Here is a 113056-nt window from a genome sequence, read left to right as displayed (position 1 = left end):
GCTGACGTCGCTCGCGGACTGGACCGTCTCGCTCATGGAGATCATCGGGCCCATCGGGGCCGGTGTCGCGATCGCCCTCGAGAACCTCTTCCCCCCGCTTCCCAGCGAGGTCGTTCTGCCGATGGCCGGGCTCACCGCCAGTCGCGGCTCCTTCACGCTATTCGAGGCGCTGCTGTGGACGACGATCGGCTCGGTCGTCGGCGCGTTCATGCTCTACGGTCTCGGCCGCTGGCTCGGAGCGGCGCGGCTGCGCTCGTTCGCCGCGAAGATGCCGCTGCTGCACCCCGAAGACGTCGACCGGACGGTGGCGTGGTTCGAGCGCCACGGCGGCAAGGCCGTGTTCTTCGGGCGGATGATCCCCATCTTCCGCAGTCTCATCTCGATCCCCGCGGGGGTGTCGAAGATGCCGATGTGGCGCTTCGGTCTGCTCACCGGAGCGGGAAGCCTCATCTGGAACACGATCTTCGTGCTCTCGGGTTTCCTGCTGGGCGAGAACTGGCACATCGTCGAGGAGTACGCGTCGATCCTGCAGTACGTGGTCATCGCCGCGGTCGCGATCGGGCTCGCATGGTTCCTGTACTCGCGTGTCCGCTCGCTGCTCGCCTCCAAGCGCGCCGGCGATCGCGACGACGCTCCCGCCGCTCAGCACGACGCCTGAGCGTCGCTCGGTCGGTTATCTCCACGTCGAGGCAACCGGCATCCGGACTCAGTCAGACCACAGAACCCGCCCGTAGACTGGCGTCGTGCCCGCCGACCGCCTTCATCTCGTGCGCCACGGAGAGGTCCACAACCCCCGTCGCGTGCTCTACGGTCGGCTCCCCGGATTCGGCCTGAGCGTCGACGGTCGCCGCATGGCGCGTCAGGCGGCCGAGCACGTGAAGGGTCTCGACCGTCCGGTCTCGGCCCTGGTGGTCTCGCCCCTGCAGCGCACGCGCGAATCGGCGGAGCCGTTCGTGGAGTTGTTCGGCGCCGAGCCGTTCATCGACGACCGCGTCATCGAGCCGACCAACGTCTTCGAGGGGCGGCGCATGAAGCAGGCCCTGGCGAACCCGCTCAACTGGCGTCACCTGAGCCGGCCGGCCGTTCCGAGCTGGGGCGAGCCCTACGAGCGGATCGTCGCCCGCATGACGGCCGCGATGACCGACGCCTGGGACCGCGTCCCCTCGGGCGACGTGGTCGTCGTCTCGCACCAACTCCCCATCTGGGTGACTCACCTCGCCCTGTCCCAGCAACCCACCCGCCACGACCCCCGCAAGCGCCGTTGCGCGCTGTCGAGCGTGACGAGCTTCGAACGGCGAGACGGCGCCGACGGCTCGACGCGCTGGGTCGAGGTGGCGTACGCCGAGCCGGCGAGCACCGCCGGAGCCGTCGATGTAGGAGCCGTCTGATGCGCAGAATCCTCACCGCCGCGGGCTCGATCCTCGCCGCGGCGACCTTGGTCGCCGGGCTGTCGGCCTGCACCGCCGACCCCCTCGCCGACCAGTACCGGGCCGGCGACAACAAGGGCTACATCGCCGCCAACGGGTTCCAGACCGACGAGATCGCCCCCGAGAATCGCAAGGAGCCCGTCGACTTCGCGGGCACCCTCGACAACGGCTCCCCGGTGTCGAGCGCCGACTTCGCGGGCAAGGTGCTCGTCGTGAACTTCTGGTACGCCACGTGCGGCCCGTGCATCATCGAGGCCCCGCGCCTCGAGCAGGCCTACCAGACCTTCCAGGGTCAGGACGTTGCCTTCCTCGGCATCAATACGTACGACCAGCCGGCCACGGCCCTGTCGTTCGCGCGCGACCACGGGGTGTCGTACTCCAGCGCCATGGCGGTCGGGGACGCCCAGCTCAAGCTCGCCTTCACCGGTGCGACGCCGTTGAACGCGACCCCCACGACCCTCGTGCTCGACAAGCAGGGGCGCGTCGCCGCTCGCATCGTCGGCGAGCTGCCCGAGGCGTCGATCCTCGAGTCGATCGTGCGCACGCTGGTCGCGGAGAACGCGTGAACCCGGGCGCCCTCGTCTTCGACGGGGCGCTGTGGATCGCCGTTCCCATCGCCCTGGCCGCCGGCCTCATCTCCTTCCTGTCGCCGTGCGTGCTTCCGCTCGTGCCGGGGTACCTCGGCTACATCGGCGGAGCCGTGGCGCCGCGCGGGGGTTCGGCATCCGCCTCCGGCAAGGGCCGCCTGCTCGGCGGGACCCTGTTGTTCATCGCCGGGTTCACCCTCGTGTTCATGGCGATCAACGTCCTCGGAGGAGCGCTCGGCAGTTTCTTCATCGAGTACGCCGACCTCATCACCCGCGTCATGGGCGTCGTCATCATCATCATGGGACTGGTCTTCATCGGTCTCTTCGGTCTCGCTCAGCGGTCGGTGCGGATGCAGTCGCGCGGCAACCTCGGCCTCATCGGGGCCCCGCTGCTGGGCATCGCCCTCGGAATCGGGTGGACGCCGTGCATCGGCCCCACGCTGACCGCGATCATCTCGGTGTCCTACAACCTGGGCGACCCGGGCCGGGCCGCGCTCCTGGGCCTGGCGTACTCGCTGGGTCTCGGCATCCCGTTCCTGCTCCTCGCCCTCGGCTTCGGGTGGGCGACCAAGTCCGTCGCGTTCGTGCGCAAGCACATCCGCGTCGTGAACCTCATCGGAGGAGCGCTCCTGATCGTGCTCGGCCTGCTGATGGTGACCGGATTCTGGGGCCAGTGGATGTCGACCCTGCAGGGGGTGATCGGCAATGTCCAGCTCCCGCTCTGATCGTTCCGACCGAGGTAATACCGTGACCGACCCGCTGCGCCCCTCCGACCACGCCGACTCCACGGCGGACGACATCACGCAGCCGCGCCTCGGGGTGGTCGGCTGGTTGCGATGGGGCTGGCGGCAGCTGACCAGCATGCGCACCGCGCTGGTGCTCCTGCTGCTCCTCGCGATCGCCGCAGTCCCCGGCTCGCTCGTGCCCCAGCGCACCGCCGACCCCAACGGCGTCACGCAGTACTTCACCGACAACCCCGACCTCGCGCCGGTCCTCGACAAGCTCAGCCTGTTCGACGTCTACAGCTCGCCGTGGTTCTCGGCGATCTACCTCCTGCTGTTCATCTCGCTCATCGGGTGCGTCCTCCCGCGGACCACGCACCACTGGAAGGCCCTGCGCTCGCAGCCCCCGCGCACGCCCGCCCGGCTGTCTCGGCTGGACGACCACCGCACCCGCACCATCGAGGTGGACGGCGATGCGGATGCCGCGGCCGCCGCGGCCGTCGAGAGCGCCGCCGCCCACCTGCGCAAGAGCGGTTACCGCGTCGCGCGCTACGACTCGCGGGGCGCCTTCTCGGTCTCGGCGGAGCGCGGCTACCTCCGCGAGACCGGCAACCTGCTCTTCCACGGGGCGCTCGTCGGCGTGCTGATCGCCGTCGGCGTCGGTGGCGGCTTCACCTACACCGGCCAGCGGGTCCTCGTCGAAGGGCAGGCCTTCAGCAACAGCCTGCTCGACTACTCGTCGTTCAACCCCGGCCGCTTCGTGGGCGGCGACACCCTCACGCCGTACTCGATGACCCTCGAGAAGTTCGACGTCACGTACGTGCCGCCGGGACAACCCGGCTCGGGGCAGGCCGGCAACTTCGTCGCGCACGTGACCACCCAGGCCCCGGGCGCCGACCCGCAGGACGGCGAGGTGCGGGTGAACCACCCCCTCGACGTCCAGGGCGACCGCGTCTACCTTCTCGGCAACGGATACGCCCCGACCGTGACGATCCGCGATGCCCAGGGCAACGAGGTGTTCCACGACTCGGTCGCCTTCCTGCCGCAGGATGCCAACATGACCTCGCTCGGCGTCATCAAGGTCGCCGACGGGCTGCCGCAGCAGCTCGGGCTCCTCGGCTTCTTCTACCCGACGATGGACGTGCTCGACTCGGGCGCCCTCACCTCCACCTACGGTGCTCTCGAGTACCCCACGCTCACCCTTCGCGTGTACGAGGGCGACCTCGGCATCGATGACGGAACCCCGCGCTCGGTGTACACGCTCGATCCCTCGGGCATGACGCAGATCGCCGGCGGCGACAGCGGCACCCCGGCTCTGCAGTTGATGCCCGGTCAGACCGAGAACCTGCCGAACGGTCTGGGCACGATCACCTTCGAGAACGAGGCCCCGGCCGGTGCCGTCGGGTACGAGCAATCCGTCAAGCGTTTCGCCTCGCTGTCGATCCACCGCGACCTCGCCGGCCCCTGGGTGCTGGGCTTCGCCCTCCTCGCCCTGCTCGGCCTGCTCGCCGCGCTCTTCGTCCCCCGTCGCCGCATGTGGGTCAAGGCGATGCCGCGGACCGGCGCCGTCGAGATCGAGTACGCCGGCCTCGCCCGAGGCGAGGATCCGACCCTCGCGGCGGCCGTCGACCAGCTCGTCGACAAGCACAGCGCGACCCTTCCCACCCAGAGCCACCCCGACACCGGAAAAGTAGACTGACACCATGCCCGGAACCGACCCGCTTCTCCTCGACGAGATCTCCCTCCTCCTGGTGTGGACGGCGGTCGCCATCTACGTGCTGGCGTTCTTCGCCTACGCCATCGACCTGGCGCGACGCTCCGACCTCGCCCTGAAGGCGAAAGACGAGGTCGTCGCGCGCGAGCTCGTCACCGCGGGCGGCGGGGGAGTGATCGGCGGATCCGCGGGGTCGTCGGCATCCGGAACCGCTTCCGCCAAGCCGCGTTACCTCTGGGCCCGCCTCGGAACGGTGCTCACCGCGTTGGGCTTCGTGTTCCACCTGGTCGCCACGGTCCTGCGCGGCGTCGCCGCGGGGCGCGTGCCCTGGTCGAACATGTACGAGTTCGCGCTGACCGGTCTGCTGCTGATCATCGCGGTCTACCTCGTCGTGCTGACGCGTTTCGACCTGCGCTTCCTCGGATCGCTGATGACCGGCCTGGCCGTGCTGCTGCTCGGCGGGGCCACATTGGCCTTCCACGTCGAGGTCGTGCCGCTCGCCGACCCGCTGAAGTCGGTGTGGCTGGTCGTGCACGTGTTCGTCGCGAGCCTGGCGACGGCCTTGTTCGCTCTGGCCTTCGGGTTGTCGGTCGTTCAACTCATCCAGACGCGCCGCGAGCGCAAGCTCGCCGAGGCTCCCGCGGACGCCGCGACCACGCGGAGCTTCCTCCGCACGGTTCCGAACGCCGACGCGCTCGAGTCGCTCGCCTACCGCTTCGCGATCGTCGGGTTCATCTTCTGGACCTTCACCCTCATCGCCGGTTCCATCTGGGCGAACGACGCGTGGGGCCGCTTCTGGGGCTTCGACACCAAGGAAGTCTGGACCTTCGTCATCTGGGTGCTCTACGCCGGGTACATCCACGCCCGCGCGACCCGCGGCTGGCGCGGCACCCGCTCGGCATGGCTGTCGATCATCGGTTTCACCGCGGTGCTGTTCAACTTCACGATCGTCAACGTCTTCTTCAAGGGTCTGCATGCCTACAGCGGCTTGACCACCTGACAGAGGCCGCAGAGGAGGGTCCGTTCGGCGTGAGCCGGGCGGGCCCTTTCTGTTGTGGGAGATGGCTGCCGGGGCGCGGGCAGCGGCTGCCCGGCGTCGAGGAGACGACGCGGGGGCGGGCTTCGGTGCTCGGTGTCGAGCGGACGCCGCGGGGCGCGGGCGGATACGTCGTGCGCGGAGCCGTTACGGGGTGGGGCGTGCACAACGACGGGGCGTATGGCGAAACGCCGGGTACTGCGGCGGTGCTCGCGGTGTGTCGCCAAAAGTGCCCGCCGTTGTGCGCGGGTACGAGGAGGGCGACGGGATGCCGCGTGCTCGGGGCCCGACGAGACGTCACGACCCGGAGTGCCGGGGATTCGCGGCCCTCGGTGTGCACAACGGCGGGGCGTATCTCGACGCACCGGCCCGCGGGACGGTTCTCTCAGCGTGTCGGCCGATCGACCCGCCGTTGTGCCCGGGGCGTCACGGACCGGCGCCTTGCTGTTCCCCGACACAGGACGTGGACGTGCGCGACCGGGCTCGGGCGGGCGGGAGCGGACGGGCGCGAAGGCCGCCGCGCGGCCCGCGCCCGGGCGCGGGACTCAGGCCGCGATCGCGGCGGCGCGGGCCGACACCGTCCGGCGACGCACCACGACCAGCGTCGTCACGACGATCGACAGCACCGCCCAGACCACGAGTCCCGCCGCTCCCGCACCCACTCCGCCGGCCGCGGACAGTGCCCCGAGCATCGCCGTGTAGGCGGGCGAGGTCGGCAGCAGCGACGCGAAGGCCGCGAGGACCGGCGGCACCGTCGAGACGATGCTCGTCGCGAGCGCGAGGGCCCCGATGATCGCGGAGACCCATCGTCCGGCGCCCCCGAGGAGCGCGACGAGCGCCTGGTTCACGGCGGCGAAGGCGACCCCGGCGAGAAGGCAGATCATCGCGAACACGGCCCAGTCGCCCCAGGCGTAGTCGGATGCCACTTGCACCACGCTCGCGACCAGCAGTCCCTGCACCGCGCCGACGATCGCCGCCGGGGCGAAGCCGCGCAGGGCGACGAGGCCCGAGGGGCGGCGGCTGGTCAGGGAGCGGGCCGACACGGCCTGGAACACGACGAACGAGGCGAGGGCGCCGAACCACAGCACCGCCATGGCCAGCAGCGGGACTGCGGCGACGCCGAAGAGCGAGTCGCTGCCGCCCGTCGCAGAGACGGGGTCCGCGACGACGTCGGCGAGGTTCGTAGCCTGGGCGTCGGTGTAGGTGGGGAGCTTCGACACCGCGCTGTCCAGGCCATCCGCGAGAGATGTCGTGCCGGTCGCGACCTGGCTGACGCCGTCCGCGAGCTGGCCGGCCCCGGTCTCGGCGCCGGAGGCTCCGGATGCCACCTGCTCGGCGCCCGAGGCGAGAGCCGAGGCTCCCGTGCCGAACTGCCGCGCGCCGTCGGCGAGCTTCGTGGCTCCGCCGGCGATGCCGTCCATGCCGCCGGCGATGGTGGTGATGCCCTTCGCCGCGTCGTACCCGCCGTCGGCGAGCTTCTGGTTCGCCTCGGCGATGGCGCTGACCCCCGCGGGAAGCTTGGTGGCCTCGGCCGAGAGGCCGCCGATCTGCGTCACGGTCTCTTTCGCCTTCGGCAGGGCCGCGTTGGCGTTGTCCGATGCGGTGCGCAGAGCGGCGCACTGCTCGGGCGTGCCGGTGCACTCGTCGGCAGCCTTCTGCAGGGCGGCTGCGGCGTCGGTGAGTGCGGTGTTGATCTGCGGCGCCGCGTCCGACAGCTGTTGCGCGTCCTGGGCGAAGTTCGGCGGGATCTGTGCGGCGAGAGCGTTGATCTGCTTCGCCAGTTCGGCGTTGCCGTCGGCGAGCTTGGTGACGCCGGCCGCCGCCGAGCGTGTTCCGCCGGCGAGCGCTCCCGCGCCGCTCGAGAGCTGGTCGGCACCGCTGGCAAGCGGGCCGGCACCGGCGGCGAGCTTCGACGCGCCGTCGGCCAGGGCCGTGGCCCCGGACGAGAGCTGCCCGAGGCCGTCGCGCAGGCCGGCCGCTCCGGTGGACGCCTGCGATGCCCCGTCGGCGAGCTGGTGAGCCCCGCTCGCTGCGCTGCCGAGCTGGTCGCTCAGGGTGGTGAAACCGAGGAAGACGTTCTTCAGGTACTGCGACGACAGGGTGCTGCCGTAGACCTGGGAGGCGGTGGATGCCAGCGCCCCGGTGATCGCGCCGTCGACCACGCGGGCGTTGGGCGCCGTCTGCACGCCGATCGTCGCTTTCTCGGGAGTCTCGCCCGGTCGGGTCGAGAGCGAGGCTGCGGTGAAGTTCTCGGGGATCGTCACGACCGCGGTGTAGGTGCCGTCCTTGAGGCCGGCAGCGGCGTCCTCGTCGTTGGAGATGACCCAGTCGATGTTGCTCGGCTGGTCGTCGGCGCCTTTCACGAGACCGCCGGTGAGCTGTCGCCCGAGGGGGACGAGCTGGCCGTTGAGCTCTACGGCCTTGTCGTCGTTCACGATCGCGGCGGTGATGTTCTCGAGTCGATCGGTGGGCTTGTAGAGCGCACCGACCAGGATGCCGCCGATCACCGCCGGGAGCAGGAGGACGCCGATGAGCGTGAGCCAGGTGACGGGGCGGCGCGAGCGGGAGCGCTCGACGGGGAGAGTCATGCGAACACCTCGGAAAGATCGGCGAAGGTTTCGGGTTCGGGGCGATGCCGGCGCGGGGTCGGCAGCGACAGGGATGCCACGTCCGGACGCTGAGCGTCGGCCAGCAGGGCCAGCGCGCGGCGTTCGTCGCGGGCGGACACGATGAGCGTGAACGGCGACGAGTCGTCGCCGCTGCGCTCGCGCGCCTCGGTGCCGGCTCGGCGGAGCACCTCGGCCACGTCGTCGCTGGTGTCGTCGTCGAGGCGGTCGATGTCCGACACGAACACGACCCGGGTACCACGCGATGCGGCGCGTGCGACGTCTTCGGCGGCCTCGGCGGGATCGTCGAGCAGGGCGACGCCGACACGGGAGCGCACCGCTCCGGCGCGCTCGGGGATGAGGAGTCCGTCCACGCGCAGGCGCCCCTCGATCTGCGACAGGCGACCCGACAGCGCGAGAAGCAGGGCGCGCGTCGTGCGGGTCTCGCCGGTCACGAGCAGCGTTCCGCCGTACCCGAGGCGCAGCGACACCTCCGAGAACACGGGCTCCTCGGCATCCGAGGCTCCCACCGTGCGCAGATCGTCGGCGGCGATCGCGATCCCGGACTCGGTCGGCCAGTCGGCGAGGCGCACCTCGCGTTCGACCGCCTCGCCCTCGACGTCGAGCTTGGGAAGGATGCGGTCGAGCCAGCGGGGCATCCACCACGCCTTCGCCCCCAGCAGCGCGAGGATCGCGGGCACCAGGGTCATGCGCACGAGGAACGCGTCGACGGCGACGCCGACCGCGAGACCCAGGGCGATGGGCTTGAGGCTCGAGTCGCCCTCGGGCACGAACGCCACGAAGACGGCGAACATGATCACGGCGGCGGCGACGACCACGCGGGCGGATGCCGAGAAGCCGCTGCGGACGGCGCCGAGGGCCACCTCGCGGGGCGTGCGACCCTCGCGTTCGGCGTGCACGAAGTCTTCGCGCATGCGCGAGACGAGGAACACCTGGTAGTCCATGGCGAGGCCGAAGAGCACGCCCATCACGACGATGGGCATGAAGCTGATGATGGGGCCGACCTTGGCCACGTGCAGGGCGTCGGCGAACCAGCCCCACTCGAACACCGCGGCGACCACGCCGAACGAGGCGGCCACCGACAGCAGGTACCCGCCGGCGGCGGTCAAGGGCACCCAGATCGAGCGGAACACGATCATCAGCAGCACGAGCGAGAGGCCCACAACGAACAGGCCGAACGGCAGCAGGGCGGCGCCGAGCTGGTCGGAGATGTCGATCGTGACGGCGGTGTAGCCGGTGACGAGCAGGTGCACGCCGAACTGGTCGTAGAGGCGGGGCTCGGCCGCGCGGAGCTCGCGCACGAGGTCGGCGGTGCGCGGGTCGTCCGGCGCGGTCTCGGGCACGATCTGCACGATGCCGGTGTCGGCGGTGGCGTTCGGCGTCGCGAGGGCGACCTTTGCGACCCCCGGGATCTTCGCGATCTCGTCGCCGATACTCGTCATGAGATTCAGCGGGTCGTTCGAGGTGACGATCGTGCCCGTCATGATGAGGGGGCCGTTGGCGCCGGGACCGAAGTACTCGTCGGTCAGCTCGTAGGCGACGCGCGCCTCGTCGCCCGGGGGGAGTTGCCCGGCGTTCGGAAGGGTGAGCGCGAGGGACGCGGCCGGGATCGCGGTCACGCCCAGCAGGCCGATCACGGCGACGGAGGTGATGACCGGATGCCGGGTGACCAGGCCGACCCAGCGCTTGGCGGGCCCGTTGCGCTGGGCGCGGACGGCCGCGGTGGAGGCGCGGCGCACGCTTTCGGCGGCGGCCTCTTCCGCGGCCGCGGCGTCGTCTTCGGCGGTGGCCGTGCGGGAGCGCTTCTTCTGCTTCTTGTATCCCCAGCCGACGACGCGGTGCCCCGCGAATCCCAGGAACGCCGGGGTGAGCGTGAGCCCCACGCAGACCGCGATCGCCACGGCGACGGAGGCGGCGATACCCATGGTCGTCAGGAACGGGATGCCGGCGAAGCTCAGGCCGATGAGGGCGATGAGCACCGTGATGCCGGCGAACACGACCGCGGATCCGGCGGTACCGACGGCACGGGCGGTCGATTCCTCGGGGTCCATTCCCGCGCGCGTCTGGTCTTGATGTCGCGACACGATGAAGAGGGCGTAATCGATGCCGACCGCCAGGCCCAGCATCACCGCCAGCAGGGGAGTGGTCGACGACACGGTCGCGAAGCCCGTCGCGATGAAGATGAGCCCGATCGAGAGGGCGACGCCGAGGATCGCGGTGGCCAGCGGCATCCCGGCCACGAGGAAGGAACGGAACGTCACCATGAGCACGAGTGCGGCGATGAGGACGCCGAGCGCCTCGGTGAGTGAGGCGCCGGGGATCTCGGTGGCGAAGAGCTGTCCGCCCAGGATCGCCTGGGATCCGGAGGGCAGGGCGGTGCTGAGTGCCGTGGTGGCGTCGCGGAGGGCGTCCTTGGTGTCGGCGGGCACCGCCGTCGACTCCCCGGCGAACTGGATGCGCACGATCGCCGCGCGCCCGTCGTCGGAGATGCCGCCGGACACGCGGGTGTCGTAGGGGTCGGTGACGGCCTCGACGAAGTCGAGCGTGCCGATGTCGCCGGTCGTCTTCTGGATGGCGTCCTGGTAGCTCTGGTCGCGAACGCTCGCCCCGTCCGCGGAGACGACGATGATCTCGGCGCTCGCTCCACTCACCTGGGGGAAGGTGCGCCCGAGCATCTCGAGGCCGGCCTGCGACTCGGTGCCCGGGATCGAGAAGGTGTTGTCCGTCCCCTTCGCGAACACCGCGACTCCGCCGCCGGCGATCACGAGGATGAGGAGCCAGCCGGTCAGAACGCGCCAGGGGTGGCGGAACGACCAGCGACCCAGGGTGTAGAGAAATGTCGACACGGCTGCTCCCACGATCGGTGAACGAGTCGATACATCACCGTATCGGATACATCAATGTATCGTAGACCTCGAGGGTGCGACCGAAGCTGGACGTCCACCCAGAACAGGAGACGCGGATGACCGACACCGCACCCGCCCCCTCACGACGGCGCGAGAATACCCGGACGCGCCTCATGGACGCCGCCGCGGAGATGTTCGCCGAGGTCGGCATCGACGCGGCCTCGGTCGAGGCGATCTGCGACCGCGCCGGGTTCACGCGCGGCGCGTTCTATTCGAACTTCGCCTCGAAGGAAGAACTCTTCCTCGCCCTCTGCGCCCGCTCCGCCGAGACCACGATCGCCGCTGTCCGCGACCGGGTCACCTCGATCGAGGACCGCGGACTGGATGCCACGGGCGAAGTCCTCCATCTCGTCCAAGAAGTACTCGAGGTCGCGGGCGAGGACCGCCTCGACGTCCTCCTCGGCGCCGAGACGCGCGTGCAGGCCCTGCGCAACCCCGATTTCGCGGCGGCCTACCTCTCATCGAACGGCGCCCTGTGCGACAGCGTCACGCAGCTCGTGCGCGACATCGCCGACGCGCGGGGGCTGACTCTGCGACTGCCCGCGGACGCCGCGACGGAGCTTCTGCTGTCCGCCTGGATCTCGGCATCCGAGACCGCCGTCATGACGGGAACGTCACCCTCCGACGCGCGCGCTCAGCTGGGGGAGCGACTCGCTCAGATCGTGCGTCTCATCCTCGAGTGATCTCGAGAGCGGCGTAGCACCGCCGCAGCCGGTCCAGCCACCACTCCCGTCGATCGTCCGTCGCCGCCACCCGATCGAGGTCGGACGACGAGGGGCGGGGGCGCTCGAGCGGCAGCATTCCGCCGCGGGCCACGAGGGGGGACGCCACGACATCGACCGTGAACAGCGAGGCGGTACCGAGCCCGCAGTCGTAGTCGAGGTCGGGCAGCGCCGCCGCCAGCGCCACCCCCATCGACAGGCCGATCGAGGTGTCGAGGGCGCTGGAGACGACGGCGGGCAGCCCCGCCTGCGCGACGATCTCGCGCGCCGCGTGGACGCCGCCGAGGGGCTGAGCCTTGATGACGAGCAGATCGGCGGCACCCGCACGAGCTACCCGCAGGGGATCGGCGGCCTTGCGGACGCTCTCGTCGGCCGCGATCGGGATGTCGAGATAGTCGATCCGCTCGCGCAGCTCGGCGAGCTCTTCGATCTCGGCGCAGGGCTGCTCGATGTATTCGAGGTCGAACTCGGCGAGGGCGTGGACCGCTCGCTCGGCCTCGTCGACGTTCCACGCACCGTTCGCGTCGACGCGTACCCGTCCCTCGGGCCCCATCGCCTCGCGGACCGCTCGGACGCGCGCCACGTCGGCAGCGAGCGTCTGGCCCGCCTCGGCGACCTTGACCTTGACCGTGCGGCATCCGTCATACCGGGCGAGGATTCTCGGCACCTCGGATGCCGCGACCGCGGGCATCGTGGCATTGACGGCGACGCGGTCGCGCACGGCCGGCGGTGACGGACGCCACCCGAAGTCGATGGCCCCGGCGAGCCAGGTCGCGGCTTCCGCATCGGCGTACTCGACGAACGGCGAGAACTCCGTCCACCCCTCGGGGCCCTCGAACACGAGCGCCTCTCGTTTCTCGATCCCCCGGAAGCGGGCGGCGAGCGGGAGGGAGACGACGCGCGCCGAGTCGAGGATCTCGGCGAGCGAGGGGAGGGCGACGGTGCTCATGCCCTCATCCTGCCGCTCAGCGCGGCCCGCCGCCGCCGAACCCGCCGAGCCAGAACGTCTGACGTTCGACGGTGTAGGAGGAGAGGTCGGGGGTGGACTCGAGCGACTCCTTCGCCGCCTCACACTGCTCGTGGGTGCGTCGCGGGCCGAACACGTAATCGCGCAGTCGCGCGAGCTTCGACATCTTCTTCGTCATGCTGACTCCGATCGTCGGGGCCGTCCCACGCTACGCGGCACCGAGCGGAGAATCCACCCGCCCGGGTGTCGGAGGGCGGGCATAGGCTGACGCCATGCTCTTCGATACCCCCGTCCGGCTCGGCGTGCAGATCCAGCCGCAGCACGTGCAGTACTCCGACATCCGCGACGCCGTCCTCCGTCTCGAAGAGATGGGCGTCGACGTCCTGTTCAACTGGGACCACTTCTATCCCCTCTACGGTGACCCCGAAGGCGAGCACTTCGAGTCGTGGACCATGCTCTCCGCCTGGGCCGAGCAGACCGAGCGCGTCGAGTTCGGCGCCCTCGTCAACTGCAACAGCTACCGCAATCCCGACCTGCAGGCGGACATGGCCCGCACCGTCGACCACATCAGCAAGAAGGGCGGCGACACGGGTCGCTTCATCTTCGGCACGGGATCGGGATGGTTCCAGCGCGATTACGACGAGTACGGCTACGACTTCGGCACCGCCGGTTCGCGGCTCAACGCTCTGGCGACCGATCTCGACCGGGTCGTCGCGCGCTGGGGCAAGCTCAACCCGGCGCCCACCCGCAAGATCCCCGTCATGATCGGCGGCAAGGGGGAGCAGAAGACCCTGCGCATCGTCGCTCGTCACGCCGACATCTGGCACAGCTTCGTCACCCCCGACGAACTGCCGCACAAGTTTGGTGTGATCGAGAAGTGGGCCGAGGCGGAGCAGCGCGACCTGTCGGGCCTCGTCGTCTCGAACGAGTTGAAGGACCGCGACGAAGACGTCGCCGACGCCCTCTACGACGCCGGCACGCGCCTCTTCACGCTCGGCTTCTCAGGTCCCGAGTGGGACTACTCGCTCGTCGAGCGCTGGCTGCGGTGGCGCGACAGCAAGAACGCGTGAACGGTGCGGCGCCCCGAGAATCTCGGGGCGCCGCCCCCCGTCATGGCTTGAACTGCGCGCCGCCAGACGTCCCCGTCCAGGTCTTCGCTGCCTCGCCCTTGTAGAACGCGGTCTCGCTCTGGTGGTTCATCGACCGCCGCGCGTCCTCGGACTGGTCGTGTGCGGGCGCCCCGAGAAAGTACTCGCGGATGCGGCCCAGGATCGACACTTTCTTCGTCATGCTGACTCCGATCGTCGGGGTCGTCCAAGCTACGGGGCATGGCGGCGGTCGTCCACCGCCTTCATGCCTGCCCTCGCGGCGACCCCCGCGCGTAGGCTGAACGGGTGACCGTCTCCGAGCTCTTCGATCCCGCGGAATGGACCCTGGCGCCCGGCGCCGAGGACTACACCGACATCACCGCCCACGTCACGCACGACGGTCGGGTCGCGCGTATCGCCTTCGATCGTCCCGAGGTGCGGAACGCGTTCCGCCCGCACACGGTCGATGAGCTGTACCGCGCCCTCGACATCGCGCGCCAGGATCACCGCATCGGCGTCGTCTTGCTCACCGGCAACGGCCCGAGCCCCAAGGACGGCGGCTGGGCGTTCTGCTCCGGCGGCGACCAGCGCATCCGCGGTCGCGACGGCTACAAGTACTCCGAAGACGAGACGACCGTGCACGACCCCGGTCGCGCGGGTCGCCTGCACATCCTCGAGGTGCAGCGGTTGATCCGGTTCATGCCGAAGGTCGTCATCGCGGTCGTCCCCGGGTGGGCGGCGGGCGGCGGGCACTCGCTCAACGTCGTGTGCGATCTCTCCATCGCGAGCGCCGAACACGGTCGTTTCAAGCAGACGGATGCCGACGTCGGCTCGTTCGACGCCGGGTACGGTTCCGCATACTTCGCGCGCCAGATCGGCCAGAAGTTCGCGCGCGAGATCTTCTTCCTCGCCGAGGAGTACTCCGCCGAGCGCGCGTATGAGATGGGCGCGGTCAACCGCGTCGTGCCGCACACCGAGCTCGAGCGCGACGCCCTCGCGATGGCGCGCACGATCCTGACGAAGTCGCCGACCGCGATCCGCATGCTCAAGTACGCCTTCAACGCCGTCGATGACGGTCTCGTCGGCCAGCAGCTGTTCGCCGGCGAGGCGACGCGCCTCGCCTACGGCACCGACGAAGCGGCCGAGGGGCGCGACTCGTTCCTCGAGAAGCGCGACCCCGACTGGTCCGACGTCCCGTGGCACTACTGATCTCCGGAATCCCGTCGTGAGGCTCGAGCCGGCGGCATCCGACGATCCGCGCGACGTGCTGCGCGCTCTGCGGGCGGCCGTCCTCGGCGCCGGTCCCGCCGTGGCGCTCGGCGGCTCAGACCTCGCCGGTGAGGTCCCCCCGGGGACGGCGGCGGTGGTCACGACCTCGGGGTCTACGGGTGTGCCCAAGTCGGTCGTGATCAGCCGCAACGCCCTCATCGCGAGTGCGTACGCCACGGCGGCGCGTATCGGCGAGGGCGCGTGGCTCCTCGCGGTCCCCGCCACCTACGTCGCCGGGGTGCAGGTGATCGTGCGGGCACTCCTGGCCGATCGAGAGCCCGCCGTCGTCGCGGGTCCGTTCCGCGCCGAGCCGTTCGCCGCGGCGGCCCTCGGTATGGCGTCGCACGTCGGCGGTGCCCGCGTCCCGAGCTACACCTCGCTCGTCCCCGCGCAGCTGCAGAGACTTCTGGATGCCGCCGAGCACGACGCCACCGTGGCGCAGGCCCTGCGTTCGTTCGAGGCCATCCTGATCGGAGGGCAAGCTCTGGCGCCGGCGGTGCGAGAGCGAGCGGAGGCGGCGGGAGCGCGGATCGTGCGCACCTACGGCTCGAGCGAAACCAGCGGTGGGTGCGTCTACGACGGCGTCCCGCTCGACGGCGTGGGCGTCGCGATCGTCGACGGCGAGGTGCGCCTGTCGGGACCGACGCTCGCCGAGGGCTACCTCGGCGATCCCGAGCGCACGGCATCCGTCTTCCCCCTCGACGCTGTCGGCACCCGGTGGTACCGCACGGGCGACGGGGGAGAGGTCGTCGATGGCGTGCTCAACGTCATCGGTCGCCTCGACAACGTCATCGTCTCGGGAGGGGTGAACGTCTCGCTCGACCGGGTCGAAGCGGCCGTGCGCGGCATCCCAGGCTTGGAATCCGCCGTCGTCGTGCCGATCCCGGACACGGACTGGGGCCAGGGGTCCGCCGTGGTGGTGCCGGGAGTCGATCCGTCCCGAGAGCGCGAGGTGCTCGCCGCGGTGCGCGAGGTCGTCGGTGCGGCGGTCGGGGCCCCGGCACGACCGGCCCGCGTGATCGCGATCGCCGAGGTGCCCACCCTGCGCTCGGGCAAACCAGATCGGGCGACGCTGCGTCGACTCGTCGGCGAGGGCTCGCCGGACCCGCGGGATTAGACTGACCCCTCGTGGCAGCACAGTCTCGCAAGCGTCCGAACACCGCCAAGAAGCGTCATCCGGGCGGCAACCCGCAGAAGGCGAAGAGCGGTGCCCCGCAGGCGGCCACGCCCGCCACCGCGCGGGACTGGATCGCCGCCGCGCGCCTGCGCACACTGCCACTCGCCATCACTCCCGTGCTCATCGGCACGGGAGCCGCGACCCTGGTGGACGACCAGCTGCATTGGGTGATCGCCCTCGCGTGCCTCGCCGTCGCGTTCGCGCTGCAGATCGGCGTCAACTACGCCAACGACTACTCCGACGGCATCCGCGGCACCGATGACGTGCGCGTCGGCCCGGGTCGCCTCACCGGCGGGAAGAAGGCGAAGCCGCGGACCGTGCTGATCGTCGCGCTGTCGTTCTTCGCTCTCGCCGCGGTGATCGGGCTCGCCCTGGTGATCCGCACGGGGCAGTGGTGGCTTCTCCTCGTCGGCGCCGTGTGCATCGTCGCGGCCTGGTTCTACACCGGCGGCAAGCGTCCCTACGGCTACAACGCGATGGGCGAGATCTTCGTCTTCGTGTTCTTCGGCCTGGTCGCGACCCTCGGCACGACCTGGCTGCAGGTGCTGTCCCTGCCGCAAGAGGCGTGGTTCGGGGCGGTCGCCGCGGGGCTCCTCGCCTGCGCGGTGCTGCTGGCGAACAATCTGCGCGACATCGACCAGGACCGTCTCGCGGGAAAGCGCACCCTCTCGGTTCTCATCGGCCGTCGCGCGACCCAGGTTCTGTTCTCGGTCTTCGTGCTCGCACCCTTCGCGATCGCCGCGTTCCTCGCCCTGGTCTACCCGGTGGCCTGGCTCGAGGGGATCCCGCTGCTCGGCGGGCTCGCCGCGATCCTCATCGTGTGGACCTACCGCGCCCCGCGCGAGCTGATCACCGCGCTCCAGGTCACGAGCTTCACCTCGGTGGCGTACGGCGCGGTCCTCTTCGGCGCGTTCGCGGTCTGACCCGCGCTCGGGCTCAGGCGCGCGGAGCCTCGGGCTCCGCGTCCGGACCGTCGGTGCGCGTGGCATCCACCACCGCATCCTCGGCGTCGGCGTCGGTCTCGGCACCCGTCCGGCGACCGGTCGTCGCGCGCTGCGCGCGACGCTCGGCGAGGCCGCCGGTGACCTTGTCGAGCGGGCGGCGCAAGAACAGTGTCGACAGGCTCAGCCCGATGAGGGCGGCGAAGATCGCTGCGAGCCACGGCAGCTCCTGGAAAACCGGGAACAGCAGCAGGATGCCGAGGGGCACGAGGAAGGCGAGCAGACGCAGCACCGTGTAGACGAGGGCCGAACGTGCACGCATGCCCCCAGTCTACGGCGGGCACCCACGGCCCCGATCCGGGTCGTTCGACGGCGGAAGACCGTGCGCCCACTCCGGGCCGCTGTCCAGCCGACGCACGTAGAATCAGGTCATGGCACGGTTGCTTCTCATCCTGGCGCTCGTGGCGACCGTCTTCTGGGTCTACACGATCGTGGACTGCGCCGTGCAGAGCCCCTCTCGTCACCGCGGCGTCAACAAGCCCGCGTGGATGGCGATCGTGATCCTTCTGCCCGTGCTCGGCGGCATCCTGTGGTTCGCCATCGGCCGCGGGCGCGCCACGCAGACGGTCGTTCGACGGGCTCCCGACGACGACCCCGAGTTCCTCGGCCGCATGACCGCCTCGGCGCGCGCCGACCAGGACGAGCGGATCCGTCGCCTCGAAGAAGAGCTGGCGCAGCTCGACTCCGAGGCCGAAGATCCCCAGCTTCCTCAGAAGACGACCGATCCGGGCGACACCCCCGGCAAGGGCGACGACGACACCCGCGACCAGCGCGGCGCCGTCGGCTGACCCGTGGTCGACACCGCGCGTACCGCCGCGCCCGCCACCGACGCGGCCGCGGCCCTGCTGGCCGGGCTCGTCTCTCGCGGCGTGCGGCACCTCGTCGTGAGCCCGGGGTCGCGCTCCCAGGCGCTGGCCCTCGTCGCCGCCGAGCTCGAACGGGCGGGGCTCATCCATCTGCACGTGCGCATCGACGAGCGCGTCGCGGGCTTCACGGCCCTCGGGATCGGACGCGAGACCGGGATGCCGGCGGCCGTCGTCTGCACGTCGGGCACCGCCGTCGCGAACCTCGTGCCGGCCGCGCTCGAGGCGCATCACGCGGGCGTTCCCCTTCTCCTCCTCACCGCCGATCGCCCTCCGGAACTGCGCGGGGTGGGCGCCAACCAGACCACCCGGCAGCCGGGGCTGTTCCGGTCCGCCGTCCGGCTCGAAGCCGACCTCGCGGTTCCGGAGGCGACCGATGACGACGCCACCGGCGAACAGACCGCGGAGCTCGACGCGGTGGCCGCCGCAGCGCTCGCGGCCGCCCTCGGCGAGGGTGCCCGCGCGGCAGGGCCTGTGCACCTGAACGTTCCGTTCCGGGAGCCGCTCGCGGGCGCCGCACCCGTGTGGCTCGTTGAGCGGGCGGCATCCGGTGCCGTTCCCGCCGAAGAGAACAGCGACGGCTCCGGGGCGCTCTACCAGGGCGGCGGGGGCATCGGCGAGGCCGACGTGGCACCTGTCGCCGAGGCGGCGCACGTGGTCGACCCCGGTCCGCGGACGGTGGTGGTCGCGGGCGCGGATGCCGGGGATGCGGCGGAGCAGTTCGCCCACGACGGCTGCTTCCCCCTGGTGGCCGAGATCGTCAGCGGCGCGCGCTTCGGCCGCCAGATCGTGCACGGCTACCGCGCCCTGCTGAGCGACCCCGAGCTCGGCGGCCGCATCGAGCGCGTCGTCGTGTTCGGTCGCCCGACGCTCAGTCGAGAGGTCACCCGCCTGCTCATGCGCGATGACGTCGAGGTCCTCGCCGTCCGCGGGCCGGGCGAGCCCGTGAACCTGAACGGCTCGACGCTGGCGGTCGACGCGGTGCGAGTCGGCTCGGGAGCCGCTGACCGCGCGTGGCTCGGAGACTGGATGCGCGCCTCGCGCGCCGCCGCCGTCGACCTCTCGCCCCCGGCCCCCGACGCCGACGGACTCGCCTCCGCCGTGCCACACGAACGACTCGGCGCGATCAACGCCGAGGTCGAGGTCATGCGTGCACCCCTGGATCGCGCCGCCCTCGTCGACGCGATGTGGCGCGCGAGCTGGCCCCACGACCGACTCGTCTTCGGGTCCTCGCGCATCGTGCGCGTCGCCGACGAATTGCTGGGCGGCAAGAAGGTCGCCGTGCACTCGAACCGCGGCCTTGCGGGCATCGACGGAACGATCGCCACGGCCACGGGTGTCGCGCTCGCCAGCCAGGTCGACGAACGGCCCGGCGTGACGCGTCTGCTCCTGGGCGATCTCGCGTTCCTGCACGACATGGGTGCGTTGCTCCTTCCCCCCGGCGAGATCGTGCCCCGCTTGCAGGTCGTGGTCGGAAACGACGGCGGGGGTACGATCTTCGACGGTCTCGAGGTCGCCTCGGTCGCCGGTGACGACGCGATGTCGCGCGTGCAGTACACCCCGCAGACGGCCCGGCTCGAGCAGCTCGCTCTCGCGTTCGGGTGGGAGTACCACCGGTGCACCACGCGTGTCGCCCTCGACCAGGTGCTCACCGCTCCCACCGGCGGTCGGCAGCTGATCGAAGTGCCCCTTCCGCGCTGACCGAGCGGCATCCGTTCCCGCGGCTCGGCATCGTCGTCAACGGGTGGCGGAGATTCCGGATGCCACGGCACGATGTCGGGATGAGCACGAGCAGCAGATGGTCCACGCCCGCCGCCGACGCCCTGCGCGTGAAGCCCGGATTCCGTCTCGCCGACATCGATCCGCGATCCACGCCCGGCTACGACGGCGACAAGACCGACGGTCGCGCCGACCTCGAGGCGGGCCGTGCGCCGCTGGAGGGGCTGCAGGAACGCCTCTTCGCGCAGAGCGTCGCGGGCACGGCGACGGGCTCGGTGCTGCTCGTGCTGCAGGCGATGGACACCGCGGGCAAGGGCGGGATCGTCCGGCACGTCGTGGGTGCCGTCGACCCGCAGGGCGTCGAACTCGCCTCGTTCAAGAAGCCCACCGCCGAGGAGCTCGAGCACGACTTCCTCTGGCGCATCGAGAAGCGTCTGCCCGACGCGGGGCGCCTCGGCGTCTTCGATCGCTCGCACTACGAGGACGTCCTCATCGGTCGGGTGCGCGAGCTCGCGCCGCACGATGAGATCGAGCGCCGCTACGGCGCGATCGTCTCGTTCGAGGCGCAGGCCGCCGAGATGGGCATCCGCGTGGTGAAGGTCATGCTGCACATCTCGAAGGACGAGCAGCGGGAACGCCTCGGTGAGCGGCTCGAACGACCCGACAAGCACTGGAAGTACAACCCCTCCGACGTGGACGAGCGTGAGCTCTGGAACGCCTACATGGACGCGTACCAGGTCGCGATCGAGCGCACGTCGACGCCCGTCGCGCCGTGGCACGTCGTCCCGGCCGACCGCAAGTGGTACGCGCGTCTCGCCGTGCAGCAGCTGCTCATCGACGCCCTCGAAGACATCGATCCGCGGTGGCCCGCGGCTGACTACGACGTCGAGGTCGAGAAGGACCGACTCGCGAACTCCTGAGTCAGGCCAGCGCCTCGACGATCGGGCGGAATTTCACGCGCGTCTCGAGCAGCTCGGACTCCGGGACGCTGTCGGCGACGATGCCCGCGCCGGCGTAGGCGGTGATCGGCGCGGTCGGCGACGAGGGGGCGGCACGGTCGATCTGCGCGCACCGCAGGGCGATGGCCCACTCGCCGTCGCCCGAGGCGGCCGTCCATCCGACCGCGCCGGCGTACCGCCCGCGGTCGAAGGGCTCGAGACGACGAATGACATCCATCGCCGCGGCGGTGGGGGTCCCCGCGACCGCGGCCGTCGGATGCAGCACCGAGATCAGGTCGAGTGAGGACGCGTCCTCGCTCAGCTCGCCCTCGACGTCGGTGGCCAGGTGCCAGACGTTCGGCAGCTTCAGGGTGAAGGGCTCGTCCGCGGCGGCGAGCGCCGAGGTGTGGGGCCCGAGGGCCTTGAGCACGCTCTGCACGGCGAACCGGTGTTCGTCCTGGTCTTTCGTGCTCCGGGTGAGACCGATGGATGCCGCGACATCGGCGTCGGCGTCACCGCCGCGCGCGACGGTACCGGCGAGGACGCGAGCGGTCACCGTTCCGCCGGAGACGGTCACGAGGGTCTCGGGGCTCGCGCCGATGAGTCCGTCGACCGCGAAGACCCAGCAGTCGGGGTACCCCTCGAGCAGGGATCGGACGAGGCGCCGCAGGTCGGATCCGGCGGGGACGGTGCCCGTGATGTCGCGGGCGAGGACGACCTTGCCCACCTCGCGGCGGCCGATGGCCTCAATGGCCTGGCGGACGGCATCCTGATACTTCTCCGCCGTCTGCCGACCGGGACCGAGCGTCGCGGACCAGTGCGGACCGAAGGGGGAGCGGGGTGGGAGCTCGGGTTCGGGCCCGTCGGGGGTGTCGTCGAAGGCGAGGCGGGTGACCCACGCACGGCCGCTGTGGCGACCGACGATCATGCCGGGCACGCGCAGGACGTTCTCGCGCTCCGAGTCCGGATCGAACACGAACGACCCGAATGCCACGAGGCCCGTGCCCGGCAGCTGCACGGGGTCGTCGATCTCGGCGGCGGCGGCGATCGCGCGCCAGCGCTCCGAGATGGTGGCGTCGCCCGGCTGCTCTCCGGCGTACCGCAGCGTCAGCAGGTCGCCGAAGGCCGCGAGCGACTCTCCACGGCGGCTCCAGAACAGGGGGTCGTACGGGGTCGTGTAGGCGAGGACATCGTCCATCGGGGGCAGCTCGCGCGTGACCACGCGCAGGCGCGGCACGACGTCTTCCGCGGGTTCGAGCACGTCTTTCAGCGTAGACCCGCGGGCGGCAGCGCGGCGGGACGGGTGACCGGGATGCTTCGGCGTCGAGCGAGACGGGGGTGGCCGAGCACGTTTTAGACTCCGAACATGGATCCTCGACCCGCCCCCGGCACCCGGCTGATGTTCGAGTGGCGCAAGTGGGACGGCTCCCCGCACTGGGTGCAGGACAGCGTCTACCTCGGATCCGACGAGTGGGGCGAGTGGTTCGGCCAGCAGGTGGGGTGGCGCAGCGCGAGACCGGGCGCCGAGTTCGTCTGCCGACAGCCGAACGTGACGCTGGTGCCGGCGACGGGGGACTGGGCCTTCACCCACAACGCCGATCCGCACCCGGTCGCGGTGTACATCGACCTGGCGTGGGACGTCCGCTGGCACGACGACGGCGTGCCCCGCGGCATCGACATGGACCTCGACGTCGTGCGGCGCACCGACGAGCGCGGCACCTGGGTCGACGATCGCGACGAGTGGGACGAGCACCGCGTGCAGTACGGCTACCCGGCCGAGATCGTCGAGCACCTCGAGGCCACGGCCCTCGACCTCGAGCGCCGCGTGCTCGCGCGGGAGGCGCCGTTCTCGGACGCGGTGACCGGCCCCTGGCTCGAACGCCTCGCGTCGATGGCAACCCCCGACGACCGCCCCGCGGCACGCGCCTAGACTCGACGGGTGAGCAGCGACCCCAACCGCGCCGATCTCGGCAAAGACCCGAAGCGCGTCAGCGGCATGTTCGACCAGGTCGCCGCGGCCTACGACCGCACGAACTCCGTGCTCAGTCTCGGCAACGACCGCTTCTGGCGCGTCGCGACGCTGCGCGCGGTCGCTCCGCAGCGCGGGGAGCGCATCCTCGACCTCGCCGCCGGCACCGGCACCTCGTCGATGGCGTTCGTGCCGAGCGGGGCCCACGTGGTCGCCGCCGACTTCTCGCGCGGCATGATCGAGGAGGGACGCCGCCGTCACGGCGACGTGCCGAACCTCGAGTTCGTGCAGGCCGACGCCACCGACCTGCCTTTCGCCGACGGCGAGTTCGACGCCGTGACGATGTCGTTCGGTCTGCGCAACGTCATCGACCCGCGTCGGGCCCTCCGTGAACTCCGCCGCGTGACCCGCCCCGGCGGGCGCATCGTGGTGTGCGAGTTCTCGCACCCGCCGTCCCGCGCGTTCAACGGTCTCTACCGCTTCTATAACGACCGGGTCCTCCCGATCGTCGCGAAGGCCGTCAGCTCGAACGCCGAGGCCTACGACTACCTCAACGAGTCGATCCGCGACTGGCCCGACCAGCCCACTCTCGCCGGATGGATGAGGGATGCCGGATGGGATGACGTGGCCTACCGCAACCTCACCTTCGGCATCGTCGCGCTGCACCGCGGCATCCGTCCCGCTTCTTAACCCCTGTCAACCGTCGAGATACCGTCGGCGGGCCCTCAGCGCGCCAGGATAGGCTGAAACCGTGACCCCGAGACCGCCCGCGGCCGGCACCCGCCTGTCGGGCAAGCTGGGCCTGAGTGACCGCATCTTCGCAGGCCTGCGTTCGCGCACCCTCCTCTCCACCGTCGAGGCGGGCCTCGCCCGCGTCGAGACAGAGCTCGAGGGCGAGGTGCGAAGCGCCGACAAGCTCGCCGACGTCACCGCCCGCTACCTCTACGAGGCCGGCGGCAAGCGTGTGCGACCCATGCTCGCCATCCTCACCGCGCAGCTCGGTCAGGGCACCACGAAAGAGGTCGTCGAGGTCGCCACCGCCCTCGAGCTGACCCATCTCGGCTCGCTGTACCACGACGACGTCATGGACGGCGCCGACAAGCGCCGCGGCGTCCCGAGCGCGCAGACGGTGTGGGGCAACAACATCGCCATCCTCACCGGCGACCTGCTCTTCGCCCGCGCGAGCCAGCTCATGGCCCGCCGCGGTGAGCGCGCGATCCAGCTGCAGGCCGACACCTTCGAGCGCCTCGTGCTCGGGCAGATGCACGAGACCGTGGGCCCGCAGGAGGGCGACGAGCCCGTCGACTTCTACCTCAAGGTGCTCGCCGACAAGACCGGTTCGCTCATCGCCGCGGCCGCGCAGTCGGGTGTCATCTACTCGGGTGCACCCGAGGAGTTCGAGCAGCCCATGGTCGTGTTCGGAGAGAAGGCCGGAGTCGCCTTCCAGTTGCTCGACGACGTGATCGACCTGTCGCCGGATCCCTCCGAGACCGGCAAGGTCCCCGGAACCGACCTGCGCGCCGGTGTTCCGACCATGCCGTACCTGCTGCTCGGGCACCGCTCCGACGCGGCATCCGCCGATCTCCGCGCCCGCATCGACGAAGGTCAGCAGCGCATCGCCGCCGGCGCCGACCCGTCGGTGCTCGACGGACCGCTCGCCGAACTGCGCGAGCACGACACCACGCACGAGACCCTGCGCCTCGCGCACCAGTGGTCGCAAGAGGCGATCGACGCCCTCGCGCCGCTGCCCGACGGCGCCGTGCGCGAAGCGTTGACCCGCTTCGCCCGCGCCGTGGCCGACCGCTCGGCCTGACCCTTTCCCCACCCCCCCCCGATCGCGATCGAGAGGAACCCATGACGAAGCTGCGCCTCGCCATCGTCGGAGCCGGCCCCGCCGGCATCTACGCCGCCGACATCCTGCTGAAGTCCGAGCGTCAGTTCGACGTCTCCATCGACCTGTTCGAGCAGCTCCCGGCGCCCTACGGCCTGGTCCGCTACGGCGTCGCCCCCGACCACCCGCGCATCAAGGGCGTCGTCACGGCGCTGCGCGAAGTGCTCGACCGCGGCGACATCCGCATCTTCGGCAATGTGCGCTTCGGCGAGGACATCACCCTCGACGACCTGAAGAAGCACTACAACGCCGTCATCTTCTCGACCGGTGCGATCCGCGACGCCGACCTCGACATCCCCGGCATCGATGCGGAGGGGTCCTACGGCGCCGCCGACTTCGTCAGCTGGTTCGACGGTCACCCCGACGTGCCGCGCGAGTGGCCTCTCGAGGCCGAGTCGGTCGCCGTGATCGGCAACGGCAACGTGGCCCTCGACGTGACCCGCATGCTGGCCAAGCACGCCGACGACCTGCTGCCCACCGAGGTACCCGACAACGTGTACCAGGGGCTCAAGGCCTCTCCGGTCACCGACGTCCACGTCTTCGGTCGTCGTGGTCCCGCCCAGGTGAAGTTCACCCCGCTGGAGCTCCGCGAGCTCGGCGAGCTGCGCGACGTCGACATGGTCGTCTACGACGAGGACTTCGACTATGACGAGGCCTCGAAGACCGCGATCGAGACCAACAAGCAGGTCAAGGTCATCGACCGCGTGCTGCAGCAGTGGCGCACCCGCCCGGGCGTGAACAACGCCGGGGGCGAGGCGTCGCGCCGCCTGCACCTCCACTTCTGGGCGAAGCCCGTCGAGGTCGTCACCGACGACGAGGGCCGGGTGGCCGCCTTCCGCTACGAGCGCACGAAGCCCGACGCCGAGGGCGGGGTCGTCGGCACCGGCGAGATCCGCGAGGTCCCCATCCAGGCGCTGTACCGCGCGGTCGGCTACTTCGGCTCGCCCCTGAAGGACGTCCCCTTCGACGAGCAGCACGGCGTCATCCCCAACCACGAGGGTCAGGTGCTCTCGGCCGACTCGAACTCCCGACTGCCCGGCGTCTACGCCACCGGCTGGATCAAGCGCGGTCCCGTCGGCCTCATCGGGCACACCAAGTCGGATGCCATGGAGACGGTGCGCCACGTCATCAATGACCAGGCGGAGTGGTGGCGGCCCGAGCACCCCGAGGAAGAGGCCATCCCGGCCCTGCTCGAGGAGCGCGGCGTGCGCTGGACCGACCTCGACGGCTGGCACCGCCTCGACGAGCACGAGGTCGCGCTCGGCGCTCCGCACGAGCGCGCGCGCATCAAGGTCGTACCCCGCGACGAGATGATCAAGATCTCGCGCGGCGAGTAGCCCTCCCCGCTGAAGAGCCGCCCCGTCATCGCGACGCGGGCGGCTCTTCTCGAAAACGCCCGTCGTAGGCTGGGGCGATGGGGGAGTGGCGACCGGACGTCCTCGGCGACGGGTTCGAGCAGCAGACGCTGCCTCTCGGCGACGACGCCGAGGGCGAGGTCGTCGCGACGCTGATCCGCTCCCGACCGCACCCCGGCGCGCGCCTCTTCGGCGACCTGCGCGACACCGACGTCCTCTACGTGCACGGCTGGTCGGACTACTTCTTCCAGACCGACCTCGCGCGCTTCTTCACCGACCGCGGGGCGCGCTTCTACGCCCTCGACCTGCGCAAGTACGGTCGGAGTCTGCGACCCGGGCAGGCCCCGGGATACATCGCGGCACTCGACGTCTACGACGCCGACATCGGGGCGGCCCTGGACGCCATGGCCACGAAACGAGAGAACCGACGCCTGCTTCTGCTCGGCCACAGCACGGGAGGTCTCACCCTCACGCTCTGGGCCGCGCGGCATCCGGGTGTCGCCGACGCCCTCGTGCTGAACAGCCCGTGGCTCGAACTGCAGCTCGGTCCGCTCGGACGTCAGGCCCTGGCGCCGATCGTCAACGCGCGCGCCCGCTTCGACCCCCTCGGCACGCATCCGGTGGTCGACCTCGGCTTCTACACGCGGGCCCAGCGCGATCTGGGCACTTTGCCCGACAGCCCCGAGGGGTGGCGACCCGCGCAGGGTTTTCCGACCCACCCCGGGTGGCTCGCCGCGATCATCGCGGGGCACGCGCGGGTGGCATCCGGGGTCGACGTCGGCTGCCCGGCGCTCGTGCTGCTGTCGGCGAGGTCCACGCCGGCGCTCACCTGGAACGACGCGATGCGCGAGACCGACTCGGTGCTCGTGGTCGACGACATCGCCCGTTCGGCGACCCGCATCGCGCGCACCGTCACCATCGCCCGGATCGATGGGGCGCTGCACGACGTGTTCTTATCCGCCCCGGATGCCAGGGCTCGGGCCTTCGACGCACTCGCGGCCTGGACGAGGGGTCTAGCGTAGAACGCGTTCGAAGGAGCTCCATGACCGCCACCGCCGCGACCGAGCGCTACCGCGCCGCCCGTGACCACCTTCTCGCCGTCCGCACCGATCCCGCCGCCGCCGCGGACTTCGTCTGGCCGAGCTTCGAGGGGGCGTTCAACTGGGCGATCGACTGGTTCGACCCGATGGCCCGCGGCAACGACGGCACGGCGCTGATCGTCGTCGACGATGACGGAACGCACCACGAGCGCACGTTCGACGAGCTCGCGCGGCGCTCCGACCAGGTCGCCGCGTGGCTAGAGACGCGGGGCGTCCGCCGCGGCGAGACCGTGCTGCTCATGCTCGACAACCAGGTGGAGCTGTGGGAAGCCATGCTCGGCATCATGAAGCTCGGCGGCGTCATCGCCCCGACCACCACGGCGCTCGGCTCGGTCGACCTCGCCGACCGCATCGAGCGCGCCGAGATCCGCCACGTCGTCGTCGGAGCGGCGGATGCCGCCAAGTTCGACGACCTGCCGGAGGGTCTCGGTCGCATCGTCGTCGGTGGCGAGCACACGGGATGGGCGACCTACTCGGACGCCTTCGCCGTCGAGGCGGAGCCCGCGCGGCATCCGGGGACCACCGCCGACGAGCGTCTGCTGCTGTACTTCACCTCGGGCACGACCTCGAAGCCCAAGCTCGTCGAGCACACGCACTCGTCGTACCCGGTGGGTCACCTCAGCACGATGTACTGGCTCGGGCTGCAGCCCGGCGACGTGCACCTCGCGATCAGCTCGCCCGGGTGGGCCAAGCACGCGTGGAGCCTGTTCTTCGCGCCGTGGATCGCCGGGGCGACCGTGCTCGCTCTGAACTATTCGCGCTTCTCGGCCGAGCGCCTGCTCACCGAGCTCGAGAACGACCGTGTGACGACCTTCTGCGCGCCGCCGACGGTGTGGCGCATGCTCATCCAGGCCGATCTGACCGGGCGCCGCGGGTCGCTGCGCGAGGTCGTGTCGGCGGGTGAGCCGCTCAATCCCGAGGTCATCGCCTCGGTGCAGCGCGCGTGGGGCCTCGACATCCGCGACGGGTACGGGCAGACCGAGATGACCGCGGTCGTCGCCAACACCCCGGGCGCCGACCTCGTTCCGGGCTCGATGGGGCGGCCGCTGCCCGGGTGCCCGGTCGTGCTCGTCGACCCGGTGACGGGCGAGCGCGCCGACGAGGGCGAGATCTGCATCGACCTCACCGAGCGGCCCGTCAACCTCATGACGGGGTACGTGGGCGACCCCGAGCGCAACGCCGAGGCGTTCGCCGACGGGCTCTTCCACACCGGCGATGTGGCGCGCCGCGATGAGACGGGCAGCATCACCTACATCGGCCGTACCGACGACGTCTTCAAGGCCTCGGACTACAAGATCAGCCCGTTCGAGCTCGAGAGCGTGCTGATCGAGCACCCGGCGGTCATGGAGGCCGCGGTCGTGCCCGCACCAGACGAGCTGCGCCTCGCGGTGCCGAAGGCCTACATCGTGCTCGCCGGCGGGCAGGAGGCGGGCGAAAAGGTCGCCCTCGACATCCTGCGCTTCGCGCGCGAGCGGCTCGCCCCGTTCCAGCGGGTGCGCCGCGTCGAGTTCTTCGAGCTGCCCAAGACGATCTCGGGCAAGATCCGCCGCGTCGAACTGCGCCAGCGCGAAGAGGCGGTGTTCCGCGGAGAGATCGACTGCGTCGAGTGGACGGATGCCGCGCTGCGGGGCGATCGCTGACGCGCAAGCCCCTCGCGGCGTCCGTCGTCGCGTGTGAGCATCGATCCATGGAAAAGGATCAGAAGCAGCCGTTCGAGAACCCTTCCGTCGACGACGACAGCGACATGCCCTCGCGGATGGAAGAACGCAACATCGGTCGCGAGACCGAGCGCGAGATCACCCAGATGATCAACGGCATCGAGGGCTGACAGAGCCCCCGCGACTCACACCGGCTCGGTCGTGCGGATGAGCCCGCAGTTCACGCACGACCACGCGACGAGGAACCGCTCGTCGTCGAGGATCTCGAAGCGCAGGGGGTCGCCGCACGTCGGGCACGTGAGCGGGCTGAGGGGCTGTTCCATCGGGCTCTCCGCGCTCACCGTGCGAAGGTCACGTGCACGACACCGGACTCGGCGACCTCCGAGGTGACGGTGTAGACCTCGTCGAGGCCCCGCAGGTCGTCCCAGAGGCGGCCGCCGCGGCCGAGGATCACGGGGCGGACGGCCACGTGCAGACGGTCGACGAGACCCGCGGCCAGCGCGGACCGCACCGTCGACAGCCCACCGCCGACCCTCACGTCGGCGCCGTTCGCGAGATCGGTGGCCCGGGCCACGGCATCCGCGATGCTCTCCGACGAGAACTCGAACCGGGTGCCGTTGGCGAAGGAGAGGGGTTCGCGCTCGCGGTGCGTGAGCACGATCACCGGCACCTCGAACGGTGGTTCCTCACCCCACCAGCCGCGCCAGTCCGGATCGTCGGGAAAGGAGTGCAGACCGAACATCGCCGCGCCCATCACCTCGGCGCCGATGCCCTCGAAGTACGCGGCCGCGTACCGGTCGTCCACGCCGGTCGTGCCCGCCCCCGACGTGTCGCGGAAGACGCGCTCGCGGAAGGTCTTCGTCGCCATGTAGTCGGCGACGAGCCGGCCCCAGTCCTCGCCCATGGGATTCTCGGGCGTGGGGTCGGCGGGCATCGCCACGCCATCGAGCGAGATGTTCAGATCGACGCGGACGGCCATGGGAGCAGTCTCTCGCAGGCTGCCCCTCAGAGGAAAGTCGCGATGATGTAGGTGAGCACAACCGCGACGGATGCCCCAAGTGCTATACCGGCCGCGGCCCGCGCGAGTGCTCGACGGTGTCGTGTAGCCGTGACACGGGAGGAGTAGCCCAGAGTCAGAGCCGCACCGACTATTCCCGCCGCCGCGCACATCACCCCGACCATCCACGCGCTGACCGCGGGCAACCCTTCGATCTGCGGCTGGGACGCGAACTGCGCTCCGACCCAGAGGCCCACCGCACCGAACATTGCCCCAGCAAGCGACAATCCGGCCCCCCACAGCATATGGCGCAAGCAGATGGGGGAGCGTTGAGGCGGAGAGACGACCACCCGAGGGTCAGCGGTAGTTCGTGAACTGCAGGTCGACGTCGAGGTCGGCCGCCTTGAGCAGGCGCTGCACTTCCTGCAGGTCGTCGCGCGACTTCGACTGCACGCGCAGTTCGTCGCCCTGGATCTGCGACTTGACGCCCTTGGGGCCCTCGTCGCGGATGATCTTGTTCACCTTCTTGGCGTTCTCCTGCGAGATGCCCTCTTTGAGGGTGGAGGTGATGCGGTACTCCTTGCCGCTCTGCACGGGCTCGCCCGTCTCGAGGCTCTTCAGCGAGATACCGCGCTTGATCAACTTGGTCTGGAAGACGTCGAGCACGGCGTTGGCGCGCTCCTCGGAGTTCGCCTTGATGACGATCGAATCGCCGCTCCAAGCGATGGACGCGTCGGTGCCCTTGAAGTCGTAGCGCTGCTCGACCTCTTTGTGCGCCTGGTTGAGCGCGTTGTCGGCTTCCTGCCGGTCGATCTTGGAGACGATGTCGAACGAAGAATCAGCCATGGTTCAAATCTACCGGGGGATGCGCCGGAGCGCCCGAGGATCGCGGGCGGCCCCGCAGGAGCGGCGCGCTCGTAGACTCGGATGCCATGCGAGCACTCACCGAAGAAGAGGTGCGGGCTGCGTTCGTGAACGCGGCCCCCGAGGAGCTGCGAGTGGTCGAGCTCCCGCACGACTTCCTGCTGACCGACTGGGACCACCTCGACTTCTTGGCATGGCGTGACCCGCGCACCCGCGGTCGCGGCTACATCGTCACCGAGCGGGACGGCGAGCCCACCGCGATCGTGCTGCGCGCGGCCGAGGGGCAGTCTCGCGCGCGGTCGGCGATGTGCAACCTCTGCCACACGATGCAGCCGGGCGATCAGGTGTCGCTGTTCACCGCCCGCAAAGCGGGCACCGCGGGCGAGCACGGCGACACCGTGGGCACTTACATCTGCGCCGACATGTCGTGTCACGAGACGGTGCGCCTGGCCGCCCCGCTCGCTCCGAGCGAGATCCGCGCGAGCGTCGACCGCAAGATCGACGGCACCAAGCGCCGCACCGAAGACTTCGTCTCCCGCGTGCTCGACGCCGCCGAGGTGTCGCGGTGACCGGTCGGGTCGTCGTCATCGGCGACGCGCTGATCGACGAGATTCGCGACGAGGCCGGTGTCCGCGAGTTCGTCGGGGGAGCGGGACTGAATGTGGCCGTGGGTCTCTCTCGGCTGGGGGTGCCGGCATCCCTCATCGCCATGGTCGGAGACGACGACGCGGGGGAGCAGATCCGCGCCTTCCTCGACGAGCACGATGTCGACCTGCTCGCCAGCCCCGCGGAGCACGGGTCGTCGCGCGCCGTGAGCACGCGCTCGCTGCAGGGTGAGCCCGTCTACGTCTTCAACGAGGCCGCCCAGAACCGTCGCGTCGCCTACGGTGACGCCGAGCGTGTGGCGATCGCCGACGCCCCCATGGTCGTGGTCAGCTGTTTCCCCTTCGACGACGCTCAGCAGACCGACCTGCTCATCGAGGCCACGGCCTCCGCCTCGACCCCGCTCGCGATCGACCCGAACCCGCGCAGCGGAATGCTCCGCGATCGGGCCGAGTTCGTGCGCGGGTTCGAGAAAGCGGCGTCCGGCGCCCTGCTCGTGAAGGTCGGTGAGGACGACGCGCAGCTGCTCTACGGGACGCCGCTCGACGAGCTCCGCACGAAGCTCGGGGGCCTCGGCGTGGGGGCCGTGCTCGCGACCTACGGCGCCGGCGGGGCAGCGATCGACGCGGGGGAGACGACCGTCTCGCGAGGGATCTCCGATCTTCCCGGGCGCATCGTCGACACGATGGGCGGCGGCGACGCCGTGCTCGCCACCACCGCCGCGCTCGTCCGAGACCGACTCCCCGCGGACGCGGAGGAGTGGGATGCCGTGCTCTCGCGCGCCATGGATGTCGCTGCCGCGACCTGTCGCCACGAGGGTGCTCTGCTGCGTACGCCCGAGTGAGGGCGTCGATGGTTTCGAGCATCCCCCGGGGGATAGTAGAGTGGTCTATCGCGCCTCCGGTCGACTGATAAAGCCGGACGGGTGCGCACCTGGCGAGTTACCCAAGCGGCCAAAGGGATCTGACTGTAAATCAGACTGCATTGCATTCGGGGGTTCGAATCCCTCACTCGCCACCACGAAGAGGGCACCCAGACCGGGTGCCCTCTTTTGGTTGTCGGACGCCGCCCCACGCCGGGCCGCCGCAGTGCGGACGCTCCGTGGGCGCGATAGCAACAACGTGCGGTGTCGCGCGCGATTCCCTGCGCACCTTGGCGGAGTCGCGCCGCGCGCGTGAGTGACGCTTTCATGTGCCAATCGGTTGCTCTCTTTTGCGCTCTGCGTCGAGACCCAGCGGGCCGGTGTGGCGACGAAAAGCGCACAATTCAGCTACCAAAATGCGATCTTGTTGCATTCTTGCCGGATCCTGCTACCTTCCGAAAGAACCGTAGCGAACGCTATGGTTTAACGGAAGCGAGGTGTCATGGACACGAAAACCGGGGGGAAGTCTCCCGTGGGGGTCGTCGAACTCGACGACGCGGAGATGATGATGATTTCGGGGGGCACCACGGTTCCCTGCGGAATCGGCGGGGCCATTGTCGCGAGCATCAACTGGTGCACGAACGACACGGTGCTGTGGGGCTCGTGCCGACTCGGTACGCGCGGATGCTGCTGAAGGGGGCGGACCGATGACTGCAACCGCATTTTCCGTGGGGATCGTCGATCTCGAGGAGCTCGACGACGGGACGTTGAACAAGATCGCGGGTGGTGCCCAGGGCAGCAATGTCGTGGGCACCTTCGGGTGCTGCTGGTGCCAGCCGTGGTACTCGAGCTGGACCGTGTGCGGGCTCGCCTGCGACGGTCGCTGTTGATCGCGCCGGTCTGAACGGGGTGGTGGGGGACCCGAGGTTCCCCACCGCCTCGGCGGGAGAAACGACGATGACGGACAGCACCGGGGGGACATGCATGAACAGGCGATGCGAGTGGCAGATGGCCGCGAACATGAGCGAGCGTGACGTGGCGGCGGGGGGCCCCACGTCTATCGACGCGGAAGTGGGGAGTGCCGAGTACGCGAGATGGCGAACTCTTCCGGCGATGAAGCGCGACGAAGCGCACGCTCTCGAGCCGCTCGGGATATCCGTCGCGCGTCTTCGCGAGTTGCTCGGGGAGACGAGAGAATCCCTGCGGGATCGGCTGCCTCGCGCGGCGCCGGATTGGGTGGACTACTTCTTCTCCGCGCTGGACGACGGGCGAGAGTCCCACGGGGGGCATCTTCACGGACTGGGACTGATGGGTTACCTCGAGCCCGTCCTGCACGGTGCCCAGCGTCGGCTCCGTACTCAGCTGCAGGAGCACCTCAGCGGCGCGAGCGCCGCGGAGCGTGCGCGTCACGTTGCCCTTGCGGAATCGTGCGTCGACTCGTTACCGCTCGACTCCCTCGGGCAGGCGGCGTCGCGAGTGGCGATTCTCGAGATGCACCGGATGAAAGAGCGCGACGAACTCGTCGGCGATACGCCGGAAGCCCGTTTCGATGACTTCCTCCGGCATCTGCGCACCTCGCAGCTGCAAGACCGGCTGTTCGCGGAGTACCCGGTTCTCGTGCGCGTCATCGCCGAGAAGCTGCAACTGTGGGAGGAGTCGCGGCGTGAATTCTTCGCGGCCGCGCTGCGCGATCGCGAAGCCCTCGTCGCGGCCGGTCTTTTCAGCGCGGACGAATCGGCGATCACCGTCACATTCGGGGCGGGCGACACCCACAATCGGGGTCGCACCGTCGCCATCGTCCGCACCGCCTCCGGCGGAGTGGTCTTCAAGCCTCGGAGCGGACACATCGACATCGCGTTCGCCGACCTGTTGGCCTCGACGAACGATCGCGTCGCGGGACTCGACCTTCGCCACCCCACTGTTCTCGACAAGGGCACGCACTCTTGGCATCAACTCATCGAGGCCGTGCCGACGTCTCCGGCGGACGCCGAGCTCGTGGGGTCGCGTCTGGGAGCCCTGACCGCCATCCTGCAATTGCTGCAGGCCAATGACTTCCATCACGAGAACGTCATCCTGTCGAAGGGGTTCCCGTACGCCATCGACACCGAGACGCTCTTCCACACGGAGCGAACGATGGCGTCCGACGAGATCGTCAACGAGAACTTCGGGCTTTCTCGCTTCCGCGACTCCGTGACGACCGTCGGCATTCTGCCCTCGAAGATCATCACGAGCGAGGATGGCGGATTCTTCTCCACCGACATCTCGGTCGTCGGGTATGTCCCGGGGCAGAGATCGATGCTCAAGGTCCCGATCCTGCACGGGCTCGGCACCGACGATATGACCGTGACGGCCGGATATGCCGATGAACCGGACAACGACGAGTTCCACCGGCACGACCTCCCCGACCGTGGACCGGCTTTCGCAGACGGCTTCGCTCGAGTGATGCGTGCCTGGGCGGATGACGCTGAGGAGCTCGCCGGAGAGAACGGTGCGCTGGCCGCCTTCGCGGGGAGTCCTTCGCGGGAAATCCCCCGACCGACCATGGTCTACGCGAAGGTGATGCTCGAGTCCTATCACCCGGATTTCCTGCGGGACGGTCGCGACCGCGACCTCGTTCTCTGCAAGCTCCTGCTGGGTTACGGCGACTCGGCCCGCAGGAACTCGCGCATCGCGGCGGAGATCGACAGCCTTCGGCTCGGTGACATCCCCTACTTCGCGCAGCCCATCGAAGCCGAAGGCTCCGGCGGCGAGTCTGCCCTCAGATCCGTGCAGGCCCGTGCCATCAGACGCCTTCGACCCGAGGAGATCCGATATGAACTCGCGGCGATCGAGGCCTCGTACGTGGCCAACGGCTCGCTCCCGTTCGACGTCAATCCGGCGCCGCGTCCCGTGTTGACGAGCGGGGCGACCGTCGCGGCCGCCGCGGCAGCGGCAGCAGAGGATCTCGCGATCTACGTGACGTCGCTCGCCGCGCGATCCGACGGGGGAATTCCGGCGTGGATCTCCCTGATGGTCGTCCCGGGCAATCACTGGACGGTCACCGCGCCATCTGTGGGTTTCTACGCCGGGGTGGCCGGTATCTACACGGCCCTCGCCGGCGTCGAGCACCTGCTCGGGGCGGCTGATCTCGAGGCGACCCTCGACGGCATGGAAGCGCAGCTCCAGCAGTACGGCGAGGTCCTCCGTCGTGGACTGGACGACCCTTCCAGCTTCAAAGACGGTATCGACGTCGGCGGCTACGGGCAGTTGGGCGGATTCGCCCTCGCGTGCGCCCACATGGAGCGGCGTCGCCGGGCGACCGGCATCCGTGACCTCCTCTCGGACGTCCTCGCGCTTATCCGGATGGTCGCCCCGCGCACGGCGGAGAGCGATGTCGTATCGGGAGTCGCGGGAGGCATCCTCTCTGTGCTGGCCGTCCGTGACGTGGTGTCGGACGCCGAGCTGCGCGACACGCTCACGGTGCTCGTGGACAGGCTCCTCGAGCTCGCCGAGCCCGCCGATGTCGGCCTCCGGTGGCTCGAGCCCGAGACGCAGGTCGGCCTCGTCGGGTTCTCGCACGGCACGGCCGGAATCGCGCTGGCGCTGGCGCGCGCCGGCGTGTTTCTGGGGCGCGACGATGCCCTCGAAGCGGCCCGCAGCGCGCTCCTGTACGACGACGCCCGGTATCTTCCTGACAGCGGTGACTGGCCGGACCTGCGCATCGACACGAGCGACGACGATGTGATGAGGGCCTGGTGCCATGGCGCGCCAGGTGAGCTGATGGCCCGCGCGGAGATCGCCGCCATCGCCCCGGGACTGCTGGCTGAACCCACGGTCCCGCTGGCACAGCAGGCGGTGGAGAGCCTGCTCTCGACGGTCCGGGAAGATTCGCGATACGGGGCTGATGACTCCCTGTGCCACGGCAAGCTCGGGAACACGGTCATCCTTCAACACCTCATCGATCGCGGAGCCGTCGATTCCTCGCTCCAGAGCGTCGTGGACGACGCGGTGGGCGATATTCTGCGCACGGCGGCCCATCGCGGATGGAGATCAGGTGCCCTCAGAGGTGTCGCCATTCCCGACGCCATGATGGGTCTCTCCGGAACGGCCTGGGGCCTGGCGCTGTTGGCCGCCGAGCGGCGAAACACGCTGAGCATGTTGACCCTCGACGCGTGGCCGGCTCGCGTCGCCATCAGTGAGCTCGTGTCATGACGCACGGTGTTCCCGAATACACGCCCCGGCGGCGCGTGATCGCCTTGGTCGTCGCGGGATCGCTCGTGGGCGGCGCCCTCCTCGCGTTGGTGTCGACGCCGCAGCATTTCGATGGACGCGTCATCGCCGTGGGCGGGGAGATCGACGCTCTCGTCGTGACCGATTTCGAGCCGGCCGTGGGACAGGCCTGGACGACGTCGAAGGGCGCCGCGCTGGAGGTCGTCCGCTTCCATCGACAGGAGGACTCGCGTTACGTCGTATCGCTGCGTCCGACAGATCGTCTCGCGGTCGACTGGGACGGCGACGCCCCGCTGGTGGGAACGGCGGGCTCGGCGCCCTTGCTCCGAACCGTCGTGGAGGGGATCGCTCACTGATGCGTCGAATCACACTGACGTTGCAGGCGACGGAGACCGAGTGCGGGCTGGCTGCGCTGGCGATGCTGTTCTCCGCGTCGGGCCACCATCGCAGTATCCGTTCGTTGCGGACACAGTCACCGGTCGGACGGGACGGCGCGAATCTTCTCCAGCTCAAGCGGCTGGCGGAGGAGGAGGGGTTCACCGCGCGTGCTCTCCGGGTGGGTGACGATATGTACTCGGCTCTGGAGCGCCCCTTCCTCGCCCTCTGGAACGGCGCTCACTTCGTCGTCGTCGAGAAGATGAGCGCCCACCGCGTGTGGGTAGCCGACCCCGCCATCGGCCGCACGGTGTACACCCGTGATGAATTCGCCTCCCACGCCGATGGCATCGTGCTCGTCATCGAGCCTACGGCGCGGCTGGTGCGGGAACCGCGCGCGGGACTGGGATTGATCCGATTCTTCGCGCCCTTCCTGCCTCGGCGCGCAAGCGGACTGCTCGCCCTGGTGGTCGCCTCGCTCTCCCTTTCTGCGGCGGGCATCCTGGGGACGATGCTGACTCGATGGGTGATCGACACGATCGTCCCCATCGGCCGAATGGACGGGGCGAGCATCATCCTGCTCGTCGCCGCGGCCGTCGCTCTGCCGTACCTCGGCTTCGCCGCGCTGCGATACGAGACGATCCTGTGGCTCGAGAAGTATCTCGACGCGTCGATGATCCTGCGGGTTTTCCAGCACCTGCTCTCGTTGCCTTTCTCGTACTTCCAGCACCGTCCCGCAGGGGACCTGCTCGTTCGTTTCGGCAGTGTCAGCTTCATCCGCGACACGTTGAGCGGCCGGCTCTTCCCGATCGCGATCGACGCCATCTTCATCACGTTGTACCTCGCGGTGCTCGGCACCTTCGACGTACGTTTCGTCTTCGCCGTCGCGGCCGTCATCGCTCTGTACACGGTCGCGCTCGTCGTCGTCGCACCGGCGGCCCGGCGTCTGGCCGACCGCGAGATCAAGGAGAGCGCAGACGCTCAGGGCGTTCTCTTGGAAGCGATCACCGGGATCGAAACCGTGAAGTCGTTCGGCGGTGAAGGGCCGGCATTCCGACGCTACGCCGTCGCATTCGGCCGGCAACTCGGGTGGTCCGTTCGCCGGGCGCGCTTGGACAATGCCACGACATCCTTTTTCGACGTGGTGAGCTTCATCAACCCCATCGTGATCCTCTCGCTCGGCGCTGCACTCGTTCTCGCCGGCGACATCAGCGTGGGGACGATGGTCGCAGCGACGGCCCTCGCCTCGGCGGCCGTCGCGCCAGCTCGGGCGGTCGGCACCAACCTTCAGGCGATCCTCACCGTTCGCGTCCATCTCGACCGACTCCGCGACATTCTCGAGGAGGAGAGCGAGGACATCGGACAGGATCGGCCGGTGCTCGATTTCGTCGGCGGCATCGAGTTTCGCGAAGTGACGTATCGATACAGCGCTGCCGATCGGGCGACGCTGTCAGAGGTCTCCCTCACCATCGAGCCGGGGTCTTTCGTCGCCATCGTCGGCCGGTCGGGGTCCGGCAAGAGCACCCTCGCCCGGCTCTGCGTGGGACTACTGCTCCCTGAGGAGGGGACGGTCCTGTTCGACGGCTTCGCGCTGGAAGAGGTGAATCTCGACAGTGTCCGTAAGCAGACGGGGATCGTGACTCAGAACAACACGGGGATCGCGGCATCCATTGAAGAGAACGTCCGTTTCGGAAGGACCGACGTTCCGCTGGACCGCGTCGTCGCCGCTGCACGCGTTGCAGAACTCGACGACGACATCCGCGCGATGGGGCTGGGCTACAAGACGCCCCTCGGGGAGGGCGGTGCGGGGCTGTCGGGCGGCCAGATGCAGCGGCTGGCCATCGCGCGCGCGCTCGTGGGTTCCCCCCGCCTCGTCGTCCTCGACGAGGCCACCTCACACCTGGATGCCATGACCGAGGCACGGGTGACCCGTAACCTCGCGGAGCTCGGCGTCACCCGAGTCGTCATCGCGCATCGACTGAGCACCATCGTCGACGCGGACAAGATCGTCTTCCTCGAAGAGGGACGTGTCCTCGGGCACGGGACCCACCAAGAACTGCAAGCACTGCCGGAATACCGAGCCTTGCTCGCTGCTCAGCATATCCACGAGCGGGAGGAAACCCATGCCTAGAACACCACTCGGAATCGACGTGCGCTCGCTGTCCAAGCGATACCACCGCGTACCGGTTCTGCAGGATCTGTCACTGCAGATCGCGCCGGGCAGGGTGACCGGTCTGCTCGGGCCCAACGGTGCGGGGAAGACGACTCTGTTGAAGTGCATCGTGGATCTCGCACACGCTGATGCGGGAGTCGTCACCTTCGACGGCAGACCGTTCTCCGAGGTGGACCGCGGACGAGGCGGGCTCGTCGTCTTCTTCGAGAACTGGTCGTTCCACCCGTTGCGATCCGTGGGAGCCCAACTCGGCATCGCGGCCTCCGCTCTCGATCAGAGCTCCGCCGCTGTCCGGGAGGCGCTCGAGACGGTCGGTCTCGTCGATCACCGGCGGAAACGTATCGGGAGCTTGTCCCTCGGGATGCGGCGGAGATTGGCGCTGGCGCACGTGCTCCTCGCGGAGCCGTCGTGCGTGATCCTGGACGAGCCGTTGAACGGACTCGACCCGCAGGGGACGCAGTGGTTCCGGGAGCTCATCCGAGCGCTCGCTCAGTCGGGCACGACCGTTGTCGTGTCCTCCCATCTTCTGAACGAGGCGGAGCGGTTCGTGGACGACATCGTTTTGCTCGATCGCGGCCGTTGCGTTTATCAGGGCAGCCTTGTCGAGTGGAGGTCGGGGACCGAGGCTTTGGCGCTCTACGTGGGGGGTTCCGTCGACCTGCTCGCGGCGGAAGCGGCGCGCAGGGGGGTGCTGGTGGACAGACCGAGCGCATCGACGGTGGGGGTGCCGCTCAGCTGGGAGCATGCGGCCAGCGACTTCGTCGCAACCCAGCGTCTCGATCTGGCCCGGGTCGGCGAGAGCCACGCGAGCCTCGAGATGCTCTTCTCCCGGGCCACCGTGAAAGCAGGCGCATAGTGAAACTCGTCATGCACGAACTGCGCAAGGCGACGACGACCCCGGGGCTCTTCGTCGTGCTCGCGCTCCTCGTCGCCTTCTGCGCGGGGCTGCCGGCCATCAGCTCGCTGAACGTTCTGGGAGGCGGGGCAAACGATGTCGCGCGCGACTACCTCTTCAGCTTCGCCGGGCGCTCGGCCTACTTCGCGCCGTTCCTGCTGGGGGCCCTCGTGGTCACGAGCGACTTCGCGCATTCGACCGTGTGGATGACCGTGCTGTGGTTCAAAACGCGCGCGGGCATCGTCGTGGCCAAAGCGGTCGTCGTCGCGCTCTTGTCGGCGGCGCTGGGCGCGGTGGCGGTGGTCGTGAGCTTCGCCTTCGTGCACAACGGCTACGTGGTGAATGGACTGGAGTCGCCCGTGCTCACGGCTACGGTCGTGAGCATGGGAGGGCGGACGATCCTCGCGTTCGTCCTCTGGGGTGTCTTCGGCGTCGGCCTGGGGCTCCTCCTGCGGAGCCAGGTCGCAGCGATCCTCGTGGTCTTCGTCGTCGCCCTCTTCGTCGAACCCGTGCTCACCAGTCTTTCGAACGAGAACGAGGTGTTCGCCACCGTCGGGAAATACCTGCCGGGGGCCGCGAACTGGTCGATCGTCTGGCCGGTGGAAGCGGGGGGAAGCACGAATGCGATGGGGGCCATGGGTGGGGCGGCGCTCGACGTCCCCGCGGCGATCCTGACGCTCTGCGCCTACGCGCTCGTCGCGTGCATCGTCGGCTATGTGGCCGGTTTCCGAACGCGCGAGTCGCGCTGACCCCGTGCAGGGAGCACGTCCGAAGCAAGACCCACAACCAGAGGAGGAGCTCATGTCCGAAAAGAACCGTTCGATCGTCACGCTGCAGATGGTCCTGGTCGTCACGGGAGCCGTGATCGCCGTCGGGAGCATCGTCGTGGGGGCGACGCCCCTCGCCGCGGTCGGACTCATGCTCATCGTCGCCGGCCTCATCATCGCCTTCGCGCGGTGGTGGCAGCGTCGGCGCGCGCTGAGTTGAGACACGGATGAGGGAGGGCGCCGACCTGAGGTCGGCGCCCTTTGTCATCTCCCCTCCCGATCGCCCGCTATCTCCCTGGTGGGAGTTCGGGTTCAGGCCCGTCGGCATCCGCTCGGCTCTCGCGGGCGGAACCTTCACCGGAACAGGCCGACAAGATAGCGATCGATATGTGTTCCCGTTAGGCTCGAATGGCAGCGATCGATGACGGCGCCCTTCGAGGTCGTCCGAATCGGCGCTCAGAGGGGGGAACGGTGCGACTGACGACGGTGTCCGGGGGCGAACGGTGGGGTATCGGGGCGATGGCGGTCGATGCGGCCGCGATCGGGCCGGCGGGGATGGAACACGTCGATGACTGGATCGACGTCGACCGCGCGCACACCCATAAGCGGTTCGACGAAGCCGTCCTCGTTCGTCGAACCCGGCGCCTCTCCGCCCACGAGATGAGTTTCGAACTGCGAAAGCCCGTGGGTGCTCAGGGGGAGCTGTCCATGGCGGTTTCGGAGTGGACGCGGCAGGTCGTGATCGCTTGCGCTCATCATCACTTCGCCGTGCCCCTCGGATGGGCCTTCGTCATGCGACGTCTGACGGTGCAGATCGAGGGCAGGGGGGCGCAGGACGGCCGCGTGCCCGACGCGGACATCGCAGTGTCGCGGGTCGTCGAGCGCTCGGGTGCACTCCGCAGCCTCGATGCCCGGGTGACCTTCCGTGTCGATGGCCGGATCGTGGCGCGGGGATTCGGCGACCTGCAGGTGCTTCCTCCGGCGGTCTACACCAGGATGCGTCGACACGCACCGATCAGCTCCGGGCTCGAGCCCGCGCCGCCCGGATCAGCCGCGTTGTCTATCGTCGCCAAAGGGTCGGGGATCTGGCAGATCCGGTTCGATCCGCACGATCCGTTCTATTTCGATCACCCGCTTGATCACATTCCCGGGATGCTTCTCGTCTCGGCACTGCGAAGCGTTGCGCTCCGGGAGAGCCGCCTGGCTGCGGACGATCTTCGTTCCTTCGACGGGGTGTTCTGCCGCTTCGCCGAGCTCACGGAACCGCTAGACGTCCACGTGACGGAGCATGCCGTGCGATTCGATGAGGACGCGTTCGAGATGGAGATCCGGAACCTTCGTGAGCAGACCGTCGCCACTGCCACGATTCACGCGCGAAGCCGGGGTCCTCGGGAATCCGTCACTGCGGTTCGTGAGCGGGCCGGGGCGTAGGGGGGTGGCCGGGCTCCTTCGTGAACCCCCCGAGCAGCATGGGCCACAGCCTGTCCAATCGCTCCTCGAGCGTCACGGCGCCGCCGAGCGCGACCGTGAGATACTGCGTCCCGCTGAATGCGCTGATGATGAGCTCCGACGCCGCGTCGAGGTCGAGCCCGTTCCGCAGCTCACCCCGAGCGGAGGCCCTCTCGAGCAGAACTCGGCACGCGGCAATCCATTCTCGATAGGGACGCGAGGACACTCCGGCGAGTTCGTCGATCGACTCGGTACTCAGCCGCAGACCCGCTCGAACCAGGGGGTTCGTGCTGATCTGCCGGGCGAGGGTGGAGGAGAGCCGGGCGATGCCCTCGAGTCCGGACATGTCGGAGGCCAGAACCGTTTGGACGGCGGAGATGGACTCCGCGTGCTGCAGCCCGATGATCTCCGCGGCGAGCTTCTGCTTCGAACTGAAGTGGAAGTACAGAGCGCCCTGCGTCAGCCCTGCGGCTTTGGCGATATCTCTCATGCTCGCCGCGCGGTAACCATGTGCGGAGAACTCCTCCGCGGCCACCAGCAGCAGCGATTCCTTGGTGGCCAGAGCTCGAGGCTGCATATCTCGGTCCTTGTCTCACGTGGCGCACCGTCCGAATCTCGGAAGTGTCGCCCCCGTGCTCGATGAAGAGGTCGTCGCCGTTACCGGTGGCAGCGGTTTCATCGGATCCGCCCTCATCCGCTCTACGCAATGCAGGCTGTCCCTGCTTCTGCGCGCACCACATCCTCACACGAAGGTCCCTCACCGTGCGGTAACAGGTCGGCTCGAGACGCCGTCGTCGTTCGATGAGTTCCTGCGGGGCGCGCGGGTGCTCATCCACTGCGCCTCTTATATCGGATCGGAGCCCTCTCGCGCGCACGACGTGAACGACGAAGGCACGCGCAATCTCGTTCGCGCGGCAAAGGACGCCGGAGTGAGCCGCATCATTTACGTCAGCACGACCGGCGTTTACGGCTCGGGCCCTTTCCACATGGCGTCCGAGTCGACCCCCGCGCGGCCGTCCTCGGTCGCGAGCCGGTCGCGACGACGCGCGGAACGGCATGTCTTGGAAGCCGGAGGGCTCGTCCTCAGGCCTCATCTGGTCGTCGGCCGGTCGGACCGCCACGTCGTTCCCTCCCTGGTCCGCGCTCTCTCGCTGATCGGCGGAACACCTCGGAACCCGCCGAAGGCGTCGGTCATCGGTGTCGGCGCTCTCGCGAGTCAGATCTGGAGCGCAGTCGAGGACGATGATCTGACGGGAGTCCTCCACCCGCACCACGGAGACCCTGTATCGCTCGCTCACCTGACCGACGCCGTCCTGCCGGTGGGGCATCCGCTGCGACGCGTATCCCCTGTGTCGCAGAACGCCGCACGCACCGTTCTGCGGCGCGCTGGTCTCAGTCATCATCAGCTCACCATGCTCTTGCGCGACTCGACCTTCACGTCTCGAGCCGAGAATCGGGTCTCGCCGGGCAAGATGCTCACCCGTGCCGACCGAGAGTGGTACCAGGGCGTTGTGACGTGAGCCGTGGAGCACTGAGCCGGACGGGACAGCCTGCCGGGCCGGGGCGTGGCGTCGCCTAACCGGCAGCCAGCAGCGCCTTCGATTTCGTCTCGAGGAAGGCGACGAGCGCGCCCAGCACGTTGACCTCGTTGCCGAGGTTCACCAAGGCGACCGCGCCGAGCTCGATGGTGGCGTCGCGCGCCTCCATCGTCGCCTTCCAGCTGCCGTCGCCGCCCGTGATGGGCTGGAGGTAGGTGATGGTCTTGGCCTCGCTGAGGTCGACGACGATGAGCCCGGCGTCGGGGTCGGCGTCATCCTCTTGGTCGAGGACGCGGATGTCACTGCCGGTGAGGTAGCCGAGCTCGCGGAATTCGGTCAGCCATGCTTCGAGCAGTGACTTGTCGAGCAGCGTTCGTACCGGCACGGGCCTCTCCGATCCATTCGCGCGAATGTGACGCGCCCGAACAGTATGACGGGTGCGGAGCGGGGCTGGATCGATCGTGCGGAAGGTGGTATCAGGCGGCGCGGACGGGACGACCGGCGGTGCGGGTCGGGCGGGCCGCGGTATGGCTCGCCTCTTCGGCGGCCTCCCACGTGCGCGTGTCGATGACCAGTCCCGACGCGGCGTTCGCCTGATCGGCGAGCGAGCGCAGGTAATCGCCGGCGAGCTGTTCGGGCTCTACCGCGTCGAAGACGAAGCGCAGGGGGATGGACGGCTGCAGCCAGATGGTGGAGCGCCCGGCCTCGTCGGCGGTTCCCGTCCAGGTCAGCGTGAAGGATTCTCCGCGCCGCAGTTTGGTCGAGGTGATGACTTTGATGTACCCCATCAGGCGATCGGGCAGAACGATGGGGTCCGTGTCGGATCCGTAGAACAACGTGGCCATGGCGATCTCCTTCGCTTGGGTCGACGGGCTAATCGTTAAGGTAGCACGTATTTCACGGAATTAATTAATGTCACAAAATATTTGAGATGTTCACTATGGTGGAGATGTGGCCGGCCGGGCCGCGAAGAGGAGGTGGCGGAAATGACACAGTCCTCTGCGTTGACCCTCGCACTCGACGAGTACGTCGGAGCGCGTGACGAGATGGCAGCGAAGGCGCGATCCGATCTCGGTGTCAGCGAGCTCGAAGCGGCCGCTCTGTTCTGCATCTGCGACGAGCCCGGCATCCGACCTTCGCACCTGCGCTCGCGCCTCGGTGTGACACCCGCCGGGGTCACGACCCTCGTCGATCGGCTCATCGGTCGCGGACTGCTGCGCCGCGAACTCGACGCCGAAGATCGTCGTGTCAACCACATCTACCTCGAGGTCGACCTCGACGCCGAGCCCTGGAGTGCGCTGCGCCGGTTCCCGACCGAGGTCGAGGCGGCGGTGGGCCTGGAGCCGCGCGAGGTGGCGGAGGCCGCCGCGGCGCTGCTGCGACGGATCACCGAACGCGTTCGCTCGCGGGTCTGACGCGACCGGCCTCGATGCGGATCAGGTGGTCCGCCTCGTCGATCAACCGCTCATCGTGACTGACGCACACGACGGCTGCCCCGCGTGAGGTCTCACTGCTGATCGCGGCGCGATTGAGCTCCGCGCTCGCCGCGTCGAGGCCCGTGGTCGGTTCGTCGAGCAGAAGGATGTCCGCTGCGCGGGCGAGTCCCTGCGCGAGGAGCGCACGCTGCCGTTGCCCGCCCGACAGGGACGAGAACGGATGCCGCGCGAGGGGTGCCACATCGAGTCTTCGCATCGCGTGATCCACGGACTCCCGGTACGCGCGCGTGAGGCGCCGAAATGCGCCGAGGTGGCCCCAGGCTCCGACGGTGACGACGTCGCGGACGGTGAGGGGGAGGTGTTCCGCGACGGCTGCACGCTGCGGCACGAAGGCGCGCGATCGACCATCGACCTCGAGTGAGCCGGATGCCGACGGGCGGGCGCCCGCGAGCACCTCGAGCAACGTCGACTTCCCTGCGCCGTTCGGTCCCACGATCACGGTGAGGGCCGCGTCGGGGAGGTCGAGGTCGACGTCGTCGAGCGCGACGACCCCGGGGAATTCGACGCGGAGACCGCGAGCGCGCAGGGCACATGTCGTCATGGCATCCATCATATGAGTTTGATAACCGTTCTCAGTTAACGCTACGGTCGGACATCGTGTCCTGGCTCCTCGATCCCTTCTCGCTCGTCTTCGTGCAGCGCGCGCTTCTGGGCGGCGTGCTCGTCGCCGTGCTGTGCGCGGTGGCCGGCACGTGGGTGATCGTGCGGGGGATGGCCTTCCTGGGCGAGGCGCTGGCCCACGGCATGCTCCCCGGCGTGGCACTGGCCACGGTGCTGGGGCTCCCCGTGCTGGCGGGCGCGGCGGTCAGCGCCGTCGTGATGAGCCTCGGCATCGGCGTTCTGCAGCGCCGCGCGAAGGTGTCGTACGACACGAGCATCGGGTTGCTCTTCGTCGGCATGCTCGCACTCGGGGTGATCGTCATCTCGCACGCGGGGAGCTTCGCGACGGATGCCACGGCCATCCTGTTCGGCGACATCCTGGCGGTCACCGCCGACGACCTCATCGTGCTCGCCGTCGCGGTCGCCCTGGGGATCGCCGCCGCAGCCCTGGCGCACCGCTGCCTCATCGCCCTTGCGATCGACGAGCGCGTCGCGCGCGTCCTCGGCCTCCGTCCGCGCGTGGCGCAGACGGTCCTCGTGGGCCTCGTGACCCTCGCGGTCGTCGCGTCGTACCAGGCCGTCGGTTCGCTGCTCGTCGTGGGCCTGCTCGTCGCCCCCGCCGTGGCCGCGCGGCAATGGACCGAGCGCATCCCCTCGACCATGGTGCTCGCCGCCGCCATCGGCGCTCTCGCCGTCGCCGTCGGTCTCGTCGTGTCGTGGCACGCGGCCACGGCGGCCGGGGCGACGATCGCCGCCACCGCGATCGCGGCCGCCGGCGTCTCGGGGCTCCTGCGCCGGGCGACGAACGAGATGCGCCGTCGCGTCCTCGCGGCCACGCCCGCACCCGCCTGACTCCCTGTCCCGCTCCCCCTGGAAAGCCCCCATGTCTCACTCCTCCCGCCGCCTCGCGCCCGTCGGTGCCCTCCTCCTGCTCGCCCTGGCCGGCTGCGCCGCCCCGCCAGCGCCGTCCGCCTCGACAGTCGCCCCCGAATCCGACGCGCACGGTCGGATCGACGGCGCGGCGGAAGTGGCGGAGCCCGCGCTCGGCCTGACCTCCATCGACGCCGGCGGCCGCGTCTCGCACCTCGACCTGCTCGACGAGACCACGGCCGAGCTGGGGGTCGTCCGCGCGCCCGCCGCGGTGCACTCCGACGGTCGCTACCTCTTCTCGGCCGACGACCACGGTGTCTCGATCGTCGACAGCGGGGTGTGGACCTGGGACCACGTCGACCACTTCCACTACTACCGGGCGCCCGCGCGCGTGCTCGGTGAGGTCGCGGGGGAGGGCGTCGCCACGATCGCGACGTCGAACTCCTCGACCACGGGGGGCACAGGCGTGTTCTTCCCGGGCTCCGGCGAGGCGGTTCTGCTCGATACCGAAGCGCTGTCGAAGGGCGAGGTCGTCGAGAAGTTCCGCGTGACGACGGCGTCGGGTGCGGGTCTCGTCGCCCCCGTCGGTTCCTTCGCGGCGGTCGCCGCCGGGGGAGAGGTGTCGCTGCGCGCGGTCGACGGCGCCCTACTCGGCCCGACGACGCCGTGCATCGACCCGGCGGGCACGATCACGACCCGCGTCGGAGCGGTGATCGGATGCCGCGACGGCGCCGTCCTCGCGAGCGTCGAGGGCGATCAGCCGGTCGTCGAGGTCGTCCCGTACCCGCCGGGCACCACCGCGCCGCGGGCGACGGCTTTCCACAACCGCGAGGGGCGACCCCGCGTCGCAGCTCTCGCCGGAGACGTCGGGATCTGGATCCTGGACACCCGGGCGCGCACGTGGACCCTTCTTCCCGCGCCCGAGCCGCTCGTTCAGGTCACCGCCGTCGACGACAAGACCGCGAACGTGCTGGCGCTGAGCGCCGGTGGCCGGGTGCTCACCCTGGACGGCGACAGCGGCGCGGTACGCGCGGCATCCGTCCCCCTCGTCTCGGAGAGTCTCGCCGCGGGGCTTCCCGTGACGCTCGTCGCCGACCAACAGCGCGCGTACCTCAACGGGCCCGCCGAGGGCCGGTTGTGGGAGATCGATTTCGCCGACGGCGCGCGCATCGCGCGCGAGTTCAGCCCCGAGCGCTCGCCGCTCTTCTTCGCAGAGACGGGACGCTGACATGCGCCGTACCCTCGCCGCCCTCGCCGCGGCAGCCCTGCTGTGCCTGAGCGGGTGCGCCGGCGGCGCAGTATCCGACCGCCCTCTGGTCGTGGTGACCACGAACATCCTGGGCGACGTGGTGTCGAACCTCGTCGGCGATGACGTCGACGTGATGACTCTGATGCGCCCGGGCGCCGACCCGCACTCGTTCGAGATCTCGGCCGCGGAGGCCGCGCGCATGCGCTCGGCGGACCTGCTGGTCGCGAACGGTCTGGGCCTCGAAGAGGGCCTGCAGCACCACCTCGACGCCGCGAAGGCCGACGGGGTGGACACGATCGTCGCCGGTGACGCCGTCACCGTGCTGCCGTACACCTCGACCGACGCCGACGGGGCGGACGATCCGCACTTCTGGACCGACCCCGCGCAGATGATCGCCGTCGTCGACCGCCTCACCCCGGAGCTCGAGAAGCTCGGCGGGACCGCGGTCGCCGAGCGATCGGCCGCCTACCGCGCGCAGCTCGAGCGGCTCGACGCCGACATGACCGCCGCCTTCGCCGCAATTCCCGCCGAGCGCCGGGCGCTGGTCACCAACCACCACGTGTTCGGCTATCTCGCCGCTCGCTTCGACTTCCGCCTCATCGGGGCCGTGATCCCCGGCGGCACGACCCTCGCCGCCCCGAGCGCGAGCGACCTCGCCGACCTCGTGTCGGGCATCGACGAGGCGAAGGTGCCGACGATCTTCGCCGAGTCGTCGTCTCCCGACCGCCTCGTCCGCGCTCTCGCCGACGAGGCCGACCGCCATGTCGGCGTGACCGAGCTGTTCACCGAATCGCTGACCGACGCGAGCGGTGACGCCCCCGACTACCTGACCATGATGCGCGTGAACATGCAGCGCATCGCCACCGGGCTCTCACCCTGACGAGACCCACCCCACCGAAGAAAGAGACACGAATGCGCAGCTTCTCCCTGCCCCGCGCGGGCCTGGTCGCCCTCGCGATCGGCGCGACCGTCACCCTGTCGGCGTGCGCCGGCGGAACCGGCCCCGGGTCGGCGGCCCCGGCGTCGAGCCCCGCGACCGACACCGCCACCCGCGTCGCCCTGTCGTACCCCAGCGGCATCCTGGTGCTCGACGGTCAGAGCCTCGAGACCCTGGGTGATCTCTCGTCCGAGGAGTTCACCCGCCTGAACTCGGCCGGCGACGGTCGCCACGTCATGGTGACCACGAGCAAGGGATTCCAGGTTCTGGATGCCGGGACCCCGGCCGCCGACCCCGAGCTCACCGACCTCGTGTTCCCGGCGTCCAAGCCCGGCCACGTCGTGACGCACGGTGGGACGACGGTGCTCTACGCCGACGGCACGAGCGACTCGACGATCTTCGACACCGATGCCCTCTTGGCATCCACCGACTCCCTCCCCGAGGTTCGGACGGTTCCGGGCGTCGAGGCGCACCACGGCGTCTCGATCGTGCTCGAGGACGGCACCTTCCTCACCACGGTCGGCAACGCCGACGGCCGCAACGGCGTGGTGGCGAAGGACGCCTCCGGTGCCACCCTCGCCGAGAGCAACGACTGCCCCGGCGTGCACGGCGAAGGCACCGCGAAGGACGAGGTCGTCGTCTTCGGCTGCGAGAACGGCGCTCTGGTCTACGACGAGGGCACCTTCACCAAGCTGACCGCTCCCGATAAGACCTACGGCCGCATGGGCAACGCGTACGTGAGTGAGAACAGCGCGCTCATCGTGGGCGACTACAAGGACGACCGCGATGCCGAGGGCTACCTGCTGCACCGTCTCGCACTGATCGACACCGCGGCGAAGACCCAGCGCGTGGTCGACATGCCCGCGGGGGCCGAGTACACCTTCCGCGACGTGGCCCGCGGTCCGGGCGACCTCGCCTACGTGCTGGCATCCGACGGCGCGATCCACGTGCTCGACCCCGCGACCGGGGAGTTCACCGACGCGTTCCCGGTGATCGACGCGTGGGAGGGACCGGCCGAGTGGCAGGACGCCCACCCCGCCATCAAGGTCTCGGGTGACCTCGCCTACGTGACCGAGCCGGCGAAGAACGCCGTGCACGCGGTCGACCTCACCACCGGCCAGGTCGTGAAGAGCGTGACGCTCGAGCAGACCCCGAACGAGATCGCGCTGACGAAGTAAGCGCCGCCCCTACCGACCGCCCCGGTCGTACGCCACCTGCAGTGCCGCGCGCACAGCGCGTACACCGGGGCGGTCGGCCGTTCCGCGGCGCACCGCCGTGAACACCTCGCGCCGCGGCTGGCCGGGAAGCCCGACGAGCCGCACGGGCGGGGCCTCACCCGCGAAGACGAGGTCGGGGATCATCCCCACGGCATGACCGGATGCCATCAGCCGGGCGTGCGCGGTGAGGTCGGCCATCTCGAATCTCACGTCGGGCTCGAACCCGGCGGCCCGACACTGTTGGGTGGCCCACTGGCGGGCGGCCGTGCCCACCGGTTCCATCACCCACGCGCGCTCGCGGAGGTCTTCGAGATGCTGCGCGGGATCATCGCGCGAGACGGCGAGACGGATGGCGTCGCGACCCAGGAGACTGCGCTCGAGTCCCTCGCGGTGCTCGCGCGTGTGACCGGGGTACTGCTCGGCGACGGCGAGGTCGAAGCCGCGCGCCGCGACCTCGAACAGCCCCTCCTCGGGAGCGAGCTCGGCGACCTCGACGCGCAGCTGCGGCTCGCTCTCGGCGAGGGCGTCGAGGGCTCGGGGCAGCAGGCCGTGCGCGGCGGACTGCATCACGGCCAGGCGCACCGGCGCGAGCGAGGGCCGCATGCGCTCGAGCTCCGCGCGCGCGGCCTCGTCGGCGGCGAGCATGCGGGCCGCGTGGGCGGCGAGCGCAGCGCCCTGCGCGGTGAGGCGCACGCGGCGGCCGTCGGGTTCGAGCAGCGGGACTCCCGCCTCCTTCTCGAGCAACGCGAGCTGCTGCGAGATGGTCGACGGGCTGTACGCGAGTGCCTCGGCGACGGCGGCGAGGGTGCCCCGCACCGACAGCTCGTGCAGCAGGCGCAGGCGGCGCAGATCGAACATGGCATCCCTTCGTCTCTATCGATCAGTATGCGTCAGGATTCATCGCTTTTCTCGAACGGATGCGGGCCCCATGCTGAGAGCATCCGAGGAAGGATCGCCATGTCGCTCACCGATGTCCCCGACACCACGTCCGGCACCACCCCCGCCGCACTCGTCTCTCCCCACGAGCTCGCCGACGAGGCGATCGCCCTCGTGCGCCGCTGGCTCGCCGAGAGCCGCGACGAGCCCGTCGACGCCGCCGCCCAGCGCCTCGCCGGAGTCCTCCGCGACCCGCGCGGCCTCGACTTCACCGTCGGCTTCGTCGACGGCGTCGTGCGCCCCGAAGACGTGCGCGTCGCCGCGCGCAACCTCGCCGCCCTCACACCGCTCATCCCGGGCTTCCTGCCGCTGCACCTCAAGGCCGCGATCCGCCTCGGTGCCTTCGCCGCGCCGATCCTCCCGCAGGTCGTCGTGCCCGCCGCCCGCACGGCGCTGCGCTCGATGGTGCGCCACCTCATCGTCGACGCCACCGACCGCAAGCTCGGCGAGGCGATCACCTCGATCCGGGGTCGGGGAGACGGCATCCGCCTCAACGTGAACCTGCTCGGCGAGGCGATCCTCGGCAAGAAGGAGGCCGCGCGGCGCCTGGCCGGCACCCGCAAGCTGCTCTCGCGCGACGACGTCGACTACGTCTCGATCAAGGTGTCGTCCACCGTCGCCCCGCACACGCCGTGGGCCTTCGATGCCGCCGTCGCCGACGCGGTCGCCGCCCTTCGCCCCCTGTACCGGGTGGCCAAGGAGACGGGCACGTTCCTGAACCTCGACATGGAGGAGTTCAAGGACCTCGACCTCACCCTCGCCGTCTTCGAGACGCTGTTGGGCGAGCCCGAGTTCCACGGCGTCGAGGCCGGCATCGTGCTGCAGGCCTACCTGCCCGATGCGCTGGCCGCGATGATCCGCCTGCAGGAATGGACCGCCGCGCGGGTGGCATCCGGGGGAGCCCACATCAAGGTGCGCGTGGTCAAGGGCGCGAACCTGCCGATGGAGCGGGTGGATGCCGATGTGCACGACTGGCCGCTCGCCACCTGGCCCTCGAAGCAGGCGACCGACGCCTCGTACAAGGCCGTACTCGACTACGCGCTGCGCCCCGAGCACACCGCGAACGTGCGCATCGGCGTCGCCGGGCACAACCTCTTCGACGTCGCCCTCGCGTGGCTGCTCGCCGAGCGGCGCGGCGTCACCGGCGGCATCGACGTCGAGATGCTCCTCGGCATGGCGACCGCGCAGCAGGCCGTCGTGCGTCGCACGGTCGGCTCGATCCTGCTGTACACCCCCGTGGTGCACCCGCAGGAGTTCGACGTCGCGATCGCCTACCTGATCCGCCGCCTCGAAGAGGGCGCGTCGAGCGAGAACTTCATGTCGGCGGTGTTCGACCTCGACACCCACGAGGCGCTGTTCTCGCGCGAGCGCGACCGCTTCCTCGCCTCGCTCGCCGACATGCCCTCGGGCGTGCCAGCGTCCAATCGCGTGCAGGACCGCACCGCTCCCGCGGCGCCCGCGCCGACCCACGGTTTCCGCAACACCCCCGACTCCGACCCGGCAATCGCGGCCAACCGCGACTGGTCGCGGGCGATCGTCGCGCGCATGGAGGAGTCGACCCTCGGCGCGCAGACCATCGCCGACCACACGGTCACCGACGAGACCGCGCTGAACGCGGTGATCCAGGATGCCGCGGACGCCGCCGCGTCGTGGCGCGCGCTCGGGGCCGCCGGTCGCGCCGAGATCCTGCACCGCGCGGGCGACGCCCTCGAGAAGCGCCGCGCCGACCTGCTCGAGGTCATGGGCGCCGAGTGCGGCAAGGTCATCGAGCAGAGCGACCCCGAAGTGTCGGAGGCGATCGACTTCGCCCACTACTACGCCGAGCGGGCGCGCACGCTCGAGACCGTCGACGGCGCGACCTTCACCCCGGTCGGCGTGACCGTGGTCACCCCGCCGTGGAACTTCCCCGTCGCGATCCCCGCGGGCTCCACGCTCGCCGCGCTCGCCGCGGGCTCGGCCGTGGTCATCAAGCCCGCGGGCCTCGCCGAGCGCTCGGGCGCCGTCATGGTCGAGGCGCTGTGGGAGGCCGGCGTTCCGCGCGAGGTGCTGAAGCTCGTGCAGGTGTCGGAGAACGACCTCGGTCGCCAGTTGCTCACCCACCCCGCCGTCGAGCGGGTCGTGCTCACCGGCGCGTACGAGACGGCCGAGTTGTTCCGCTCGTTCCGCCCCGATCTGCCGCTGCTGGCCGAGACGAGCGGCAAGAACGCCGTGATCGTCACCCCCAGCGCCGACCTCGACCTCGCGGCCAAGGACGTCGCGATGTCGGCCTTCGGCCACGCGGGACAGAAGTGCTCCGCGGCATCCCTCGTCGTGCTCGTCGGATCGGTCGCGCGCTCGCGTCGCTTCCGCGACCAGCTCGTCGACGCCGTCACCTCTCTCGAGGTCGGCTTGCCGGGGGACGAGGCTTCGCGCGTCGGACCCCTCATCGAGCCCGCCAACGGCAAGCTGCTGAAGGCCCTGACGAGCCTCGAGCCCGGCCAGCGCTGGGTGGTCGAGCCGCGGAAGCTCGACGACGAGGGATCGCTCTGGCGTCCCGGCATCCGCGAGGGCGTGCAGCCCGGCAGCGAGTTCCACCGCACCGAGTACTTCGGCCCCGTGCTCGGCATCATGACCGCCGAGACCCTCGACGAGGCGATCGAGATCGTCAACGCCATCGAGTACGGCCTCACCTCGGGCCTGCACGCGCTCGACGAGGCCGAGATCCAGCAGTGGCTCTCGCGCATCGAGGCCGGAAACGTCTACGTCAACCGCGGCACCACCGGCGCGATCGTGCAGCGCCAGCCGTTCGGAGGGTGGAAGAAGTCGGCCGTCGGCGCGGGCACCAAGGCCGGCGGACCGCACTACCTGTTCGGGTTCGGAGAGTGGGCGGATGCCGAGACCTCGGCGCCCCGCACGCCCGACGCCCTCGCCGCCCCGGCGCTGGCCGCCGTGCCCGCCGCCGACCGCGAGTGGGTGGCATCCGCCCTCTCGAGCGACGCCGCCGCGTGGGCCGAGGAGTTCGCGCTGGCCCGCGACGTGACCGGCCTGGAGTCGGAGCAGAACGTGCTGCGCTACGCCGCGGTGCCCGTGACCGTGCGCCTCGAAGACGCCTCCGAGGCCGCGCTGGTGCGCGTGGTCGCGGCGGGCGTCCGCGCCCGCTCGACGGTGACGGTCAGCTCGGCGCGCGAGCTCTCGCCCGCCGTGCGCGCCTGGCTCGAGGGTGTGAGGGTTCGGGCCTCGGTCGAAGACGGCGCGGACTGGGGTCGCCGCGCGGCGCGCCTCGCCCGCACCGGCGGCCGCATTCGCCTGCTCGGCGGGTCGCCCGTTGCGGTGGCCGAGGCGACGAACGGTTCGCCCTCGGTGGCCGTGTACGCGGGCGAGGTCACCCGTGCCGGGCACGTCGAACTGCTGCCGTTCCTGCGCGAGCAGGCCGTCTCGATCACGGCGCATCGCTTCGGCACCCCGCGACGGTACGAGGTGCCGCCGCTGGTCGGCTGAGAACGGAGAAGGGCGGGGCCATCGTGTGACGGCCCCGCCCTTCGTCGTCCCGCCGATGTGCGGGAGTCACGGCACCCCGCTGACCGCACCGCCCGCGGGTACGCGGATCGGGGCGCGTCGCGGAGCCTCGCGGGACGCAACGCAGGAGTTCTGCCGCGAGCCGGTGGGTCTTCCCGCGGGAGCGGCGGGTCTGCACGCTCGCGGGTGCGCACAACTCCTGCACAAGGGCGCGGGTGAGGCGCTCGTTCCGGCCGGCGGGGCGGATTGCAGGAGCCGTGTCGGGTTTCAGGCCGTGCCCGAGGCCTCGACGCGGCGCGCGGCCCGGCGAACCGACTCCGGCACCGGCGTTCCCGCCATCGTCTGCGGCGAGGTGACGGGGTCGCCGGCGACGACCCGCAACGGCAGCATCCCGGCCCAGACGGAGCGGTCCTCCCCGTCGTCGTCGACCTCGACGAGAGAGCCGGCGTTGTCCTTCACGCTCGCCTGGGCCAGCGGGATGCGCAGCACCATGGTCGCCGCGATCTCGCGCGCGGTCATGGGTCGCACGTCTTCGCTGCGCCCCGGCATGAGGTGCTCCGACAGGGTGAGGAGAGCCGCTTCCTTCTCTTCGGGAGGGACGACGGATGCCACCGCGTGCACGACCGCGCAGCGGTAGCGCATCGAGCTGTCGAAGAGCGAACGAGCGTACTTCAGGCCCATCAGGTGCGTGATCGTCAGACTCACCGGGGCTCCGGCGGCGATGCGGCGGAAGAAGTCGCTGCCGGTCGAGCCGTGCACGAGGAGGTCGTCGCCGTCGCGACCGATGCCCACCGGAAGGGCGACCGGGCGGTCGTCGCGGACGATCGCGAGGGTGGCGTACAGGGCCGTGTCGATCACGTCGTACAGGGCCGCGCGGTCGGTGCGCTGATGGTGGGCGCCGCGGCGGACGCGCGTCAGGGCGGTCAGGGGCAGGTCGGTCATGGGTTCAGTCCACGCGAGTTCGTGGCCCAGGTCATAGTCCGCTTTTCCCGCATTCTCGTGGACCAGTGACAGAATCCGAGACATGATCTCCGCCGGCATCCTGGATCGCGAATCGTCGGTGCCCCTGCACGAGCAACTCGCGCACAACCTGCGCGCGGCGATCCTGTCCGGACGCACCGGTGGGGGAGAGCCGGTCCCCCTCGACGCGTGTGCTCGCCGCCGATCTCGGGATCGCGCGGGGGACGGCGGTGGCCGCCTACGAGATCCTCGCGGGGGAGGGCTACCTGGTGACGCGCTCCGGGAGCGCGACCGTGGTGGCTGAGGTCGTCGGCTCCGCGTCCCGCGCCGTCGAGAGGGGGCGCGACGCCCCACCGACGCCGTCCCCCACCTTCGTCGATCTGCGCCCCGGGCGGCCCCACACTCTCGGCATCGCCGACGCCGCCTGGCGCTCGGCCTGGCGCCGCGCGGCCGCTGTCGATCCGGCGCCCGATGTCGACGACGTGCGGGGCGACCCCCTTCTGCGCGACCAGATCGCCCGGCATCTCGGCCGCACCCGCGGGCTCGACGTCATCGCCGACGAGGTCATCGTGACCGCGGGGACGAGCGATGCGGTGCTGCTGACGCTGCTCGCGCTCACGCCCCGGAACGTCGGTCGCCCCCTCCGCGTGGGCATCGAGAACCCGGGATACCCGCGCGTTCGTCGGGTCCTGCACCGGCTGGGGGTCGAGGCGGTGCCGTTCCCGGTGCGCCTCGACGACGGTCTCGATCTCGACGCCGTCGAGGCCCGCGCCGATCTGGACGCCCTCGTCGTCACTCCTCACCATCACTACCCCCTCGGAACACGGTTGGATGCCGCTGCCCGCGCGCGACTGCTCGCCTGGGCCGCGCGCACCGGCGCGGTGATCGTCGAAGACGACTACGACAGCGAGTTCCCCCACGGGCGGGCACCGTTGCCCCCGCTTCACCTGCTCGATCCCGCGCGGGTCGTCATGATCGGCACCCTGTCGAAGGTCCTCAGCCCGGCGTTGCGGAGCGGGTGGATCGTCGCCACCGGAGAGCTGCGCGATCGCCTCGTCGCGGCTCGGGCCGACCTCGACCCGCCGGTGTCGCAGGTGCAGCAGCGCGCGCTTGCCCTGTACCTCGGCGAGGGCGCGCTCGCGCGGCACACCGCCCGTCGCCGTCGCGACTATCGCCACCGCCGCCGCCTGCTTCTCGAGGCCTTCGCGGGGGTCGAGGGGGTCGAGCTGACTGCGATGGACGGCGGGTTGCACGCCGTCGTGCTGCTGCCCGGGGCCGGCCCGGAGGTCGAGCGGGCGGTGGTCGCCGAGCTCGCGGCGCGGGGAATCCTGGTATCCCCTCTCTCGGGGTACGCGGCACCGGAGACCGCCGTCGATGTGCCCGCGGGAGTCGTCTTCGGTTACGCCGAGCCGTCGACGCCGCTTCTTTTGCGAGCGGTGGCGGAACTGATCGCGACCGTGCGCGCCGTCGTTCGGGCGTCGCGGCTTGACCCTGACACGGTGTGAGGAAGGAGAACAGAAGCATGTTGTCCATCGGAGCGTTCGCGCAGATCGGCCAGGTGACTCACAGGATGCTCCGGCATTGGGACACCACCGGCCTGCTCGTCCCCGCGCACGTGGACGAGCGCAGCGGTTACCGTTCGTACGATCCGTCGCAGCTCGAGCGGCTGCACCGGATCGTGGCGTTGCGACAGCTCGGTTTCGGTCTCGACGACGTCGCGTCGATCTTGGAGCAGGGAGTGGATGCCGATCGCATCGCACTTCTCCTTCGCGAGCGGCGCGTCGAGGTGGAGCATGAGCATCGGATCGCCGCCGCGCGGCTCGTCGACGTGGAGCGACGCCTCCACCTCATCGAGAGAGAAAAGCACATGCGAGAGATCGAGATCGTTCAGAAGTCGCTGCCCGCCGTCCGTCTTGCCGCCCGTCGTCGCCTGGTCGCCGACGGCGCCGAGATGGCGGACGTCGTCGGACCTGCCTTCGACGCCGTCGCCGCGGTCATCGGCGCCCAGAAGGGCGCGCTGGACACCCCGATCGCTCAGTACGCCGCTCGTGAAGACGGAACCGAGGTGATCGCCGGGTATCTGTACTCCGGTGGCGAGCGTGATGGCGTCGAGATCGTCGACCTCCCCGCGGTCGAGGTGGCCGTGTGCGGGATCCATCTGGGATCGATGGACCGGATCGGCGAGAGCTGGCAGTCCGTCCACGCACGGATCATAGAGGGGGGATTCATCCCGTCCGGCCCCTGTCGCGAGTTGTACGTGCGGGCCGAGTCCGACGATCAGTCCGACTGGGTGACCGAATTGCAACAGCCGGTCGTCGCGGTCTGACGCGACGAGTCGACCGATTCGCGCCGGCTTCCGGGCGCTCGCCGGCTCTTACCGCCCGAGGATCTCCAGCGCCGCCATCGCCGCGTTCTGGCCACCGATGCCGCTGACCACCCCGCCGCGCTGGGCGCTCGAGCCGCACAGCAGCACGCGCGCGTGCGGGGTCGCCACGCCCCAGCGGTGGGCCGGGCCGGACGCGGGCGCCTCGAGCCACGGCCACGACAGCGTCCCGTGGAAGATGTCGCCCCCGACCATGTTCAACGACTCCTCGAGGTCGCTCGTGGTCCGCGCCTCGATGCACAGCCGGCCGTCGGGGGCCCGCACGATGCAGTCGCGCAACGGCTCCGCGAGGACGGAATCGACCGAGGCCTGCGCGGCCGCGAGCAGGCGGGCCCCGGCGGCCACGGCATCCGTGTCGTCGATCAGGCGATGCGGGACCTGCAGGCCGAACATCGTGAGCGTCTGCGCGCCCGATGCCCGTAGGTCGTCGCCGAGGATCGACGGGTCGGTGAGCGAGTGACAGGAGATCTCGACCGGGAGCGGCTCGGGGAGGAGCCCTCCGGATGCCGCCACGTGAGCGGCATCCAACTCGGTCATCGTCTCGTTGACGTGGAACGTGCCCGAGAACGCGGCCTCGGGGGTGACCGATTCGTCTCGTAGGCGGGGTAGGCGCGAGAGCAGCATGTTGACCTGGACCTGCGCGCCCTCGGGCTCGTCGGCCCCGGTGGTCGCGGAGCCGCCCGCGGCCAGCAGCCGGTCGAGCACGGCGCGGCCGACGCCGCTGAGCACGAGGTCGCCGTGGAAGACCTCGGAGCGGTCGGTCATCGTGTGCACGTCGCCGTCGGGCGAGACCGAGATCACCTCGACGCCCGTGACGATTTCGGCCCCCGCCTCGCGGGCCGCCCGCTCGAGTTCGGTCGTGACGGCGCCCAGGCCGCCCACCGGGACGTTCCCGTCCTCGGTTCCGCCGCCGATGACGTGGTGCAGGAAGCAGCGGTTCTGCGCGAGCGAGGGGTCGTCGGACGACGCGAACGTACCGATGAGGCCGTCGGTGAGGGCGATGCCCCGCACGAGGTCGCTCTCGAACGAGGAGCGCAGCAGATCCCCCAGGGGCCGCGTCGTCAGGGCATCCCACAGCTCGTCGTCGCCCACGCGCTCGCGCACCTCGTCAGCGGTGGGCAACGGCTCGGTCATCGTGGGGAAGACGGCCCTCGCCACCGGGGCGAGCCGGTCGCCGAACGCCGCGAAGCGTTCGGCCTCAGCGGCGTCGCCGGTCGTGCGCGCGAACGAGGCGGCGGTCGCCTCGGCATCGTGGGTGTCCACCAGGATGCCGCGGGTGGGATCGGTCGGGTCGGGCGTGTAGGAGGAATAGCGTCGACGACGCAGCTCGAGGCGGAGCCCCAGATCGTCGATGATCTGCTGCGGCAGCAGGCTCACGAGGTACGAGTAGCGCGACAGTCGAGCATCGACCCCCGCCCACGGGCGCTCCGACACGGCGGCGCCGCCCACGGCATCCGATCTCTCGATCACCACCACGCGTCGCCCTGCCCGGGCGAGATAGGCCGCGGAGACGAGGGCGTTGTGCCCGCCCCCCACGATGACGACGTCGTACCGGCGAGAATCCGAAGCGGTCATGGCCCCACGCTAACCACGGGGACGAATTCGTCGCAGGGGGTGGCGCACGTAGCCTGGATGCCATGACTTCCGCAGCCGACCTGCTCGAGATCGCCACGCGTATCGCTCGCGAAGCCGGGGAACTGGCCCACCGTCGGCGCCGGGAGGGGGTGACTGTCGCCGCCACCAAGTCGGCCGCCGCCGACATCGTCACCGCCGCCGACCGGGAGGTCGAGGCCTTCATCCGCGCCGAGCTCGCGCGCGAGCGGCCCGACGACGGCTTCTTCGGCGAGGAGTCCGGGGCCGAAGAGGGAACGAGCGGCATCACGTGGGTCGTCGACCCGATCGACGGCACCGTCAACTACGCGTACGGGATCCCGGCGTGGGCCGTGAGCATCGCCGCCGTCGAGGGGACTGCCGAGACCGCGGCGTGGACCGCGCTCGCCGGGGCCGTGTTCAACCCGGTGACCGGCGAGCTCTTCCGGGCCTCGCGCGGCGGGGGAGCCTGGCTCGGCGACCAGCGCCTCGCGGTCAGCGAGGTGGGGCCCGCCGGAGGCCTCGTCGCGACCGGTTTCGGGTACAACCCCGAGACGCACGGCCCGGCTCTTGCGCAGCTCGCCCGCGTCATGCCGATCGCCCGGGATGTGCGCCGTATCGGCGCGGCCTCCCTCGACCTGGCCTCGGTGGCCGCCGGACGCGTCGACGCGTACTACGAGCGCGGGACGCAGCCGTGGGATCACGCCGCCGGCGCGCTGCTGGTGGCGGAGGCGGGCGGCGCCGTCGGAGGCGCCCCCGGAGGCCGGCCCGGAAACGGCATGGTCATCGCCGCGGGACCGGACTTCTACAGCCGTCTCGAGCCGCTGCTGGACTACGAGCGCTGACAGAGCGTCTGCTCATGGCATTCCCAGACCAGCCGAGGTAGGGTGTTTACCAGTTCGTTATCTTCCGCAACCCGAACCTGCGGAGATGGCCAAGCCCCCCAGCCCGAAGCCGTCGCTTTTCGCGACACGACACGAGAGCCCTTCCGCGTTGCCGTCAGAAGCCTCTGAGACTGAGCCCGCCGCCACCCGGCGGTCTCGTCGCCCCCTCCCCACGCCCGCTCCCGAGACGACCCCCCGGCTGACCCGAGCCGAGATGCGCCGTCGCTCCGCAAGCGAGACCCCCGTCGCCACGCTCGACGCCCCCGCGTCGGCACCCAAGGCCGCCGACCCCGCCCCGGTCGACGCCGAAGCCGCCTCTCAGCCCGAGCTGATCGAGAGCGTCGCCGCCGCGGTCGTCGAGACCGTCATCGCCGCGACCATCGAGCCCACCCTGCCGCCGCGCGACACCGCCGCGACTCCCGCCGAGCAGACCCCGGATGCCGCGTCCTCCGACGCCCTCGAGGTCACCGTCGTCGATGAGCAGCGTCGTTCCGACGACGTCGCCGTGATCCTGCAGAGCGCGGACGGCGCCGTCGCGACCACCCCGGTGTCGCTGCCGACCTCGCCCATCACCCTTCCCGCCAGCCGCCGCGCGCGTCGTCGCCCCCAGGCGTCGGTCATCCTCGACTCCACGGTCGACGAGACCCCCGTCGTGTCCGAGCCGGTCGCTGAGCCGGTGTCCGAGCCCGTCGCGCGCCAGACGACGAAGCCCGTCGTCGAGCAGCCCGCCATCGAGCGGCCGGCCGCCGCCGCGGACACCGCCGACGAGACGGCCGCGGACGAGTTCGCGACCGCCGCGCGCCTGTTCTCCTTCACCGGCGAGACGCCCACGCAGCAGGCGGCGCCGGTCACCCCGGCTCCTGAGCCCGTCTCGGAGGGCCTGCCCGCGGCAGCCGCTCCCCGCACTCGCCGCAACGTCCGCCGCATCGCGGCGACGTCCTTCTCGGTCGGCGTCATGGGCGTCGTCGGACTCCTCACGGTCGGCATGACCATGCCCGTGAGCGCGATCGCCTCGGCGAGCGGCACCGACAGCATCACCGCGCCCGCGGCCGACACCGCGACGACCCGTCTCGCGGTCGGCGGGGACGTCGCCTCGGCCGACGGAGCGATCCAGGCCTACGTCGCGCCCGCTCAGTCGCAGGCCGCGGTCGTCGACCGCGCCGACGGCTTCAGCGCCACCACGTACTCCAAGATGGCCGTCGACTCGGGCATCAAGTACCCCACGAACTTCTACGTCAACGACCCGACGGCGCCCATCCAGTGGCCCTTCGCGGTCGGCGTGTCGATCTCGTACGGCTTCGGCATGCGCGACGGCGGCTTCCACGAGGGTGCGGACTTCGTCCCCGGTGAGGGCGCACCCGTCCAGGCGATCGCCGACGGCACCGTCCGCATCGCGACCGAGCAGGGCGGCGCCTTCGGTGTGACCGTGCTGATCGACCACGTGATCGACGGCCAGCTCGTCTCGAGCCGCTACGGACACATGCAGTACGGCTCGCTCCAGGTCACCCCGGGCGAGAAGGTCCACGTCGGACAGTTCCTCGGACGCACCGGCAACACCGGTCGCTCGTTCGGCGCGCACACGCACGTCGAGATCCTGCAGAACGGCACGACCCCGATCGACCCGATCGCGTGGCTGCGCCAGCACGCCGGCGGCTGACCCTCGATTCGTAAGAGAGTGTCGAGGTCTGATATTCTCTTCTAGTTGCCCGGAGCGATCCGGGTACGCCCCGATAGCTCAGTGGCAGAGCACTTCCATGGTAAGGAAGGGGTCGTCAGTTCAATCCTGACTCGGGGCTCAAGGCATCCTCATCTGAATCCTGGATGCCGTGCGGCGGGGTAGCTCAGTTGGTGAGAGCGCACGACTCATAATCGTGAGGTCGCGGGTTCAAGCCCCGCTCCCGCTACTTCAGGGATAGGACTCCGGTCTTACTCGAATAATCTGTTTGACTCGCCGTCGTCATTTTCGATGTCCATGGCTCGCTGTATTGTGATCCCCGCCGCGATAGACGGAAGAACACGCGAGGATTCACGTGAGCATCGAGGACAAGCCGCCCGTTGACAACCCGATCAAGTCGTCCGCCGACGACGTACTCGGTCGCGCGGAGGTTGCCCACGATTTCGCTAGGAGCCTTCGTCGGCTGGACCTTTCGGAGGGCGCCGTGGTCGGGGTCATGGGCGCTTGGGGGTCAGGCAAGAGCTCGTTCGTCAATCTGATGCGTGAGGAGTTCGAGCGGGATCCCGGACTCGCTGTGGTCGACTTCAACCCGTGGATGTTCTCGGGGGCGCAGCAGCTCGTCGACGTCTTTTTCAAGGAGATCGCGTCTGAACTGCGACTGGCGGACAGGTCGCGGTTTGGAGGGATTGCCGAGGCGCTCGACGAGTACGGTGACGTTCTCAGTCCGATCGCCATTCTGCCCGTCGTCGGCGGATGGTTTGACCGTGCGCATAAATCGTACAAATCCGCCCGGCGGTGGTGGAAGGAACGTGGAGCCAAACCCCTTCGTCAGAAGGTCTCGGACGCTCTGGCCGGGCTCGACCAGCCCGTCGTGGTCGTCGTCGATGATATCGACCGCCTGTCGACCGAGGAGATCCGCGACATCTTCAAGCTCGTACGGTTGACGGCGAGCTTCCCCAACGTGGTCTACGTGCTGGCCTTCGATCGGCTCCGCGTCGAGAGAGCGCTGGACGAGACCAACGTTCCCGGCCGCGCCTATCTCGAGAAGATCGTTCAGCTCAGCTTCGACCTGCCGCAGATCCCCCGCGAGATGCTGCGACGGCAGATCTTCGAGAAGCTCAACGCGGTCCTCGACGGAGTTGAGAATCTCCGCTTTAGCCAGAGCGAGTGGTCGTCGGTGTACTTCGAGATCATCGAGCCCCTGATCGGCAGTCTGCGCGACGTCACCCGCCTGACCCTGTCGGCACGGTCGACGATCGAAGCGCTGGGCAGTGACATAGAGGTCGTCGACATGCTCGCGCTCGAAGCCGTCCGCGTCTTCCGGCCCGAACTTTTCCAGCAGATTCGGGATCTGAGACAGACGCTCACCCAAGAACCGAATACATACGGCAACCGCGATACGAAGCCGCAGCAATCCGAGATCGACAACTTCATCAAGGTCGCGGGCGACGACGCGGACGTCGTCCGAGCCCTGATCCACCAACTTTTCCCGATGGCGCGGCGGTACACGGACAACACGCACTACGGCCCCGGTTTTGGCGCCCAATCCAAGCGGGGTCACCGGCTGGCCGACATCAACTACCTCGACCTCTATCTGGAGCGAACGGCTCCGAGCGGACTGGTCTCGTTCCGTCGTGCGGAGAAGGCGCAGAGTTTGCTCGCGGACCGGGAGTCTCTCGGGGAGTATCTTGACAGCTTGCAGCCCGAAGATCTCGAAGACACCATCTCCGGCCTGGAGGTGTATCAGGACAGCTACCCGATCGAAGCCGTCGTGCCGGCGTCGATCGTACTCATCAACCGCATCAAGGATATCCCCGACCGAGATTCGCGCGGCGTTCTCGACATGATGCGCCCTGATCTCATCGTCGGACGGGTCGTGCTGCGGCTGATGTGGCGTATAGGAAACGAGGCCGACCGCGAGACGGCCGTGCGGGAGATCCTGCCGGAACTGGCCTCCTACTCGTCGCAGTTCCAGCTCTTGAAGACGGTAGGCCACATGGAGAACGCGGGGCACAAGCTCATCAGCAAAGAGCTGGCGGACGAGCTTGAGGCCGAACTGCTGGATCGGGTCAGCCGTAACCACTCGGCGGTACCCGCTGAGGAATGGGATCTGCTGCGCGTGTTCTGGCACACCGCAGAGGACCTGGGCGAGGCATACGTCGCACTGGACTTCGCGAACCCAGACGAGATCCGGTCGCTGATCAATTCCGGGAGATCGGTTTCCACGAGCCAGTTCCTCGGATCCGCGAACGTTCGAAACGAGGAGCGTCTGTGGTGGGACGGACTGCTACGCGTCTTCGGCAGTGAGGAGTCCCTCAGCGCCGCGATCGGCGTGTTGCGCCAAGCGGACGGTGACAGTCCGATCGTGCAACTCGCGGAAAAGTATCGCGACGGCTGGAGGCCGAAGGATTTCGAGTAGCCTCGGCAGCGGGCGAGGCGCGCGGGCTTCGCCAGGGGAGCCGTGCTCTCTCGCATGGGTTCCGTCTGCTGACAACGGACGAGGGGCTTCGCGAGCCGCTGCCTCGCGTCGAGCTCCTTTCAACGGGCGCACCCAGAGGTGCCGTCGTCGACCGTGTTCCCTGAGATCCTCTGATGTATAAAGTCATCGGCGCGGTCGTCCCACTACGTTGACTCCGCACTCGCCTCGCCTCAACGCTTCTTCAGCACCCGGGGAGTTCTGGCACGAACCTTACGACGGCTGGTACGTCGCGGAGAGATTTGTGGCGAGGCCAGTGAGGTTGCCGCCCGGGGTTTCCTTGTCCGTTGCCACGGAGCTGACTGTGTGGGTGGGTGAACCTACAATTCCGTACCGGGAACCTGAGAACTCCTGGGACACGCAGGGAACCGTCGTCTTCCTTGTCGAGGAGCTTGCGAGCTTCGACTGCACGCTCGGTCATCAGATCTCGGGGTGTGATCCCTACGCCTCGTCGTCGAGGCCGCAGGCGAGAAACTCACCGGGTGGGAGGAGCTTGAGTTCTCCTGATCGAGGCGCCTCGGATGTGCCCGACCGCTGTGACTCTTGAGATCTACTCGTCGGCTGACGTACATCGGACGCTAGTCTGCCGGGATGAACACTGTGCCAAGCCCAGCTGACGTCGCCCGCCGCCAGTCTCCGGAGATTGGCCTGGTCACCGACGGACACGCCGATCGACTCCGTGCGTTTGCGTTTTTCCCCTACCGAGGGCCACGACCCAGTGGAACCGTCCTGGAGAACGTTGAACTCGGCAGGCTTGCTTGGGAGGAAACGCTTACGTCCCTCGCGAGTCTCGCGGAGGCAGAAGAATGGACTGGGCTGAACCCGACCGGGCGGCCACTGCCGATCCTCGATAGTTTCCTTCGGTATACGTATGGCCGGCTGGTAATGGAAGACAAGATCGCGGTGACAGACGACGGAGCTTTCGCCGCCTTCAACACCGGTCTACTGTCGCCCCACGCTGAAGAGATTTTCGGCTTCTTCAGTCGCAACAATCATGAAAACGCGCAACGGTGGGTATTCGCCAGCTGGGTCACAGAGTCCAGTCGCGATCTTCTTCGCAACTTTGACACACCGCCGCAGATGGCTGAATACGTTACGTCAGCGTCGGATTTGGTCTACGACTGGCGCCGGGAACTCAAGCTCGCGTACGACCACATCCTCGGTGACAACATTGATCGGTTCCCAGGGGATATCGCCGAGCAGCCCCTGCGGGCTCGACAAGCGCTCGACTCGGCTGTCAACCTGACTCTGCGGAGAGTGCGCAGGAACCACAAGATGGTGATTCCGCAGTGGTATCCGAAGTTGGGCGAGGGTGGTGCCCAGTTCTTGATGCCTCTTGACCTCACGGGGGACGGTAAGGCGGACCTTGCCCTCGTGGTATCGGCGGTGGGTGACCGTGCCTATCGTGGACACACCGTACTGACCCTGGACATGGCATACACGAATGCAAGGCTGGTAGCACGTCCCGATAGTGATTGGTTGGCGCCCAGCGCAACTCCGATTCCAGCGCCCGACGACATCTTCTTGGACGAAGACGACGCGCATTGATTTGGCGGGAAGGCTCGCTCTCGCAGCGCCAATGACGAGTTGCCATCGATGTGATCGTTACGCCCAGTCCGACACCTCGGAGCGTCGTGTGCTTCCTGACGCCCGCACGAGGTCGGATCCTGGTCTCCGCAGTTCAGTCTCTGAAGTGCAACCGAGACGGTCATCTCCGAGATGGAAAGCTTGCGCCCGTCACGAGTTGATGTATCGCAAGCTTTACGTCTCCTAGACGTCTTGCGACGTTTCATTCGGAGCCCCGCGCATGCGCGAACCGGCCAGGGACGCGATGTGCTCGAATGTCTTCTCGGCGCTTTGTCGAGCGGCGACCGTTCTTGCCCCGGATCGCCTCGCCTGTTCCATCAATGCTGTCTTAAAGACATTTGGCCACGGCGAGAAATCTTCGTTTCCTGGAACATCGATGTAGAGACCGTTCTGTGTGAACGTTGACTTGAAGCTCGACCCGGAGGTACCCGATTTGATCTGAACAACTCCTCCGCGCAACGCCAACTCCACGAGAATACCTTGACTGGGAAGATCAAACCCGATAATGAACTCCGTGGGCGCTGGTCGAACAAGCTTCACCAGCAGTCCTGCGTTTCCTCGGGAAGTGGCCCATTGACAGATCGCGTCACCGTCAGGCTCGTACTCCGCTACGCGAATAGCGTCGCTTATGTCGGGGAACGCGCTGCAGTCCAAAACCAACACCGGTATAAACGCGCCGCCGAACGCAAGGTGGCTCGCGACCATACCGTCCCCGACTATCCGCACGACTCTCGTTGGGTCGACTCGGTGCCTTCGCGACCTCCCCATCACGAACCCGCCTTTATGTTGTCGAGTGTCCATTCACGACCGTCGCTGTCGGTAAGTCGCAGACTCTGGCGGAGGACGGGTCGCCCCGCGGTTCGCTGATCGCTGATATCGAACTCGAGTGAGCCAGCGCTAACCTGCCGTGCCTTTAGTTCTAGGGGGAATGCGAGCACGGGCGCCGACGGACTATTGCTCAAGGCCACCTCGCTCAACATATTCTGTGTTTCAAGGCGGTACTCAATCCAAAGTGAAGCACGTCTGATCCATATGGCCGAGTGTGACTGATTCGTGATCTCAACCGACAGCACAATGCTCCGCGTCCCAAAACTAGTTCGTTGGCGTGCTTGCACAAGGTGAATGTCCACGTCTGGGAGAGCTCGCAACTCAGCACGCTGCGCCACCCCGAGTGACTTCTTCGCGGTATTTCGGCTGCTTATCGACACGCCCAGCGCGGTCCCAGACACTCCTAGCGCGAGGGCAGGAACGAGGATTGCGAGGAAGGGGGCGGCTGCCTTTAGCACTGCGACCGCGTCGTTTACAAAGTCCACCTGCACCCCTCGAACTTTGCGTTGTCAGTGAGACGCCGATCGGCGGAGGCGACCACTCTGTCCCTGCTTTCAGTCCGGTGCGGTCACCGCTCCGTAGTCGGCATCGCTGTCCACGGTACAGGCACGCAGATCCGTGACGGTCGCACCTCTCGCGTTGAAGTTTGAGCTGCGACGGCGGCTGAGTCGATGTGGTTGGTCCACGTATCGCTTTCTCTCCCTCAAGTGGGTTCGGCCGTCAGCAACAACATATTGGCGTCCGCGCTCCTGACGCACGCGGAGAACGAGCTGTGGCAGCGGGCCGACGAAGACTCGATCGCCGCCTAGGTTCGACTCCCACCCCGAGGCCGGCGCTGTATACCTGCCCGAACGAAGGCTTGTCGGACACCGTTGTAGCTGACCTCGAAGTGCGTGGCGATAGCGGCGATCGATCTGCCGCTTCTATAGAGCACTGCGGCTTGACGGACCTGGTCGTCGTCGAGCGATTGACACCGAAGCTGGACACCCTCCTCGCGAAGCATCTTCAGCAGGCCACCCTTTGAAAGGCTGTAGTCCACGCAGAGGGATGGGGTTGTCTCGCCGGACTGATACTTCTCGACGATCTCAGCGATGAGAGCGGGATTAAGTCGACGACGTAGGAGTCGAGGCACCCGCTCCGAGGGCGAGCTTGAAGATGCAGAATTTGGCGCTAGGCCAGCCATTTTTTGTAGTTCCACCAGGGGCGGAGACAGAAGTACCCATTTTTTCGAGTTGCGGTGTACTGGCTCTACATCTCGGAGGGGCTAGCTGCCTTACTCGAAAAATTCGGTCGACCCGCCTGCTGCCCTCGCCGAGTCGAAGGACAGGTACCAGTCCTCGATTCTCGCGAAGGTATCCGCATTCACACGCTGCTCCAACGCCAGTCCAACCTTCCGCCCGTCTTCCAGGGCCGCCGATCGAGCATGTCGAGCAAGAAGGAGCGCGCGTCATCCCTCGCCATGTTTCATGTCCTCCCATCCCCTGTCACTTGGGGTGCGCCCCCCTGTCACTTGGGGTGCGCCGTCGGCTGCGTCGTCTTGTTCGCTGTTCCGCATCTCCCACTCGCGGAGTGCGCGTCGCTCCGCGCCGGTCGCGGGCCAGTCCTCGATGACGGCGTTGACGTACCAAACCGGCCCGATGGAGTACCCCACGTCCGGTAGGGGCGCCCCATGCCGCGCGCGATGCGGCGAGTTGCCTGACACCAGGCGTCGGCGGCCGCTTGGCTAGACCGGGTCGTATAAGCGCGGCCGGAGGTTAGAAGGTCCTGCGCGCTGACGTCAGAGTCCACGCTTACATCGTTTCAGTGGTGCGAAACTGACCGGTTTCGCACCATGTGGTCTCTGGGAGGGAGTGGGGTCCGGAGTGGAGGCTGCGCGCAGGGCCGATACGAGGCGTGGGGGCGCGGTGGGGTCGGACGCGGCTTGGGCGGGAACGAGCTGCCCAATTGATAGGCCCCGGGCCGAGGCTTACGCGCTCGGTGACTCCTGCTGCGCCTTGATCTGGTTTATCCGTTCGAGAGGGAGGGTGCCACGCTGCCCAACTACCCAGCGGCGACAGTTGCTCACTATGAAGCGGTTGACGTTGAGGTCACTCGGGATGTCGTCGCCGATCACTAGCAGTTGCGTGGGCGAGATGGGAAAAGTGACCGTGGAGAAATCATGCTGGGCGTCCGGTCGCCACAGTAGGACCGCCCCATCGCCCGTGAAAAGGACGTCGGTTGTATAAATCTGCCACGTCCATCTCTCTAGCCCGCGAGACGTCAGTCGGAGCGTGTCTGAGTGCTCGTGGGTAAGGACCAGCATGTCTCCTAGCAGGAGGTCCTTCTCTTGGGTGGTGCCGTCCTTCATCAGCATCACTGCGGGTACTCGAACGCCGGCGCGGTCGGCGTATCGGCCGCGATGCAGGTGCATGTCGAGGAAGGCGATTGCCGCCTCTGCTTCTTTCTGGTCGAGCCCCTGTTCCGCGCGGAGCTTGGCGATCGCCGACATGCCCCGGTCTTCGATCTCTGCGTACCGGTTCTCTAAGTCCACCGCCATGACAGCGGGGTCGTAAACGTAGCTGACGATCGAGGCGTTCTTGTACGAAGACTTGTACCCCCGCCCGTCCTGGACGTCTGCGACGTCTAGGACGTTCTTTTCGTCGGCCCAGGCGCGAATGTAACTGCCGGTCACCATGTGGCCCCGTCTCGTTCCGGAAGCGGAGGGCTTGCCGCGCGATGGTCGCGCACCCTGAGGACTCCCAGCCGTAGAACTCGTCATGCGGTCACACTAGATCGATCTTCGAACGGCTACTTGTGGAGTCACGCAGAATGCGTGGACTCGGTGGTCAGTCGTTGGGATCGTCATCGCCGCCGATGAGGTCGGCGTTTCCATCCCAGGTGCCGACCACGTGGGCGGTCAGTTCGCTTTTCCAGTGGCCGCGAGCTGCGAGGTGCAGGCGCGCGAAACGTAGACGCCAACCGGCGCCGATGAGGTCGCTGACGAGCTGGTGTGCTCCGTCGAGGGTGACCGGTTCGGGAGCCGGGATTCCGTTGGGGTTGCTGATCTTGATTCGAAGTCGGTCACCGGGAGCGACAGAGGCCTGCCTTTCCGTGGGGGGCTCTTCGGTGTCCCACTGTTCGTGGCGTAGTAGCTCACGGTGCATGTATTCGTTGCGGCCCTTGTTGGCGGCGTGGGCGGCTGCCACGGCATCGAGGATCGCGACGCGGACGTCCTTCTCGACCTTCAGCTTTTCGACCATTTGCTTCGCCTCGCGATGAAGGTCGCCCCACCGGTCGGGCGTCGCGAAGAGATGTTCGCGCGTCGCATCGCCGTGTCTGAGCTGGGCGTGGAGGCCCCGTAGTTGAGTCTCCATCCAGACCGTCTCTTTCGCGATTCGACCGAGAAGGATCAGCCATTGATCGTCAACGTCGAGTTGCGCCAGCTCGTCTAGCTCCATCCGCTCAGGTTCTCACCAGCCAGACGCCCGCACCATTCTCTCTCCGTCCCCCAGTACATGCCGCTCTTCACGGCAGAGCCCCCCGAGCAGCGAGACCGTGCCACCGTCAGGTGGGTGGCTCATCCCATGCTTGCGTCCGTGTGATCAGTGGTGTCCTCTGCCTCCGCCAGATGCCACTCGGCGCGAGCGACGAGTTCGTCGAAGGTAATCACCTCGGGCTCGAGGAGGTTGCGTCGGAACAGTTCGAAGCTTCTCACTCGGTCCGGGAGCGGCCCTCCTGTCGCTCCGGTCAACTCGGACTGGGAGCCGACGATGACGAACGATCGAGGTCGAAGTATGAATGCACCAGAACTGAGCAGTTCTCCTTCAGCCGACGTATCTTGCAGAAAGTCACCAAGATCTCGGGCAGCGAGGTGAGTCGTCTGCTGCACTTGTACGACTGCTCCCGCCAACTCTTTGGAAGGTGCGAAGCAGCCGGAGCGGTACTCCTCTGCGAGAAGCGCTGTGCGGTGATGCTTGATCTCCGCGAAGACCAGGCTGCGTACGATCCCCGCGGAAGCCAGCAGCGCATCAACGCGCTTCCCCACGCCCTTGATGCTTCTGCCGACAACCGTCTGTTCCAGCTTTCCCTCGTCCCACGACGTGAGGAGTTGACCGCCGAGACCTATCCCGAGGACCCAGGGATTCTCTTCCAGGAGCCGTTGCCAGGCTCGCTCAGGGCCGCCAGCGTCTTCCGTTGCCGCGTCGAACTGTTCCGGAGAGTCAATCCACATGCGCATCTGCGTGACGACGGTTCGGCGACGTTGCAGCGCTACGACATCCTCCGCGGTCGCGTCAGATTCGATGAGAGATCGAAACCGATCTGGATTGTCAGCGTAGACGCGCGCGATTGCTCCGGGGTCGGAGAACACGTCACGAAGCAATTGGTCGTCCACGTACACGGACTGATCGCCTTCGATTGGTATCGCGTCGATGGCGCGAAGCGCTTCCAGCAGCGCCATCGATTGGTCGCGGTCAAGCTCGAGGACATTTTCCAATCGAGTCAGATCGCCGGACGTGGGCACGCGTTGGATCCTAATTTTTCGGACGGCGCCGGATTCTCTGGCGACGTGGAGCTGTACCTGCTTGCGTCCCCCAGGCGTGGTGCTGATGACCTGCATGGTCCAATCCCAACCGGCGCCGTCGTCTGACTGCACCTCGTCGATGACCCGGTGTACATAGCGCGACGGGTAACCCGCGTCACGCCCAAACTGGGTGATGAAACTTCGCGAGACGTACGTGCGAGTCGTAAGTCTTCCCTCGGCGTACGTGACCTCATTGGGTAGAGGTACGTCATCCCAGTTGATCCTCGGCACACTCATTCCTACCGCAAGGCGAGCGTGCGAAGCGGACCACTGGGAGACCAAATGCGAAAACGAAGGTGGCGAGCCCCGTTCTGCCTCCAAGTCGACTCGGGGATGGCGCGAAACCGATCGGTTTCGCAACACATGAGTCGTAATCTCTGGGGCCAGCTGCTGTAGGACGGTGCGTCTTCGTTCTGTCAGTGCCGCGTGTCAGGATCGGGCGCGTGCCAGAGACGTCGTCGACGGGTCAGGTCCTGTGGGGCGGCTCACGTGGGTTTGGTTCGCTAAGTGACGAGGGCCACGCTCTCACCCGGCAAACTCGAACCCGCATAATCGAGCTGTGACACCAAATCAGCCCTCAGGCGACGAGCAGCCCGCGAAGACGGGACCCGTGGCACGATTTCTGGCCTGGTTAAAGCGTGTCAGCTACGGGCGACGCATCGCAGCTGGTGTCACGGCCTACGTCGCCGTGGCAATCCCCATCGTCCTGCACGTACCCGCCGAGCTATTGAACAATTGGGTACCAGGACTCACCCCGGGGGAACAGGGAAAGCTTCTCGGTGCTGCGGGAAACCTGGTGCTTCTCGCGCTTGGCGGCGTCATTGCTGTTGTCACGGTTGGGCTCAGCCTCTCGAGACATCGACAAGAACTCGATGCAGCAGAACGCGACCGTCAGCGACTATTCGACGACCAGGAACGTGAACGGGCGCGGCTCTCAGAGGTTGCCGATCAGCGGCGCGTCGAAACCGAAAGGTCCCTACGAGAACGTTTCGTGACGACGGTGCAGCTTCTCAGCGATACCGCTCCCGTCAATCGACAGGCGGCGCTTTATGCACTTGGCGCCCTTGCCGACGACTGGGACGCACTCGACAAGCGCGATGAAGTGCAGGTGTGCATCGAAGTCCTCACCGGCTACCTACGCGCACCCCGCACAAAAGAAATGTTGTCGCCCCTCGACCCCGAGGAGACTCAATACACGGACCCGGAAGACTACTACGTCACCCAACGCACCACCCCAGTGGAAGTTTCCGTCAAGCAAGCCGGATACGCCGTCATCCGGAACCATCTGCAGCAAGGGGCGTCGCCAAGCTGGCATAACCATCAACTCAACCTATCCCGCGCTCACATCGACTTCCCTGTCGAACTACCGCGACCACTCATCACAGCAGACGGGGCGCTCGACCTGCGCGGCATCTGGATCGGCCACAACGGAAGTGCGGACCTCGCGGCCGCGCAGATCAGCGGAGCCGGACGCTTGCATCTGACCGAGGCGGTGATTGTTGGGAACGGAAGCATCGACCTCCGAGCTGCTGTCGTCAGCGAACGCGGGACCGTCGACCTCCGAGACGTGTCGATCAGCCACGGGCAAGTGCACCTCATGAATGCGAAAGTCACCGGTCTTGGAAGTGTGGTCCTTCGAGGAATGCGGATCCGAAATAGGGGGATCGCAAACCTTCAGGACTTGTCGATCGGCGACGGGGGGAACGTAGACCTCACGAGCGCGTCGATCGACAAAGACGGACAAGTGCTCCTGCACAAGCTGGCGATCAGCAACGACGGAAACGTAGACCTCGCCGACGCAGCGATCGGCGGGGGCGGGATCATCGATCTGTCGCGAGCGGTAGTCAGCGACCGTGGGCGCATTGATTTCGCGCGCACGGCAATCGGTGCCACCGGCCGTATAGACCTCTCGGGTGCGGTAATCAGCGACGGTGCAACCGTGGACCTCGACGCCCCGAAGATCACCCGTGGCGGACGCGTAATCCGACCAGATGGAATGTCTTCGATGCAGGCGACGTAGAGCGATCAAGCCGCCAAAGAGGTTGGATTGGGGCGGTGGCGCGGTGTCACCGGCCAAATCCCCTCGACGTTGACGGTTGCCTTACCGTCATTGTTTGGTCCAAGGTTGACGCGCGTAATGCCAGGGACGAGATACCTCACTTGTAGGTACCACCGCGCGGGCGCAGCTGAACCCCCTCCTTGATGAGGCGTTGCCGGACATTGTTGTAGCTGGTGTCGAGGCGAGACGCGATGGTGGCGATTGGATGGCCACGCTCGTACATTGCTCGTGCGGTCTCAACCTGTTCGCTTGTGAGCGGTTGACGTCGCAGTGTTGCTCCCCCGTCTCGAAGCAAGCGAAGGATGCCGGTCTTCGACAGGCCGTAGGTCGCACACAGACTCGGCGTCGTCGAGCCCGACTCGTACTCAGCGACGATTTGCTCGATCAGCGCAGGTTCGAGGCGTCGGCGAAGCGATCGACTCACCTGCTCTCCGGGGGTAATTGAGAGGGGCGGATTGGGTGCGAGACCAGCTAGTTTCTGCAACTCCACTAGAGGTGGCGGCAGCAGCGCGGATTTATCCGAGTAGCGGTGTACCGGCTCTACAGATTCTTGGCGAAGCCGTCCTCCGGGGCGGCTTTCGTTTTATCGCCGCGAGGGGCGCGCGGCGGACTCCTCGCGCCCCGATAGGGTGAGCCGGGTGAGTGATTCGGGAGAGTTCGTCCAATCCCTCGCTCGCGGTCTCGAGGTGATCCGGGCGTTCGACGCCGAGAATCCGGCGCTGACGCTCAGCGACGTCGCCCGTCGTGCGGATCTGACCCGCGCCGCCGCCCGCCGGTTCCTCCAGACGCTCGAGACTCTCGGCTATGTGCGTGCCGACGGTCGGGTCTTCTCGCTCACGCCGCGCGTCCTCGAGCTCGGTTTCAGCTATCTCTCCGCGCTGTCGCTGCCGGCGCTGGCTCAGCCGCATCTCGAGCGTCTGTCGCGCGAGGTGGGGGAGAGCGTCTCGTCGGCGGTGCTCGACGGCGCCGACATCGTCTACGTCGCCCGCGTTCCCACGCGACGGATCATGAGCGTCGGGATCACGATCGGTACGCGCTTTCCCGCGTACGCCACCAGCATGGGGCGGGTGCTGCTCGCGGCCCTCGCCGAAGCGGACGCGCGACAGATCGTGGCGGCTTCGCACCCCGCCGCCCTTACCCCGCGCACGCGCACGGACGTCGATGCGATCGTCGCGGAGCTCGAGGCGGTGCGTGCTCAGGGGTGGGCTCTCGTGGACGGCGAGCTCGAAGAGGGGCTGCGGTCTCTCGCGGCCCCCCTTCACGATCGCTCGGGGGCGGTGGTCGCGGCGGTGAACATCTCGGCCAGCTCTCGCGGTGACGCGGACGAGTGGCGCGAGCTGTGCCTGCCGGCGTTGCGGGCCGCCGCGGCCGAGATCGACGCGGACCTCCGCCTGGTCTGAATCGTCGAGAGGCCCCGCTTGTGCGGCGGGCGGGGCCTTGCCGTGCCCGCGGTGATCGGCGTATCCTGTTCGCATAACGTACGTGTGTACGCAGAGCGAACAGGCGAGGATGCTCCGCATGATCGACAAGACCGTTCCCGACCTCGCGTCGGCCGTCGCAGGGATCGCCGACGGCGCGACCGTCATGATCGGCGGCTTCGGCCGCGCGGGTCAGCCCGTCGAGCTGATCGACGCGCTCATCGCGCACGGCGCCGGCGATCTCACCGTCGTCAACAACAACGCCGGCAACGGCGACACCGGGCTCGCGGCCCTCCTGGCCGCAGGTCAGGTGCGCAAGATGATCTGCTCGTTCCCGCGCCAAAGCGACTCGTGGGTGTTCGACGGGCTTTACCGCGACGGCAAGGTCGAGCTCGAGCTCGTGCCGCAGGGGAACCTCGCCGAGCGCATCCGCGCCGCGGGTGCTGGTATCGGCGCGTTCTTCACCCCCACCGGCTTCGGGACGCAGCTCGCCGAGGGCAAAGAGACGCGGCGCATCGACGACCGCGACTACGTGCTCGAATACCCCATCCACGCGGATGCCGCGCTGATCAGCGCCCGCGCCGCCGACCGCTGGGGCAACCTCGTCTACCGCGAGACGGCGCGCAACTTCGGACCCATCATGGCCGCCGCCGCGGCGACCACCATCGTCCAGGTCGACGAGGTCGTCGAACTCGGGTCGCTCGACCCCGAGTCCGTCGTGACGCCGGGGATCTACGTCGATCGCGTCGTCGCCGTGGGGGAGCGACGGTGGCTGCGCGACGGCGTCTTCGTCGGCGGCGTCGACATCGAGGGCCGGGCCCTGGCATCCGAGGAGGAGAAATGACCACTCGCATCTCGCGGCGCGATCTCGCCGCTCGCGTGGCATCCGACATCCCCGAGGGAGCCGTCGTGAACCTCGGCATCGGCGCGCCGACCCTGGTCGCCGACTACCTGCCCGCCGGGCTCGAGATCGTGCTGCACACCGAGAACGGCATGCTCGGCATGGGCCCGGCCCCCGAGCGCGGCCGGGTCGACCCCGATCTCATCAACGCGGGAAAGCAGCCCGTCACCGCGCTCGCCGGAGCCGCGTACTTCCACCACGCCGACTCGTTCGCCATGATGCGCGGCGGCCACCTCGACGTGTGCGTGCTGGGCGCGTTCCAGGTGTCGGCCGGCGGTGACCTCGCCAACTGGTCGACCGGCGAGCCCGGCGCGATCCCGGCCGTGGGTGGGGCGATGGACCTCGCCATCGGCGCGAAGGACGTCTACGTCATGACCGACCTGCTCACCAAGGGCGGCGAGCCCAAGCTCGTCGCCGCCTGCAGCTACCCGCTGACCGGGGTCGGCTGCGTCTCGCGGGTCTACACCGATCACGGCGTCTTCGACGTCACCCCCGACGGCTTCCGCGTGCGCGAGCTGTTCGGCGACAACACCCACGCCGAGATCGAGGCGCTTCTCGGTCTGACCCTTCTCGACCAGGAGAGCTGACCATGCCCGCTTCGTTCGTCTACGACGCCGTCCGCACCCCCTTCGCCCGCCACGCCAAGGCCTTCGCCGACGTGCGCCCCGACGACCTGGCGGCCACGGTCATGGCATCCGTCGTCGAACGCACCGGGATCGACTCCGCGCGCATCGAAGACGTGATCTTCGGCGACGCGAACCAGGCCGGCGAAGACAACCGCAACGTCGCGCGCTTCGGTGCGCTGCTCGCGGGCTTCCCCTCGTCGGTGCCCGGAACGACCATCAACCGCCTGTGCGGATCGTCGCTGGATGCCGTGATCCAGGGCTCGCGCGCGATCGAAGCCGGCGATGCCGACGTGATCCTCGCGGGCGGCGTCGAATCGATGACGCGGGCCCCGTTCGTGGTCGAGAAGAGTCCGCGGCCCTTTCCCGCCGCCACCCAGACGATGTGGAACACCTCGATCGGCTGGCGCATGACTAACCCGCGGCTGCGGAAGGACTGGACGATCTCGAACGGCGAGAGCGCCGAGAAGCTGGCCGAGATCTACGGCATCTCGCGCGAGGAGCAAGACTCGTTCGCCGCGCGCAGCCACCGCCTCGCCGCAGCGGCGTGGGCCGAGGGACGCTTCGATGACGAGATCGTGCAGGTCGAGGGTCACGCGCTCGCGCGCGACGAAGGCATCCGCGACGACTCCACCGCCGAGGTGCTCGCGGGTCTGCGCCCGGCCTTCCGTCAGGGCGGATCGGTCACCGCGGGCAACTCCTCGCCCATCAACGATGGCGCCTCGGCCGTGCTGTTGGGCGCGGAAGGGGCGATGGATGCCGAGCCCCTGGCCCGCATCGCCGGCCGGGCCGCGTTCGGCAACGACCCCGACGTGTTCGGTGTGGCTCCCGTCGAGGCGGCGAACCGCGCCCTCGCGCGCGCCGGGAAGACGTGGGCCGACGTGACCTTCGTCGAGCTCAACGAGGCGTTCGCGTCGCAGACGCTCGCGTGCGCGAAGCTGTGGACCGAGCTCGACCCCGCCCGCCTCAACGAGAACGGCGGGGCAATCGCGATCGGCCACCCCCTCGGCGCCTCGGGCGGACGCATCATCGCGCGCGCGGCCCACGAGCTGAAACGCCGCGGCGGCGGCGTCGCGGTCGCGGCGATCTGCATCGGCGTGGGTCAGGGCCTCGCGGTGGTGCTCGAGCGCTGAGCCCGCCGCCGCGGCATCCGTGTCACGAGAACAGGCGATGCGCGGGGAACAGGACGATCCGCGCCGCGGAGTCGACCTGTTCTCGTCGCCCACCCTGTTCTGGTGACCGGCCGCGTCGCTCGGCTAGGACTCCTCGGCCCAGCGGTCGCGAGGCCGATCGTCGTCTTCGTCGCGGACATGCCCCGGGGTAGACCACTCCAGCTGGAACCCGCACTCGCGGCACTCGTCGGCGCCGCCGCCCTGTTCGAGCAGCGGGTGCATCGTCACACCGCACGAGGGGCAGATCGGTTGCGCGCCGTCGTCGTAAGGGTCTCTGTAGGTCATGGCCGTCCCGCTCGTCATCCGTCCCCGGGGTCAACCCGCATCCCGTCCGACGTGTTCCCCCGCGTCAGCGGCCCCGGCCCTCCACCGCAGGCATAGGCTCGGCCCATGCCGATCTCCCGTGCCGCTGCGGACCCCGGTCCGACAGTGGGCACCGCATGACGGCATCCGCCCCCGCTCCCGACCCGCGCCGCTGGCGCGCTCTCTCGGTGATGCTGATGGGGCAGTTCGCCGCCCTCCTCGACGTCAGCGTGACGAACGTGGCGCTGCCGTCGATCGGGCGCTCCACCGGAGCGGGCGCGAGCGAGCTGCAGTGGATCGTGACGGGGTACGTGCTGGCCTTCGCGCTCGTCCCGGTCATCGGTGGGAGATTGGGCGATCAGCGTGGGCGGCGGCGCATCTTCACGATCGCCGTCCTCGGGTTCGTCATCGCGAGTGCGGCCGTGGGCCTCGCCCCGAACGCGGGCCTGCTGATCGCGGCGCGGGTCGTCCAAGGGCTCTTCGGCGGAATGATGGGGCCGCAGGTCTCGGGCTTCATCCAGAACGCGTTCCCCGCGTGGGAACGGGGGCGCGCCTTCGGCCGGCTGGGGCTGACGGTCGGTGCGGGAACCGCCCTCGGCCCGGTCATCGCGGGTCTCCTGATCGCGGCGGGAGGGCCCGAGATCGGATGGCGTCTGGTGTTCTTCATCAACGTGCCGGTCGGGATCGCCGCGGTTCTGCTCGCTCGGCGCTGGGTCCCGGCCGACGAGCCGTCCTCCACGGCATCCGGTCGGCGCGTCGACGTGCTCGGCGCGATACTTCTCGGTGCGGGCGTGCTGTGCCTGCTGTTCCCGATCGTCGAGACGGGGCAGAGCGGCGGCCCGCTCACGCTTCTCCTGCTCCTTCCCGCCGCGGGCTTCCTCTTCGCGCTCGTGCGTCACGAGGCGCGTTTGACGAAGGCGGATGCCGGGCCCCTTCTCGATCTGCGCCTGTTCCGCGTCCGGTCCTTCGTCACGGGTGTCGTCTTCGCGGTCGTCTTCTTCTGCAGCAACACCGGAATCCCGCTGGTGCTCGCGCTCTACTACCAGAACGGTCTCGGCTTCACCGCGCTGCAGTCCGGCCTCGGCGTCACGGCCTACGCGATCGGCTCCGTCGTCGGGGCTCCGGTCGCGGGGCGTTTCGTCTCACGGGTGGGGCGACCGCTTCTGGTCGGTGCCGTCGCGGTGTTCACGAGCGTCACGATCGTCCTCGGACTGCTGGTTCAGGTCGGGGCCGAGGCGACGGACCCGGCGGGGGTCATCCTGCGCCTGTGCGTTCCCCTGTTCGTCCTCGGCATCGCGGGCGGCGCGATCGTCACGCCGAACCAGACGTTGACCCTGGCCGACGTCGATCCCTGGCGGGGCGGCGTCGCCGGCGGAGTGGTCCAGACGGCTCAGCGGGTGGGGTCCTCGATCGGTCAGACCGTCCTCGGCACGGCCTTCGTGCTGGCGGTCGCGGGTGCGGCGGGCTCCGCGGGAGCGGGCTCCCCGGCGAAAGATCCGGCGACGTTCGCCGACGCTCTCACCCTTGCGCTCGCGGTGTCGGTGGTCTTCTCGGCCTCGGCCATCCTGCTGAGTGCGATCGAGGTGCGTCGGCACCGGAACGGCTGACGCGCGCCGCACGCGGGGACGCTAGCGTCGAGGGATGCACGCCACCTCCGCCCGGCTGGGTCTGGGTCTCGCCGCCGTCGGCCGCCCCGCCTACATCACGACCGCGCGAGACAGCGACCTGGGCGACCCCGCCGAGCGCTCGGTCGAGGCCCTACGCGAGCGCGCGCACGAGCTGCTTGACGAGGCCTGGGCACTCGGCATCCGGTACGTCGATGCCGCCCGCTCCTACGGCCGGGCCGAGGAGTTCCTCGGGTCGTGGCTCGACGTACACCCCGAGCGCCGCGCCGAGTTGACGATCGGGTCGAAGTGGGGCTACGAGTACGTCGGCGGATGGAGGATGGATGCCGCCGTGCACGAGCGCAAAGAGCACTCGGCGGCCATGTTCGACAGGCAGTGGCCCGAGACGCGCGCGGCGCTCGGCTCCGCTCCGGACTACTACCTGGTCCATTCCGTAACCCCGGAGAGCTCCGCCCTCGGCGACGAGGAGGTGCTGGGCAGACTCCGCCGTCTGCGCTCGGACGGAGTGCGGGTCGGGCTGTCCACGAGTGGACCGCACCAGGCGGCCGTCATCCGGGCCGCCCTCGCTCTTGCGGATTCGCCGTTCTCGGTCGTGCAGTCCACCTGGAATCTGCTCGAGCCCTCGGTGGCTCCGGCGGTCCAGACCGCTCACGACGCCGGCTGGACGGTCGTGGTCAAAGAAGTCCTCGCCAACGGCGAGCTCGCCCACGCCGAACCCGGGAGTCGGCTCGAGGCATCGGCATCCGGCCTGCCCGTGGACGTTTTCTCTCTCGGCGCCGCGCTGGCGCAGCCGTGGGCCGACGTCGTGCTCAGCGGCGCCACGACGACCACGCACCTGCGCCGCGGCGCGAGCGCGCACCCGATCGACGCCCCGGCCGACCTCGCGACGGACCCCGTCGACTACTGGCGTCGACGCTCGGAACGTCCCTGGCGCTGAGCCGGGCTCAGGGGACGCAGTTCAGCGTGGCGACCGTGCCCGAGACGTTCGCCCACGACGTGGCGATCGCGGTGGCGAGGACCGATCCCGACGAGGACCGGGCTTGCACGTACCCCGCGGATCGCGCGTTGGCGATCGAGCGCACGGTGATACCGGGCGAGTAGGTGCCGCAGTACGAGAACGACACCCGCGTCCCCGAGAGGCTCGATCCGCTGAAGGCGCAGACGTTGCCGTCGGCGCAGCTTCCGACCGCCCGCTCGTGCTCGGACGGGACGTCCATGGTCATGCCGAGCTCGGGCCACTCCGCGTGATGCGAGTCGATGACCACCCCGCCGGGGATCTCGGCGAGAGCCGCGGCGATGTCGGGGTGCAGATCGTCGGTCGTGGTCATTCGGAGTCCGCCTTTCTGTCGGAGACGTCCCAGAGGGTGTAGTCGGTGATCGAACCGGCCGGGAGTTTGAGGTTCGGATTGTCGGCGAGCAGTTCGGACTCGAAGCCGACGATGCGCCCGGTGTCGGCCGAGAGCAGCAGCGTCGCCTCGGAGGTGGTCAGCCCGGACGGCACCGCGGCGAGACCGACCACCGGACGACCCAGCCGATCGAACGCCGACCCGACGACCCGCAGACCCGGAGCCTGCGCGACCACCTCGAGCAGGGCCGCCTGCTGCGGACCGGTGAGCGTCCACTCGCCCAGAAGCGCCCGGGCGCCGAGCATCGCGTCGCCCGCCGTCAGCTGGTCCCCGGCGCCGGTCGACGTGAGCACGAGAGCGCGCATCGCCTCGACGGTGGGCTCGGGGGCGGTGGGGGAGAGCGGCGAGAACTGGTTCTGCACGAAGTGGAGGTCGCCGACCACGGTCCCCGGCGTCGGCTCGCCCGCGGGCACCGTGTCGCCCGCCGCGTTGGTGGCCTCGGCGGCGGTGGTCACGACCGAACCGGAGAGGTTCTCGTTCCACTGCACGTCGATCCACTCGCGGCGGAACACCGTCGCCTCGGCCTCGTCGGGCGAGCCGCTGAAGTACCAGCCGAGCGACAACGATCGCCGCTCGGGGGAGGAGGGACCGGAGCCGTCCGTCAACCGTTGCTGCGCCTGCGCGATCACCTCCGACGCGTCCTCGGAGATCGAGGTGAACGCGAGCGGTTGGGGAGTGAGAGCGGATGCCGGGGAACTCGGCATCCAGAGGACTCCGGTGACGATCGCGAGGACCAGGACGACGACCGCGGCGGCCGAGCCCCAGGCGGCGTAGACGGGTCGACGGCGCGCTCGCGGAGCCGTTCTCGCGAAATCGCGAGCCCGTCGCTCGGCGGCGAGGGGGATCGGTGCGTCGAGGGGCGTCTGCGCGGGATCGAGCCGGTGCAACGCGCGCGCGAGGTCATCGTCGTTCATCGAGCACCTCCTCGGCGGACAGGGGCCCGTCGGATAGGAGCGGGCGGAGTTTGGCTCGGACGCGATTCAGGCGCGTCCACACGGTCCCCGCGCTCGCCCCGACGACGACACCCACCTCGGCGGCCGAGAGGTCCTCCCAGTAGGTGAGCCAGAGGATCTCGCGCTCCTTCTCGGAGAGTGCGCGGATCGCGTCGACGAGTCGATCGATCATCTCGCCCTCCGACGCGTTCGAGAGGGTGCGCACCTGGTCCTCGATGTGCGTCCACAGTGCCCCCTCTCGGTCTCGTCGTCGGTATTCGTTCGCGATGAGGTTCCGCGCCGTGCGGTACAGCCACGGCAAACCGAACGGCTCTCGCGGATCGCGCTTGCGCCACGCGATCTCGAAGCATTCCATCGTGAGGTCGTCCGCGGCCTCGCGGTCCGACACGCGCCGTTCGATGAATCGCCGAACGGCGTTGTAGTGCTCACGGAAGAGCGCCACGAAATCCGCGTCGTCCGTCACCGCTGTCTTTCCTCGTGCGTATACCGGGGCTGTGTCGGGGCGGTCGTGGACCTTACAGAGGAAGGCGAGAAAAGAATTTTCGGACGGTGTGTAAGGAAAGGTGCTCGGCGGACACGACATATGCGGGGGTGGGTGCCGACTCCGGCTTCGAGAAGGCACCCATACGCCCGTCGTCCGATGTTCGGGTCTGACGACGACGGGCGAGGGGTTGCGCCGCTTGGGGGCGGCGCAGCCCCTCGGATCTTCGTCATGCAATCCAGAATGGCAGAGACGGGCAGTGCCCCGAGACGACGCCGGGGTGCTCAGTCGGGGGCGACCAGCAGATTCGTGATCCGCGCCGTCGCGACGAGGCGGTCCTGGTCGTCGACCACGCGGACGTCGTACGTGGCCAGCCGGCGACCGCGATGAGCGGGTGTGGCGGTGGCGTGGATGCGGCCCCCGGTCGCCCCGCGATGGTGCGTGATGTTCAGGTCGACGCCGACGCACACCATGCCGAGGGTCGACGCGTGGATCATGGCCGCCCACGAGCCGACGGCCTCGGAGAGCGCGGCCGTCGCGCCACCGTGCAGGCGGCCGAGGGACTGCGTATTGCCCTCGACGGGCATCCACGCGCAGACCCGGTCGGCCGACTGTGCCGTCACGGTGATGCCCAGCCGGTCGTCGAGGGCTCCGGGAACGATGGTCCAGGGCGTCATGGGGTCTCCTTCGGGCTCCCTCTTGTCGGGGGCGTTTCCCTCTGACACTATTACTGAACGCTCGGTCGGTAACAGATTCTGGTCGAGTCCTCACACCCTGCCCCACAGAACGACGGAGTTCTCATGGCCTCGCTGACCTCGGCATCCGCCCCTGCCACCGGGATGAAACGAGAGGAACGGCGCGTTCTCGCCGGCACCCTCGTAGGCACCTCGATCGAGTGGTACGACTTCTTCATCTACGCCCAGGCGGCGGGGCTCGTGCTCGCGCCGCTGTTCCTCGCGCCCCTCGCCCAGACCGACCCCGCCATCGCACAGGTGCTGTCGTTCGCGACGATCGGCATCTCGTTCCTCTTCCGCCCGCTCGGCGCCGTCGTGGCCGGCTGGCTCGGCGACCGCCTCGGCCGTAAGAAGATGCTCGTGCTCACCCTCATCATGATGGGTGTCTCGACGGCCCTGATCGGCGTGCTGCCCACGTACGCCGCGATCGGGGTGGCAGCCCCCGTCCTACTCATCCTCCTGCGCGTGCTGCAGGGCTTCTCGGCCGGTGGCGAGTGGGGCGGCGCGGCGCTGCTCTCGGTCGAGCACGCCCCGGTGAACCGCCGCGGCTACTTCGGTGCGTACCCGCAGATCGGTGTGCCCGTGGGCATGATCCTCGCCACCGCGACCCTGTGGATCCTCACCTCGTCGATGTCGGCCGAGGCCTTCCTCGCGTGGGGCTGGCGCGTGCCGTTCCTCTTCTCGATCGTGCTCATCGTGGTCGGATACGTCATCCGCCGCGCGGTGGAGGAGAGCCCCGTGTTCGAAGACCTCGTGCGCCGCCGCAAGGAGTCGTCGGCTCCGCTCGGCCAGCTGTTCCGCAAGAACTGGCGCCAGGTCGCCCTGACGGCATTCGTCTTCATCGGCAACAACGCCGCGGGCTACCTGCTGATCGCGTTCTTCGCGACCTACTCCGTCTCGGCGCTGGGCATGGATCGCCCGACCGTGCTGCTGGCCACGACCCTGGCATCCTTCGGCTGGCTGGGCTTCACCCTGTGGGGCGGCCGACTCTCGGACCGTCTCGGCCGCGTGCGGACCTTCCAGCTCGGCTACCTGCTGCTGGCCGTGTGGGCCGTGCCGATGTGGTTCCTCATCGACACCGCGAACATCGTCTGGTACTTCGTCGCGCTGTTCGTGATGACGCTCGGCCTCGGCCTGTCGTACGGACCGCAGGCGGCGCTGTACGCCGAGATGTTCCCCGCGAACGTACGGTACTCGGGCGTCTCGATCGGCTACGCGCTTGGCGCGATCATGGGCGGAGCTTTCGCCCCGATGATCGCCGAGGCGCTGCTGCGCTCGACCGGCGCCTCGTGGACCATCGGTCTGTACATCGCCGTCGCCGCGCTCATCTCGCTCGGCGCCGTCTCGCTCATCAAGGAGACGAAGGGCGTCGACCTGAGGGCGTGATCCCGGATGCCGAGAGGCGGCCCTGCGCGTGGCGCGGGGCCGCCTCTTCGCGCGACGCCCGTCAGGCGGTGCGCAGGCCGTCGAGGGCGATGCGCACGATGTCGGCGCCGAGACGATCGCCGTCGACGCCGCCGCCGGGACGGTACCACTCGACGACGGAGTTGATCATGCCGAACAGCAGGCGGGCGGCGACCGCGGCATCGACGTCGTCGCGCACGCTCCCCTCGGCCTGGGCTTCGGCGACGAGGCTCGTCACGCGATGGTCGAAGACGCGGCGACGCTCGAGCGCGGCCTGCTCGACGGCGCCGTTGCCCCGCACCCGCAGCAGGAGGGTCACCGCGGGGAGCTGCGCGACGAGCACGTCGGTCGCCCCCGTGAGCACGAAGCGCAGGCGATCGGACGCCGCGCCCTCGCGCGCGCCGGGCTCGTCGAGGACGGCCTCGAGACCGCCGAGTGCGGCCTCGAGGGCGACCGCCAGCAGCTCCTCCTTCGAAGAGAAGTGGTGGTAGAGCGCCGACTTGGTCAGCCCGAGGCGTTTGGCGAGGTCGGCGACGCTGGTGGCGTCGTACCCCTGCTCGTTGAACAACTGCACGGCCACGGCGAGCAGTCCCTCGCGGTCGTAACCCGGGCGACCCCGACGCGCGGGCGCGTCTTCCGTCGCACCCGGGGCGTCGGCGGTCTGCGGGGTCGTCACGGGATCGGCGGGCACGGATTCAGTGTGTCACTCCAGCAGGGCGGGGGAGTCCGCGTGCAGCAGAGCGCGCGCCGCGTTGCCGATGACCGCACTGTAGGTGGGGTACGCGAAACGCACTCCCGCGAGCGTCGACACGTCGATGCCGGCCGCCATCGCCGTGGTCACCGACTGGATGACCTCGACGGCGTTCTCGCCCACCGCGTGCGCCCCCAGCACCAACTCGCGGCGACGGTCGGCGATGAGCATGAGGAAACCGCGCTCGCGGTCGTCGATCACCGCGCGGTCGAGGTCGGCGAAGCGGACGGTCGCCACGACGCACGAGGGGTCGCGGTCTCGCGCCTGCTCTTCGGTCAAGCCGACGCCCGCGTAGTCGGGGTCGGTGAACCCGCCCGCGGGCAGCAGGTGGTGCGGGGTGCGCCGGTTGGCGCCCAGAACGGCGTTCTCGGCCGCCGCTTCGCCCTCGAACTGCGCCGCCTGGACGAGCATGTCGCGGCCGTTCGCGTCGCCGACGGCGAGGATGTGCGGAACGATCGTCCGGAAGTAGCGATCGACCGGGATGGCCGAGCGCTCCACCTCGACGCCGACGTTCTCGAGGCCGAGGTTCTCGACGTCAGCGGGCCACCCGGTCGCCATGATGACGACGTCGACGTCGACGCTCCGAGAAGAGCCCTCCTCGCGCCAGACCAGGGTGAGCGATCCGTCGGCGGCGCGATCGATGCGCTCGACCGTCTCGATCCCGGTCCGCACGTCGACGCCGTGCTCCGAGAGGGAGTCGGCGATCACCCGGGAGATGGCGGCGTCGGATGCCATGAGCACACGCGGTGCGACATCGAGCAGGGTGACCTCGGAGCCGAAGGAGCGGAACACCGTCACCAGCTGAGCGCCCGTGTTGCCGGCACCGATGACGGCGACGCGGCGGGGCAGCTCGGTCAGGGTGAGCACGTCCTCGGGGACGGTGGCGAGCTCGGCTCCGGGGATCGGCAGGCGACGGGAGTGCCCGCCCACGCAGACCAGGATCGACTCCGCACGGATGCGGCGGCCGCTGTCGAGCACGAGCGTGTGGTCGTCAGCGAAGCGCGCCCGGCCCTCGTGCACCAGAGCCACCCCGGCGTGCGCGAAGCGCTCGGCCTCGCGCTTGATCGAGCGCACGGCATCCACTCGCTCGTGCACCCTCGACACCACCGCCGACCAGTCGACGCGGGGCTCGTCCACGACGATGCCGTAGTCGTCCGCGGAACGCGTCTCGCGCATGAGGCGCGCGGCCTTCGCGAGCACCCGCGTGGGAACGCAACCCGTGTTGACGCAGGTTCCGCCCACGCGGCCGGCTTCGAGGACGACCACGGAGGCACCGAGTTCCGCCGCTCGCAAGGCGGCGGCCGTGCCCGCGGGGCCCGCTCCGATCACGGCGATGTCGTAGCTGTCGGCGTCGTGGCTCACGGCGGTCCTCCCGGGGATCGAGGACCTCAGTCAATCCCGTCGCGAAGGTCGGGCCGTGGGGCTTGCGTCGCCGCTCAGAACCCCTCGTAGATCTGGGTCGCCGTCAGGCCCGTTCCCCCGAGCGCGTGGACGCCGGGGGCGGGGTGCAGCTCGAAGCTCTCTCCGTCGTGGAGGAGGACGGCGGTGTAGTCGCCCCGCGTGTCGAGCTTGAGCTCGAATCGCCCCGTGTCGATGAGGCGGAGGGTGACCACCGCCCCGCTGCGCGCCACGAAACTGACCTCTTTCTCGCGGGCGTTCGGGAGGGGGATGACCGGCTCGTCCGCCGCGGGCGTCGGCGAAGCGGGGGGAGTCTGTGCGTCGGCGTCCATCCGGCGAGTCTGTCATGCGCGGGGACCCGGGTGCCGTCGTACCCGGATCCCGGGTGTCAGCGCGCGTCGCGCCAGGAGCGCTGCGGGTCGAATCCGAGCAGGCGGCGGGCCTTGTCGATCGACAGCAGCGTGGTGTTCTCACCCAGGTCGCCGTGCGTGGCGACCCCGGGGAACACCTCGGCGACCAGCTCGGCGTTGGGGCGCGTCATGACCGTGTCGGCCGCCGCAATGATGAAGGTGTCGAAGCCCGCGGGCGCTGTCTCGAGGGCGCGTTCCACGGCCTGCGCACCATCACGCGCATCGATGTAGCCCCACAGGTTCCACTTGCGGGTGCGGGCGTCGTCGTCGAAGGGGAACTCCGCGTAGTCCTCGGGGACCATCACGTTCGAGAACCGCAGCGCGGTGATCGACAGCTCGGGGTTCCAGCGCACGAGCTCCACCGCCAGGCGCTCTTCGAGCGTCTTCACGAGCGAGTAGACCGACTCGGGTCGCGGTGCGTACTCCTCGTCGACCGGGATGTACGGGGGCGGCACGTCGAAAGGAAGACCGAGGACGGTCTCGCTCGACGCGTAGACGATCTTCTGGATGCCGAGACGTGTCGCCGCCCAGAAGACGTTGAAGGTGCTCGCCATGTTGTTGTGGAAGGTCGCGATGTCGGAGCGGATGCCGGGTGCCGGGATCGCCGCGAGATGCACGAGGGCCTCGAAACCGTCGTGCTGGTCGTTCACGGCGGTGAGGGCGTCGATGACCTGGCCGTAGTCGGTGAGGTCGACCTGGACGAAGCCCGGGCCGCGTTCTCCGCGGACGTCGAGCCCGATGACGTCGTGGCCGGCGGCACGCAGCTCGCGGGCGACGACCGAGCCGAGCTTTCCGGACGAACCGGTGAGGGCGATGCGCATGAGTGTCCTTCTGGATCGGGGATGAGCCGACAATAGCGGCGGCCTCCGACATCCATCGAGCGGGTTGACGACCGCGACGACGACGAAGGCCCGCGGGAGCACGTCCCGCGGGCCGGGGCGACGTCAGTGGACGCGCGCCTCTTCGTCGTCGTCGTCATCGCCCGGGATGAAGACGTCGACGACGGTCACGTTGATCTCGACGGCCTTCATGCCGACGATCTCGGTGATGGCCTTCTCCACGGCCGAGCGCACGTTCGCCGCGACCTTCTGGATCCGCTCGGGGTACTCCACCTGGATCGCGATGTCGGCGGCGACCTCGGTCTCGCCGACCTCGACGCTCACGCCCTGCGCGTAGTCCTTCGCCCCGACGGCCTGGCGGATGTTGCCGATGACGCGGGCTGCTCCGCCGCCGAGGGCGTGGACACCGGGAACCTCGGCCGCGGCGATGCCGGCGACCTTGGCGACGACGGCGTCGACGATGACGGTCTTGCCGGCGTCGGTCCGGGTCGAGGTGGGGAGGGAGGAGTTCTGTGCCATGAGGAAGGTCCTTTCGTCAAGATCCCGGAGCGTTCCGACCCCGAGGTGTTTCGCTATGGGGACGAGCCCGGTTCGTGAAACGTCACGATCCGAGCCTGAGTGATTGCTGACAGGAACCTCGATGCCCTCTTTGACCTCCGCCACCGACGCTTTCCTCGCGTCGCGCGCGGCCGACGGCGACCAGCTCGCCTTCGGGGTGCTGGTGCGTCGGCATGCGCCGTTCCTCGTCGCGTTCGCGACCAGGCTCACGGGCTCGCGCGCCGACGCCGACGATTGCGTGCAGGAGGCCCTCATCACGGCGTGGCGGCGTCTTCCGGATCTCACCGATCCCGACAAGGTGCGAAGCTGGCTGACGACCATCGTGTCGCGCAAGGCCACCGACCGCTTGCGTTCGCGCAAGATCTCCGAAGAGATCGACGAGGAGATGGTTTCGGGTCGCGATGACCCGGAGCACGCGGTTGTGGCATCTTCTCAGATGGACGCGCTCAAGAAGATCCTGGGCGAGTTGCCCGAGGACCTCCGTGTGGTGTGGGTGCTGCGCGAGGTCGGTGGGCACAGCTACGACGAGATCGCCGTCGAAGTGGGCGAGTCCGCCGCCACCGTGCGCGGGCGCCTCGCGCGAGCGAGGAAAACGGTTCTGGAACGCATGGAGGAGTGGAGGTGACCCCAATGAGCGAGACCAACGACGACATCGGCGGGTCGGGATACTCCCTCGAAGACCTCTCCGCGTACCTCGATCGCGGACGCATCCCCCGTATCCCGGCGATCGAGCGCAGCGCCGAGTGTCAGGCGATTCTGGCGTCGATGGAGCGGATGGGACGGCTTTCCCGCGAGATCGTGGAGGAGCAAGCGGCCGAGCCGATCTCGGAGTCCTGGTACGAGAACATCATGCGCGAGGTCATGCGCGAGTTCCGAGCCGGCCGCGACATCCCCCTCGCGCGCACCGACGACGGGACCGAGCTGGTCGTCACCGAGGGCGCGCTGTACGAGCTGATCCGCACGGTCGGGGACGGCATCGAGGGGCTGATGGTGGGGCGAGTGCGCCTCGACCAGCCCGAACCCGATGCTCCCCTCGATGTGCGGGTCACCGTCAGCGTGCGTTTCGGACGCGCGATGAACACGGCGGTCGACGAGATGCGCGACGGCATCCGCTCGGCCATCGAACGACACGGCGACCTTCGGGTCGGACGAGTGGACGTCACCGTCGGTGACGTGCACCTCGACGAGGGGGAAGACCGATGACGACCATCTCCGCAGCGGAGCTCGCCCCGCGCATCGATCTCGCCGTGACCGCCGTCGAGGGCGTGCGGGAATGCTATTCGGCCCGCCCCGTCGTGGCCCGTGCGATCGAGCACGTGGCCGACGTCGAGGGCTCACTCGCCGAGGTCGAAGAGGCCGGCGGCGCGCGCGCCATCACCGTCTGCATCGGCGTGTCCGCCGATGACGATGCGGCCCTGGTGGCCGCCGCCGTCGCGACGGCGGCGCGTGGCGCGGGTGACGACGAGGTCCCGTCCTCGGTCCGCGTCCGCGTAGCGCGACTGGTCGCACCCCGCTCCTGAGGCGTCTCTCGGCCGAGGGGCGGCGAACCGGCTTACGCTGGAAGCACCGCCCACTCGTCCCCGGAGGCCGAATGTCCACGCCGCCCGTCATCGCCGTCACCGGATCCACCGGAGCTGTGGGGGGTCGGGTCGCACGAGACCTCGCCGCCCGTGGCATCCCGCAGCGTCTCGTCGTGCGCGACGCGTCCCGTGCGCCGTCGCTCGCGGGAGCCGAGGTGCACGTCGCGCGCTATTCCGACGCGGATGCCGCCCGCACGGCCCTGCGGGGAGTCGACACGTTGTTCATGGTGTCGGCGTCGGAGACTGCCGATCGCGTCGAGCACCACCGCACCTTCGTCGAGGCCGCCGCGGAGGCGGGCGTGCGCTCGATCGTCTACACCTCGTTCTTCGCCGCCGCCCCGGACGCGGTCTTCACCCTGGGGCGCGACCACGCCGCCACCGAGGAGATCATCCGCGGATCGGAAATGCGCTGGACGTTCCTGCGCGACAACTTCTACATGGACATGATGGAGCTCTTCGCCGGCGACGACGGCGTCATCCGCGGTCCCGCGGGCGACGGGCGGTGCTCGCTCGTCTCGCGCGCCGATGTCGCCGCCACGGCGGTCGCGGTTCTGCTCGATCCGGCCGCGCACGCCGACGTGACGTACGACCTGACGGGGCCCGAGGCGTTGACCATGACCGAGGTCGCCGAGAAGATCTCGGCGGTCCGCGGCCACCGCGTGCGCTTCGTCGACGAGACGGTCGAAGAGGCGTACGCCTCGCGGGCCGCTTACGGCGCCCCGCGCTGGCAGGTCGACGCGTGGGTGAGCACCTACACGTCGATCGCGAGCGGCGATCAAGCCGCCGTCTCGGGCGATGTCGAGCGCGTCACCGGCCGCCCGGCCCAGAGTTTCGAGGAGTTTCTCGGCGCCGTGTCCTGACGCCAGCTCCTCGGGTATGCTGACGGCGTGCTGACCTGTCGCTGTTGTCGCTGAACGCCCCCGCGTTCTTTTTCGACGACCCCGTCAGCCGCGCCCGCCCCGGGCGCACCAACCTTCAGGACTCCATCGTGCGTTACGCCCAGAGCGTCGCCGACCTCGTCGGCAACACCCCCCTCGTCCGTCTCTCCCGCGTCACCGACGGCATCGCCGCCACGGTTCTCGCGAAGATCGAGTACTTCAACCCCGGCGGCTCGGCCAAAGACCGCATCGCTGCGAACATCGTCGACGCCGCCGAGCGCGACGGCCTGCTGCAGCCCGGGGGCGTGATCGTCGAGCCCACCAGCGGCAACACCGGCGTCGGCCTCGCCCTCATCGCGCAGCAGCGCGGGTACCGCTGCGTCTTCGTCGTGCCCGACAAGGTCGCCGAGGACAAGAGGGCGGTGCTGCGGGCGTACGGTGCGGAGGTCGTCGTGACCCCCACGAACGTCGAGCCCGACGACCCGAACTCGTATTACAGCGTCTCCGACCGCCTGGTGCGCGAGATCCCCGGCGCCTTCAAGCCCAACCAGTACGCCAACCCGAACGGTCCGCGCAGCCACTACGAGACCACCGGTCCCGAGATCTGGCGCGACACCGAGGGGCGGCTCACCCACTTCGTCGCCGGCGTCGGCACGGGCGGCACGATCACCGGCACCGGCCGGTACCTCCGCGAGGTCGCCGGGTCGGCGGTGCGCATCGTCGGGGTCGACCCCGAGGGCTCGATCTACTCGGGTGACGACATCCACGGCTACGACGTCGAGGGCGTCGGCGAGGACTTCTGGCCCGCGGCCTTCGATCCGACCCTCGTCGACGGGTACGAGCGCGTCTCCGACGCCGAGTCGTTCGCGATGACCCGCCGGCTCGCTCGCGAAGAGGGGCTGCTCGTCGGCGGCTCCAGTGGCATGGCGGTCGTCGGTGCCCTGCGTGTCGCGCGGGAGCTGCCGGCCGATGCCGTGGTCGTCGTCATCCTTCCCGATCACGGTCGCGGCTACCTCAGCAAGATCTTCGACGACGACTGGATGATCGAGCGCGGCTACGACGTTGCACCCGTGGCATCCCTTCTTCCGACCCCTTCCGAGGAGCACCCCGCATGAGCACCCACGACGCCGCCCGCGGCTTCGACAGCCTCGCCGTCCACGCCGGTCAAGAGCCCGACGAGAGCACGGGGGCGGTCATCCCGCCGATCCACGTCTCGACGACGTACGCGCAGGACGGCATCGGCGGGCTCCGCGGCGGCTACGAATACGGCCGCAGCGGCAATCCCACGCGGACCGCGCTCGAGACGCAGATCGCCGCCCTCGAGGGCGGGGCGCGTGCGCTGTCGTTCGCCTCGGGCCTGGCCGGTGAGGACGCGCTGCTGCGCGCCGCGCTCCAGCCCGGTGACGAGGTGCTGCTCGGCAACGACGTGTACGGCGGCACCTATCGTCTGCTGGCCCGCGTCCTGGGCCCGTGGGGTGTGAAGCTGCGCGTGGTCGACATGAGCGATCTGGATGCCGTGGCATCCGCGATCGAAGAGCGTGCGCCGCGCATGGTCTGGGTCGAGACGCCCAGCAACCCGATGCTGCGCATCACCGACATCGCCGGCCTCGCCGCCCTCGGCCACGCCGCGGGTGCCCTCGTCGTGGTGGACAACACGTTCGCCTCACCGGCTCTGCAGCGTCCGCTGTCGCTCGGCGCCGACGTCGTCGTGCACTCGGCGACGAAGTACCTGGGCGGCCACAGCGACGTCGTCGGGGGAGCGCTCGCGTTCGCCGACGACGACCTCGCCGAGAAGGTGAAGTTCCTGCAGTTCGCCGCGGGCGCGGTGTCGGGTCCCTTCGACGCCTACCTCACCACGCGCGGCATCAAGACGCTCGCGGTGCGCATGCAGCGGCACAGCTCGAACGCGCAGGCGGTGGCCGAGCACCTGCTCGCCCACGGCCGCGTCGCGAAGGTCTACTACCCGGGTCTGCCCTCGCACCCCGGTCACGAGCTGGCGGCGCGGCAGATGAGCGGGTTCGGCGGCATCGTGTCGCTCGAGCTCGCCGACGGCGCGGCGGCCCGCCGCTTCGCCGAGTCGACGCGCCTGTTCACTCTCGCCGAGTCGCTGGGAGGGGTGGAGTCGCTCGTGAACTATCCGGATGCCATGACCCACGCCTCCGTCCGCGGCACCGAACTCGCGGTGCCCGAGACCATCGTCCGCCTGTCGGTCGGCATCGAATCGGTCGACGACCTGGTCGCCGATGTGGATCAGGCGCTCGCCGCGCTCTGAACCCCGCTCCCGATACGACGAACCCGGCCTCCCGCAGATGCGGGGGCCGGGTTCGTTCGTTTGTGAGGGGGGGGTCAGCGCTCGGCGCGAGCCAGGTTCTGCTCGAGCTCTTCGCGGTTCTGACGCACGACGTACGCGGGCTGGTCGCGCTCGACGCGCCAGCTCTCGCTGAGGGGTCCGACGTTGACGGTGTCGAAGCCGAACTCGTCATAGATGCGCGTGACCAGGGCGACGGCCTCGTCGGAGTCGCTCGAGGTCGCCAGAGCCCGACGGTTCTCGGTACCGGCGGGGGCGCCGTCGGTGAGGATGTCCGCGGCGGGGATGTGGTTGAACGCCTTCACCACGACCGACTCGGGAAGGTGCTCCTGAAGCATCTGCGAGGTGGTCGTCTTCTTCTCGTCGAGTTCGGCGATCTGGCCGTCGCGCTCGAAGTAGTAGTTGTTCGTGTCGAGAACGGTCTTGCCCACGAGGGGGGCCACGGGCACGGCGTCGATCGCCTTCAACGGCACCGTCACCACGACGATGTCTCCGGCCTCGGCGGCCTCCTGAGCCGTCGCCGCGCGCGCCTTGTCGCCCACCTCGGCGACGAGGTCGCTCAGCGTCTCGGGGCCTCGCGAGTTGGCGATGACCACGTCGTAACCGTGATCCGCGAAGCCCTTCGCCAGGGCCGAACCGATGTTGCCTGCTCCGATGATTCCTACAGTCGTCATGGAGGAGAGAACCGCGGCATCCGGTGGCTCATTCCCGGGAGCGGTACCAAACCTTCAGCAGCCTAAATATTTAGCACTACTAGTAATCAGTGTCAACCGGTCGGGTTCGTGGACGGCGTCCGTTTATCGTCATTCCTGTCGCACCCTCACGCGAGTGGTCGCAGTCCGGTGTTCGGGTCACCGTCCTGCTTGACCTGTGAGGGCGACGGCCCCCGGTGGACGCGGCTTCGGACCACCGGGGGCCGCTTTCGTTTCCGGGTGAGTCACCTCGTCGGGGCGTCGAGCGGACGGTGGAAGACTGGATGCCGTGACCCCCGAGACCCGCCCCGCGCGCTCCGCCCGCTTCTTCCTCGTCTGCATCGGTGTCGGTCTTCTCGCCGGTCTCATGTCGGGACTGTTCGGCGTCGGGGGCGGAACCGTCATCGTGCCGCTGCTGGTGCTGCTGCTCGGCTTCGACCAGCGTCTCGGGGCCGGTACCTCGCTCGCGGCGATCGTGCCCACGGCATCCGTCGGCGTCATCACCTACGCGATCGACGGGCACGTCGCGTGGCTCCCCGCGTTGATCCTGGCCGCCTTCGCGGTGGTCGGCGCCCAGATCGGCACGTGGCTGCTCCCGAAGCTGTCGCAGACCGCGCTGCGCTGGGCGTTCGTGGCGTTCCTCATCGTGGTGATGGTGAGTCTGTTCTTCGTCATCCCCTCGCGCGACGCCGAACTCGAGCTCACCTGGATCACCGGACCGGGGCTTGCGCTGCTGGGAGTGATCACCGGAACCCTGGCGGGTCTGCTCGGCGTGGGCGGCGGCATCATCGTCGTCCCCGCCCTGCTGCTGCTGTTCGGCACGAGCGACCTCATCGCCAAGGGCACCTCGCTGCTCATGATGATCCCCACGGCGATCTCGGGGACCGTCGGAAACCTGCGCCGCTCGAACGTCGACATCCGTGCCGCCCTGTGCATCGGGATCGCCGCGTGCCTCACCACCCCGGTGGGCGCCCTCATCGCGAAGTTCGTCGATCCGTTCGTGGGCAACGTGCTGTTCGCGATCTTCCTCGTCTTCATCGCCTCGCAGATGGCGGTCAAGGCGGTTCGCGGGCGTCACCAGCGCTGACCCCCGGCGGCGGCGCGAACCCGCTCGTTAGACTGAGCGGGTGCCCGTGAACCCCGAACTCGTCGGTCGTGCCTTCGCGCCGACCGCTCCCTACCTGGTCGGCCGCGAGAAGGTGCGCGAATTCGCCCGCGCCGTCTTCGCCGACGCCCCGCAGCACACCGACCCCGCGGCCGCGCGCGCCCTGGGGTACGCCGACGTGGTGGCCCCGCCGACCTTCGCGATGGTCGTTCAAGACCTGACGCTCCAGCAGCTGCTCGGCGACCCCGACTCGGGCATCGAGCTGTCGCGCCTCGTGCACGCCGAGCAGCGGTTCCGCTACACGCGGCCCATCGTCGCGGGCGACGAGCTCGTCGCGACGCTTTCGGTCACCGGCATCCGGACCCTGGGCGGTAACGCGATGATCACGAGCGAAGCCGAGATCGTGGATGCCGACGGCGCCCACGTCGTGACGACGACGAGCGTTTTGCTCGCAGGAGAGGCCGGCGCATGAGCCCGTTCACCGTCGGCGAGGTCATCGCCGAACGCTCCGTTCACCTCACGCGTGAGTCTCTCGTCCGCTACGCCGGCGCGTCGGGCGACTTCAACCCCATCCACTACCGCGACGACGTCGCCGCCGCCGTGGGTCTGCCGGGCGTCCTCGCGCACGGCATGCTCACCATGGGCATCGCCGTCGGCACGCTGACCGACGCGCTGGGCGACACCGGACGCATCGCCGAATACGGCGTGCGCTTCACCCGACCGGTCGTCGTCGACCCGGAGGCCGGAGCCGACCTGCACGTCAGCGCGAAGGTCGGAGCCGTCGACGACGAGACCGCCCGTATCGACCTGACCGTCACGTTCGCCGAGACGACGGTGCTCGGCAAGGCGCAGGTGCGGGTGCGGTTGTCCTGATGCCCGAGGTCGCCCCCGTCCCCCTCTCGCAGTTGACCACCCTGCGCACGGGGGGAGAACCCGCCCGTCTCATCGACGCCTCGACGCTCGACGAGGCGGTCGCCGCGCTCCGCGAGGTGTGGGCCGAGGGCGAGCCGTGGTTCGTGCTCGGCGGCGGGTCGAACCTGTTCGTCGGCGACGAGCCGTTCGAGGGCACGGTCGTGCGGCTCCGCACGTCGGGGATCGAAGAGCTGCCGGGCTCGCGCGAGGGCACGGTACGCCTGCGCGTGCAGGCCGGACACGACTGGGACGCCCTCGTCGCCGAGACGGTCGCGCGCGGCTTCGCCGGCATCGAGGCGATGTCGGGCATCCCCGGCACGGTCGGTGCCGCGCCCGTGCAGAACGTCGGGGCCTACGGCCAGGAGATCGTGCAGACCCTCGTCGAGGTCGAGCTGATCGACGAGTCGACCGGTGAGGTCTCGACCGTCTCCGCTGAAGAACTGGGCCTGGGCTTTCGCACGTCGGTGCTGAAGCGCCACTACGGTTCGGTGCCCGAGCGCTCCGCGGTCATCCTCTCGGTGACGCTCGAGCTCGAACGCGTGGGCGCGGAGGAGCGGCCCATCGCGGGCGAGCAGCTGCGCGGCGCCCTCGGTCTCGAACCGGGCCAGACCGTCTCGCTCCGGTGGATCCGCGACCACGTCCTCACCACTCGCGCCCGCAAGGGTATGGTCCTCGACGCCGAAGACCCCGACACCTGGAGCGCGGGGTCGTTCTTCCAGAACGCGATCGTCTCGGAGGCCTTCGCCCGCACCCTCCCGGCCGAGTGCCCCCAGTGGCCCCTCACGCCGGTGCTCGATCCGGTGACGGTCATTCCGCTCGCCGCCTTCGACGGCATCCTGCCCCCGCCCCCCGTGGTGTCGCGGCAGGTCAAGGTGAGCGCAGCCTGGCTCATCGAGAACGCCGGTCTCCGCCGGGGGTTCCGCTTCCCGCGTTCGCGCGCCGGGCTCTCGACCAAGCACACGCTCGCCCTGACGAACCGCGGAGAATCGACCGCGGCCGAGATCGCCGAGCTCGCCCGCTTCGTGCAGAATCGGGTGGCCTCGGAGTTCGGCCTCGTGCTGCAGCCCGAACCGGTCCTGGTCAACGTCGAGCTGTAGCACCGGTCCTTCGTCGCGTGAGGGGTCGTTTTGTGTCGCCTGCGCGCACGCCAGGCGACAGTTCTTGACTCCTCACGCGACTGGTTGCGTGAGGGGTCAGTTCGTGTCGCCTGGGCGGCTGGGAGGCGACAGTTCTTGACCCCTCACGCGTGGTTGGCGGGCCGGGCGAGGAAGCGGCGGACCCGAGCGAGCAGGGCTGACGGGTCGTCGAAGTCGCGCGCGGTCACGCTCGTGTACCGGTACCCGAGGGATTCGAGCTCCGCGCGTCGGCGCTGATCCCGGCTCCACTGCTGCGGGTCGCGGTGATGATCGCCGTCGTACTCGAGGACGGTCCGCTTGTCCCGGTAGAGCAGATCGACCCGCGCCACGAATCGAGGCCCGTCGTAGATCTCGACGTTGCACTCCGGCTCGGGAAGGCCCGCCATCACGAGAAGCACCCTCAGCTCGGACTCACGGGGCGACTCCGAACCCTCGTTTGCAAGATCGATCGCGAGGCGTCTCGCCTTCGACCCTCGACCGCCGAGGAACCGTCGGTGCGTCTGCTCCAGCTGGCCACGCGTCGCCAGCGTCATCCGGCGCGCGATGAGGAAGTCCGACACCGCTGTCAGATGCGGAACCGGCAGAGTTTCCGCCAGCTCCGCCCACGTACGCAGAAGGGACGTGCATCGGATGCCGTCGACCTCGACGACATCGTTCACCTCGACGATCAGCCGTCGGCCGATGACGCCCGATCGGCGGATCCGCACGTGATCGTGCGGGACACCGATGACCGGCATCCGTCGGGCACTCTCCGCGATGCGCAGAGGGAGCGGGAGCCCATGCAGGAGAGCGGCCGTCGCGCCGCAGAAGAACGCGGCGTCGGGGCAGGCGCGAAGGAGCGCGGCCAGCCGTGCGCGGTCATCGTGCTCGGGGGCTACCCGCGTTCCACGGTGGGGCGCCCGCCAGGCAGCCGAGCGCAATGTCGTCGTCGAGAGCCCGGCGCGCCGCCCCTCGGCCACCGTGAATGCGGAAGAGGGAGCGAGCGACGCGGGGGAGCGGGGAGTCGGCATCTGCCATTTTGTTCATCCGGCCCGCCGGCCCGCTCACGCTATCCACAGCCCGGCCGCGCGTGAGGGGTCATTTCGTGTCGCCGAGCGAGGCTGTGGGCGACAAGAACTGACCCCTCACGCGGAAAGATGCGGGGGTTGGGGAGGAGCGCCCGAGGCGACCGCGGGGCGGCCACCGGGATCCCGGCGACCGCCCCGACGGACGTGGATGCTCAGGCGAACAGGCGCTGGAGGCGCTGGATGCCCTCGAGCAGCTGGTCGTCCCCCAGGGCGTACGACAGGCGCAGGTATCCGCTCGGGCCGAAGGCCTCGCCGGGCACCACCGCGACCTCGGCCTGCTCGAGGATGAGGTCGGCGAGCTCGAGCGAGGTGGTGGGCGTGACGCCGCCCCACGCGCGGTTCAGCAGGCCCTGCACGTCGGGGTAGACGTAGAACGCGCCCAGCGGGTTGGGCACCTCGACGCCGTCGATCTTCGACAGCTCCGACACGATCAGCTGACGACGACGGTCGAAGGCGAGGCGGAACTGCTCGGCCTCGTCCTGGGGTCCGTTGAGCGCCGCGGCGGCGGCGAGCTGCGCGACGTTGTTGACGTTGCTCGACAGGTGCGACTGCAGGTTGCCGGCGAGCTTCATGGCATCCGCCGGTCCGACCATCCAGCCCACGCGCCATCCGGTCATGGCGTAGGTCTTGGCCACGCCGTTGACCAGGATGGTCTGCCCCGCGAGCTCGGGCACGGCCTCGACGATCGAGACGGCCTTGACGCCCTCGTAGGTGAGGTTCTGGTAGATCTCGTCGGTGATGACCCAGATGCCGTGCTCGAGGGCCCAGCGACCGATCTCGGCGGTCTCTTCGGGCGTGTAGACCGAGCCGGTGGGGTTCGAGGGCGAGACGAACACGAGCACCGTGGTCTTGTCGGTGCGCGCGGCCTCGAGCTGGGCGACGGTGACCTTGTAGTCCTGGTCGGCGCCGGCGAACACCTCGACGGGCGTGCCGTCGGCCAGGGCGATCGCCTCGGGGTAGGTGGTCCAGAACGGGGCGGGCAGCAGCACCTCGTCGCCGGGGTTCACCACCGTCTGGAACGCCTGGTACACCGACTGCTTGCCGCCGTTGGTCACGATGACCTGCGAGGGCGCGACCTCGAGGCCGGAGTCGCGGAGGGTCTTCGCGGCGATCGCCTCGCGCAGCACGGGGAGGCCCGCGGCGGGGGTGTAGCGGTAGTTCTTCGGGTCCTGCAGCGCCTTCGCCGCGGCATCGACGATGAACGAGGGCGTGGCGAAGTCGGGCTCGCCGGCCGCGTACGAGATGACCGGTCGACCGGCGGCCTGGAGGGCCTTGGCCTTGGCGTCGACCTTGAGGGTCGCGGACTCGGCGATGGCGGACAGCTTGCGGGAGAGCGGGGCGCGGGAAGTCACGGTTCCGAGCCTACTGTTCGCGCCCGCCCCGGCCGAGGGTCGTGACGACTTACGAAACACAGCTCCATTAGCGTGTCGGGGTGACCGCTGCGACACCCACCCTGCTGCCCTCCCGTCGTCGAGGACTGGGCACGCTCGTTCGTCTGGGACTCGCGACCCTCATCGTCGGGGTGGCGACCGGTCTCGCGGTCCTGCTGTTGGTGTTCATCGTCCACAGCCTCGAGCACCTCGTGTGGGGCCACGAGGAGGGGCCGTTCCTCGACGGCCTGGCGTCCCCCGCGGTGTGGTGGCTGCCGATCGCGACGGTCGGCGGTGCGGGTGTCGTGGCCGCCGTCGGCTGGTATCTCCTGCGCCGTTTCGGGCGGAAGCTCGCCACGGTCGAGCAGGGCGTCGACGGGGCCCGGATGCCGTGGTGGGAAACCCTCGCCGACACCGTCATCCAGGTGGGGTCGGTCGCCATGGGCGCCTCGATCGGCAAAGAGGTCGCCCCGCGCGAGCTGTCGGCCATGGCGGGCTCGAAGATCGTCCGTTGGTTCCGCCTCGACGCGCGCTGGCGCCGCATCCTGATCGCCTCGGCCGCGGGTGCGGGTCTCGCCGCGGTGTACAACGTGCCCCTGGCCGGCGCGCTGTTCGCCGTCGAGATCCTGCTCGCGCAGTTCAGCCTGGGCGCGGCCGTGGTCGCCCTCACCGTGAGCGCGATCGCGACGCTGGTCGCGCGCCCGCTCGTCGGGGACGGGTCGCTGTATTCGGTGGGATCGCTCGAGGTGAACGCCTCGCTGATCGTCGCGGCCGTGCTCATCGGCCCCCTCATGGGATGGGGCGCGACGAGCTTCGCGACCATCACGAAGAAGCTGTCGCGCTTCCGCCCCCACGGCTGGAAGCTGCTGGTGGTCCTGCCCCTCACCTTCACCGCGGTGGGAGCGCTCGGCGCCGCGTTCCCCCTCATCCTCGGCAACGGTCGGGCGCTCGCCACCGCCGGCTTCGACCTCTCGCAGCCGGCCCTGCTGCTCCTCGCGCTCGCCGTGCTGAAGTACGTCGCGACGACCGTGTCGCTCGGTTCGGGGGCGATCGGCGGGACGCTGCAGCCGTCGGTCGCGATCGGTGCGGCGCTCGGTGCGGCCGCTGCGGCGGGCTGGGCGTTCGTCTGGCCCGGCGCCGACGGCACGGCGCTCGCGATCGTCGCGGCATCCGCGTTTCTCGCCTCGAACATGCGCGCCCCCTTCACGGCCATCGCACTGATCATCGAGTTCACGAACACCGGATTCACGCTGCTGCTGCCGATCTTCCTCGCCGTGGCCGGTTCGCTCGTGGCCTCCAAGCTCACCTCGCGCGAGAGCCTGCGCCCGTTCGCGCCGATGGACCCGGCCCGACCGTAGAACCCGCCTAGGCTCGACGGGTGATCGACTGGATTCTCGCCGAGTGGATGCAGATCCTCGGTTTCGCCACGGGGGCGGCGTGCGTGCTGCTGGCTGCCCGGCGGAACGTGTGGACCTATCCCATCGGCATCGCCAACAACCTCGTCTTCCTCTCGGTGTTCGTGCCGGCCGGGATCTACGCCAGCGCGGGACTGCAGGTGGTGTACCTGGTGCTCGGGGTGCACGGCTGGTTCCGGTGGACGCGTCGTATCGAACACGATCGCGAGTACGTGGCCCGCACGCCTCGACGGGCGGTGCCGTGGCTCATCGTCGTCGCGGTGGTGGGGACCCTCGTCTTGACCTGGCTTCTCGACACGTACACCGACTCGCAGGTGGCGCTCGCCGATGCCGCGACGACCTCGGCCAGCCTCGTCGCCCAGTACATGCTCAACCGCAAGTGGATCGAGAGCTGGTGGGTGTGGATCGGCGTCGATGTGGTGTTCGTCGCGCTGTCGATCGCCACCGGACTGTGGATCATCGCCGCCCTCTACGCCCTCTTCATCGTCCTGTGCGTCGGCGGACTGCGGTCGTGGAGTCGGCTGCGGAACGAGACGACGGATGCCGATGACCTCAGCGCCGCGCGTGCCTGAGCGCCGTTATCGGCACGGCGTGGTGGTGGGGAAGTTCTACCCCCTCCACGTCGGTCACGCGCACCTCATCCGCTCGGCGGCCCGGGCGTGCGAGCGGGTCACGGTCGAGGTGATCGCGGCATCCGTCGAATCGATCCCCCTCGAGCGACGGGCCGCGTGGGTGCGCGAGGACCACCCGACGGTGCGCGTGGTCGACCTCCTCGACGACACTCCGGTCGACTTCGCCTCCGAGACCGCGTGGGACGCGCACACCGCGACGATCGCGGGCCTGCTCGACGAGCCGGTCGATGTGGTCTTCACCTCCGATGAGTACGGGGCCGAGCTCGCGCGCCGTCTCGGTGCCGACTGGGTGCAGGTGGACCCGGGACGCCGGCTCAACCCCGTGTCGGGAACGGCGATCCGTGCCGATCTCGACGGTCACTGGCACGAGCTGTCGCCCGCGGTGCGGGCCGATCTGGCCGCGCGCGTCGTCGTCCTCGGTGCCGAGTCGACGGGCTCCACGACCCTCGCCGAAGCCCTCGCCGCCGAGCTCGGCACGATCTGGGTGCCCGAGTACGGCCGCGAGCTCAGCGAGACGCGCGAGGGCGGACTCGACGCCCCGTGGCGCAGTGACGAATTCGATCTCGTCGTCGATCGCCAGATCGGGTGGGAACAGGATGCCGTGCGGCGGGCTCCCCGCTCGGTCCTCGTCTGCGACACCGACGTCCTCGCCACGGCGCTCTGGCACGAGAGGTACGTGGGCACCCCGGCGCCGCGCATCCTGGCGCGGGCCGCGGAGCACCGCCCGGCGCTGTACATCCTCACGGGCGATGAGATCCCCTTCGTGCAGGACGGCATGCGTGACGGCGAGCACATCCGCGCCGATATGCAGGAGCGCTTCCGCGAGGTGCTCGCCGCGCAGCCCGTGCCCTGGCTCGAGGTGCGCGGGTCGGTCGCCGAACGCCTCGCTCAGGCGTTGCCCGCCGTGCGCGACGCCGTGGCGCGGGCGACGTCGTTCTCCCCGCCGATGGAGGGGCGGTCGCTCGCCGAGCAAGAGGAGCTGCGGCGACGGGCCGGACGTTAGGCTGGCGCGATGGCCGACCGCTGGCACAAGCTCTCCGAGTCACCCACGACGTCGAACGCCGCCGACGGGGTCGCCCCGCTCGCCGCGGCCGACCTCTTCCGTGAGGCGCCCGCCCCGGCCGCGCCGCCTCTCGACGAGAAGCTGCGGCAGACGTACTACTGGATCGTCAATCGCGCGGTCATCTCGCCCTACTACGACGTGGAGTTCTCGTCGGGGCGCCCGCTCACGTTCGAGCTGGGCGACGCCGGCGCCGAGCTCACCCTGCCGAACGAGCCCTCGTACTCCTCGAACGTGCTGCTACCGCTGCTGAGCTTCGCGGTGGGTGGCAAGTGCCTGCTGATCGGCGGCCCGGGCCGCGGCAAGACCACCGTCGCGGTGCTCATGGGAGTGCTCGCCGGGTCGACGCCCGAGGAGGTGCGGCGCGGCGTCCAGCAGGGGCAGCCCCAGCTGTCGATCAGCGACCTCGTCGGCATCCCTCTGCCGCGCGATCTGATGAACGCGTCGAGCCTGGCCGAGATCGGCATCGCGTGGCGCGAGTGGCTGACGCGGCCCGTCAAGATCGTCGACGAGTACAACCGCATCCCCACCAAGACGCAGTCGGCCCTGCTGACGATGGTGGCCGAGGGCTACGTCGAGAGCCACGACCAGATGCGTCGCACGGCCCCCGCTTCGGGCGTGGAGAGCTGGTTCTTCACCGCCAACGACGACGCGGGCGGCGGGACCTTCCCCGTCATCCAGGCGCTGCGCGACCGCATGGACGTGACCGTGCCCGCAGCGGGGTTCAACAGCCGCTTCCTCGACGAGCTCGTCGCCCGCGTCGAAGCCGGCGAGAAGCCCGAGGAGCACGTGCCCGCCGAGCTTGTGTTCGCTCCCGACGAGCAGTCGGCGATGCGCGCGGCGATCCGCGCCGTGCCGGTGCCGGCCGAGGTGCGTCGGCGGCTGGAGTTCTTCCTCAGTCACTTCGAGTTCGTGCAGGGCGGCGGGCGCCGGTTCGAGTACCGCACGAAAGACACGGTGACCACCGCCGGAGGCCGGGTCGCCGAGGCGATCGAGGCGAACTCCGGTGCCGACCTCATGACCGATCCCGGCGCGCAGACCCTCAACGGCCTGTCGGTGCGGGCGCTGCAGACCCTCATCGTCTACGCCAAGGCCGTCGCCTGGTTCCGTGGTCGCGACGCGGTGTCGGTCGCCGACGTGGGGGCGATGCTGCCGTTCGTGCTGCGGGGCAAGCTGCTGCCCAATCCCACCCATCCTCGGTTCGATGTGGGGGCCGAGCGCGAGCTCAGCACCGATGTGATGAGCTGGCTCGCCGACCTGTTCGCGGAGTCGGGCCGACAGTTCGACGCCCTCGGCCGCGGGGGCGACGACCCGGTCGGCGCGCTGCTCGCGCAGCTCGAGGCGGGCCTCGACGGCGTCGGGGCGGTCGAGGCCGGTCGGCGCCTCACCGAGATCGAGGCACGGCTGCGCACCGTCGCGGGCACCGGCAAGCTCTACGGCCGCGACTTCGACGACCTCATGGCGCTGAAGTACCTGCACCAGCGCTACACGGCCTACCTGCGCTGGCTCGAGGGGCGTTCGTGATCCGACGCCCCGGCCACCTCGCCGATCGCACTCCGCCGGTGGGCACCCCGGTGCCGGTCGAGGGGCTCGACCTGGCGCTGGCGGGACGCAACGTCGAAGCGGCGGGCGGCTCGGCCGAGCGGTTCGCCGTGTCGTTCGCGGCCGGGCGCGCGGCCGGCGAGGGGTTCGACCCGATCGCCCTCGCCGGCATCGCGGGCTGGCGAGCCGGCGCGCTCGGCCTGCGCGACGACGCCCTGGGCAGCATCGAGCGGGCGTGGTCGTCCGGCGAAGGCGCAGCCGCGGCGGCCGCCCTGGGGGTGGATGCCGCCCACCTCGGCGTCTTCGTCGAGCGCCAGAGAACCGACCGGTACTGGTGGCCCGGGCGCCGCGAGGCCAACGGCTACGTCTGCGCGGTCGGAGGGTTCCGCGGTCTCGGCGGCGCGTGGACGGCGCCTCCGGCCGACGGTCGACCGCTCGGTGTCGACGGCGCGTTCGCCGTGCGCACCGGGGCGCGGTGGTGGCGCATCGACGCCGACGCCTGGGGGTCGCGCCTGAGCCCGCTCGACGATGAGCCCGATCCGGGCGCCGCGGGCGCGGCATCCGTCATCACCTTCGCCGACTCGTACCTGGTGTGGATCCACGTCGCGGAGCCGGCGTGAGCACGACGATGTCGCCGATCGGAGGCGACCTGCTGGCGTGGGAGGCGGCGCAGCGACTGTGGGGCGTGCGGCTGCAGGAGGCGCGCATGGCTCCCGGCGCGGGCGACGAGCACGGCGCTCCCGCGTGGTTCACCTTTCCGCCGGTCGTCACGGTCGACCCGGTCATGGTCGCGCAGCTCGGGGGAGCAGGCGAGATGGAGAGCGTGTTCGCGCACGAACTCGGGCACCACGTGCTCGCCCCGAGCACGCGCCTGGACGCGCTGAAGATCCGCCATCAGATGGCCCGCGCCCTGCAGGCCGCGGGGGCACCCACCCTGCGCGACGAGGATCTCGCGCTGATGTCGAACCTGTGGACCGACCTGCTCGTCAACGCCCGTGTCGCCGTCCTGCAGCGACGGCGCGACGGGGTGGGCGAGCCCGGCATCGTGCGGTTGTCGCGAGAGCTGTACCGCGCCTCGCGCTCGTCGCCGAGCCCGCTGTGGTGGGTGTACCTGCGCACGTACGAGCTGCTGTGGAACCTGCCCCGCGGAACCCTCTGCGACCCCGAGCCGCCGGAGCCCGCCCGACGCCCGCCGAAGCAGAAGCAGGAACTGCCCTGGACGCGCATCGCCGCGGAGCACCGCGCGGCCGAGAGGGCGCTGCGGCAGGCGCGCAGGGCCGCCGAGCGCGTGTCCGACGAACTCGCCGAAGCGACGGTCACGCGTCCCGCCCTCGACGCCGACGTGCTCGCCTCGCTCGTGCGCACCTTCGCGGGCGACGCCGTGGCCGGGGCCCTGCGCTTCGGCGTCGTGGTGGCGCCCTACCTCATCGATCCGCGCACCGACGGCGCGGCCTCGCTCCCCGGAGGCACCTGCGCCGCCGATGACGCCGCCGCGACCCCTCCGGAGCTCGGCCGGGTGCTGTCGGATCGGCGGCTGAGCGGCGCGGTGCCTTCCTCCGCGGGGGCCGCTGCTGCGCCGGCGGCGAAGGGCTCGGCCACGGGGCAGGCCCTCGGGATCGCGCAGACCCTCGAGCTGTACGCCGACGCCGACCCGGTTGCCGTGATCGCGGCCTGGTACCGAGCCGAGGCGACGCGCTGGGTGCGTCCGTTCACGCAGCGGTTGCCGCGTGCGGTCTCGGCCGACCTCCCGGGACCCTTCGAGAGCTGGGAGACCGGTGACGACCTCGCCGATCTCGACTGGCCCGCGACATTGCAGGCGGGCGGGGCGGTCGTGCCCGGGGTGACGACGCTGCGGCGCTCTTACCTGCCCGATGATCCGCCGCCGGTGTCGTCGAGCATCGATCTCGACCTCTACATCGACAGCTCGGGCTCGATGCCGCAGCCGCAGACGGGCTCGCCCGCCGTGCTCGCGGGCACCGTCCTCGCCCTGTCGGTGCTGCGGGGAGGCGGACGTGTGCGCGTCACGAGCTTCTCGGGACCCGGCCAGGTCGCCGGCCGCGAGGAGTACTCTCGCGACCCCGCCCGGGTCATCGCCGACCTCGCCCATTTCTTCGCCGGCGGCACGACCTTCCCCCTCGACCTGCTCGACAAGAGGTACGCCGGACGGGGGATTCCGGATGCCGCGCACCGGCGTCACCTCGTCGTTCTCTCCGACGACGGGCTGACCTCGCTCTTCGGCGACGGCGATCCCGCTCGCGCCGATGTCGCGCCCCGGGTGCGCGAGACACTCAGCACGGCGACCCTCGTCGTGCTCGATCGACAGCACCGGGTCGCCGAGCCGGCGCTGCGGGCGGGATACGAGGTGATGTACATCGAACGGATGGACGACGCACCCGCGGTGTGCGCGCGATTGGCGGAGGTGCTCGGTGGCTGAGGCGGACGATCTGCTGAGCGTGTGGTCGGCGATCGCGCCGCCCGAAGACACGGCGTGGGCGAGCGCCCGGCCCGGCCCCGGGGTCGACGAGATCGCGGCGCGCCTGTCGAGCGTGCCGCGGCCGTTCCTCGACGACGACGTCTCGCTGCGCGCGCTCGCCGGCGACGTGTGGGGCCGACCCCTGGCATCCATCGATCACGCCGACGACGAGCGGGTGCGCACGGGTGCGGCCATCGGTTTGTGGGTGGTGGCGAGCGAGGACCTCGTGCAACCGTTCGTCCCGTCACTCGCCGGTGGCGACGTGGCGCGCGCGATCGACGCGCTGGCTCTGCGTCTGGCGCCCGTCGTCGATCCACGCGACTGGCTCGCCGATGCCGAGCGGCGGGAAGAGGCGGCGCGCACCTTCTTGCTGTGGGCGGGCTTCCTGCCAGCGGGCGAAGACCGCGAGACCGCGCGCGCCCTCCTCGACGCGCGCGACTCGCTCCGCCGCAACGCCGCGCTCGCCGAGGCGTACGCCGCGTACCGTCACCGCGAGGAGATCGCCCGCCGCCTCGCCGAGGCGCGCGCCCGGGAAGCCGCCGCGAGGTACTCGAATGAGTGACGACGACCCGCTCGCCCTCGGCGAGTACCGGCCGGGGTCGGCGGCGGTGCTGACGGATGCCGAGCGCTGGCCGACCCTCGACGCCGACGGCGCCGCGCGCCTGCAGCGGTGGCGCACGCACCCGGCGGCCCCCGCGTGGGTGCACGCCACGGGGGACCGACTCACCGCCGAGGCCGTCGACCGCGCTCGCACGCCGCTGCCGCTCGACGGGTGGCTCGACGCGCACCTCGACACCGCGCGGCGACTTCCGTTCTATCGAGGCATGACGGGGCTGCGGACCCTCGACGACTTCCCCACGATCGAGCGGCGCGATCTCGTCGCCGACGTCTCGGCATTCGTCCCCCTCGACGCCGACCTCGACCGCATGCTGCACGGCACGAGCTCGGGGTCGACGGGGGCGGCGCTGGTCATCCCCGACGACGTCGAGGAGGTGGCGCGCGGCTTCCACCTGCTCGTCCGCCTCGTGCGCGAAGCGGGTGTGAAGTGGGAGCCGGATGCCGAGCGGCTCGCGATCATGTGGGTGCTGCAGCAGCGCCAGGCCTTCACGTACGTGTCGATCGTCAGCGGCTTCGCCCAGCGCGCCATGGCGCGGGTCAATCTGAACGAGGGCGCCTGGCGGGCGGCATCCGATCGCTCGATCTTCCTGAGAGACGCGGATCCGCAGGTGATCTCGGGCAACCCCACCAGCTTGTCCGAGTTGCTGACCCCCGAACTGCGGGCCGTCGTGCACCCGCTCGCCCTGTTCTCGGGCGCGATGGCCCTGTCGGCGCCGCTGCGGGCTGAGCTCGAGGCCGCGTTCTCGTGCCCCGTGTTCGACGTGTACGGCCTGCACGAGACCCGGCCGATCGCGGTGCGCACCGACGACGGACCGTTCCGCGTGCTCGACCGGCGGGTGCACGTCGAAGTGCTCGATGCTGCGGGCGAGCCGGTCGCCGACGGAGCGATGGGCGAGATCACGGTGACCGCGGGCGAGAACCCCCTGCTGCCGCTCGTGCGGTACCGCACCGGCGACGTCGGTCGGCTCGTCGACCTCCCCGGCGGCGGCGTCGGCATCGCCGACCTCGAGGGGCGCGAGCACACCGACTTCGTCAGTGCCGCGGGGACGCGCGTGCCGTCGGTCGACCTCACGCAGCAGCTGCAGAGCCACGGCGCGCACGGCTGGACGGTGGAGCAGCGATCGGACGGCGGGCTCGAGGTGCGGATCGCCGGCGGCGACGGCACGGCGATCACCACCGCGCTGCGCGCCTTGCTCGGTCAGCCCGTTCGGCTCGAGCGCGTCGAGCGTCTCGCCGACCTCGGCGAGGGCAAGCCCCGACGCTTCCGGTCCGCCGCGCGCTGACTCCCGCCGCGCGAAGGGGCCGGGGCTCGTGGCCCCGGCCCCTCGGCATCCGGTGAATCAGTTCAGGTATTTCGCATACGCCGGCAGGGTGAGGAACGCGGGGAACTCCTCGCGCAGCGCCACCTCGCGGAACACCGCGGCGGCGTCGTCGAAGCGGTCGCCCTCGGAGCGCCGCACCTCGGCGAGCACGTCCGTCACGAGACCCTCGACGAAGTCGCGGGTGATGGCGGTGCCCTCGGCCGTGGAGTGGTCCTGGTGGATCCACTGCCAGATCTGCGAGCGCGAGATCTCGGCGGTCGCGGCGTCTTCCATGAGGTCGTCGATCGCGACGGCGCCCAGGCCCCGCAGCCAGGCCTCGATGTAGCGGATCGCCACCGAGACGTTGCCCCGCACACCCGCCGTCGTCACCGGCAGACCGATGCGCACGTCGAGCAGGTCGGCGGGGTCGACCGCCACCTCGTCGCGAGTGCGCCCGAGCTGGTTCGGCTCGTCGCCGAGCACCGCGTCGAACTCGGCGCGGGCCACCGGGATGAGGTCGGGGTGGGCCACCCACGTGCCGTCGAAGCCGTCGCCGGCCTCGCGCCGCTTGTCGGCGGCCACCTTCTCGAACGCGGCCTCGGTGACCTCGGGTCGCCGGCGGTTCGGGATGAACGCGCTCATGCCGCCGATCGCGTAGGCGCCGCGCTTGTGGCACGTCTGCACGAGCAGCTCGGTGTAGGCCCGCATGAACGGCACGGTCATCGTGACCTCGCTACGGTCGGGGAGTACGAAGCGGGCGCCCCGACCGCGGTAGGTCTTGATGATCGAGAAGATGTAGTCCCACCGGCCGGCGTTGAGCCCGGCGCAGTGGTCGCGCAGGGCGAAGAGGATCTCCTCCATCTCGAACGCCGCGGGCAGCGTCTCGATCAGCACGGTGGCGCGGATCGTGCCGTGGTCCAGGCCCAGGCGCTTCTCGGTGAACGAGAACACGTCGTCCCAGAGCCGTGCCTCTTCGGCCGACTCGATCTTCGGCAGGTAGAAGTAGGGTCCCCGGCCCGCCGCGATCAGCGCGTGCGCGTTGTGGAAGACGTACAGCCCGTAGTCGATGAGAGAACCGGATGCCGGGAGCTCCCGCCCCGCGCGATCGATGAAGCTCACGTGCTTCTCGGGCAGGTGCCAGCCGCGCGGGCGCATCACGATCGTGGGGGTGCGCTCGGCGGTGACCTCGTAGCGCTTGCCCTCGGGGCTCGTGAACGACAGCTGTCCGCGGATCGCATCGAACAGCGACAGCTGCCCGCCGATGACGTTGCTCCAGGTGGGGCTCGTGGCGTCCTCCTGGTCGGCGAGCCACACCCGCGCGCCGGAGTTCAGCGCGTTGATCGTCATCTTCGGGTCGGTGGGGCCCGTGATCTCGACGCGGCGGTCCTCCAGGCCCGGGCCGGCGCCGGCCACGCGCCACGACGGGTCGTCGCGGATGTGCGCGGTGTCGGCGCGGAAGTGCGGGTCGTCGCCCGTGCCGATCTCGAAGCGGCGGCGCAGGCGCGCGGCGAGGCGGTCGTGCCGACGCCGGGCGAAGCGGTCGTGCAGCTCGGTGACGAAGGCGAGGGCCGCAGAGGTGAGGATCTCGCCGTCGCGCCCGTGCAGGGGCCGCTCGAGGCGCAGGTGCGGGGTGGATGCCGGGGTGCTCGGCATCCGGGATTCTTCGGTGGTGGGCGGGGGAGAGGTGTCGATGAGGGTCATGGTCGTGGCTTTCTGTGGCGCGTCCGCTTCTCGGACCATGTCCCGAAAATGGCGGCCTGGGGTGGCCCAGGCAGCCGAAAGTGGGACATGCACTGCGAGGAGGGGGACGAGGGGTGGGCGAGAGCGGGTGAGGGCTCAGTGGAACTGGGCGGTCTCGGTGGAGCCGGCCAGGGCGAGCGTCGCACTGTCGGGGTTGAGCGCGGTCGAGACGACGTCGAAGTAGCCGGTGCCCGCTTCGCGCTGGTGGCGCGTGGCGGTGTAGCCGTTCGCTTCGGCGGCGAACTCGGCCTCCTGCAGCTCGACGTACGCGCTCATGGCGCGCTCGGCGTAACCGCGGGCGAGGTCGAACATCGAGTGGTTGACGGCGTGGAAGCCGGCCAGCGTGATGAACTGGAAGGCGTAGCCGAGGGCGGCCAGGTCGGCCTGGAACGTGGCGATCTGCTCGTCATCGAGGTGGCGCTTCCAGTTGAAGCTCGGCGAGCAGTTGTAGGCGAGCTTCTTGCCCGGGTAGCGGGCGTGGATCGCCTCGGCGAAGCGGCGCGCGAGCTCGATGTCGGGCTCGCCCGTCTCGACCCAGATGAGGTCGGCGTACGGCGCGAAGGCGAGTCCGCGGGCGATGACCGCGTCGAGGCCCGGGCGCACGCGGTAGAAGCCTTCGCTGGTGCGCTCGCCGGTGAGGAACTCCGCGTCGCGCGGGTCGATATCGCTGGTGAGCAGGTCGGCGGCCAGGGCGTCGGTGCGGGCGATGATCACGGTCGGCACCCCGGCGACGTCGGCGGCCAGGCGCGCGGCGTTCAGGGTGCGGATGTGCTGCTGGATCGGCACCAGCACCTTGCCGCCGAGGTGGCCGCACTTCTTCTCGCTCGCGAGCTGGTCTTCCCAGTGGATGCCGGCGGCTCCGGCCGAAATGAGCGACTGGGCCAGTTCGTAGGCGTTGAGCGGACCGCCGAACCCGGCCTCGGCGTCGGCGACGATCGGGGCGAGCCAGTCCTGGGTGATCTCTCCCTCGGCGCGCTCGATCTGGTCCTGCCGCAGCAGCGCGTTGTTGATGCGGCGCACGACCGCGGGCACGCTGTTGGCGGGGTAGAGGCTCTGGTCGGGGTAGGTCTGTCCGGCGAGGTTGCCGTCGGCGGCGACCTGCCAGCCGCTCAGGTAGATGGCCTTGAGACCCGCGCGCACCTGCTGCACGGCCTGTCCGCCGGTGTAGGCGCCGAGGGCGCGGACGTACTCCTCGGTGTGGATGAGGTTCCACAGGTTCTCGGCTCCGCGGCGGGCGAGGGTGGACTCCTCGCGGACGCTGCCGCGGAGGCGCACGACGTCTTCCGCCGAGTACGTGCGCTCGATGCCGTCCCAGCGGGGGTCGTTCTCCCACGCGGCGCGGATCTCGTCGGCGGTCTCGGTCTGGTCGCCGGGGCGCAGGGGCTGCTGGGCGGGGGTGGCCTGGATCGTCATGAGCGTTCTCCTTCGGATGTCGGGGCTGCGGTGCCCCGTGGAGACCACTGTCGGCGAAGAACAGCCCCCTCGAAGTGCATTTGTCGTGTGAAGATCGCGCGATCTTCTGTTCCGGTGAGAACATGACGTATGGACACCGGCGTCTCCGCTTCTTCGGCATCTCTCCCGTTCCACGATGACGAGGTGGACACCCTCACCATCGGCCGACGCATCCGTCAGCTGCGCACCGCGCGCGGCTTCACGCTCGACGAGCTCGCCGCGGCGGTCGGTCGCGCCCCGAGCCAGATGTCGATGATCGAGAACGGCCGTCGCGAGCCCAAGCTCACGCTGCTTCAGGCGATCGCGCGGGCGCTCGAGTGCAAGCTCGAGCAGATCCTCGACGCCGAGCCCCTCGACGAGCGCGCGGCGCTCGAGATCTCGGTCGAGCGCGCGATGCGTGGGCAGACGTTCCAGGCGCTCGGCATCGAGCCGTTCCGCGTCGGTCGGTCGGTGCCCGACGAGGTGCTGTCGGCGATGCTCGCGCTGCAGGGCGAGATCGAGCGCCTCCGCGAGGAGCGCTCAGCGACCCCCGAAGAGGCGCGGCGGGCCAACGTGGCGTTGCGCCGCCTCATGCGCACGCAGGACAACCACTTTCCCGACCTCGAGCGCACGGCATCCGGGATCCTGACCGCGATCGAGCACCCCGGCGGTCCCCTCACCCAACGCGGGGCGAGCGACATCGCCGCCCACCTCGGCTTCACGCTGCACTACGTGCCCGACCTGCCCTCGTCGACGCGGAGCATCGCCGACGTGAAGAACGGCCGGCTGTACCTGTCCACGAAGGTCGCGAAAGGCGACCCGCGCGCGGCGGTGCTGCAGGCGCTGTCGAGCCGCATGCTCGGCCACGGCGAGCCGACGAGCTACGACGAGTTCCTCCGGCAGCGGGTCGAGACGAACTACCTCACCGGCGCCCTGCTCATGCCCGAGGCGCATGTCGTGCCGGCGCTCCGTGAGGCGAAGGAGCGGCGCACGATCAGCATCGAGGACCTGCGCGACGCCTACTCGGTGTCGTACGAGACCGCCGCGCACCGCTTCACGAACCTGGCGACCGTGCACCTCGGCATCCCGGTGCACTTCCTGAAGGTGCACGAGTCGGGCACCATCACGAAGGCCTACGAGAACGACGACGTGAACTTCCCCACCGACCGCCTCGGCTCGATCGAGGGGCAGATGTGCTGTCGGCGCTGGACGAGCCGCGTGGTCTTCGACGAAGACGACCTCTTCAACCCGTATTACCAGTACACCGACACCGGCAACGGAACCTACTGGTGCACCGCGCGCGTGGAGCAGTCGAGCGAGGGTGCGCACTCGGTGAGCGTGGGCGTGCGCTTCGACGACACGAAGTGGTTCCGTGGTCGCGACACCTCCAACCGTGCGATCTCGCGTCACGCGGTCGAGGCGTGCTGCCGTCGGGCGCCCGCTTCGCTCGAGAACGCGTGGCGCGGTCGGGCGTGGCCCAACGTCCGCACGCCGCGCACCCTGCTGGCGACCCTGCCGACCGGAGCGTTCCCGGGCGTGGACACGACCG

Annotated in this window: 108 protein-coding genes and 3 tRNA genes (2 of these 111 only partly in view); 75 read left to right on the top strand and 36 right to left on the bottom strand. The window is 69.6% G+C overall.

The features are described from left to right. The 6 genes from OVA26_RS15250 to ccsB all read left to right on the top strand — a co-directional run. Positions 1–658: the 3' portion of a DedA family protein gene (locus OVA26_RS15250; RefSeq protein WP_186316696.1), read on the top strand. The gene continues 68 nt to the left of window position 1, outside the view; the window shows 658 of its 726 coding nt (coding positions 69–726); its start codon lies beyond the left edge, outside the window; it ends in the stop codon at positions 656–658. 85 nt (positions 659–743) lie between these two features. Then, positions 744–1388: a histidine phosphatase family protein gene (locus OVA26_RS15245; RefSeq protein WP_268104711.1), complete on the top strand. Its 645-nt coding sequence runs from the start codon at positions 744–746 to the stop codon at positions 1386–1388. Then, positions 1388–1993, top strand: coding sequence for a TlpA family protein disulfide reductase (locus OVA26_RS15240; protein ID WP_144785986.1), 606 nt, complete (start codon positions 1388–1390; stop codon positions 1991–1993). Before OVA26_RS15245 ends, OVA26_RS15240 begins: the two co-directional genes overlap by 1 nt. Next, positions 1990–2739 (top strand): cytochrome c biogenesis CcdA family protein, encoded by a 750-nt coding sequence (locus tag OVA26_RS15235; protein WP_268104709.1) that lies wholly within the window; start codon positions 1990–1992, stop codon positions 2737–2739. The genes OVA26_RS15240 and OVA26_RS15235 overlap by 4 nt, the downstream gene beginning before the upstream one ends. Continuing rightward, positions 2720–4435, top strand: a complete 1716-nt coding sequence (gene resB / locus OVA26_RS15230; RefSeq protein WP_268104708.1) for a cytochrome c biogenesis protein ResB — start codon at positions 2720–2722, stop codon at positions 4433–4435. The genes OVA26_RS15235 and resB overlap by 20 nt, the downstream gene beginning before the upstream one ends. Before the next feature lie 4 nt (positions 4436–4439). Continuing rightward, a complete protein-coding gene (gene ccsB / locus OVA26_RS15225) occupies positions 4440–5450 on the top strand; it encodes a c-type cytochrome biogenesis protein CcsB (RefSeq protein WP_144785988.1) in 1011 nt (336 codons plus the stop codon). A gap of 581 nt (positions 5451–6031) precedes the next feature. On the opposite strand, the gene OVA26_RS15220 is transcribed toward ccsB, so the two are convergent. After that, the gene (locus tag OVA26_RS15220; protein WP_268104707.1) at positions 6032–8074 is read right to left on the bottom strand and encodes a YhgE/Pip domain-containing protein; all 2043 of its coding nucleotides are present in this window, start codon (positions 8072–8074) and stop codon (positions 6032–6034) included. After that, positions 8071–10959 carry an MMPL family transporter gene (locus OVA26_RS15215; RefSeq protein ID WP_268104706.1) on the bottom strand — a complete coding sequence of 963 codons (2889 nt, stop codon included), beginning with the start codon at positions 10957–10959 and terminating at the stop codon, positions 8071–8073. Before OVA26_RS15215 ends, OVA26_RS15220 begins: the two co-directional genes overlap by 4 nt. Positions 10960–11075: 116 nt before the next feature. Here OVA26_RS15215 and OVA26_RS15210 point away from each other — a divergent pair, with 116 nt between their 5' ends. Next, positions 11076–11702, top strand: coding sequence for a TetR/AcrR family transcriptional regulator (locus tag OVA26_RS15210; RefSeq protein WP_268104704.1), 627 nt, complete (start codon positions 11076–11078; stop codon positions 11700–11702). Here OVA26_RS15210 and OVA26_RS15205 read toward each other — a convergent pair. Next, positions 11689–12690, bottom strand: a complete 1002-nt coding sequence (locus OVA26_RS15205) for an o-succinylbenzoate synthase (protein WP_268104703.1) — start codon at positions 12688–12690, stop codon at positions 11689–11691. The genes OVA26_RS15210 and OVA26_RS15205 overlap by 14 nt on opposite strands. A 16-nt stretch (positions 12691–12706) precedes the next feature. After that, on the bottom strand, positions 12707–12886 hold the full coding sequence (locus tag OVA26_RS15200) for a hypothetical protein (RefSeq protein ID WP_268104702.1): 180 nt from the start codon (positions 12884–12886) through the stop codon (positions 12707–12709). Between the two features lie 94 nt (positions 12887–12980). On the opposite strand from OVA26_RS15200, the gene OVA26_RS15195 reads away from it, so the two are divergent. Next, positions 12981–13778 carry an LLM class F420-dependent oxidoreductase gene (locus OVA26_RS15195; protein WP_268104701.1) on the top strand — a complete coding sequence of 266 codons (798 nt, stop codon included), beginning with the start codon at positions 12981–12983 and terminating at the stop codon, positions 13776–13778. 40 nt (positions 13779–13818) lie between these two features. Here the strand turns inward: OVA26_RS15195 and OVA26_RS15190 are convergent, their stop codons facing one another. Next, on the bottom strand, positions 13819–13998 hold the full coding sequence (locus OVA26_RS15190) for a hypothetical protein (RefSeq protein WP_268104700.1): 180 nt from the start codon (positions 13996–13998) through the stop codon (positions 13819–13821). Positions 13999–14102: 104 nt separating this feature from the next. On the opposite strand from OVA26_RS15190, the gene OVA26_RS15185 reads away from it, so the two are divergent. From OVA26_RS15185 to OVA26_RS15175, 3 genes are read left to right on the top strand one after another with little or no spacing between them, the layout of a single operon-like run. Further along, complete coding sequence (locus OVA26_RS15185) at positions 14103–15005, top strand: 1,4-dihydroxy-2-naphthoyl-CoA synthase (RefSeq protein ID WP_268104699.1); 903 nt, start codon at positions 14103–14105, stop codon at positions 15003–15005. A 16-nt stretch (positions 15006–15021) separates the two neighbouring features. Beyond that, positions 15022–16182 carry an AMP-binding protein gene (locus OVA26_RS15180; RefSeq protein WP_268104698.1) on the top strand — a complete coding sequence of 387 codons (1161 nt, stop codon included), beginning with the start codon at positions 15022–15024 and terminating at the stop codon, positions 16180–16182. Between the two features lie 11 nt (positions 16183–16193). Beyond that, the gene (locus tag OVA26_RS15175; protein ID WP_268104697.1) at positions 16194–17165 is read left to right on the top strand and encodes a 1,4-dihydroxy-2-naphthoate polyprenyltransferase; all 972 of its coding nucleotides are present in this window, start codon (positions 16194–16196) and stop codon (positions 17163–17165) included. 13 nt (positions 17166–17178) lie between these two features. Here the strand turns inward: OVA26_RS15175 and OVA26_RS15170 are convergent, their stop codons facing one another. Then, positions 17179–17505: a DUF4229 domain-containing protein gene (locus OVA26_RS15170; RefSeq protein WP_268104696.1), complete on the bottom strand. Its 327-nt coding sequence runs from the start codon at positions 17503–17505 to the stop codon at positions 17179–17181. A 109-nt stretch (positions 17506–17614) separates the two neighbouring features. Between OVA26_RS15170 and OVA26_RS15165 the strand changes: the two genes are divergently transcribed. The 3 genes from OVA26_RS15165 to OVA26_RS15155 all read left to right on the top strand — a co-directional run bounded on the left by OVA26_RS15165 (position 17615) and on the right by OVA26_RS15155 (position 20745). Then, positions 17615–18031 carry a PLDc N-terminal domain-containing protein gene (locus OVA26_RS15165; RefSeq protein WP_056223954.1) on the top strand — a complete coding sequence of 139 codons (417 nt, stop codon included), beginning with the start codon at positions 17615–17617 and terminating at the stop codon, positions 18029–18031. A 3-nt stretch (positions 18032–18034) separates the two neighbouring features. Further along, a complete protein-coding gene (gene menD / locus OVA26_RS15160; RefSeq protein WP_268104695.1) occupies positions 18035–19807 on the top strand; it encodes a 2-succinyl-5-enolpyruvyl-6-hydroxy-3-cyclohexene-1-carboxylic-acid synthase in 1773 nt (590 codons plus the stop codon). Positions 19808–19887: 80 nt separating this feature from the next. Beyond that, a complete protein-coding gene (locus tag OVA26_RS15155) occupies positions 19888–20745 on the top strand; it encodes a polyphosphate kinase 2 family protein (RefSeq protein WP_268104694.1) in 858 nt (285 codons plus the stop codon). 1 nt (position 20746) lies between these two features. Here the strand turns inward: OVA26_RS15155 and OVA26_RS15150 are convergent, their stop codons facing one another. Then, positions 20747–21961, bottom strand: a complete 1215-nt coding sequence (locus OVA26_RS15150) for an isochorismate synthase (protein WP_268104941.1) — start codon at positions 21959–21961, stop codon at positions 20747–20749. Between the two features lie 168 nt (positions 21962–22129). Between OVA26_RS15150 and OVA26_RS15145 the strand changes: the two genes are divergently transcribed. The 7 genes from OVA26_RS15145 to OVA26_RS15115 all read left to right on the top strand — a co-directional run bounded on the left by OVA26_RS15145 (position 22130) and on the right by OVA26_RS15115 (position 28906). After that, positions 22130–22693 carry a DUF402 domain-containing protein gene (locus OVA26_RS15145; RefSeq protein WP_268104693.1) on the top strand — a complete coding sequence of 188 codons (564 nt, stop codon included), beginning with the start codon at positions 22130–22132 and terminating at the stop codon, positions 22691–22693. A 9-nt stretch (positions 22694–22702) separates the two neighbouring features. Next, the gene (locus OVA26_RS15140; protein ID WP_074695421.1) at positions 22703–23422 is read left to right on the top strand and encodes a demethylmenaquinone methyltransferase; all 720 of its coding nucleotides are present in this window, start codon (positions 22703–22705) and stop codon (positions 23420–23422) included. Between the two features lie 61 nt (positions 23423–23483). Then, positions 23484–24545 carry a polyprenyl synthetase family protein gene (locus tag OVA26_RS15135; RefSeq protein WP_103205878.1) on the top strand — a complete coding sequence of 354 codons (1062 nt, stop codon included), beginning with the start codon at positions 23484–23486 and terminating at the stop codon, positions 24543–24545. A gap of 41 nt (positions 24546–24586) precedes the next feature. Continuing rightward, positions 24587–25960, top strand: coding sequence for an FAD-dependent oxidoreductase (locus OVA26_RS15130; protein WP_268104692.1), 1374 nt, complete (start codon positions 24587–24589; stop codon positions 25958–25960). A 77-nt stretch (positions 25961–26037) separates the two neighbouring features. Then, a complete protein-coding gene (locus OVA26_RS15125; RefSeq protein ID WP_268104691.1) occupies positions 26038–27000 on the top strand; it encodes an alpha/beta hydrolase in 963 nt (320 codons plus the stop codon). Between the two features lie 20 nt (positions 27001–27020). Next, positions 27021–28718: an AMP-binding protein gene (locus tag OVA26_RS15120; protein WP_268104690.1), complete on the top strand. Its 1698-nt coding sequence runs from the start codon at positions 27021–27023 to the stop codon at positions 28716–28718. Positions 28719–28765: 47 nt separating this feature from the next. Beyond that, entirely contained in the window at positions 28766–28906 is a 141-nt protein-coding gene (locus OVA26_RS15115) for a hypothetical protein (RefSeq protein ID WP_186316698.1), read from the top strand. 15 nt (positions 28907–28921) lie between these two features. On the opposite strand, the gene OVA26_RS15110 is transcribed toward OVA26_RS15115, so the two are convergent. From OVA26_RS15110 to OVA26_RS15100, 3 genes are all read right to left on the bottom strand, one after another. Then, positions 28922–29059 carry a hypothetical protein gene (locus OVA26_RS15110; RefSeq protein WP_186316699.1) on the bottom strand — a complete coding sequence of 46 codons (138 nt, stop codon included), beginning with the start codon at positions 29057–29059 and terminating at the stop codon, positions 28922–28924. 14 nt (positions 29060–29073) lie between these two features. Beyond that, positions 29074–29715, bottom strand: coding sequence for a dihydrofolate reductase family protein (locus OVA26_RS15105; RefSeq protein WP_268104688.1), 642 nt, complete (start codon positions 29713–29715; stop codon positions 29074–29076). 375 nt (positions 29716–30090) lie between these two features. Further along, positions 30091–30579 carry a YajQ family cyclic di-GMP-binding protein gene (locus OVA26_RS15100; RefSeq protein ID WP_056223933.1) on the bottom strand — a complete coding sequence of 163 codons (489 nt, stop codon included), beginning with the start codon at positions 30577–30579 and terminating at the stop codon, positions 30091–30093. An 86-nt stretch (positions 30580–30665) separates the two neighbouring features. On the opposite strand from OVA26_RS15100, the gene OVA26_RS15095 reads away from it, so the two are divergent. From OVA26_RS15095 to OVA26_RS15040, 12 genes are all read left to right on the top strand, one after another. Continuing rightward, positions 30666–31166, top strand: coding sequence for an FBP domain-containing protein (locus OVA26_RS15095; protein WP_268104686.1), 501 nt, complete (start codon positions 30666–30668; stop codon positions 31164–31166). Then, positions 31163–32044, top strand: coding sequence for a PfkB family carbohydrate kinase (locus OVA26_RS15090; protein WP_268104684.1), 882 nt, complete (start codon positions 31163–31165; stop codon positions 32042–32044). Before OVA26_RS15095 ends, OVA26_RS15090 begins: the two co-directional genes overlap by 4 nt. Positions 32045–32135: 91 nt before the next feature. Continuing rightward, positions 32136–32220: transfer RNA gene (locus OVA26_RS15085), tRNA-Tyr, on the top strand. 344 nt (positions 32221–32564) lie between these two features. Then, the gene (locus tag OVA26_RS15080) at positions 32565–32756 is read left to right on the top strand and encodes a hypothetical protein (RefSeq protein ID WP_268104683.1); all 192 of its coding nucleotides are present in this window, start codon (positions 32565–32567) and stop codon (positions 32754–32756) included. 13 nt (positions 32757–32769) lie between these two features. Beyond that, entirely contained in the window at positions 32770–32952 is a 183-nt protein-coding gene (locus OVA26_RS15075; protein WP_268104681.1) for a hypothetical protein, read from the top strand. Between the two features lie 223 nt (positions 32953–33175). Continuing rightward, positions 33176–36253, top strand: coding sequence for a type 2 lanthipeptide synthetase LanM (gene lanM / locus OVA26_RS15070; RefSeq protein WP_268104680.1), 3078 nt, complete (start codon positions 33176–33178; stop codon positions 36251–36253). After that, a complete protein-coding gene (locus OVA26_RS15065) occupies positions 36250–36627 on the top strand; it encodes a hypothetical protein (RefSeq protein WP_268104679.1) in 378 nt (125 codons plus the stop codon). Before lanM ends, OVA26_RS15065 begins: the two co-directional genes overlap by 4 nt. Further along, complete coding sequence (locus OVA26_RS15060) at positions 36627–38777, top strand: peptidase domain-containing ABC transporter (protein WP_268104678.1); 2151 nt, start codon at positions 36627–36629, stop codon at positions 38775–38777. Before OVA26_RS15065 ends, OVA26_RS15060 begins: the two co-directional genes overlap by 1 nt. Positions 38778–38796: 19 nt before the next feature. Beyond that, positions 38797–39675 carry an ABC transporter ATP-binding protein gene (locus OVA26_RS15055; RefSeq protein WP_268104677.1) on the top strand — a complete coding sequence of 293 codons (879 nt, stop codon included), beginning with the start codon at positions 38797–38799 and terminating at the stop codon, positions 39673–39675. Next, entirely contained in the window at positions 39675–40463 is a 789-nt protein-coding gene (locus tag OVA26_RS15050; RefSeq protein WP_268104676.1) for a hypothetical protein, read from the top strand. Before OVA26_RS15055 ends, OVA26_RS15050 begins: the two co-directional genes overlap by 1 nt. 52 nt (positions 40464–40515) lie before the next feature. Continuing rightward, positions 40516–40701, top strand: a complete 186-nt coding sequence (locus OVA26_RS15045) for a hypothetical protein (RefSeq protein ID WP_268104675.1) — start codon at positions 40516–40518, stop codon at positions 40699–40701. A gap of 251 nt (positions 40702–40952) precedes the next feature. Then, on the top strand, positions 40953–41912 hold the full coding sequence (locus OVA26_RS15040) for an AfsA-related hotdog domain-containing protein (protein ID WP_268104674.1): 960 nt from the start codon (positions 40953–40955) through the stop codon (positions 41910–41912). Here OVA26_RS15040 and OVA26_RS15035 read toward each other — a convergent pair. Then, positions 41881–42507: a ScbR family autoregulator-binding transcription factor gene (locus OVA26_RS15035; protein WP_268104673.1), complete on the bottom strand. Its 627-nt coding sequence runs from the start codon at positions 42505–42507 to the stop codon at positions 41881–41883. The two genes, OVA26_RS15040 and OVA26_RS15035, sit on opposite strands and share 32 nt — an antisense overlap. On the opposite strand from OVA26_RS15035, the gene OVA26_RS15030 reads away from it, so the two are divergent. Continuing rightward, positions 42485–43450: an NAD-dependent epimerase/dehydratase family protein gene (locus OVA26_RS15030; RefSeq protein ID WP_326493374.1), complete on the top strand. Its 966-nt coding sequence runs from the start codon at positions 42485–42487 to the stop codon at positions 43448–43450. The genes OVA26_RS15035 and OVA26_RS15030 overlap by 23 nt on opposite strands. A 55-nt stretch (positions 43451–43505) precedes the next feature. Here OVA26_RS15030 and OVA26_RS15025 read toward each other — a convergent pair whose 3' ends face one another. Continuing rightward, positions 43506–43853 carry a hypothetical protein gene (locus tag OVA26_RS15025; RefSeq protein WP_268104671.1) on the bottom strand — a complete coding sequence of 116 codons (348 nt, stop codon included), beginning with the start codon at positions 43851–43853 and terminating at the stop codon, positions 43506–43508. A 91-nt stretch (positions 43854–43944) separates the two neighbouring features. After that, positions 43945–44313 (bottom strand): DUF7882 family protein, encoded by a 369-nt coding sequence (locus OVA26_RS15020; RefSeq protein WP_144786015.1) that lies wholly within the window; start codon positions 44311–44313, stop codon positions 43945–43947. Between the two features lie 141 nt (positions 44314–44454). Between OVA26_RS15020 and OVA26_RS15015 the strand changes: the two genes are divergently transcribed. Then, complete coding sequence (locus tag OVA26_RS15015) at positions 44455–44883, top strand: MarR family winged helix-turn-helix transcriptional regulator (RefSeq protein ID WP_268104669.1); 429 nt, start codon at positions 44455–44457, stop codon at positions 44881–44883. On the opposite strand, the gene aztA is transcribed toward OVA26_RS15015, so the two are convergent. Beyond that, entirely contained in the window at positions 44855–45505 is a 651-nt protein-coding gene (aztA, locus tag OVA26_RS15010; RefSeq protein ID WP_268104668.1) for a zinc ABC transporter ATP-binding protein AztA, read from the bottom strand. The two genes, OVA26_RS15015 and aztA, sit on opposite strands and share 29 nt — an antisense overlap. A gap of 56 nt (positions 45506–45561) precedes the next feature. On the opposite strand from aztA, the gene aztB reads away from it, so the two are divergent. Genes aztB through aztD form a run of 4 tightly spaced genes read left to right on the top strand, consistent with a single transcriptional unit; the run spans position 45562 to position 49798 of the window. Beyond that, the gene (gene aztB, locus OVA26_RS15005; protein WP_268104667.1) at positions 45562–46416 is read left to right on the top strand and encodes a zinc ABC transporter permease AztB; all 855 of its coding nucleotides are present in this window, start codon (positions 45562–45564) and stop codon (positions 46414–46416) included. A 31-nt stretch (positions 46417–46447) separates the two neighbouring features. Next, positions 46448–47662: an ABC transporter gene (locus OVA26_RS15000; protein ID WP_268104665.1), complete on the top strand. Its 1215-nt coding sequence runs from the start codon at positions 46448–46450 to the stop codon at positions 47660–47662. A gap of 1 nt (position 47663) precedes the next feature. Then, positions 47664–48563, top strand: coding sequence for a zinc ABC transporter substrate-binding protein AztC (gene aztC / locus OVA26_RS14995; protein WP_268104664.1), 900 nt, complete (start codon positions 47664–47666; stop codon positions 48561–48563). A 32-nt stretch (positions 48564–48595) separates the two neighbouring features. After that, positions 48596–49798 (top strand): zinc metallochaperone AztD, encoded by a 1203-nt coding sequence (gene aztD, locus OVA26_RS14990; protein WP_268104663.1) that lies wholly within the window; start codon positions 48596–48598, stop codon positions 49796–49798. 9 nt (positions 49799–49807) lie between these two features. Here the strand turns inward: aztD and OVA26_RS14985 are convergent, their stop codons facing one another. After that, positions 49808–50695 (bottom strand): LysR family transcriptional regulator, encoded by an 888-nt coding sequence (locus tag OVA26_RS14985; protein WP_268104662.1) that lies wholly within the window; start codon positions 50693–50695, stop codon positions 49808–49810. A 99-nt stretch (positions 50696–50794) separates the two neighbouring features. On the opposite strand from OVA26_RS14985, the gene OVA26_RS14980 reads away from it, so the two are divergent. After that, positions 50795–54250, top strand: a complete 3456-nt coding sequence (locus tag OVA26_RS14980) for a bifunctional proline dehydrogenase/L-glutamate gamma-semialdehyde dehydrogenase (protein ID WP_268104661.1) — start codon at positions 50795–50797, stop codon at positions 54248–54250. Between the two features lie 285 nt (positions 54251–54535). On the opposite strand, the gene OVA26_RS14975 is transcribed toward OVA26_RS14980, so the two are convergent. Then, positions 54536–55210: a pyridoxamine 5'-phosphate oxidase family protein gene (locus OVA26_RS14975; protein ID WP_268104660.1), complete on the bottom strand. Its 675-nt coding sequence runs from the start codon at positions 55208–55210 to the stop codon at positions 54536–54538. A gap of 179 nt (positions 55211–55389) precedes the next feature. Between OVA26_RS14975 and pdxR the strand changes: the two genes are divergently transcribed. Continuing rightward, positions 55390–56733: a MocR-like pyridoxine biosynthesis transcription factor PdxR gene (pdxR, locus tag OVA26_RS14970; protein ID WP_268104659.1), complete on the top strand. Its 1344-nt coding sequence runs from the start codon at positions 55390–55392 to the stop codon at positions 56731–56733. Positions 56734–56750: 17 nt separating this feature from the next. Then, a complete protein-coding gene (locus OVA26_RS14965) occupies positions 56751–57554 on the top strand; it encodes a MerR family transcriptional regulator (RefSeq protein ID WP_268104658.1) in 804 nt (267 codons plus the stop codon). Positions 57555–57602: 48 nt separating this feature from the next. On the opposite strand, the gene OVA26_RS14960 is transcribed toward OVA26_RS14965, so the two are convergent. Next, complete coding sequence (locus OVA26_RS14960; protein WP_268104657.1) at positions 57603–59186, bottom strand: phytoene desaturase family protein; 1584 nt, start codon at positions 59184–59186, stop codon at positions 57603–57605. A 62-nt stretch (positions 59187–59248) separates the two neighbouring features. On the opposite strand from OVA26_RS14960, the gene OVA26_RS14955 reads away from it, so the two are divergent. From OVA26_RS14955 to OVA26_RS14930, 6 genes are all read left to right on the top strand, one after another. Beyond that, positions 59249–60046, top strand: a complete 798-nt coding sequence (locus OVA26_RS14955; protein ID WP_074695453.1) for an inositol monophosphatase family protein — start codon at positions 59249–59251, stop codon at positions 60044–60046. A gap of 253 nt (positions 60047–60299) precedes the next feature. Continuing rightward, entirely contained in the window at positions 60300–61742 is a 1443-nt protein-coding gene (locus OVA26_RS14950) for a M23 family metallopeptidase (protein ID WP_268104656.1), read from the top strand. Positions 61743–61809: 67 nt separating this feature from the next. Further along, a tRNA-Thr gene (locus OVA26_RS14945) sits at positions 61810–61881 on the top strand. A gap of 34 nt (positions 61882–61915) precedes the next feature. Continuing rightward, positions 61916–61989: transfer RNA gene (locus OVA26_RS14940), tRNA-Met, on the top strand. 126 nt (positions 61990–62115) lie between these two features. After that, positions 62116–64179 (top strand): KAP family P-loop NTPase fold protein, encoded by a 2064-nt coding sequence (locus tag OVA26_RS14935; RefSeq protein ID WP_268104655.1) that lies wholly within the window; start codon positions 62116–62118, stop codon positions 64177–64179. Between the two features lie 648 nt (positions 64180–64827). Continuing rightward, on the top strand, positions 64828–65784 hold the full coding sequence (locus tag OVA26_RS14930) for a DUF3825 domain-containing protein (RefSeq protein WP_268104654.1): 957 nt from the start codon (positions 64828–64830) through the stop codon (positions 65782–65784). Between the two features lie 2833 nt (positions 65785–68617). On the opposite strand, the gene OVA26_RS14925 is transcribed toward OVA26_RS14930, so the two are convergent. The 3 genes from OVA26_RS14925 to OVA26_RS14915 all read right to left on the bottom strand — a co-directional run bounded on the left by OVA26_RS14925 (position 68618) and on the right by OVA26_RS14915 (position 71152). Beyond that, on the bottom strand, positions 68618–69325 hold the full coding sequence (locus OVA26_RS14925; protein WP_268104653.1) for a DUF4238 domain-containing protein: 708 nt from the start codon (positions 69323–69325) through the stop codon (positions 68618–68620). A gap of 151 nt (positions 69326–69476) precedes the next feature. After that, positions 69477–70088, bottom strand: coding sequence for a hypothetical protein (locus OVA26_RS14920; RefSeq protein WP_268104652.1), 612 nt, complete (start codon positions 70086–70088; stop codon positions 69477–69479). A 119-nt stretch (positions 70089–70207) separates the two neighbouring features. Then, a complete protein-coding gene (locus OVA26_RS14915) occupies positions 70208–71152 on the bottom strand; it encodes a Shedu immune nuclease family protein (RefSeq protein WP_268104651.1) in 945 nt (314 codons plus the stop codon). A gap of 670 nt (positions 71153–71822) precedes the next feature. On the opposite strand from OVA26_RS14915, the gene OVA26_RS14910 reads away from it, so the two are divergent. Continuing rightward, entirely contained in the window at positions 71823–73232 is a 1410-nt protein-coding gene (locus OVA26_RS14910; RefSeq protein ID WP_268104650.1) for a hypothetical protein, read from the top strand. 136 nt (positions 73233–73368) lie between these two features. Here the strand turns inward: OVA26_RS14910 and OVA26_RS17435 are convergent, their stop codons facing one another. Further along, positions 73369–73494, bottom strand: a complete 126-nt coding sequence (locus OVA26_RS17435) for a helix-turn-helix domain-containing protein (RefSeq protein ID WP_442786076.1) — start codon at positions 73492–73494, stop codon at positions 73369–73371. 415 nt (positions 73495–73909) lie between these two features. Here OVA26_RS17435 and OVA26_RS14905 point away from each other — a divergent pair, with 415 nt between their 5' ends. From OVA26_RS14905 to OVA26_RS14890, 4 genes are all read left to right on the top strand, one after another. Further along, entirely contained in the window at positions 73910–74671 is a 762-nt protein-coding gene (locus OVA26_RS14905) for an IclR family transcriptional regulator domain-containing protein (RefSeq protein ID WP_268104649.1), read from the top strand. A 118-nt stretch (positions 74672–74789) separates the two neighbouring features. After that, positions 74790–75533: a 3-oxoacid CoA-transferase subunit A gene (locus OVA26_RS14900; protein ID WP_268104648.1), complete on the top strand. Its 744-nt coding sequence runs from the start codon at positions 74790–74792 to the stop codon at positions 75531–75533. After that, positions 75530–76177 carry a 3-oxoacid CoA-transferase subunit B gene (locus OVA26_RS14895; protein ID WP_074695461.1) on the top strand — a complete coding sequence of 216 codons (648 nt, stop codon included), beginning with the start codon at positions 75530–75532 and terminating at the stop codon, positions 76175–76177. The genes OVA26_RS14900 and OVA26_RS14895 overlap by 4 nt, the downstream gene beginning before the upstream one ends. 2 nt (positions 76178–76179) lie before the next feature. After that, entirely contained in the window at positions 76180–77346 is a 1167-nt protein-coding gene (locus OVA26_RS14890) for a thiolase family protein (protein WP_268104647.1), read from the top strand. 123 nt (positions 77347–77469) lie between these two features. On the opposite strand, the gene OVA26_RS14885 is transcribed toward OVA26_RS14890, so the two are convergent. Next, positions 77470–77670: a zf-TFIIB domain-containing protein gene (locus tag OVA26_RS14885; RefSeq protein ID WP_143017902.1), complete on the bottom strand. Its 201-nt coding sequence runs from the start codon at positions 77668–77670 to the stop codon at positions 77470–77472. Between the two features lie 155 nt (positions 77671–77825). Between OVA26_RS14885 and OVA26_RS14880 the strand changes: the two genes are divergently transcribed. Together OVA26_RS14880 and OVA26_RS14875 are read left to right on the top strand one after the other, a co-directional pair. Then, a complete protein-coding gene (locus OVA26_RS14880) occupies positions 77826–79295 on the top strand; it encodes an MFS transporter (protein ID WP_268104646.1) in 1470 nt (489 codons plus the stop codon). A gap of 34 nt (positions 79296–79329) precedes the next feature. Beyond that, positions 79330–80250: an aldo/keto reductase gene (locus tag OVA26_RS14875; protein ID WP_268104645.1), complete on the top strand. Its 921-nt coding sequence runs from the start codon at positions 79330–79332 to the stop codon at positions 80248–80250. Between the two features lie 7 nt (positions 80251–80257). On the opposite strand, the gene OVA26_RS14870 is transcribed toward OVA26_RS14875, so the two are convergent. The 4 genes from OVA26_RS14870 to OVA26_RS14855 form a co-directional block, all read right to left on the bottom strand. Then, positions 80258–80641: a hypothetical protein gene (locus OVA26_RS14870; RefSeq protein ID WP_056223884.1), complete on the bottom strand. Its 384-nt coding sequence runs from the start codon at positions 80639–80641 to the stop codon at positions 80258–80260. Next, the gene (locus tag OVA26_RS14865) at positions 80638–81633 is read right to left on the bottom strand and encodes a hypothetical protein (protein ID WP_268104644.1); all 996 of its coding nucleotides are present in this window, start codon (positions 81631–81633) and stop codon (positions 80638–80640) included. Before OVA26_RS14865 ends, OVA26_RS14870 begins: the two co-directional genes overlap by 4 nt. Then, positions 81620–82135: an RNA polymerase sigma factor gene (locus OVA26_RS14860; protein WP_074695471.1), complete on the bottom strand. Its 516-nt coding sequence runs from the start codon at positions 82133–82135 to the stop codon at positions 81620–81622. The genes OVA26_RS14865 and OVA26_RS14860 overlap by 14 nt, the downstream gene beginning before the upstream one ends. 302 nt (positions 82136–82437) lie before the next feature. Further along, positions 82438–82830 carry a PaaI family thioesterase gene (locus OVA26_RS14855; RefSeq protein ID WP_268104643.1) on the bottom strand — a complete coding sequence of 131 codons (393 nt, stop codon included), beginning with the start codon at positions 82828–82830 and terminating at the stop codon, positions 82438–82440. 123 nt (positions 82831–82953) lie between these two features. Here OVA26_RS14855 and OVA26_RS14850 point away from each other — a divergent pair, with 123 nt between their 5' ends. Continuing rightward, on the top strand, positions 82954–84273 hold the full coding sequence (locus OVA26_RS14850) for an MFS transporter (RefSeq protein WP_056223876.1): 1320 nt from the start codon (positions 82954–82956) through the stop codon (positions 84271–84273). Between the two features lie 61 nt (positions 84274–84334). Here OVA26_RS14850 and OVA26_RS14845 read toward each other — a convergent pair whose 3' ends face one another. The 5 genes from OVA26_RS14845 to OVA26_RS14825 form a co-directional block, all read right to left on the bottom strand. Then, positions 84335–84982 carry a TetR/AcrR family transcriptional regulator gene (locus tag OVA26_RS14845; RefSeq protein WP_256335569.1) on the bottom strand — a complete coding sequence of 216 codons (648 nt, stop codon included), beginning with the start codon at positions 84980–84982 and terminating at the stop codon, positions 84335–84337. A 12-nt stretch (positions 84983–84994) separates the two neighbouring features. Further along, the gene (locus tag OVA26_RS14840) at positions 84995–86404 is read right to left on the bottom strand and encodes a dihydrolipoyl dehydrogenase family protein (protein ID WP_268104642.1); all 1410 of its coding nucleotides are present in this window, start codon (positions 86402–86404) and stop codon (positions 84995–84997) included. A 74-nt stretch (positions 86405–86478) separates the two neighbouring features. Further along, on the bottom strand, positions 86479–86772 hold the full coding sequence (locus OVA26_RS14835) for a hypothetical protein (RefSeq protein ID WP_056223872.1): 294 nt from the start codon (positions 86770–86772) through the stop codon (positions 86479–86481). A 56-nt stretch (positions 86773–86828) separates the two neighbouring features. Next, complete coding sequence (locus OVA26_RS14830) at positions 86829–87671, bottom strand: NAD-dependent epimerase/dehydratase family protein (protein WP_268104641.1); 843 nt, start codon at positions 87669–87671, stop codon at positions 86829–86831. Positions 87672–87794: 123 nt separating this feature from the next. Further along, a complete protein-coding gene (locus tag OVA26_RS14825) occupies positions 87795–88208 on the bottom strand; it encodes an Asp23/Gls24 family envelope stress response protein (protein ID WP_268104640.1) in 414 nt (137 codons plus the stop codon). 121 nt (positions 88209–88329) lie between these two features. Between OVA26_RS14825 and OVA26_RS14820 the strand changes: the two genes are divergently transcribed. The 6 genes from OVA26_RS14820 to OVA26_RS14795 all read left to right on the top strand — a co-directional run bounded on the left by OVA26_RS14820 (position 88330) and on the right by OVA26_RS14795 (position 92977). After that, positions 88330–88872, top strand: a complete 543-nt coding sequence (locus OVA26_RS14820) for an RNA polymerase sigma factor (protein ID WP_268104639.1) — start codon at positions 88330–88332, stop codon at positions 88870–88872. A 5-nt stretch (positions 88873–88877) separates the two neighbouring features. Further along, on the top strand, positions 88878–89450 hold the full coding sequence (locus tag OVA26_RS14815; protein WP_268104637.1) for a hypothetical protein: 573 nt from the start codon (positions 88878–88880) through the stop codon (positions 89448–89450). Continuing rightward, positions 89447–89767 carry a hypothetical protein gene (locus OVA26_RS14810; protein WP_056223863.1) on the top strand — a complete coding sequence of 107 codons (321 nt, stop codon included), beginning with the start codon at positions 89447–89449 and terminating at the stop codon, positions 89765–89767. Before OVA26_RS14815 ends, OVA26_RS14810 begins: the two co-directional genes overlap by 4 nt. Before the next feature lie 71 nt (positions 89768–89838). Continuing rightward, positions 89839–90687 (top strand): SDR family oxidoreductase, encoded by an 849-nt coding sequence (locus tag OVA26_RS14805; RefSeq protein WP_268104635.1) that lies wholly within the window; start codon positions 89839–89841, stop codon positions 90685–90687. A gap of 44 nt (positions 90688–90731) precedes the next feature. Beyond that, positions 90732–91820, top strand: coding sequence for a pyridoxal-phosphate dependent enzyme (locus OVA26_RS14800; RefSeq protein WP_268104634.1), 1089 nt, complete (start codon positions 90732–90734; stop codon positions 91818–91820). Continuing rightward, the gene (locus OVA26_RS14795) at positions 91817–92977 is read left to right on the top strand and encodes a cystathionine gamma-synthase (protein ID WP_268104633.1); all 1161 of its coding nucleotides are present in this window, start codon (positions 91817–91819) and stop codon (positions 92975–92977) included. Before OVA26_RS14800 ends, OVA26_RS14795 begins: the two co-directional genes overlap by 4 nt. 74 nt (positions 92978–93051) lie before the next feature. Here OVA26_RS14795 and OVA26_RS14790 read toward each other — a convergent pair whose 3' ends face one another. Next, positions 93052–93687, bottom strand: coding sequence for an NADPH-dependent F420 reductase (locus tag OVA26_RS14790; protein WP_074695477.1), 636 nt, complete (start codon positions 93685–93687; stop codon positions 93052–93054). A 307-nt stretch (positions 93688–93994) separates the two neighbouring features. On the opposite strand from OVA26_RS14790, the gene OVA26_RS14785 reads away from it, so the two are divergent. Genes OVA26_RS14785 through OVA26_RS14770 form a run of 4 tightly spaced genes read left to right on the top strand, consistent with a single transcriptional unit; the run spans position 93995 to position 96819 of the window. Next, on the top strand, positions 93995–94792 hold the full coding sequence (locus OVA26_RS14785; RefSeq protein WP_268104632.1) for a sulfite exporter TauE/SafE family protein: 798 nt from the start codon (positions 93995–93997) through the stop codon (positions 94790–94792). Positions 94793–94832: 40 nt separating this feature from the next. Beyond that, positions 94833–95282: an FAS1-like dehydratase domain-containing protein gene (locus OVA26_RS14780; RefSeq protein WP_268104631.1), complete on the top strand. Its 450-nt coding sequence runs from the start codon at positions 94833–94835 to the stop codon at positions 95280–95282. Beyond that, complete coding sequence (locus OVA26_RS14775) at positions 95279–95683, top strand: MaoC/PaaZ C-terminal domain-containing protein (protein WP_268104630.1); 405 nt, start codon at positions 95279–95281, stop codon at positions 95681–95683. Before OVA26_RS14780 ends, OVA26_RS14775 begins: the two co-directional genes overlap by 4 nt. After that, a complete protein-coding gene (locus OVA26_RS14770; RefSeq protein WP_268104629.1) occupies positions 95683–96819 on the top strand; it encodes a UDP-N-acetylmuramate dehydrogenase in 1137 nt (378 codons plus the stop codon). The genes OVA26_RS14775 and OVA26_RS14770 overlap by 1 nt, the downstream gene beginning before the upstream one ends. Before the next feature lie 143 nt (positions 96820–96962). Here OVA26_RS14770 and OVA26_RS14765 read toward each other — a convergent pair whose 3' ends face one another. Then, the gene (locus tag OVA26_RS14765; RefSeq protein ID WP_268104627.1) at positions 96963–97868 is read right to left on the bottom strand and encodes an endonuclease domain-containing protein; all 906 of its coding nucleotides are present in this window, start codon (positions 97866–97868) and stop codon (positions 96963–96965) included. 209 nt (positions 97869–98077) lie between these two features. Further along, entirely contained in the window at positions 98078–99277 is a 1200-nt protein-coding gene (locus tag OVA26_RS14760) for a pyridoxal phosphate-dependent aminotransferase (protein ID WP_268104626.1), read from the bottom strand. Between the two features lie 80 nt (positions 99278–99357). Here OVA26_RS14760 and OVA26_RS14755 point away from each other — a divergent pair, with 80 nt between their 5' ends. Genes OVA26_RS14755 through OVA26_RS14720 form a run of 8 tightly spaced genes read left to right on the top strand, consistent with a single transcriptional unit; the run spans position 99358 to position 108318 of the window. Further along, complete coding sequence (locus OVA26_RS14755; protein WP_268104625.1) at positions 99358–100653, top strand: chloride channel protein; 1296 nt, start codon at positions 99358–99360, stop codon at positions 100651–100653. Between the two features lie 20 nt (positions 100654–100673). Next, positions 100674–101282, top strand: a complete 609-nt coding sequence (gene pnuC / locus OVA26_RS14750) for a nicotinamide riboside transporter PnuC (RefSeq protein WP_056223843.1) — start codon at positions 100674–100676, stop codon at positions 101280–101282. Then, the gene (locus tag OVA26_RS14745; protein WP_268104624.1) at positions 101257–102345 is read left to right on the top strand and encodes an AAA family ATPase; all 1089 of its coding nucleotides are present in this window, start codon (positions 101257–101259) and stop codon (positions 102343–102345) included. The genes pnuC and OVA26_RS14745 overlap by 26 nt, the downstream gene beginning before the upstream one ends. 9 nt (positions 102346–102354) lie before the next feature. Then, complete coding sequence (locus OVA26_RS14740) at positions 102355–103926, top strand: AAA family ATPase (RefSeq protein ID WP_074695493.1); 1572 nt, start codon at positions 102355–102357, stop codon at positions 103924–103926. Beyond that, positions 103923–104564, top strand: a complete 642-nt coding sequence (locus tag OVA26_RS14735; protein ID WP_268104623.1) for a potassium transporter Kef — start codon at positions 103923–103925, stop codon at positions 104562–104564. The genes OVA26_RS14740 and OVA26_RS14735 overlap by 4 nt, the downstream gene beginning before the upstream one ends. After that, the gene (locus OVA26_RS14730) at positions 104561–106378 is read left to right on the top strand and encodes a VWA domain-containing protein (protein WP_268104622.1); all 1818 of its coding nucleotides are present in this window, start codon (positions 104561–104563) and stop codon (positions 106376–106378) included. Before OVA26_RS14735 ends, OVA26_RS14730 begins: the two co-directional genes overlap by 4 nt. After that, the gene (locus OVA26_RS14725; RefSeq protein ID WP_268104621.1) at positions 106371–106979 is read left to right on the top strand and encodes a phosphohydrolase; all 609 of its coding nucleotides are present in this window, start codon (positions 106371–106373) and stop codon (positions 106977–106979) included. Before OVA26_RS14730 ends, OVA26_RS14725 begins: the two co-directional genes overlap by 8 nt. Next, positions 106972–108318, top strand: a complete 1347-nt coding sequence (locus tag OVA26_RS14720; RefSeq protein WP_268104620.1) for an AMP-binding protein — start codon at positions 106972–106974, stop codon at positions 108316–108318. The genes OVA26_RS14725 and OVA26_RS14720 overlap by 8 nt, the downstream gene beginning before the upstream one ends. Before the next feature lie 57 nt (positions 108319–108375). Here OVA26_RS14720 and aceB read toward each other — a convergent pair whose 3' ends face one another. After that, complete coding sequence (gene aceB / locus OVA26_RS14715) at positions 108376–110037, bottom strand: malate synthase A (RefSeq protein WP_268104619.1); 1662 nt, start codon at positions 110035–110037, stop codon at positions 108376–108378. Between the two features lie 135 nt (positions 110038–110172). Then, on the bottom strand, positions 110173–111489 hold the full coding sequence (gene aceA / locus OVA26_RS14710; RefSeq protein WP_268104618.1) for an isocitrate lyase: 1317 nt from the start codon (positions 111487–111489) through the stop codon (positions 110173–110175). A gap of 129 nt (positions 111490–111618) precedes the next feature. On the opposite strand from aceA, the gene OVA26_RS14705 reads away from it, so the two are divergent. Beyond that, a protein-coding gene (locus OVA26_RS14705; RefSeq protein ID WP_268104617.1) for an XRE family transcriptional regulator crosses the window boundary here: on the top strand, positions 111619–113056 show its 5' portion. 41 nt of this gene lie beyond the right edge of the window; only the first 1438 of its 1479 coding nucleotides appear in the window; its start codon is at positions 111619–111621; its stop codon lies beyond the right edge, outside the window.

Source organism: Microbacterium sp. SL62, assembly GCF_026672635.1.
Lineage (GTDB): Bacteria > Actinomycetota > Actinomycetes > Actinomycetales > Microbacteriaceae > Microbacterium > Microbacterium testaceum_A.
Note: the sequence above shows the minus strand (reverse complement) of the source record. Positions and strands in the feature narration are given on the sequence as shown.

Coding starts and splice junctions, on each gene's coding strand:
- OVA26_RS14810 (WP_056223863.1), top strand. CDS start 89,447: ATGACGACCATCTCCGCAGCGGAGCTCGCCCCGCGCATCGATCTCGCC.
- OVA26_RS15105 (WP_268104688.1), bottom strand. CDS start 29,715: ATGGCCGTCCGCGTCGATCTGAACATCTCGCTCGATGGCGTGGCGATG.
- OVA26_RS14775 (WP_268104630.1), top strand. CDS start 95,279: ATGAGCCCGTTCACCGTCGGCGAGGTCATCGCCGAACGCTCCGTTCAC.
- OVA26_RS14985 (WP_268104662.1), bottom strand. CDS start 50,695: ATGTTCGATCTGCGCCGCCTGCGCCTGCTGCACGAGCTGTCGGTGCGG.
- OVA26_RS15015 (WP_268104669.1), top strand. CDS start 44,455: ATGACACAGTCCTCTGCGTTGACCCTCGCACTCGACGAGTACGTCGGA.
- OVA26_RS15095 (WP_268104686.1), top strand. CDS start 30,666: ATGCGAGCACTCACCGAAGAAGAGGTGCGGGCTGCGTTCGTGAACGCG.
- OVA26_RS14770 (WP_268104629.1), top strand. CDS start 95,683: ATGCCCGAGGTCGCCCCCGTCCCCCTCTCGCAGTTGACCACCCTGCGC.
- OVA26_RS14820 (WP_268104639.1), top strand. CDS start 88,330: ATGCCCTCTTTGACCTCCGCCACCGACGCTTTCCTCGCGTCGCGCGCG.
- OVA26_RS14765 (WP_268104627.1), bottom strand. CDS start 97,868: ATGCCGACTCCCCGCTCCCCCGCGTCGCTCGCTCCCTCTTCCGCATTC.
- OVA26_RS14720 (WP_268104620.1), top strand. CDS start 106,972: ATGAGTGACGACGACCCGCTCGCCCTCGGCGAGTACCGGCCGGGGTCG.
- OVA26_RS14955 (WP_074695453.1), top strand. CDS start 59,249: ATGACTTCCGCAGCCGACCTGCTCGAGATCGCCACGCGTATCGCTCGC.
- OVA26_RS14980 (WP_268104661.1), top strand. CDS start 50,795: ATGTCGCTCACCGATGTCCCCGACACCACGTCCGGCACCACCCCCGCC.
- OVA26_RS14850 (WP_056223876.1), top strand. CDS start 82,954: ATGGCCTCGCTGACCTCGGCATCCGCCCCTGCCACCGGGATGAAACGA.
- OVA26_RS14975 (WP_268104660.1), bottom strand. CDS start 55,210: ATGACCGACCTGCCCCTGACCGCCCTGACGCGCGTCCGCCGCGGCGCC.
- OVA26_RS14795 (WP_268104633.1), top strand. CDS start 91,817: ATGAGCACCCACGACGCCGCCCGCGGCTTCGACAGCCTCGCCGTCCAC.
- OVA26_RS14875 (WP_268104645.1), top strand. CDS start 79,330: ATGCACGCCACCTCCGCCCGGCTGGGTCTGGGTCTCGCCGCCGTCGGC.
- OVA26_RS15000 (WP_268104665.1), top strand. CDS start 46,448: ATGTCTCACTCCTCCCGCCGCCTCGCGCCCGTCGGTGCCCTCCTCCTG.
- OVA26_RS15065 (WP_268104679.1), top strand. CDS start 36,250: ATGACGCACGGTGTTCCCGAATACACGCCCCGGCGGCGCGTGATCGCC.
- OVA26_RS14925 (WP_268104653.1), bottom strand. CDS start 69,325: ATGGTGACCGGCAGTTACATTCGCGCCTGGGCCGACGAAAAGAACGTC.
- OVA26_RS14805 (WP_268104635.1), top strand. CDS start 89,839: ATGTCCACGCCGCCCGTCATCGCCGTCACCGGATCCACCGGAGCTGTG.
- OVA26_RS15075 (WP_268104681.1), top strand. CDS start 32,770: ATGACTGCAACCGCATTTTCCGTGGGGATCGTCGATCTCGAGGAGCTC.
- OVA26_RS14885 (WP_143017902.1), bottom strand. CDS start 77,670: ATGACCTACAGAGACCCTTACGACGACGGCGCGCAACCGATCTGCCCC.
- lanM (WP_268104680.1), top strand. CDS start 33,176: ATGAAGCGCGACGAAGCGCACGCTCTCGAGCCGCTCGGGATATCCGTC.
- OVA26_RS15205 (WP_268104703.1), bottom strand. CDS start 12,690: ATGAGCACCGTCGCCCTCCCCTCGCTCGCCGAGATCCTCGACTCGGCG.
- OVA26_RS15125 (WP_268104691.1), top strand. CDS start 26,038: ATGGGGGAGTGGCGACCGGACGTCCTCGGCGACGGGTTCGAGCAGCAG.
- aztA (WP_268104668.1), bottom strand. CDS start 45,505: ATGACGACATGTGCCCTGCGCGCTCGCGGTCTCCGCGTCGAATTCCCC.
- OVA26_RS14855 (WP_268104643.1), bottom strand. CDS start 82,830: ATGACGCCCTGGACCATCGTTCCCGGAGCCCTCGACGACCGGCTGGGC.
- OVA26_RS15165 (WP_056223954.1), top strand. CDS start 17,615: ATGGCACGGTTGCTTCTCATCCTGGCGCTCGTGGCGACCGTCTTCTGG.
- OVA26_RS14900 (WP_268104648.1), top strand. CDS start 74,790: ATGATCGACAAGACCGTTCCCGACCTCGCGTCGGCCGTCGCAGGGATC.
- aztC (WP_268104664.1), top strand. CDS start 47,664: ATGCGCCGTACCCTCGCCGCCCTCGCCGCGGCAGCCCTGCTGTGCCTG.
- OVA26_RS15190 (WP_268104700.1), bottom strand. CDS start 13,998: ATGACGAAGAAAGTGTCGATCCTGGGCCGCATCCGCGAGTACTTTCTC.
- OVA26_RS15120 (WP_268104690.1), top strand. CDS start 27,021: ATGACCGCCACCGCCGCGACCGAGCGCTACCGCGCCGCCCGTGACCAC.
- OVA26_RS15145 (WP_268104693.1), top strand. CDS start 22,130: ATGGATCCTCGACCCGCCCCCGGCACCCGGCTGATGTTCGAGTGGCGC.
- OVA26_RS14920 (WP_268104652.1), bottom strand. CDS start 70,088: ATGGAGCTAGACGAGCTGGCGCAACTCGACGTTGACGATCAATGGCTG.
- OVA26_RS15020 (WP_144786015.1), bottom strand. CDS start 44,313: ATGGCCACGTTGTTCTACGGATCCGACACGGACCCCATCGTTCTGCCC.
- resB (WP_268104708.1), top strand. CDS start 2,720: ATGTCCAGCTCCCGCTCTGATCGTTCCGACCGAGGTAATACCGTGACC.
- aztD (WP_268104663.1), top strand. CDS start 48,596: ATGCGCAGCTTCTCCCTGCCCCGCGCGGGCCTGGTCGCCCTCGCGATC.
- OVA26_RS15060 (WP_268104678.1), top strand. CDS start 36,627: ATGCGTCGAATCACACTGACGTTGCAGGCGACGGAGACCGAGTGCGGG.
- OVA26_RS14835 (WP_056223872.1), bottom strand. CDS start 86,772: ATGGACGCCGACGCACAGACTCCCCCCGCTTCGCCGACGCCCGCGGCG.
- OVA26_RS15130 (WP_268104692.1), top strand. CDS start 24,587: ATGACGAAGCTGCGCCTCGCCATCGTCGGAGCCGGCCCCGCCGGCATC.
- OVA26_RS14895 (WP_074695461.1), top strand. CDS start 75,530: ATGACCACTCGCATCTCGCGGCGCGATCTCGCCGCTCGCGTGGCATCC.
- OVA26_RS15200 (WP_268104702.1), bottom strand. CDS start 12,886: ATGACGAAGAAGATGTCGAAGCTCGCGCGACTGCGCGATTACGTGTTC.
- OVA26_RS15170 (WP_268104696.1), bottom strand. CDS start 17,505: ATGCGTGCACGTTCGGCCCTCGTCTACACGGTGCTGCGTCTGCTCGCC.
- aceA (WP_268104618.1), bottom strand. CDS start 111,489: ATGACGATCCAGGCCACCCCCGCCCAGCAGCCCCTGCGCCCCGGCGAC.
- OVA26_RS14960 (WP_268104657.1), bottom strand. CDS start 59,186: ATGACCGCTTCGGATTCTCGCCGGTACGACGTCGTCATCGTGGGGGGC.
- OVA26_RS14740 (WP_074695493.1), top strand. CDS start 102,355: ATGGCCGACCGCTGGCACAAGCTCTCCGAGTCACCCACGACGTCGAAC.
- OVA26_RS14825 (WP_268104640.1), bottom strand. CDS start 88,208: ATGGCACAGAACTCCTCCCTCCCCACCTCGACCCGGACCGACGCCGGC.
- OVA26_RS14930 (WP_268104654.1), top strand. CDS start 64,828: ATGAACACTGTGCCAAGCCCAGCTGACGTCGCCCGCCGCCAGTCTCCG.
- ccsB (WP_144785988.1), top strand. CDS start 4,440: ATGCCCGGAACCGACCCGCTTCTCCTCGACGAGATCTCCCTCCTCCTG.
- OVA26_RS14890 (WP_268104647.1), top strand. CDS start 76,180: ATGCCCGCTTCGTTCGTCTACGACGCCGTCCGCACCCCCTTCGCCCGC.
- OVA26_RS15045 (WP_268104675.1), top strand. CDS start 40,516: ATGTCCGAAAAGAACCGTTCGATCGTCACGCTGCAGATGGTCCTGGTC.
- OVA26_RS15035 (WP_268104673.1), bottom strand. CDS start 42,507: ATGCAGCCTCGAGCTCTGGCCACCAAGGAATCGCTGCTGCTGGTGGCC.
- OVA26_RS15210 (WP_268104704.1), top strand. CDS start 11,076: ATGACCGACACCGCACCCGCCCCCTCACGACGGCGCGAGAATACCCGG.
- OVA26_RS15080 (WP_268104683.1), top strand. CDS start 32,565: ATGGACACGAAAACCGGGGGGAAGTCTCCCGTGGGGGTCGTCGAACTC.
- OVA26_RS14745 (WP_268104624.1), top strand. CDS start 101,257: ATGACCTCAGCGCCGCGCGTGCCTGAGCGCCGTTATCGGCACGGCGTG.
- OVA26_RS15100 (WP_056223933.1), bottom strand. CDS start 30,579: ATGGCTGATTCTTCGTTCGACATCGTCTCCAAGATCGACCGGCAGGAA.
- OVA26_RS14950 (WP_268104656.1), top strand. CDS start 60,300: ATGCGCCGTCGCTCCGCAAGCGAGACCCCCGTCGCCACGCTCGACGCC.
- OVA26_RS15240 (WP_144785986.1), top strand. CDS start 1,388: ATGCGCAGAATCCTCACCGCCGCGGGCTCGATCCTCGCCGCGGCGACC.
- OVA26_RS14870 (WP_056223884.1), bottom strand. CDS start 80,641: ATGACCACGACCGACGATCTGCACCCCGACATCGCCGCGGCTCTCGCC.
- aceB (WP_268104619.1), bottom strand. CDS start 110,037: ATGACCCTCATCGACACCTCTCCCCCGCCCACCACCGAAGAATCCCGG.
- OVA26_RS14790 (WP_074695477.1), bottom strand. CDS start 93,687: ATGACGACTGTAGGAATCATCGGAGCAGGCAACATCGGTTCGGCCCTG.
- OVA26_RS14865 (WP_268104644.1), bottom strand. CDS start 81,633: ATGAACGACGATGACCTCGCGCGCGCGTTGCACCGGCTCGATCCCGCG.
- OVA26_RS14830 (WP_268104641.1), bottom strand. CDS start 87,671: ATGCGCATCGCCCTCACCGGTTCGTCCGGAAAGCTCGGCTCGGTCGTC.
- OVA26_RS15110 (WP_186316699.1), bottom strand. CDS start 29,059: ATGGAACAGCCCCTCAGCCCGCTCACGTGCCCGACGTGCGGCGACCCC.
- OVA26_RS14965 (WP_268104658.1), top strand. CDS start 56,751: ATGTTGTCCATCGGAGCGTTCGCGCAGATCGGCCAGGTGACTCACAGG.
- OVA26_RS15195 (WP_268104701.1), top strand. CDS start 12,981: ATGCTCTTCGATACCCCCGTCCGGCTCGGCGTGCAGATCCAGCCGCAG.
- OVA26_RS17435 (WP_442786076.1), bottom strand. CDS start 73,494: ATGTACGAGCGTGGCCATCCAATCGCCACCATCGCGTCTCGCCTCGAC.
- OVA26_RS15115 (WP_186316698.1), top strand. CDS start 28,766: ATGGAAAAGGATCAGAAGCAGCCGTTCGAGAACCCTTCCGTCGACGAC.
- OVA26_RS14880 (WP_268104646.1), top strand. CDS start 77,826: ATGACGGCATCCGCCCCCGCTCCCGACCCGCGCCGCTGGCGCGCTCTC.
- OVA26_RS15150 (WP_268104941.1), bottom strand. CDS start 21,961: ATGGACGATGTCCTCGCCTACACGACCCCGTACGACCCCCTGTTCTGG.
- OVA26_RS14815 (WP_268104637.1), top strand. CDS start 88,878: ATGAGCGAGACCAACGACGACATCGGCGGGTCGGGATACTCCCTCGAA.
- OVA26_RS15155 (WP_268104694.1), top strand. CDS start 19,888: ATGAGCACGAGCAGCAGATGGTCCACGCCCGCCGCCGACGCCCTGCGC.
- OVA26_RS15220 (WP_268104707.1), bottom strand. CDS start 8,074: ATGACTCTCCCCGTCGAGCGCTCCCGCTCGCGCCGCCCCGTCACCTGG.